Annotated in this window: 106 protein-coding genes, 1 tRNA gene and 2 pseudogenes (1 of these 109 running past the window's edge); 57 read left to right on the plus strand and 52 right to left on the minus strand. The window is 64.5% G+C overall.

Translation table 11 applies throughout. The features are described from left to right. Positions 1-331: 331 nt before the first annotated feature. Together RE429_RS05815 and RE429_RS05820 are read right to left on the minus strand one after the other, a co-directional pair. A complete protein-coding gene (locus RE429_RS05815) occupies positions 332-934 on the minus strand; it encodes a DUF1134 domain-containing protein (protein WP_414473391.1) in 603 nt (200 codons plus the stop codon). Between the two features lie 144 nt (positions 935-1,078). Next, entirely contained in the window at positions 1,079-1,903 is an 825-nt protein-coding gene (locus tag RE429_RS05820; protein WP_414473392.1) for a 3'(2'),5'-bisphosphate nucleotidase CysQ family protein, read from the minus strand. Between the two features lie 174 nt (positions 1,904-2,077). Between RE429_RS05820 and chpT the strand changes: the two genes are divergently transcribed. Then, on the plus strand, positions 2,078-2,719 hold the full coding sequence (gene chpT, locus RE429_RS05825; protein WP_414473393.1) for a histidine phosphotransferase ChpT: 642 nt from the start codon (positions 2,078-2,080) through the stop codon (positions 2,717-2,719). Here chpT and RE429_RS05830 read toward each other — a convergent pair. Beyond that, positions 2,700-3,599 carry a LysR family transcriptional regulator gene (locus RE429_RS05830; protein ID WP_414473394.1) on the minus strand — a complete coding sequence of 300 codons (900 nt, stop codon included), beginning with the start codon at positions 3,597-3,599 and terminating at the stop codon, positions 2,700-2,702. The two genes, chpT and RE429_RS05830, sit on opposite strands and share 20 nt — an antisense overlap. A 125-nt stretch (positions 3,600-3,724) precedes the next feature. On the opposite strand from RE429_RS05830, the gene RE429_RS05835 reads away from it, so the two are divergent. Continuing rightward, positions 3,725-4,564 carry an EamA family transporter gene (locus RE429_RS05835; protein WP_414473395.1) on the plus strand — a complete coding sequence of 280 codons (840 nt, stop codon included), beginning with the start codon at positions 3,725-3,727 and terminating at the stop codon, positions 4,562-4,564. Positions 4,565-4,744: 180 nt separating this feature from the next. Here the strand turns inward: RE429_RS05835 and ctrA are convergent, their stop codons facing one another. Beyond that, positions 4,745-5,446, minus strand: coding sequence for a response regulator transcription factor CtrA (ctrA, locus tag RE429_RS05840; protein ID WP_414473396.1), 702 nt, complete (start codon positions 5,444-5,446; stop codon positions 4,745-4,747). A 528-nt stretch (positions 5,447-5,974) separates the two neighbouring features. Here ctrA and RE429_RS05845 point away from each other — a divergent pair. Further along, a complete protein-coding gene (locus RE429_RS05845) occupies positions 5,975-6,379 on the plus strand; it encodes a flagellar export protein FliJ (RefSeq protein ID WP_414473397.1) in 405 nt (134 codons plus the stop codon). A 68-nt stretch (positions 6,380-6,447) separates the two neighbouring features. Here RE429_RS05845 and RE429_RS05850 read toward each other — a convergent pair whose 3' ends face one another. Next, complete coding sequence (locus RE429_RS05850; protein ID WP_414473398.1) at positions 6,448-7,059, minus strand: GNAT family N-acetyltransferase; 612 nt, start codon at positions 7,057-7,059, stop codon at positions 6,448-6,450. Positions 7,060-7,259: 200 nt separating this feature from the next. Here RE429_RS05850 and RE429_RS05855 point away from each other — a divergent pair, with 200 nt between their 5' ends. Then, the gene (locus RE429_RS05855; RefSeq protein ID WP_414473399.1) at positions 7,260-8,273 is read left to right on the plus strand and encodes a lysylphosphatidylglycerol synthase domain-containing protein; all 1,014 of its coding nucleotides are present in this window, start codon (positions 7,260-7,262) and stop codon (positions 8,271-8,273) included. Positions 8,274-8,356: 83 nt separating this feature from the next. Here RE429_RS05855 and RE429_RS05860 read toward each other — a convergent pair. Next, positions 8,357-8,602: pseudogene (locus tag RE429_RS05860) on the minus strand (helix-turn-helix domain-containing protein); the annotation flags it as partial. A 224-nt stretch (positions 8,603-8,826) separates the two neighbouring features. Beyond that, entirely contained in the window at positions 8,827-9,102 is a 276-nt protein-coding gene (locus tag RE429_RS05865; RefSeq protein ID WP_009763782.1) for a DUF1153 domain-containing protein, read from the minus strand. A 230-nt stretch (positions 9,103-9,332) separates the two neighbouring features. Between RE429_RS05865 and mnmA the strand changes: the two genes are divergently transcribed. The 4 genes from mnmA to RE429_RS05885 all read left to right on the plus strand — a co-directional run bounded on the left by mnmA (position 9,333) and on the right by RE429_RS05885 (position 11,983). Beyond that, positions 9,333-10,487, plus strand: coding sequence for a tRNA 2-thiouridine(34) synthase MnmA (gene mnmA, locus RE429_RS05870; protein WP_414474134.1), 1,155 nt, complete (start codon positions 9,333-9,335; stop codon positions 10,485-10,487). Positions 10,488-10,510: 23 nt separating this feature from the next. Continuing rightward, the gene (locus RE429_RS05875) at positions 10,511-11,152 is read left to right on the plus strand and encodes a class I SAM-dependent methyltransferase (RefSeq protein ID WP_414473400.1); all 642 of its coding nucleotides are present in this window, start codon (positions 10,511-10,513) and stop codon (positions 11,150-11,152) included. A gap of 366 nt (positions 11,153-11,518) precedes the next feature. Then, a complete protein-coding gene (locus RE429_RS05880) occupies positions 11,519-11,725 on the plus strand; it encodes a hypothetical protein (RefSeq protein WP_414473401.1) in 207 nt (68 codons plus the stop codon). Between the two features lie 181 nt (positions 11,726-11,906). Then, positions 11,907-11,983, plus strand: a tRNA-Met gene (locus RE429_RS05885). Positions 11,984-12,036: 53 nt separating this feature from the next. Here the strand turns inward: RE429_RS05885 and RE429_RS05890 are convergent. The 3 genes from RE429_RS05890 to RE429_RS05900 form a co-directional block, all read right to left on the minus strand. Next, positions 12,037-12,417, minus strand: coding sequence for a rhodanese-like domain-containing protein (locus RE429_RS05890; protein ID WP_414473402.1), 381 nt, complete (start codon positions 12,415-12,417; stop codon positions 12,037-12,039). Between the two features lie 220 nt (positions 12,418-12,637). Then, positions 12,638-13,213, minus strand: a complete 576-nt coding sequence (locus RE429_RS05895) for a hypothetical protein (protein ID WP_414473403.1) — start codon at positions 13,211-13,213, stop codon at positions 12,638-12,640. Positions 13,214-13,506: 293 nt separating this feature from the next. Continuing rightward, positions 13,507-15,609 (minus strand): right-handed parallel beta-helix repeat-containing protein, encoded by a 2,103-nt coding sequence (locus tag RE429_RS05900; RefSeq protein ID WP_414473404.1) that lies wholly within the window; start codon positions 15,607-15,609, stop codon positions 13,507-13,509. A 518-nt stretch (positions 15,610-16,127) separates the two neighbouring features. Here RE429_RS05900 and RE429_RS05905 point away from each other — a divergent pair. From RE429_RS05905 to RE429_RS05940, 8 genes are all read left to right on the plus strand, one after another. Further along, positions 16,128-17,468, plus strand: a complete 1,341-nt coding sequence (locus RE429_RS05905; RefSeq protein WP_414473405.1) for a nucleotide sugar dehydrogenase — start codon at positions 16,128-16,130, stop codon at positions 17,466-17,468. Positions 17,469-17,478: 10 nt separating this feature from the next. Next, entirely contained in the window at positions 17,479-18,987 is a 1,509-nt protein-coding gene (locus tag RE429_RS05910; RefSeq protein WP_414473406.1) for a glycosyltransferase, read from the plus strand. Positions 18,988-19,001: 14 nt separating this feature from the next. Continuing rightward, positions 19,002-20,219: a PilZ domain-containing protein gene (locus RE429_RS05915; RefSeq protein WP_414473407.1), complete on the plus strand. Its 1,218-nt coding sequence runs from the start codon at positions 19,002-19,004 to the stop codon at positions 20,217-20,219. 58 nt (positions 20,220-20,277) lie between these two features. Then, complete coding sequence (locus RE429_RS05920; RefSeq protein ID WP_414473408.1) at positions 20,278-21,696, plus strand: mannose-1-phosphate guanylyltransferase/mannose-6-phosphate isomerase; 1,419 nt, start codon at positions 20,278-20,280, stop codon at positions 21,694-21,696. A gap of 13 nt (positions 21,697-21,709) precedes the next feature. Further along, on the plus strand, positions 21,710-25,456 hold the full coding sequence (locus RE429_RS05925) for a right-handed parallel beta-helix repeat-containing protein (protein WP_414473409.1): 3,747 nt from the start codon (positions 21,710-21,712) through the stop codon (positions 25,454-25,456). A gap of 211 nt (positions 25,457-25,667) precedes the next feature. Beyond that, on the plus strand, positions 25,668-28,601 hold the full coding sequence (locus tag RE429_RS05930) for a hypothetical protein (protein ID WP_414473410.1): 2,934 nt from the start codon (positions 25,668-25,670) through the stop codon (positions 28,599-28,601). 46 nt (positions 28,602-28,647) lie between these two features. Continuing rightward, positions 28,648-31,500: a tetratricopeptide repeat protein gene (locus RE429_RS05935; protein ID WP_414473411.1), complete on the plus strand. Its 2,853-nt coding sequence runs from the start codon at positions 28,648-28,650 to the stop codon at positions 31,498-31,500. A gap of 64 nt (positions 31,501-31,564) precedes the next feature. Continuing rightward, positions 31,565-32,896: a tetratricopeptide repeat protein gene (locus tag RE429_RS05940; RefSeq protein ID WP_414473412.1), complete on the plus strand. Its 1,332-nt coding sequence runs from the start codon at positions 31,565-31,567 to the stop codon at positions 32,894-32,896. 290 nt (positions 32,897-33,186) lie between these two features. Here RE429_RS05940 and RE429_RS05945 read toward each other — a convergent pair whose 3' ends face one another. Next, entirely contained in the window at positions 33,187-34,263 is a 1,077-nt protein-coding gene (locus RE429_RS05945) for a hypothetical protein (RefSeq protein ID WP_414473413.1), read from the minus strand. 679 nt (positions 34,264-34,942) lie between these two features. Here RE429_RS05945 and RE429_RS05950 point away from each other — a divergent pair. Beyond that, entirely contained in the window at positions 34,943-35,533 is a 591-nt protein-coding gene (locus tag RE429_RS05950; protein ID WP_414473414.1) for a LuxR C-terminal-related transcriptional regulator, read from the plus strand. 77 nt (positions 35,534-35,610) lie between these two features. On the opposite strand, the gene RE429_RS05955 is transcribed toward RE429_RS05950, so the two are convergent. Further along, on the minus strand, positions 35,611-35,838 hold the full coding sequence (locus RE429_RS05955) for a DUF6894 family protein (RefSeq protein WP_414473415.1): 228 nt from the start codon (positions 35,836-35,838) through the stop codon (positions 35,611-35,613). Between the two features lie 385 nt (positions 35,839-36,223). Between RE429_RS05955 and RE429_RS05960 the strand changes: the two genes are divergently transcribed. Then, positions 36,224-37,045, plus strand: a complete 822-nt coding sequence (locus tag RE429_RS05960) for a LuxR C-terminal-related transcriptional regulator (protein ID WP_414473416.1) — start codon at positions 36,224-36,226, stop codon at positions 37,043-37,045. A gap of 29 nt (positions 37,046-37,074) precedes the next feature. Here the strand turns inward: RE429_RS05960 and RE429_RS05965 are convergent, their stop codons facing one another. The 6 genes from RE429_RS05965 to RE429_RS05990 all read right to left on the minus strand — a co-directional run bounded on the left by RE429_RS05965 (position 37,075) and on the right by RE429_RS05990 (position 43,374). Continuing rightward, on the minus strand, positions 37,075-38,715 hold the full coding sequence (locus RE429_RS05965; RefSeq protein ID WP_414473417.1) for a GMC family oxidoreductase: 1,641 nt from the start codon (positions 38,713-38,715) through the stop codon (positions 37,075-37,077). Positions 38,716-38,749: 34 nt separating this feature from the next. Beyond that, positions 38,750-39,724, minus strand: coding sequence for a branched-chain amino acid ABC transporter permease (locus RE429_RS05970; RefSeq protein ID WP_414473418.1), 975 nt, complete (start codon positions 39,722-39,724; stop codon positions 38,750-38,752). Between the two features lie 4 nt (positions 39,725-39,728). Then, positions 39,729-40,616, minus strand: a complete 888-nt coding sequence (locus RE429_RS05975) for a branched-chain amino acid ABC transporter permease (RefSeq protein ID WP_414473419.1) — start codon at positions 40,614-40,616, stop codon at positions 39,729-39,731. A gap of 3 nt (positions 40,617-40,619) precedes the next feature. Next, positions 40,620-41,327 (minus strand): ABC transporter ATP-binding protein, encoded by a 708-nt coding sequence (locus tag RE429_RS05980; RefSeq protein WP_414473420.1) that lies wholly within the window; start codon positions 41,325-41,327, stop codon positions 40,620-40,622. Next, positions 41,320-42,078 carry an ABC transporter ATP-binding protein gene (locus RE429_RS05985; RefSeq protein WP_414473421.1) on the minus strand — a complete coding sequence of 253 codons (759 nt, stop codon included), beginning with the start codon at positions 42,076-42,078 and terminating at the stop codon, positions 41,320-41,322. The genes RE429_RS05980 and RE429_RS05985 overlap by 8 nt, the downstream gene beginning before the upstream one ends. Positions 42,079-42,165: 87 nt before the next feature. Beyond that, positions 42,166-43,374, minus strand: coding sequence for an ABC transporter substrate-binding protein (locus RE429_RS05990; protein ID WP_414473422.1), 1,209 nt, complete (start codon positions 43,372-43,374; stop codon positions 42,166-42,168). Positions 43,375-43,660: 286 nt separating this feature from the next. On the opposite strand from RE429_RS05990, the gene RE429_RS05995 reads away from it, so the two are divergent. Continuing rightward, positions 43,661-45,148: an NAD-dependent succinate-semialdehyde dehydrogenase gene (locus RE429_RS05995; RefSeq protein WP_414473423.1), complete on the plus strand. Its 1,488-nt coding sequence runs from the start codon at positions 43,661-43,663 to the stop codon at positions 45,146-45,148. A 129-nt stretch (positions 45,149-45,277) separates the two neighbouring features. Here RE429_RS05995 and RE429_RS06000 read toward each other — a convergent pair whose 3' ends face one another. From RE429_RS06000 to RE429_RS06025, 6 genes are all read right to left on the minus strand, one after another. Next, positions 45,278-46,150, minus strand: a complete 873-nt coding sequence (locus tag RE429_RS06000; RefSeq protein ID WP_414473424.1) for an endonuclease/exonuclease/phosphatase family protein — start codon at positions 46,148-46,150, stop codon at positions 45,278-45,280. Then, a complete protein-coding gene (locus RE429_RS06005; protein WP_414473425.1) occupies positions 46,150-46,959 on the minus strand; it encodes a carbohydrate ABC transporter permease in 810 nt (269 codons plus the stop codon). Before RE429_RS06005 ends, RE429_RS06000 begins: the two co-directional genes overlap by 1 nt. After that, a complete protein-coding gene (locus RE429_RS06010) occupies positions 46,956-47,873 on the minus strand; it encodes a carbohydrate ABC transporter permease (RefSeq protein ID WP_414473426.1) in 918 nt (305 codons plus the stop codon). Before RE429_RS06010 ends, RE429_RS06005 begins: the two co-directional genes overlap by 4 nt. Before the next feature lie 66 nt (positions 47,874-47,939). Continuing rightward, a complete protein-coding gene (locus RE429_RS06015) occupies positions 47,940-49,220 on the minus strand; it encodes an ABC transporter substrate-binding protein (RefSeq protein ID WP_414473427.1) in 1,281 nt (426 codons plus the stop codon). Positions 49,221-49,295: 75 nt separating this feature from the next. After that, the gene (locus tag RE429_RS06020; protein WP_414473428.1) at positions 49,296-50,297 is read right to left on the minus strand and encodes an ABC transporter ATP-binding protein; all 1,002 of its coding nucleotides are present in this window, start codon (positions 50,295-50,297) and stop codon (positions 49,296-49,298) included. A 35-nt stretch (positions 50,298-50,332) separates the two neighbouring features. After that, positions 50,333-51,130 (minus strand): HAD family hydrolase, encoded by a 798-nt coding sequence (locus RE429_RS06025; protein WP_414473429.1) that lies wholly within the window; start codon positions 51,128-51,130, stop codon positions 50,333-50,335. Positions 51,131-51,330: 200 nt separating this feature from the next. Between RE429_RS06025 and RE429_RS06030 the strand changes: the two genes are divergently transcribed. Together RE429_RS06030 and RE429_RS06035 are read left to right on the plus strand one after the other, a co-directional pair. Then, positions 51,331-52,134, plus strand: coding sequence for a DeoR/GlpR family DNA-binding transcription regulator (locus RE429_RS06030; RefSeq protein ID WP_414473430.1), 804 nt, complete (start codon positions 51,331-51,333; stop codon positions 52,132-52,134). A 92-nt stretch (positions 52,135-52,226) separates the two neighbouring features. Then, positions 52,227-53,486: a glycerate kinase type-2 family protein gene (locus RE429_RS06035; RefSeq protein WP_414473431.1), complete on the plus strand. Its 1,260-nt coding sequence runs from the start codon at positions 52,227-52,229 to the stop codon at positions 53,484-53,486. On the opposite strand, the gene RE429_RS06040 is transcribed toward RE429_RS06035, so the two are convergent. Next, a complete protein-coding gene (locus tag RE429_RS06040; protein ID WP_414473432.1) occupies positions 53,483-54,220 on the minus strand; it encodes a sensor histidine kinase in 738 nt (245 codons plus the stop codon). The two genes, RE429_RS06035 and RE429_RS06040, sit on opposite strands and share 4 nt — an antisense overlap. A 402-nt stretch (positions 54,221-54,622) precedes the next feature. On the opposite strand from RE429_RS06040, the gene RE429_RS06045 reads away from it, so the two are divergent. After that, positions 54,623-54,799 carry a CsbD family protein gene (locus RE429_RS06045; protein WP_370436465.1) on the plus strand — a complete coding sequence of 59 codons (177 nt, stop codon included), beginning with the start codon at positions 54,623-54,625 and terminating at the stop codon, positions 54,797-54,799. Between the two features lie 47 nt (positions 54,800-54,846). Here RE429_RS06045 and mobA read toward each other — a convergent pair whose 3' ends face one another. Together mobA and RE429_RS06055 are read right to left on the minus strand one after the other, a co-directional pair. After that, on the minus strand, positions 54,847-55,752 hold the full coding sequence (mobA, locus tag RE429_RS06050; RefSeq protein WP_414473433.1) for a molybdenum cofactor guanylyltransferase MobA: 906 nt from the start codon (positions 55,750-55,752) through the stop codon (positions 54,847-54,849). Positions 55,753-55,758: 6 nt separating this feature from the next. Next, positions 55,759-56,886 (minus strand): P-loop NTPase, encoded by a 1,128-nt coding sequence (locus tag RE429_RS06055; RefSeq protein ID WP_414474135.1) that lies wholly within the window; start codon positions 56,884-56,886, stop codon positions 55,759-55,761. A 243-nt stretch (positions 56,887-57,129) separates the two neighbouring features. Between RE429_RS06055 and RE429_RS06060 the strand changes: the two genes are divergently transcribed. The 6 genes from RE429_RS06060 (at position 57,130) to RE429_RS06085 (ending at position 62,697) form a co-directional block, all read left to right on the plus strand. Beyond that, positions 57,130-57,633, plus strand: a complete 504-nt coding sequence (locus tag RE429_RS06060; RefSeq protein WP_414474136.1) for a pyridoxamine 5'-phosphate oxidase family protein — start codon at positions 57,130-57,132, stop codon at positions 57,631-57,633. Between the two features lie 311 nt (positions 57,634-57,944). Then, on the plus strand, positions 57,945-59,210 hold the full coding sequence (locus RE429_RS06065) for a PQQ-dependent sugar dehydrogenase (protein WP_414473434.1): 1,266 nt from the start codon (positions 57,945-57,947) through the stop codon (positions 59,208-59,210). Between the two features lie 149 nt (positions 59,211-59,359). Beyond that, on the plus strand, positions 59,360-59,689 hold the full coding sequence (locus tag RE429_RS06070; protein ID WP_414473435.1) for a c-type cytochrome: 330 nt from the start codon (positions 59,360-59,362) through the stop codon (positions 59,687-59,689). Positions 59,690-59,888: 199 nt separating this feature from the next. Then, positions 59,889-61,181, plus strand: a complete 1,293-nt coding sequence (gene pncB / locus RE429_RS06075) for a nicotinate phosphoribosyltransferase (protein WP_414473436.1) — start codon at positions 59,889-59,891, stop codon at positions 61,179-61,181. A 5-nt stretch (positions 61,182-61,186) separates the two neighbouring features. Next, positions 61,187-61,951 (plus strand): LamB/YcsF family protein, encoded by a 765-nt coding sequence (locus RE429_RS06080; protein WP_414473437.1) that lies wholly within the window; start codon positions 61,187-61,189, stop codon positions 61,949-61,951. A gap of 2 nt (positions 61,952-61,953) precedes the next feature. Further along, positions 61,954-62,697, plus strand: coding sequence for a class I SAM-dependent methyltransferase (locus tag RE429_RS06085; protein ID WP_414473438.1), 744 nt, complete (start codon positions 61,954-61,956; stop codon positions 62,695-62,697). On the opposite strand, the gene RE429_RS06090 is transcribed toward RE429_RS06085, so the two are convergent. Both RE429_RS06090 and RE429_RS06095 read right to left on the minus strand, forming a co-directional pair. After that, a complete protein-coding gene (locus RE429_RS06090; RefSeq protein ID WP_414473439.1) occupies positions 62,671-63,573 on the minus strand; it encodes an alpha/beta fold hydrolase in 903 nt (300 codons plus the stop codon). The genes RE429_RS06085 and RE429_RS06090 overlap by 27 nt on opposite strands. Before the next feature lie 81 nt (positions 63,574-63,654). Continuing rightward, positions 63,655-64,317 carry a D-Ala-D-Ala carboxypeptidase family metallohydrolase gene (locus tag RE429_RS06095; RefSeq protein ID WP_414473440.1) on the minus strand — a complete coding sequence of 221 codons (663 nt, stop codon included), beginning with the start codon at positions 64,315-64,317 and terminating at the stop codon, positions 63,655-63,657. Positions 64,318-64,643: 326 nt separating this feature from the next. Here RE429_RS06095 and RE429_RS06100 point away from each other — a divergent pair, with 326 nt between their 5' ends. Next, on the plus strand, positions 64,644-65,081 hold the full coding sequence (locus tag RE429_RS06100) for a DUF4112 domain-containing protein (RefSeq protein ID WP_414473441.1): 438 nt from the start codon (positions 64,644-64,646) through the stop codon (positions 65,079-65,081). Between the two features lie 135 nt (positions 65,082-65,216). On the opposite strand, the gene RE429_RS06105 is transcribed toward RE429_RS06100, so the two are convergent. From RE429_RS06105 to RE429_RS06130, 6 genes are all read right to left on the minus strand, one after another. Continuing rightward, a complete protein-coding gene (locus RE429_RS06105; RefSeq protein WP_414473442.1) occupies positions 65,217-66,026 on the minus strand; it encodes an ABC transporter ATP-binding protein in 810 nt (269 codons plus the stop codon). After that, a complete protein-coding gene (locus RE429_RS06110) occupies positions 66,019-66,744 on the minus strand; it encodes an ABC transporter permease (protein ID WP_414473443.1) in 726 nt (241 codons plus the stop codon). The genes RE429_RS06105 and RE429_RS06110 overlap by 8 nt, the downstream gene beginning before the upstream one ends. Continuing rightward, positions 66,744-67,466 (minus strand): ABC transporter permease, encoded by a 723-nt coding sequence (locus RE429_RS06115; protein WP_414473444.1) that lies wholly within the window; start codon positions 67,464-67,466, stop codon positions 66,744-66,746. Before RE429_RS06115 ends, RE429_RS06110 begins: the two co-directional genes overlap by 1 nt. Before the next feature lie 127 nt (positions 67,467-67,593). Beyond that, entirely contained in the window at positions 67,594-68,439 is an 846-nt protein-coding gene (locus RE429_RS06120) for a lysine/arginine/ornithine ABC transporter substrate-binding protein (RefSeq protein WP_414473445.1), read from the minus strand. Between the two features lie 215 nt (positions 68,440-68,654). Further along, positions 68,655-69,503 (minus strand): lysine/arginine/ornithine ABC transporter substrate-binding protein, encoded by an 849-nt coding sequence (locus RE429_RS06125; RefSeq protein ID WP_414473446.1) that lies wholly within the window; start codon positions 69,501-69,503, stop codon positions 68,655-68,657. Between the two features lie 121 nt (positions 69,504-69,624). Beyond that, the gene (locus RE429_RS06130; protein ID WP_414473447.1) at positions 69,625-70,323 is read right to left on the minus strand and encodes a fumarylacetoacetate hydrolase family protein; all 699 of its coding nucleotides are present in this window, start codon (positions 70,321-70,323) and stop codon (positions 69,625-69,627) included. 113 nt (positions 70,324-70,436) lie between these two features. Between RE429_RS06130 and RE429_RS06135 the strand changes: the two genes are divergently transcribed. Together RE429_RS06135 and RE429_RS06140 are read left to right on the plus strand one after the other, a co-directional pair. Further along, on the plus strand, positions 70,437-71,906 hold the full coding sequence (locus RE429_RS06135) for an FAD-binding oxidoreductase (RefSeq protein WP_414473448.1): 1,470 nt from the start codon (positions 70,437-70,439) through the stop codon (positions 71,904-71,906). Next, entirely contained in the window at positions 71,903-72,829 is a 927-nt protein-coding gene (locus RE429_RS06140) for a sugar kinase (RefSeq protein ID WP_414473449.1), read from the plus strand. The genes RE429_RS06135 and RE429_RS06140 overlap by 4 nt, the downstream gene beginning before the upstream one ends. Positions 72,830-72,918: 89 nt before the next feature. On the opposite strand, the gene RE429_RS06145 is transcribed toward RE429_RS06140, so the two are convergent. Next, complete coding sequence (locus tag RE429_RS06145; protein WP_414473450.1) at positions 72,919-73,833, minus strand: metallophosphoesterase family protein; 915 nt, start codon at positions 73,831-73,833, stop codon at positions 72,919-72,921. A 563-nt stretch (positions 73,834-74,396) separates the two neighbouring features. Between RE429_RS06145 and RE429_RS06150 the strand changes: the two genes are divergently transcribed. Next, positions 74,397-74,879 (plus strand): NUDIX domain-containing protein, encoded by a 483-nt coding sequence (locus tag RE429_RS06150; protein ID WP_414473451.1) that lies wholly within the window; start codon positions 74,397-74,399, stop codon positions 74,877-74,879. Between the two features lie 158 nt (positions 74,880-75,037). Further along, positions 75,038-75,544, plus strand: a complete 507-nt coding sequence (locus RE429_RS06155; protein WP_414473452.1) for a GNAT family N-acetyltransferase — start codon at positions 75,038-75,040, stop codon at positions 75,542-75,544. Here the strand turns inward: RE429_RS06155 and RE429_RS06160 are convergent, their stop codons facing one another. From RE429_RS06160 to RE429_RS06175, 4 genes are read right to left on the minus strand one after another with little or no spacing between them, the layout of a single operon-like run. Next, complete coding sequence (locus tag RE429_RS06160) at positions 75,545-77,623, minus strand: hypothetical protein (protein ID WP_414473453.1); 2,079 nt, start codon at positions 77,621-77,623, stop codon at positions 75,545-75,547. Positions 77,624-77,631: 8 nt separating this feature from the next. Then, a complete protein-coding gene (locus tag RE429_RS06165) occupies positions 77,632-80,436 on the minus strand; it encodes a DUF4159 domain-containing protein (RefSeq protein ID WP_414473454.1) in 2,805 nt (934 codons plus the stop codon). Positions 80,437-80,439: 3 nt separating this feature from the next. Continuing rightward, the gene (locus RE429_RS06170; RefSeq protein ID WP_414473455.1) at positions 80,440-81,366 is read right to left on the minus strand and encodes a DUF58 domain-containing protein; all 927 of its coding nucleotides are present in this window, start codon (positions 81,364-81,366) and stop codon (positions 80,440-80,442) included. A 10-nt stretch (positions 81,367-81,376) separates the two neighbouring features. Continuing rightward, a complete protein-coding gene (locus RE429_RS06175) occupies positions 81,377-82,393 on the minus strand; it encodes an AAA family ATPase (protein ID WP_414473456.1) in 1,017 nt (338 codons plus the stop codon). Between the two features lie 200 nt (positions 82,394-82,593). On the opposite strand from RE429_RS06175, the gene RE429_RS06180 reads away from it, so the two are divergent. Genes RE429_RS06180 through RE429_RS06195 form a run of 4 tightly spaced genes read left to right on the plus strand, consistent with a single transcriptional unit; the run spans position 82,594 to position 85,323 of the window. Next, positions 82,594-83,190: a DUF1285 domain-containing protein gene (locus tag RE429_RS06180; RefSeq protein WP_414473457.1), complete on the plus strand. Its 597-nt coding sequence runs from the start codon at positions 82,594-82,596 to the stop codon at positions 83,188-83,190. After that, entirely contained in the window at positions 83,187-83,825 is a 639-nt protein-coding gene (locus RE429_RS06185; protein ID WP_414473458.1) for a CoA pyrophosphatase, read from the plus strand. Before RE429_RS06180 ends, RE429_RS06185 begins: the two co-directional genes overlap by 4 nt. Then, positions 83,822-84,079 carry a DUF6111 family protein gene (locus tag RE429_RS06190; RefSeq protein ID WP_414473459.1) on the plus strand — a complete coding sequence of 86 codons (258 nt, stop codon included), beginning with the start codon at positions 83,822-83,824 and terminating at the stop codon, positions 84,077-84,079. Before RE429_RS06185 ends, RE429_RS06190 begins: the two co-directional genes overlap by 4 nt. Next, on the plus strand, positions 84,076-85,323 hold the full coding sequence (locus RE429_RS06195) for a CCA tRNA nucleotidyltransferase (protein WP_414473460.1): 1,248 nt from the start codon (positions 84,076-84,078) through the stop codon (positions 85,321-85,323). Before RE429_RS06190 ends, RE429_RS06195 begins: the two co-directional genes overlap by 4 nt. Before the next feature lie 34 nt (positions 85,324-85,357). Here the strand turns inward: RE429_RS06195 and hemF are convergent, their stop codons facing one another. Next, positions 85,358-86,254 carry an oxygen-dependent coproporphyrinogen oxidase gene (hemF, locus tag RE429_RS06200; RefSeq protein WP_414473461.1) on the minus strand — a complete coding sequence of 299 codons (897 nt, stop codon included), beginning with the start codon at positions 86,252-86,254 and terminating at the stop codon, positions 85,358-85,360. A 10-nt stretch (positions 86,255-86,264) separates the two neighbouring features. Further along, positions 86,265-86,744, minus strand: a complete 480-nt coding sequence (locus tag RE429_RS06205) for a tRNA (cytidine(34)-2'-O)-methyltransferase (RefSeq protein WP_414473462.1) — start codon at positions 86,742-86,744, stop codon at positions 86,265-86,267. 99 nt (positions 86,745-86,843) lie between these two features. Here RE429_RS06205 and RE429_RS06210 point away from each other — a divergent pair, with 99 nt between their 5' ends. The 6 genes from RE429_RS06210 (at position 86,844) to RE429_RS06235 (ending at position 93,459) form a co-directional block, all read left to right on the plus strand. Next, positions 86,844-88,709: an ABC transporter ATP-binding protein gene (locus RE429_RS06210; RefSeq protein WP_414473463.1), complete on the plus strand. Its 1,866-nt coding sequence runs from the start codon at positions 86,844-86,846 to the stop codon at positions 88,707-88,709. 193 nt (positions 88,710-88,902) lie between these two features. After that, positions 88,903-89,466 carry a ubiquinol-cytochrome c reductase iron-sulfur subunit gene (gene petA, locus RE429_RS06215; protein WP_414473464.1) on the plus strand — a complete coding sequence of 188 codons (564 nt, stop codon included), beginning with the start codon at positions 88,903-88,905 and terminating at the stop codon, positions 89,464-89,466. Positions 89,467-89,491: 25 nt separating this feature from the next. Beyond that, positions 89,492-90,772 (plus strand): cytochrome b, encoded by a 1,281-nt coding sequence (locus RE429_RS06220; protein ID WP_370436498.1) that lies wholly within the window; start codon positions 89,492-89,494, stop codon positions 90,770-90,772. Between the two features lie 23 nt (positions 90,773-90,795). Beyond that, a complete protein-coding gene (locus RE429_RS06225) occupies positions 90,796-91,680 on the plus strand; it encodes a cytochrome c1 (RefSeq protein ID WP_414473465.1) in 885 nt (294 codons plus the stop codon). Positions 91,681-91,894: 214 nt separating this feature from the next. Further along, positions 91,895-92,506 (plus strand): 2'-5' RNA ligase family protein, encoded by a 612-nt coding sequence (locus tag RE429_RS06230; RefSeq protein ID WP_414473466.1) that lies wholly within the window; start codon positions 91,895-91,897, stop codon positions 92,504-92,506. A 68-nt stretch (positions 92,507-92,574) separates the two neighbouring features. Continuing rightward, a complete protein-coding gene (locus RE429_RS06235) occupies positions 92,575-93,459 on the plus strand; it encodes an S-methyl-5'-thioadenosine phosphorylase (RefSeq protein WP_414473467.1) in 885 nt (294 codons plus the stop codon). Here RE429_RS06235 and RE429_RS06240 read toward each other — a convergent pair. Then, positions 93,456-93,647, minus strand: a complete 192-nt coding sequence (locus RE429_RS06240; RefSeq protein WP_414473468.1) for a hypothetical protein — start codon at positions 93,645-93,647, stop codon at positions 93,456-93,458. The genes RE429_RS06235 and RE429_RS06240 overlap by 4 nt on opposite strands. Before the next feature lie 52 nt (positions 93,648-93,699). Between RE429_RS06240 and RE429_RS06245 the strand changes: the two genes are divergently transcribed. Both RE429_RS06245 and RE429_RS06250 read left to right on the plus strand, forming a co-directional pair. Further along, positions 93,700-94,245, plus strand: a complete 546-nt coding sequence (locus RE429_RS06245; RefSeq protein WP_414473469.1) for an adenine phosphoribosyltransferase — start codon at positions 93,700-93,702, stop codon at positions 94,243-94,245. Between the two features lie 13 nt (positions 94,246-94,258). After that, positions 94,259-94,840 carry an HD domain-containing protein gene (locus tag RE429_RS06250; protein WP_414473470.1) on the plus strand — a complete coding sequence of 194 codons (582 nt, stop codon included), beginning with the start codon at positions 94,259-94,261 and terminating at the stop codon, positions 94,838-94,840. A gap of 89 nt (positions 94,841-94,929) precedes the next feature. Here RE429_RS06250 and RE429_RS06255 read toward each other — a convergent pair whose 3' ends face one another. Both RE429_RS06255 and nfi read right to left on the minus strand, forming a co-directional pair. After that, complete coding sequence (locus RE429_RS06255) at positions 94,930-95,946, minus strand: MaoC family dehydratase (protein WP_414473471.1); 1,017 nt, start codon at positions 95,944-95,946, stop codon at positions 94,930-94,932. Between the two features lie 153 nt (positions 95,947-96,099). Further along, entirely contained in the window at positions 96,100-96,777 is a 678-nt protein-coding gene (gene nfi, locus RE429_RS06260; RefSeq protein WP_414474137.1) for a deoxyribonuclease V, read from the minus strand. A gap of 166 nt (positions 96,778-96,943) precedes the next feature. Between nfi and RE429_RS06265 the strand changes: the two genes are divergently transcribed. Continuing rightward, a complete protein-coding gene (locus RE429_RS06265; RefSeq protein ID WP_414473472.1) occupies positions 96,944-97,369 on the plus strand; it encodes a group III truncated hemoglobin in 426 nt (141 codons plus the stop codon). Between the two features lie 112 nt (positions 97,370-97,481). On the opposite strand, the gene RE429_RS06270 is transcribed toward RE429_RS06265, so the two are convergent. The 7 genes from RE429_RS06270 to RE429_RS06300 form a co-directional block, all read right to left on the minus strand. Continuing rightward, positions 97,482-97,646 carry a hypothetical protein gene (locus tag RE429_RS06270; RefSeq protein WP_414473473.1) on the minus strand — a complete coding sequence of 55 codons (165 nt, stop codon included), beginning with the start codon at positions 97,644-97,646 and terminating at the stop codon, positions 97,482-97,484. Positions 97,647-97,746: 100 nt separating this feature from the next. Next, a complete protein-coding gene (gene ychF, locus RE429_RS06275) occupies positions 97,747-98,844 on the minus strand; it encodes a redox-regulated ATPase YchF (protein WP_414473474.1) in 1,098 nt (365 codons plus the stop codon). A gap of 45 nt (positions 98,845-98,889) precedes the next feature. Next, positions 98,890-99,507 (minus strand): aminoacyl-tRNA hydrolase, encoded by a 618-nt coding sequence (gene pth, locus RE429_RS06280; protein ID WP_414473475.1) that lies wholly within the window; start codon positions 99,505-99,507, stop codon positions 98,890-98,892. A gap of 87 nt (positions 99,508-99,594) precedes the next feature. Beyond that, positions 99,595-100,209 carry a 50S ribosomal protein L25/general stress protein Ctc gene (locus tag RE429_RS06285; protein ID WP_414473476.1) on the minus strand — a complete coding sequence of 205 codons (615 nt, stop codon included), beginning with the start codon at positions 100,207-100,209 and terminating at the stop codon, positions 99,595-99,597. A 417-nt stretch (positions 100,210-100,626) separates the two neighbouring features. After that, a complete protein-coding gene (locus RE429_RS06290) occupies positions 100,627-101,559 on the minus strand; it encodes a ribose-phosphate pyrophosphokinase (protein ID WP_370436512.1) in 933 nt (310 codons plus the stop codon). A 155-nt stretch (positions 101,560-101,714) separates the two neighbouring features. After that, positions 101,715-102,218 carry a hypothetical protein gene (locus RE429_RS06295; protein WP_414473477.1) on the minus strand — a complete coding sequence of 168 codons (504 nt, stop codon included), beginning with the start codon at positions 102,216-102,218 and terminating at the stop codon, positions 101,715-101,717. A gap of 60 nt (positions 102,219-102,278) precedes the next feature. After that, positions 102,279-103,439, minus strand: coding sequence for a benzoate/H(+) symporter BenE family transporter (locus tag RE429_RS06300; RefSeq protein WP_414473478.1), 1,161 nt, complete (start codon positions 103,437-103,439; stop codon positions 102,279-102,281). Positions 103,440-103,577: 138 nt separating this feature from the next. On the opposite strand from RE429_RS06300, the pseudogene RE429_RS06305 reads away from it, so the two are divergent. The 11 genes and pseudogenes from RE429_RS06305 to RE429_RS06355 all read left to right on the plus strand — a co-directional run. Then, positions 103,578-104,335 (plus strand): annotated as a pseudogene (locus RE429_RS06305) (IS5 family transposase). A gap of 172 nt (positions 104,336-104,507) precedes the next feature. Then, positions 104,508-106,535 carry an excinuclease ABC subunit UvrC gene (gene uvrC / locus RE429_RS06310; protein WP_414473479.1) on the plus strand — a complete coding sequence of 676 codons (2,028 nt, stop codon included), beginning with the start codon at positions 104,508-104,510 and terminating at the stop codon, positions 106,533-106,535. A gap of 92 nt (positions 106,536-106,627) precedes the next feature. After that, complete coding sequence (gene pgsA, locus RE429_RS06315; protein WP_414473480.1) at positions 106,628-107,206, plus strand: CDP-diacylglycerol--glycerol-3-phosphate 3-phosphatidyltransferase; 579 nt, start codon at positions 106,628-106,630, stop codon at positions 107,204-107,206. Between the two features lie 4 nt (positions 107,207-107,210). Continuing rightward, positions 107,211-107,462 (plus strand): molybdopterin converting factor subunit 1, encoded by a 252-nt coding sequence (moaD, locus tag RE429_RS06320; RefSeq protein ID WP_414473481.1) that lies wholly within the window; start codon positions 107,211-107,213, stop codon positions 107,460-107,462. 6 nt (positions 107,463-107,468) lie between these two features. After that, positions 107,469-107,921, plus strand: a complete 453-nt coding sequence (locus RE429_RS06325) for a molybdenum cofactor biosynthesis protein MoaE (RefSeq protein ID WP_414473482.1) — start codon at positions 107,469-107,471, stop codon at positions 107,919-107,921. A gap of 82 nt (positions 107,922-108,003) precedes the next feature. Next, positions 108,004-108,249 (plus strand): hypothetical protein, encoded by a 246-nt coding sequence (locus RE429_RS06330; RefSeq protein ID WP_414473483.1) that lies wholly within the window; start codon positions 108,004-108,006, stop codon positions 108,247-108,249. A 430-nt stretch (positions 108,250-108,679) separates the two neighbouring features. Then, a complete protein-coding gene (locus RE429_RS06335) occupies positions 108,680-109,720 on the plus strand; it encodes an extensin family protein (RefSeq protein WP_414473484.1) in 1,041 nt (346 codons plus the stop codon). An 84-nt stretch (positions 109,721-109,804) separates the two neighbouring features. Beyond that, positions 109,805-110,257: a hypothetical protein gene (locus RE429_RS06340; RefSeq protein ID WP_414473485.1), complete on the plus strand. Its 453-nt coding sequence runs from the start codon at positions 109,805-109,807 to the stop codon at positions 110,255-110,257. Then, entirely contained in the window at positions 110,254-110,916 is a 663-nt protein-coding gene (locus tag RE429_RS06345) for a ribonuclease T2 family protein (protein WP_414473486.1), read from the plus strand. Before RE429_RS06340 ends, RE429_RS06345 begins: the two co-directional genes overlap by 4 nt. 232 nt (positions 110,917-111,148) lie before the next feature. Next, positions 111,149-111,997, plus strand: coding sequence for a 23S rRNA (adenine(2030)-N(6))-methyltransferase RlmJ (locus RE429_RS06350; RefSeq protein ID WP_414473487.1), 849 nt, complete (start codon positions 111,149-111,151; stop codon positions 111,995-111,997). Between the two features lie 76 nt (positions 111,998-112,073). After that, positions 112,074-112,526: the 5' portion of a glutathione S-transferase gene (locus RE429_RS06355; RefSeq protein WP_414473488.1), read on the plus strand. 153 nt of this gene lie beyond the right edge of the window; 453 of the gene's 606 nt are visible here — the first part of the coding sequence; its start codon is at positions 112,074-112,076; its stop codon lies beyond the right edge, outside the window.

Genomic DNA, 112,526 nt, shown 5'->3' on the forward strand with positions numbered 1-112,526 from the left:
CACCTTGCCTTGTGCCTGCACAGCTTTCCAGAGAGGTCAGCCCCAGCTTGCCGGTTGTAGCGCATCTTCGAACCATTTCCACCGGTCTGGAAGCTGGCCCGGTATGCGCATCGCCCTCAAGGGCTGTCTCCGCAGGTGTGAAAGCAGCTCTCCTGGTGGTTCGGCCGCATTCTTGGAGCCGGGGGCCGGGGTCACTTCGCGGGAGAGAGGGGCTCTGAGCATCGGACGCGGGGCGTGGATTCGCCCTTTCGGGATTCCCTCCGGCGCTCCCTTCCGGGAAAGAGCGCATCGGTCTTGCGAAAAACCGGGACCACTTTTCACGCCCGATGCCCTAGAAGGGATTCCAGGTCGGCTCCGGCGTAAATTTCAGGTAACCCATATTGACGCCGAGCCGCGCGCCGACGCCGGTGCGGATCGGAACCACGATCATTTCGTCGGCCGCCAGTGCCGTCACGCCGAAGCCGCCGATGAAATAAGCGGAGCCGTCGATGCCCACGAAGCGCTTATAGAGGGCGTCCGTGAACGGCATGTTGTAGACGAGCATCATGGTCCGGGCGCCTTCGCCGCCGAAGTCGAAGCCGACCGACGGCCCTTGCCAGAAGATCTTGCGCTGGCCTGCATTGCGCGTGAACAGCTTGCCCTCGCCATAGCGAAGACCGCCAATGAGGGCTCCGGAGGCTTCCTGACCGAGAATATACCCGTTGGGTTCCCCCCACCGGCGCACGGCCTCTTCAAGGACCGTCGCCAGGCCCCGGGAGGCCGAGCCGAAGAATGAATGGCCGGACTCGACCAGTTCATTGGAATTGAATGAGTTCGGCCCGCCCGGATTGGTCGCATAGGCGCGCTGCACGTTCTGGGCCGAAGCCTGAAGGGGAAAAGCGCCGACAAGGGCCGCCAAAGCCGCCGCAGCAGCCAATGAAAATCGGGAGCGCATGGGCTATCTCCTCGTACAAGACAGGGGACGATCCGACCCTTTGGACCGGACGGCTTCTATCGAACCCTGACTTTACGGGCATCAACCCTAACAATCTCTGTATGACCGGCGCTTTGGTGCCGCAGGCCCAGGGGACGGAGCTTCTCAGGCCACCGCGGTCGGAAGATCCAGCTTGGGCGCGAGCGAGACATCGCCCAGGGCGGCGAAGGGGCCATTGAGATAGCCGCGCTCCTCATGCCCATAGGTCAGGGGTGCGCCGCCGGGGCCGACGACGCTGCCCCCGGCGCAGCAGAGAACATGGTCGCCCGCTGCCGTATCCCATTCCATCGTCGCCCCGCAGCGCACATAGATATCGGCCTCGCCCGAGGCGATGAGGCAGAACTTGAGCGCAGAGGATGTCATGCGCCTCGTGCCGATGGAGAGCGTGGACAGGCAGGCTTCCGTGGCAATGTCGCCGTGCCGGCGGCTCACGAGGGCGACCAGGCCGTCTTCGGGGGCGCGCCTGACCCTGATGTCGCGCCAGTCGAAGGTCGCGTGGTCCTCTTCCGGCATGGCGCTCGTCCGCGCCTTGGTGCCTGCGATCCAGATGGCGCCCATGGCCGGGGCCGCCACGGCGGCAGCCAGCGGGCGGTTCTTCCGGATCATCGCGATGTTGACGCTGTACTCGCCCGTGCCGCGAATGAAGTCGCCCGTGCCGTCGAGCGGATCCACCAGGAAGAAGACATCATCCGCATGGGCCGTACTGGCCGTCTCCTCCGCAACCACCGGCACATGGGGCCAGGCTTCATGGAGACGGCGGATGATCATCTCCTCGGCGGCCAGATCGGCCGCCGTCGTCGGGCTTCCGTCGGGCTTGATGCGCTTTTCGATCAGCGCATTCTCCATGCCGCGGAGGAGGTGGGCGGCCTCTGCGGCTATGGGGGCAAGCCTCAGGGCGATTTCATCGGGTTGAGAGACATCGAGCCGCATGACGGATTTGTGCCTGTTCTCGGAAGACCTGTCGATCTCTTTTACCTGCTTTCCAAAGAACTCATAGCCGGGTATCCCGGTTCACATTCTCTTTCCACTTCGGCTGTAGTCGTGAAACCTGAAACTCAGAATTTCATGAGTCCAGCGTTGAACTTACGGTCTTCCGGAGCCCTAATGGCCACCATCTCTCTTGATTCGCTCGATCTTGCCGCCCTCCTTTGCTCGCGCGTCTGCCACGACGTGATTTCGCCGGTGGGCGCAATCGTCAACGGGCTCGAGGTCCTGGAGGATGACAGCGACACCTCGATGCGCGAGTTCGCCCTCGATCTGATCCAGAAGAGCGCCCGTCAGGCCTCCGCCCGTCTTCAGTTCGCCCGTCTCGCTTTCGGCGCGGCCGGCTCCGCCGGAGCCTCCATCGACCTCGGGGATGCCGAGCAGGTAGCGCGGGGCCTGTTCCTCGACGACAAGGTCAGCTTCTCGTGGGCCTCGCCGCGCCTTCTGTTCCCGAAGAACAGGGTCAAGCTTCTCCTCAACCTGATCATGATCGCCATCACGGCCATTCCGCGCGGCGGCTCCATCGCCGTGACGGTGACGGGCGACGCGGAGAGTTGCGCGTTCTCGATCAGGGCCAAGGGCCTCAATGCGCGCATTCCCGCCCATTCGCAGGATCTGCTCGCGGGCAACTCGGAGAGCGGCACGGTGGATGCTCACGGCATCCAGATCTATTATGCCGGCATGGTGGCGCGAGCGTCCGACATGAGCATCGCGTTCAGCATCGAGGGCGATGAGGTGACGATCACATCGAGGACGGCATAGGCGTCCTCGACGCTTCCTCGGCAAGCCATGAGCAGAAGGCCTGCGCCTTCCGGTTCTGCCGGGGGCGCTGGACGGCGACATAGTTCATGCCGCTGGGAATAAAACCGAACGGCGCGAGCAGCCGTTGCGCCCGGATGTCGTCGATCACGAGCTGCCACGGCGCGATGCATACACCGAGCCCCGCCGTTGCAGCCTCGAGCATGTAATAAAAGTGTTCGTAGTCGGTTCCCGCGAGGTTGGATGACCTGAGCCATCCTGCCCGATCGAACCAGTCGTGCCATGCACTGCGCCGGGTGACCGTATGAAGGATCGGGGCGCCTTCGAGGTCCTGCGGGTCCTTAAGGTGGAGGCGCTTTGCGAGCGCAGGCGAGAGGACGGGCCCGACATATTCCGGGAAGAGCGTCGTGAGCGGCACCTCCGGCGGCAGTGGAAAATCGGCCAGGCGAACGGCGATCTCGTAGCGCTCCCGCGCAAAGTCGACCGGTGCATAGGAAGCGGACAGCCGCACCTCCACGCCAGGATACCTGTCCTGAAAGCGATGGAGCCGGGGAATGAGCCAGCGCATGCTGAACGTGCCCGTGCAGGAGACATCCAGGGCGCCGTTCTCTTCATCGGCGACGGCCCGCACGCCCGCCTCGATATGATCGAGGCCGACGGTCAAATTGGACAGCAGCGTCCTTCCGGCATCCGTCACGCGCAGGGAGTTCTTCGGGCCCTCGAAGAGGCGTACGCCGAGGATCTCTTCGAGATTCCTGACCTGCTTGCTGACGGCGCCGTGGGTCACCGACAACTCTTCCGCCGCAAGCGTCATGCGACCCAGGCGGGCGGCGGCTTCGAAGGCCGCGAGGGCGTTGAGAGAGGGAAGGCGGCGCCGGCTCATGTGAGGAAAAGGAACAATCTCTGATCGATCATATCGATTATCAATCACTTGGTTCCGTGGAACAAGGGCGCATCGCGGCCCGCAGACGATCTCTCCGTGCCGGCTCGTACAGCCTGGGGGATCATATGGAGCCCGTCGTTTTTGCCGCCGTCCTTTCTGCAGCCTGCCTGCACGCAGGCTGGAACGCCATCATCAAGGTTGGTCTCGACCGTTTCTCGTCCCTCCTGCTGATCGTCCTGGCGCAGGTTGGCCTCAGTGTCATTCTCCTCCCGTTCTTCGCATTTCCCGCCGCGGCGGCGTGGCCTTGGATTCTTGTCTCCGCCGTCATTCATACCGGATACAAGCTGTCGCTCATCAGCGCTTACGAGCATGGAGACCTTTCCCAGGTCTATCCGCTCGCCCGCGGCGCCGCGCCGCTCATCGTCGCGCTTGTCAGCACGATCTTCGTCGGTGAAGCGATGTCTGTCCCGAAGCTGCTGGCCATCGCTTCCATAGGGCTCGGCGTCGGCCTCATGTCGCTCGGGAGCGGGGTGAGCGGCCGGATGCCGCCGAAGGCCTTCGTATTCGCGCTCGTGACCGCCTGTTGCACCGCTTCCTATACGCTCGTCGACGGCACCGGCGCGCGCCTCTCGGAATCCGCATCGGGGTTCATTCTTGTGTCGACGCTCATCGACGGAATCCTGACCGGTGCCTATGCGTGGGCAACCCGCGGTCCTGGAGCCTTCGCCAAGACGCGACCCTTCTGGCGCAGCGGCCTAGTTGCGGGAGCCATGTCGCTCGCATCCTACTGGGTTGTGATCTGGGCATTTACGAGAGCGCCCATTCCTCTGGTCGCGGCGCTGCGCGAGACGAGTGTCCTGATGGCGCTGTTGATCGGAATCGTCTTCCTGAAGGAGCGCATCGGTCCCGGCCGGATCATGGCCGGATCGCTGATCGCCTGTGGGGTAGTTCTTATGCGCTTCTAGCGCATCGTGCGAAAAAGTGGCCCCGGTTTTCCGCAAGAGCGATGCGCCCTTTCAGGAGGGAGCATCGGATTCGATCCCAAGCGTGGAATCCGCTTTTCACGTCGATGCCCGCGTGGACCTCACAGGTCAGAAAAAAAGCCCGGCACATTGCCGGGCTTCGTCGGTTGCCTGACACGTCGCTCAGATCGCGATGCGCTCCTCGGCCTCGTTCGGTTCGCGCAGCACGTAGCCGCGGCCCCAGACGGTCTCGATATAGTTCTTGCCCTGCGATGCGTTCGCGAGCTTCTTGCGCAGCTTGCAGATGAAGACGTCGATGATTTTCAGCTCAGGTTCGTCCATGCCGCCATAGAGATGGTTCAGGAACATCTCCTTGGTGAGCGTCGTGCCCTTGCGCAGCGAAAGCAGCTCGAGCATCTGGTATTCCTTGCCCGTCAGATGCACCCGGGCGCCGCCGACCTCGACCGTCTTGGTGTCGAGATTGACGACGAGATCTCCCGTGGTGATTACCGACTGCGCATGGCCCTTCGAGCGGCGCACGATGGCGTGAATGCGGGCGACCATCTCGTCCTTGTGGAAAGGCTTCGTCAGATAATCGTCGGCGCCGAAGCCGAGCCCCTTCACCTTGTCTTCGATGCCAGCCATGCCGGAAAGGATCAGGATCGGCGTCTTCACCTTCGCGACGCGCAGCGTGCGCAGGACCTCGTAGCCCGACATGTCGGGCAGGTTCAGGTCGAGAAGGATGATGTCATAGTCGTAGAGCTTGCCGAGGTCGATGCCCTCTTCGCCGAGGTCCGTCGTATAGATATTGAAGTTCTCGGACTTCAGCATCAGCTCGATGCTTTGCGCTGTCGCGCTATCGTCTTCGATGAGAAGTACGCGCATGTCTATTCCCCAGCCCATGCCCTGGAGCTTGCGGGTCGCTTGCCGCTCCCCATCCACCACCGGGCCTGCGGCGGATGCCCTTTTTCACTGATTCGTGACGCTAGTTCAGAATGGTTAACAAACCCTGATTCATGCATGCAAGCGCTTAACGACATGGCGCTGCCAATCTGTCGCCCAAAGTGCTCGGCCTGTGGGTTCAAGGTGCCCATACGGAACTCCGCCGCTCCATCCGAAATTGTTGCAAACGAAGGGTTTCGCTCGCTCGTGCCCGTCGCTCTATCCAAGCTGCAGGCGTGACAGGGGCAGTGTTAACGAAATCAGTAAACGAAAGGTTGACGCAAGCCCCGCGCAAGCCTCGCTGCCGGTCCCGGAGCGGCGAATGACCCGCTAGGCCGCTCTCCCCGAAAGGCTTTTTGTTCGCGACGGTAAGGAAGAGTCAACTTCCGTGTCCGATGATGCCGCATGCCCGGCGGATAACTGAGCGATCCGGCAGGCACGTGAAACAGCGACGTGTGGAGTTGAATCAAAATGAAGTCGCGGGATACGCTCATCCGCCTCAAGCGCTTTCAAGTCGACGAGAAACGTCGGAGGGTGGCGCAGATCGAGATGATGATCGCCGAGTTCGACCGCATGGCGGCTGATCTTGATCGGGAGATCACAGCGGAGGAGCAGAAGGCCGGGATCACCGATCCGAACCATTTCGCCTATCCGACCTATGCTCGCGCCGCGGCCCAGCGGCGGGATAACCTTCGCATGTCGGCTCAGAACCTTCACACCCAGCTCGACGATGCCAAGGCCGAACTCGGCGAGGCGTTCGAGGAGCTGAAGAGAGCCGAAAGCCTGGAGGATCGGGAGCGCGTCGGCGAGCGCTCGTCCCTCGATCCGGCCATCAGCCAGATGGGTCAGGCGCGTGCCCTGCGGGCCATCGCCTGATCTTTCCATTTCGAACGGCATCGGACAAGGACGCGTCGCAGCCCGGCGCGTCCTTGTTCTGTTCGGCCTCAGCCGATCACCGGAACCTGGGGCGCGCAGTCGCCGGGTAGACGTCCCTGAAGCCGGGGATCGTCCGAAACCTCGATGGCCCGACGATAGGGCGTGAAGCCCGAGCGCATATAGAAGGTGAGAGCGGCCGGGTGATCCAGGCTGCAGGTATGAACGAAGAAGCGGTCGATCGGCCGGGCGAAGGCCCTGCGGATCGCCTCGCCGATGAGATAACGTCCGGCTCCCTTGCCGGTCGCTGCGGGCGCAAGGCCGAGAAAAGCCAGCTCGGCTTCCCGCTCCGGACGGAAGTCGATTTCCAGAAGTCCGATATCGTCCCTGCCGTCATGCAATGCATAGGCTTCGACCTTCGGGTCGTCGAGAATGCCTGCGAGCTCCTCGTCGGGCATCAGCACGCGGCTGAACCATAACCAAGGCTCGCCGACCTTGCGAAACAAAGTTCTGTATCGGGCGCGGTCGGTGTTGAGAGGCTGGAGCGACCAGCCTTCCGGAGCTTCCGCACGAGGCGTCGGAGGCGGAGAGCGCATCTCGAGGTAGGTGACGATGGCCGCGACCTTCCCCGGCGGGAGATCCGTGTAACCGTTCAGATTCAGCGCTGTCTGCGGGTTCGTCATGAGGCCGCCTCCGTATCCGTCCACAAGAGCCACCGCTCTGTCACGGAGCCTCCCGAAGGGCAATGGCAAAGCAGCCCCAACACGATGACGCACGTGTGACCGGATCGGACTTTATGTCCGTACTTTCAGGGCCGTTTCCTCTTGCGGTTCGAAGGGATTATGGGGCACAGAGAAGGGAACGAAGGAGCACGACCGTCTCGATGAAGAAAGTGCGTGAGTTCATCTGGCCCGTCATTGGGCTCGTAGCGGTTGTCGTGTCCGTCTGGCTTCTGTATCGTGAATTGCGCGGGATGTCCCTCGACGATGTTTGGGGCAGCCTGACGGCCGTGCCGTCTCACCGTTACGCTTTGGCCGGTCTGTCCACCCTTGTCGCTTATGCCGCCCTGGCCTGGTACGACCGGATCGCGCTTCTTCACCTTGGGGTGCGCCACATTTCGTGGCTTTTCGTGTCCATTACGTCCTTCACGACCTATGCCCTGTCCCACAATATCGGCGCTTCGGTGTTCTCCGGCGCGGTCGTGCGCTATCGCGCCTACACCTCCAAGGGTCTGAGTGCGCCGCAGATCGCCGTTCTCGTGGCACTTTGCTCCTTCACGTTCGGTCTCGGTACGATCCTCCTCGGCGGCCTCGTGCTGACCGCCGACCCGACGCTCCTGCATCGTCTGGAAGATCTGCTGCCTTCCGCACTCACCAATCCGGCGACGGCCCGGACGGTCGGCCTGCTGCTTCTGGCTTTCGTCGTCCTCTATGTCGCGGGCTCGATCCTGCATCTGCCCCCGCTCGTGATCCGCAAGGCCAAGCTGGAATATCCGCGTCCGGCCATCATGGTGCGCCAGCTGGTCGCCGCGCCCCTTGAGCTGCTCGGGGCCGCCGGCATCATCTATTTCGTGCTTCCGGCCCATCTCGAGCCGAGTTTCCTGGTCGTGCTCGCCGTGTTCCTCGCCTCTTTTTCAGCCGCGCTGGTGAGCCATGCCCCCGGCGGGCTCGGGGTTTTCGAACTCGTGTTCCTCACGGCGATGCCCGACATTCCCAAGGCGGATGTGCTCGCGGCGCTCATCATCTTCCGCCTTTTCTATCTGCTGATCCCCTTCGCCATGTCGCTGGTCGTCGTGCTCCTCTTCGAGAGGGCCCGTCTGGCGCAGGCGTGGCGGACGAGAGGAGCCGTCGACAGCGGCTCCATCCCGCCGCCGCCGCTCTCCTCGTCCGATCAATAGGATGTTTGGGGCCGGACGGACCGCACGGCATGTCCCTGTCCGGAGACGGATGGGGCGGTCTGCCGGCCGGAGGGCCTCTGAGCTCAGGCGGTGAGCGGAGGCTTTTGGCCCGGCTCCGGCACCCGAATGCCGGCTCCCATATATTCGTTCAGCTTGTTGCGAAGCGTGCGGATCGAGATTCCGAGAATACGGGCCGCATGGGTCCGGTTCCCGAGGCAATGGGCGAGGGTGTCCAGGATCAGATGGCGCTCCACGTCCGCAATGGTGTGGCCTACCAGGATGCGCCTGAGCGCTTCGACGGTCTGATCGGCGCGATCGGCGGCGGAGGAGAGCGAAAGAGCCGCATGGGGAGGGGCAAGGGGCTGCTGTTCCTGCATGTCCTGGGCGCTGAGCACGATTCGTACCTATCCAAGTGAAGGGTAAGGATTTATGCCCATCGTATGGTTAGGAAGACCTTAACGGCCCAGCTTCGCCCTTGGCTGGGAGCGCCATGAAAAAAGGCGCCGCTCGATGGAGCCGCGCCTTGATCTGCAGTGCTTTCGCGCTTTCAGGCTTACTGCCGGTACTGCTGAATGCGGGTGGTCCGGAGGCCGGCGAGGCCGTGCTGGTCGATGGACATCTGCCAGCTCAGAAATTCTTCCGTCGTCAGCGTGTAGCGCTGGCAGGCTTCCTCGAGGCTCAAAAGACCGCCCCTGACGGCGGCGACGACTTCGGCCTTGCGGCGGATGACCCAGCGGCGGGTGCTGGAGGGCGGGAGGTCGGCAATCGTCAGGGGACTGCCGTCGGGCCCAATGACATACTTGACCCTTGGGCGGTGGGGTTCGGTCATGATACGCTCACACAAAAATTCAACGACCTTGCTAAGCTCGAACCTAAAGGGTGGGGCTTAATGTTTTCCTAAGCCCGTCCAGGCGGTTACGAGTGAGCCTAAGCTTAGCCATAAACGTTAACACGGGCTTATTGCGGCACGTTTCTCTTTAAGAATTCACCGGCCATCGCTATAGAAGGGCTTTGGCCCCCTCCCGTGCGCCGCCTTGAACGGCGCCTCTGGATGGAATGATGCTCAACTCACTCGATCTTCCGAAAAGCCCCGCCGAGACCCGCGTCGTCGTCGCGATGTCGGGCGGCGTGGACTCCTCCGTCGTGGCGGCTCTGCTCAAGCAGCAGGGTTACGACGTCATCGGCATTACGCTGCAGCTCTACGATCATGGCGAAGCCGCCCACCGCAAAGGCGCCTGCTGCGCGGGCCAGGACATCTACGATGCCCGCCGCGTGGCGGAGGCCATCGGCATCCCCCATTATGTGCTCGATTACGAGGAGCGCTTCCGCACGGCCGTGATCGACCGCTTCACCCAGAGCTATCTGGCGGGCGAGACGCCGATCCCCTGTGTCGAGTGCAACCGCTCCATCAAGTTCCGGGATCTTTTGGAAACCGCCAGGGAGCTCGGCGCCGACGTGCTGGCCACGGGCCATTACGTGGCAAGCCGCCGCCTGCCCGACGGGCGCCGCGCCCTGCACCGGGCCGCCGATCCGGATCGCGATCAGAGCTATTTCCTCTATGCCACGACGCCGGAGCAGCTCGACCTCCTGCGCTTCCCCTTGGGTGAGCTGCCCAAGGAGAAGACCCGTGAATTGGCCCGCGAATTCGGGCTGACCGTGGCCGAGAAAGCCGATAGCCAGGACATCTGCTTCGTGACGCAGGGACGCTACAGCGACGTGATCGAGCGCCTGAAGCCGGGCGCCGTCCAGGGCGGCGAAATCGTCCATGTGGACGGGCGGGTGCTCGGCCGCCATGACGGCATCATTCACTACACCGTCGGACAGCGGAAGGGCCTGGGCCTCTCCGTCGGCGAGCCGCTCTACGTCGTGCGCCTCGATGCCGCCGAGGCTCGGGTGGTGGTCGGCCCCCGCGAGGCTCTCGCCACCCGCCTCATCCGCATCACGGACGTGAACTGGCTCGGGGATGGCCCGCTGGAATCCCTGGGCGAGCAGGGGAGAGAGGTCGCCGTGCGGGTCCGCTCCACCCGCGAGCCGCGTCCGGCCATCTTACGATCCACAGGAACCGGCGTTACTGTCGAGCTGTTATCGGCGGAGGACGGGGTGTCTCCCGGTCAAGCTTGTGTCATCTATGAGAGCGATGCTCCGCGGGCACGTGTGCTTGGCGGGGGCACCATTGCCCGCACAGTTGCCGAAGCCGCGTTCGCTGCGGCCTGAGGCGTCCCTCTGAAGGAACTTGCATGACGGATGGAGCGACCACGGCCCTGATGCGCAAAGCCTATGCGCGTTGGGCGCCGATCTATGACCTCGTTTACGATAAGCTGACGGAACCGGCCGCCCGGGCGGCCGTCAATGCCGCAACCGCCTGCGGGCCGAAAGTTCTGGAAGCCGGTGTCGGCACCGGGCTATCCCTGGGCTATTACCCCAGGCATGCCGAGGTTTACGGAGTCGATCTCTCCGAGGACATGCTGCGCCGGGCGCAGGACAAGGTCGATAAGCGCGGCTTGTCCCATGTCAGAAGCCTGCAGGTGATGGATGTGACCCGCCTGGGCTTTCCCGATGGGATGTTCGATGCGGTGACGGCTCAGTTCATCATCACGCTCGTGCCGGAACCCGAGGTGGCCCTGTCCGAGTTCGCCCGGGTTCTGAAACCCGGCGGCGAGATCGTGCTGGCCAATCACTGGGGCCAGCCTTCCGGGCCCGTGGCGGCTCTGGAGGAAATGGCCGCGCCCCTCGCCAAGGCAATCGGGTGGAGTTCCTCCTTCAAGGCCTCCCGCGTCGAGAGTTGGGCCCGCAGGACAGGGTTCATGGAAGTGGTCGAGTTGAGGCCGCTCTTCCCGGCCGGCTTTTTCAAGCTGATGAGGATCAGGAAGCGGGCTTGAGGCACCGGACGTGAAAAGTGGATTCCGCTTTTGAGATCAATTCGATGATCCCGCTCGACAGAAGCGCATCGTGCGAAGTGCGGAAAACCGGATCCACTTCTCGCTAGAGCCTTTTCCGCAAAAGTGGATCCCGGTTTTGCGAAGAAAAGGCGTCTTTCTCGAACAACAAGAGCCTTTTCCATGAACCGAAGTTCATGGAAAAGGCTCTGGCGCGGCTCGCCGGGTCCGCACGATGCGGCAGAGGCCCGCTTTTCTTTCAACGGGTCCTTTTTGGGGCAATCGCGGTGACTTTTGCGGCCCGAGCCCTATTTTCCTGGTCTCAACTCCCTGCACAGACTCACGAAAGTCATTCCAATGCGTCTTTTCATGTTCACCTCTCAGGCCAAGGAAGACCTGCACGCATTTGCGGGGGATGAAGCCGGCAGTAAACTTCCCGCCAAGTACGGCCCCTGGGGACTGACCGGCAGCCTTGGCTCGCGCGAGACCCCGCCGCACAAGTTCTCCCGGCGGGCGATCGAGCAGGCCATCTCGACGGAAGGCTTCCAGCTCTGGCGGATGAAGCCCAAGGGCTGAGCCTGCCTGAACCGAGGAACGGACGCTCCGACAGCCGTCCGGGCCGCCAGAACGGCTCGACTGATCCGGGCATGAGAAAAACCGACATAAATTCGCCGGATGCCCCAGGCTCTTTCTTGACAGCGGGGCCCAATCTTCCCTATATCGCGCATGCCTGACGCGGGGTCGCCCCGTGGCGTGGGGCGGAGTAGCTCAGTTGGTCAGAGCAGAGGAATCATAATCCTTGTGTCGGGGGTTCAAATCCCTCCTCCGCTACCAAATTTCCTTCAAAGCGATCATCGGAACGATCGATGCCATGGGCCCTGATCGGCCTATGCAGGCTCCGTATCGATTCCCGCTTCAGCGAGATCCTTGAAGCCGCCGATATTGAACACGGCGGTGTAGCCCATGTCCTGAAGAGTCTTTCCGGCGAGGGCGGACCGGCCGCCCGATGCGCAATGCAGAAGGATGGTTCTGTCCTTCTGAAACGCGGGATCGTGATACGCGCTTTCCGGATCGGCGCGAAATTCCAGCATGCCGCGCGAGACGTTCACGGCGCCTCTGAGCCTGCCCGTTTGCTGGACCTCGGTGGGATCGCGAACGTCGACGACCAGCACATCGCCTGATCGAATCTTCTCCTTGGCCTCGGTCGGCGACAGTTTGGGAATGACCGAATTCGCTTCCGACAGGAAATCCTTGACTGTTTTCGGCATGACTTCGTCCCGCTTCCAATAAATCCCGAGAAGCCGAAGGCTCTTCCCCGCGCGCTGATCCGTCAAGAGGGGCAAGCGGGTAGGGGCCTGGCGGCAATCGGGTGCAGCCCTGAAACCCTGCGGGCGATCTCTCCCGTCATGGTGCACGGCTGGCGCTGCAATGACTCGTGGTGTGGGCGCACCCGGCTCGCTTTGGTTCAGGGAGCCGTCCTGGAAATCCTCATTCGGGTGCCTCCATCAGGCCGGACATGGTTTCGGGACGGGGCCGCGTCAGGATCTGAACGCGCCTGCCGTCAGGAAACTCGATCGTGCGCAGTGTCATGACTTCGAGACCGGCATTGATGCCCTCACGGACTCTCTCCGCGCGCGACGGTCCCGAGGCTCGATCGGCGGTTCTGCGCGATCGGACCGAGGGTTCGCCCCGTACGGCCGTGCGGGTCCGCTGTCGACGATCCCTGCTCTCGTCGACGGTCTTGCGCGGCTGTGGTTTCGCGGCGGCCTTCTCCTCGCCCGTCGAAGGGGAGGGCTGACCGGTTCCCTGCAGCGCCTGCTTCCTGTTCGCCGCATCCGTCTTGGAGGCCGCATTGCCATCTGTGGAGGGCGAGGGGAGCTGAGGTGCAGCGGGCTTGGGCTTGAAGGTGCTTACGGCAGGAGCGACGGCGCTCGAAGGAGCGGCCCCGGCCTCGGGAGGCGGATCGACCCAGGCGCGCGACGATTGGGCATGGCCCGCCGACGCGCCCGCAATCAGCCCAAAGGCCAAGCCCACGCTTCCAATCCAATGCAACCGTATTGCCATGGCCATCTCCTCTCAGAAAAGAGGAACGCTTGGCTGGCCTAGGCGGGTTCCACGAGACATGGGGGGCGAAGCAACTTACCGTGAAATGAGGGTATACGGCCAAGTCTTGCGGCCAAGTCTTGCGGCCAAATCTTGCGGCCAAATCTTGCGGCCAAATCTTGCCGGTCCGGCCTCTCCTCGGGCCCAGCTTGCGCAACCGACGCCGCCGCTCCTCCCGCGGGCGCTCAGTCCGTGCCGGGGTTGCGTGCGAGGACGGCTTCCGTGGTCTGGATCCACGCTGCCGCTGCGAAGGATCATATGACGATGAAGTCGGCGTAGGTGACGGCCTTGTCGGCGCCGACATTGGCGAATGTCACATGGCCTCCGGCCTTGCTCCCATTCGAATCATACCAGACGTCGCCCGTCGTCTTGTTGTACCCGATATAGTCGTTCGCATCCTTGGCGGACGATCCCACGGTGAAGGACGCCGGGTCGAGGGTGCCCGTGCTCTTGAGCGATTTGAAGATCGCATTCTCGAGCTTGATCGTATCGTATCGCGGATTGAAATCGGCGATCCTGTCCTTGTTCGAAATGCTGCTGAGGGCTGTGTTGAAGATGAATACGTCGTATCCCGTCCCTCCGAAGAGAGCGTCGTTTCCGCCCCCGCCATTCAGGACGTCATTGCCATCGGCTCCCTTGATGACATTGCTCGCCGCATTGCCGGTCAGCGTATTGTTGAGCCGGTTGCCCGTGAGATCGATTGGGGAACTGCCGTAAGCGGTCATGTTCTCGACATATGCCGACAGCGTCGTGCTCACGCGCGTCACAACCTTGTCCGCATTTCCGCCTGTCGCCCCCTCGATAACGACGTCGTTCCTGTCATCGACATAGTAGGTGTCGTTGCCGCCCCCGCCGTCGAGCGTGTCGGCGCCGCCGCCGCCGTTCAGCGTGTCATCGCCTCCTCCGGCCTTGATGACGTTGTTGGCGGAGTTCCCCGTGATCCGATTGTTCAGGGCGTTGCCGTAGCCATTGATGGCCTTCGTTCCCGTGAGCGTGAGATGCTCGACGTTAGCGGTCAGGGTATAAGTAATGGATGATCGGACAAGATCGTCCGCTCCGCCGCCCGCCTGTTCGACGACAACGTCTCCGGAGTGATCGACGATATACGTGTCGTTGCCGGCAAGGCCGTGCATGATGTCGGCACCTGTCGTGCCGACCATCAGGTCGTCACCGGAGGATCCCTCTCGTATGACGCCCGGAACGGAGATGTCTCCTGTGTCCATGCCGGTGATCTTGTTGCCGCTGACCGTCGTCCCGGTTGCTCCTCCGGTCCGGTTGCCGATTTCTTCCCTGATGCCGAAACGTGCGTTGACCGTACCGTCGGAGTAGATCGTGTTGTTCAGGATATGCGTGTTGATCGAGTAGTACGTGAGATTCGTGACCACATCGTCCAGGCGCGAGCGGATCTGGATTTCGTCATAGGTGTGATCGGCCTCCTGGGAGTTGTTGAAGACGAAGCTGTCCCGGATAAGGGTATCGGAGGATCCCTCCACTCGAATGCCTTGGCGAAGGTTTCCGTAGATCCTCGCGTCGACGATCGAAACTTCGTCCGAGAGCTTGACCAGGATACCTTCCTTGGCATTGCGGAAGTATTCGCCGCCGACGACCTGGATGTTCGTCACCCATGGAATGCTCGCGTACCCGCTCGGAAGAATGTCTCCTCGTTGGATGGTAAGGCCGGCCGACCCATTGTCATAGGCCTTGTTTCCCTCGAGAGAGAGATGACTCGTCGCGTTCTGGATGTTGAACCCGTGACGATCGTTGTCGTAGGACACGTTGTTCCTGTAAGTTCCTCCCACCACGAAGTCGGCAACGAAACCATCGAGCCCGTTGCCATGCGAGACGCAGTTCTCGATCCTGACGTTCGTCGTCACTTCATGAGGATTGAAGCCGTAGGCCGTGCAATTGCGAATCTCGACCCTCGACAGAGTGATGTCGGACTGGACCTTGTTCTCTTCAGCCTTTGCGCCGCAAATGAAACCTGCCTGGTGATCGGTGTTTTTGGCGCGATTCCCATCGATTGTCAGGTTTGACACCGATACATTCGACACATCGGTCAAGGCCGTTCGGACGATGCCGTTGATTCGTGCATTGAACCCGTCATCGAGCTTGATGACCGTCTTGCCCATGCCGTCGCCGACCAGCGAAACACCCGAAAGCAGTTCGACGCCACCCTTGGAGGAGTTCGTAGGATCACCGGTGACCGCATATGTACCGGCTGCGAGCTTGACGGTGATCCGCCCGCCGCCCGGATTGTTCATGTACTCGGCATTGGCGGCTTTGATGGCTGCATCGATCGCAGCCATATCCGTCTTGGAATTTCCAGAGGGAGGGGCGACGTTGATGATTGTTGCCATTGATGGAGTCCTTGATGGATGACCCTCACATAGCAAGACAAATACTTCTATCGATTGCGCCTAAGGGGTAGCGCATTCGGATGAACGGAGATCCGCACGTCAAGTCGGCATTGATCGATCGGGCAACCCAGCCAGGCGCCACGCGAGCGGGAGAGCATGAAATCGCAAGCCCTTATGTCATGCCATACCCATTAAGTCCGCTATCATTCCACATTCCTGCAGTTCAGTGCAGTCACCCGTCGGAGGTGCTCCATTCTGCTTGCATCGGAGTAAGGCGCTCATTTCCTAGGAGAGTTGCATCATGGCGCTTCGATGGGTGCCGGCAAGACGCTTAGCGGCCATCGACACGTTGACTGTTGCGGGTGTCATGAGGGGCATTGGAGTTAAACTTGTCTCTTCGTGGGAGCCATTGGAAATGTAATCCCTCGGGAGTATCTCTCCAGCCGAAATAGTGACGAGAAAAAGCAGGCTCGGGGAGTATCTATTGGGCTGTGCCGGCGCCGCCAATTGAATGCGCCATGATCTCCTATTCCACCGGGAACAGCCTAATGCAAATCAGTGTCTTTGGAATTGGCTATGTTGGAGCCGTCTCGGCCGCATGTCTTGCCAACGACGGTCACAATGTCATCGCGGTTGATCCAAATCCTCAGAAAGTCGAGCCTTTGAATGCTGGCATCAGCCCGATTGTCGAGCCCGGTCTCGAAGAGCTGATCCAGGGAGGTATCCGCTCCAAGCGGCTCAAGGCCACCAATGATGTCCGTGAGGCGGTTCAAGGGTCGGACCTGTCGTTCATTTGCGTAGGGACCCCGTCGCGGACGAACGGTTCACTGGATACGGGTTATGTTACTGCGGCTGCCGAACAGATCGGTGCTGCAATCCGCGAGAAGAATTCCTTTCACTCCATCGTCATGCGCTCCACCATCTTGCCGGGTACGATGGAGAGTGTCGTTCTTCCCACTCTCGAGCGCACCTCCGGCCGGCAGGCGGGAGTGGGATTCGGCATTGCATACTATCCGGAGTTCCTGCGGGAGAGCACGGCCATTGCGGATTATTACGATCCCGGCGCGATCATATTCGGCAAGCACGATCAGGCCACCATCGATCGGCTGTTGGACCTTCATAGGATCTTCAAGATCGAGCCGAAGGTCGTGTCAATTCGGACGGCAGAGGCCGTGAAATACACCAACAATGCATGGCATGCCCTGAAGATCAGTTTCGCAAACGAAGTCGGAAATATCTGCAAGGCGGCAGGAATTGACGGACACGCGGTGATGGATGTCCTTTGTTCCGATACCCGTCTCAATATTTCAAAGGCTTATCTCAAACCTGGCTTTGCGTTCGGCGGATCGTGTCTGCCGAAGGATCTTCGAGCCTTGCGCTTCGCCGCCCGCAAGCTTGAGGTCCCGACCCCCATTCTCGATGCGACGATGGAGGCGAATGAGGAGCAGTTGAAGCGCGCCTACTCCATGGTGGCGGCGACGGGCAAGCGCCGCATCGGCCTCATCGGTTTGAGCTTCAAGCCCGAGACGGATGACCTGCGCGAAAGTCCGCTGGTCGAGCTCGCGGAACGCCTGTTCGGGCGCGGCTATGACATTCGCATTTACGATCCGAATATTCAGGTTTCGAAGCTGACGGGAGCCAACCTTCACTTTGTGCGCTCTCACCTGCCGCACCTGACGTCTTTGCTGACGGCCAACATCGACGAAGTGATCGAACATGCGGAAGTCTTCGTGCTCGGAAATCGTGCCGAGTCGCAACGTCTGATGAGACACGTGGATGATGGCCGTCCGCTCATCGATCTCGTCCGAATCGATCAGACAAGGTGTTCCGGTGACTTCTATCAGGGAATCTGCTGGTAGTTCAGCCAGCGTGAGACTTTCCGAGACGGTCTGGGCACATCTGCTCTATGTCGTTGCCGTGGTCGCATTCGCGGTCGCTTTGCCGGCGGAGTCCTATCGGATGATAGGAGGCGGCGTCATCGGGACATTCGGTCTTCTGGCAATCTGGCGTTATGGGTGGGGGCTCGTCCATTTCATCAGGGCGCTGGTGTACAGGCTGAAGGTATTCCCGCTGATGAGGGCTTCGGCTGACGCCGTCATCGCCCGCGACGCCCCTGACGCCTATCTGCTCGTGACGACATTCCGCATCGATAGTGCCGTCACGACGAGGGTCTACAAGGCTGTCTTCGAGGCGGCCATGGCCGCGCCGGGGAGGGTAACGGTCGTCGCATCGATCGTGGAAGCTGGCGACCAAAGACTGGTCACGGCTCTTTTCCGGGCTCTGTGCTCGAACCAGGACGAGATTGACTTGGTCGTCGTGCGGATTGCCGGAACCGGGAAGCGTGACGCGCTCGCCTACGGTTTCAGGGCGATCGCGCGTCGTTGTCCGGCGAAAGACGATATTGTCGCGGTCATTGATGGCGATAGCATCGTTCCGCGCGATCTCATCGGGAGATGTGCCGGTTTCTTTCTGCACGACCCGCACATCGGTGCGCTGACGACGGATGAAATGTGCGAAGTCCGCGGCCGCCGCATCTTCCAGGAATGGTATGCACTGCGCTTTGCGCAACGCCATACTCTCATGTCGTCCATGGGGCTGGCGGAGCGAGTTCTGACGCTGACCGGACGTATGGCGATGTTCCGGGCGAACATCGTCTGCAACCCTGATTTCATTCGGCAGGTGGAACTTGACTATATCGATCACTGGAGGTTCGGGCGGTTCAAGTTCCTGACGGGGGACGACAAGTCGAGCTGGTTCTGGCTTCTGCGCAACGGTTACAAGATGGCCTATGTGCCGGATGTCGTCGTATTGACCGTGGAAGATCCGCCATCCGACAATTTCGTGTCAGCGGCTGCAATGCTCATGACACGCTGGTTCGGAAATATGCTGCGCACCAATTCGCGGGCCGTCGCGCTTGGGCCGAAGCGCATGGGCTTCTTCACCTGGTGGGCCATTCTCGACCAACGCATCTCGATGTGGACGTCCCTCGTGGGCGTCTCCGCGGTCCTGATCGCAACGTTCTTCATCGATGGCTACGCATTCCTGCTCTACGCCCTGTGGATATTGACGTCCCGGTACCTTCAAACCCTGTCTCTTCTCGCGGCCCGCTCAAGAGTGTCCGTCTTCTATCCCTTTCTGCTCTATTTCAATCAGATCTTCGGATCTCTCATGAAGGTTCATATCACGTCTCATCTCGATCGCCAGAAATGGACGCGTCAGAAGACCACCGCGAACGTACGTGATGCGAAACGGTCTATGATCGCCAGCAGCTTCATGTCCTCCTACATGCATGCTCTTTCTCTCGCGGCCTTCCTGACGCTCCTGGCGTGGAGCGTCGACGTCCTGCCTACACCTCGGGCCATGCTGTTCCTTCCATAACCGGTGTATCCCAGATGGAGAAACGACCAATGTCGACGATTACGCATGAAGCTGAGGTTCAACGCCAGCATCCGCGTTATCGCCTGCCGATGAGGTGCCTTCACAATGGTGAACCGGTTCCCGTCATCGACCTTTCGGTTGGCGGAATCGGAGTGAAGCTCCGCGCGCTGGACGTCAAGCCCGGTCACATCGTGGATATCATACTGGCGTTCCCATTCGACGGATACGAGCTTACGCTGCCGATGCGTGCCGAGGTCCGTTATGCCAGCAAGGAGCATGGCCGCGTGGGGATGAGGTTCGTGGACGTCTCTCCGCGCCAGAGCAACCTTCTGCGCTTCGTCCTGAATGCCTATCTTTCCGGGGAGGTGGTCGAGGCGGGAGACGTGCTCGACGTCGTAGCACGCCGAAACGAGGGCAAGACACGCGAGATTCCCCAACGCCAGCAGCCGGTGGGATTGGCTGCGAGCGCCGCGCAATATGGGCGCAGCATGGCGGGCTACGGACTCATCATAGCGGCAACTGTCCTGCTCGTCGGATTCATCGGCACCGGCATATTCCAGCGATTGTATATCATACCCGCGCAATCTGCGATGATTACGGCCGATCTTGTCACAGTTCCCTCGCCATCGAATGGTCAGGTCACGTTCATTGCGGCCGGGAATGAGATTCAGGCCGGGGAACCGCTTCTGACGATCCAGGGACCCCAAGGGACCAGCAGTATCGTAATCGACAGTCCCTGCGATTGCTTCGTGCAGGCGCGCTACAGCCGCACGTCGAATTTCGTTCGTGAAGGCGCGCCCGTCCTTGTCCTGCGCGAAAAGACAAGCTCGCCCTACATCACCGCCAGCATCCCTCAGAGCGACGTTCTGCGCTTCTATCGCGGTGCGCAGGCTATCGTCGAGTATACGGATGGAACGCGCGTCCGGGATGTTCCGATTGAGCCGATACCGACATTCTCAGACGACGACGCGGCTGCCGAGCACTTTCTCGTCAAGCTCGCGCCGGGTCGCAAGCTGGACGACAGCGCAATCGGGCAACCGGTTTCCGTCGTATTCGATACCTTCTCAGGGTCCCGGATCAGAGCCACGACTCAGAAGATCAGTTCCGGCCTGAGCTGGGTCAAAACTACCACCGCCTCGCTTCTGGCCAAGGGCATGGGGAGAACGAACACAAGACAGGCTGGACAACAGACTGAATCGTATAACGGCGAACGGGTCGCGAACCTCAAATAGGGACAGTTTCGTCGCTGGGGAATGCCGGTTTTGGCGTGTCGAAATATGGAGGCGAACAATGAATAGTATCATTCCTGTGCTGATGTGCGGAGGTTCCGGAACACGTTTGTGGCCCGTCTCCCGAGCGAGCGAGCCAAAGCAGTTTCACGCTTTCTCCGGTGAGAGAAGCCTTTTCCAGCAGACGGTTCAGCGCTTCTGCACCGAGCTCTATGCAGAGCCGCTCGTCATCGTGAACAACAATCATCGCGATCTCGCACTACGGGAGATCGGCGAACTGCAAGCAGGTCCGGTCCGTCTGCTCGTCGAGCCCTGCGTCCGTAGCACCGCGCCTGCGATCGCTGCCGCTGCGGCCCTGATTGCGGAACAGGATCCTGACCGGCTGATGCTGGTCGCTCCCAGCGACCATCTGATCGAGCATGGAGACGTCTTTTCCGACGCGGTGAGCCAGGCGGCACAAGCCGCACGCCAAGGGCAGATCGTCCTGTTCGGCATCCGGCCGACGCATCCGGAAACCGGCTTCGGCTACATCGAAATCGGGGAGAGCTTCGACGATGTCAGCTTCAGGGTGGCGGGCTTCGTCGAGAAGCCCAAGCGGAACGTGGCCGAGATGCTCTTCTCCGCCGGCTCCCACCTGTGGAACAGCGGAATCTTCATGTTCACCGCGCGCACGATCATGGACGAACTCGAACGGTATGCTCCCGATGTCATGGCCTGCGCACGGCGCGCGGTCAGTGCGGCCCATCGCAGCAACGATACCATTCGCTTGTCGGCCGATTTCGACATCGCGCCGGTCATCTCTATCGATTATGCCGTCATGGAGAAGAGCGACCGGCTCGTCTGTGTTCCGGTTTCGCCGAATTGGCGTGACCTCGGATCATGGTCGGCACTTTGGGACATGGGCGCGAAGGACGACAATGGCAATGTCGCGCAGGGCGATATCGTTCTCCGGGATGTGCGCAACAGCTATGTCCACGGGAACTCGCGGCTCGTTGCGGTCATCGGAGTCGAAAAAATCGTCGTCGTCGATACGGCGGACGCGGTTCTCATCGGATCCCTGGATCAGGCGCAGAACGTGGGGCGCATCGCGAGCGAGCTGGCGTCGGCGAAGCGACCCGAAGCCAGTCTCCACCGCAAAGTCCGCAGGCCATGGGGATCCTATGAGTGCCTGAAGCTCGGCGATTGCTTTCAGGTCAAGCATATCGTCGTCGATGTCGCCGGGCGTCTTTCGCTCCAGTATCATCATCACCGCTCGGAGCACTGGACGGTCGTATCCGGAACCGCTCGCGTCACAGTCGGCGACAAGGTTTCCATAATGACGGCCAACGAGTCCGTCTACATCCCGAAGGGAGATGTTCATCGCCTGGAAAACATCGGTGACAGCGAACTGCATCTGATCGAGGTTCAGTGCGGCACTTATCTCGGCGAGGACGACATCGTGCGTCTGGAAGATCAGTATGATCGTATCCTTGCGACCTGATCTCCGAAGTCGCTTGCGGGGGATCGCTGTCGTCGCGATCTCTCTGCTCCTGTGCACAGGAAGCTGGGCTCAGGAGACAGGCGAAGTCGGGCGCCTTGCGGAGGAGGCGCGCCAGGCGCTTCTCTCCGCTGACCAGGGTGCTTCTACCAAGCAAAAAGCCGTTTTCTACCAGACCGCTCTGGCGCGCGTTCAGCTTCTCGAGAAGTTCGGCGCGCAGGGCGGTTCCGGCTCACCCGAATTGCGGGCGGGAGCGCGCATCGAACTCGACCGCCTCGCTGGCGATGGATTGACCCACGACATGCTGGGGGCACTGCTCCTGCAGGCTCTTCTGGCCGATCTCGATGCGGGGCAATCGGGCGCCGACAGAGCGGAGCTCGGCGTTACGCTTCACCAGGTCGCGAGCGAGCAAAGGGCACCGGAACATCGTGCGTCCGCCTTCATCGAGGTGGGGCAGGCCTATAGCAGGATCGGAGCCCAGGATCGTGCATTGCGATATGCAACGCTTGCGCTCGAGGCGGCGAAGTCCATTCCGGGAGCAGGAGAACAGTCGGAGGCCTATCGTGCTGTTTGCCGTCTCGCGGTTCTCCTTGGGCCGACAGGGTTGTCCCTTGCAGGGCGCGCCGTCGCCCTCATCCCGCGCTCACAGGATCGCGCCTATGCGCAGCAGGATCTCGCGCGCGCAGATCTGAAGGGGACGGCTTGGCAGAATGCCACCATGGAGCAGCTGGCTGTCGAGGCTCGCAGGCGCCTCGCGACCGGCGACGTCGGTGGGGGGCTTCGTTTGGTGCTGGCCATTCCCGAGGGCGACAAGCAGGAGGCGCTGCTGGCAGACCTTCTGCCGGCGGCCCTCGAGCACAAGGATTTCGAGGCTGCCGCCGCGGTCGCCCGGGGTTTCGTCAATGACCGGGAGCAGCAGGAAGCCCTCGCTTCGGTCGCAAAGGCATTGGCGGAGAGCGGCGTCCCGCTGCAATCCGCGAGCATTCTCGAGACCATGCAGGATGGGCCTGCAAAAGTCTCGGCTCATCTGACTGTCGCTGCCGCACTCGCGCGAGCCGGCTATGACAAGATGGCCGATCACATCTTTGCGGAAGCCTTTCAGGGGGCACAGGCGACGGATGGGGCGGCTCAGGCTGCGATCTGGCCTGAGGTTGTCCAGGCTTTCACGCAGGCCGGACGTCTGGACGAAGCACTGGGATTCGCCGCGCGTCTCGAGCCGGGCACGGCAACGTCTTCGGCACTTGGCGACCTCGCAGAACGCCTGGCCGACAGCGACCGCCTTGCCGATGCGAGCGCGCTTATGCCCCGCATCGAGGAGCCGGATGATCGCGCCCATGCCCTCAGCGGAATCGGGCGTGCGCGGGTGCGGGCGGGCGACATCGCCGGCGCCGTTCGGATCGGCGCGGACCTGACCGAACCCGCGGATAGCGGGCGGATTCTTTCCTCCGTCGTGAAGGCTCTTACACTCTCGGGAGAGTTCAAGGAGGCTACCGCACTGGCCGGACGGATCGAGGACAGGCCGTTGCAGGTGGAAGCCTGGGTCGGGATCGCCCGCGAGACCGGCAAGAGGAAGGAGGCCGCGGCAGGCGAGAAGGCCCTGGGAGAAGCCATCCGCATTGCAGAGGCCCTGGAGACGATCGATCGCGACAAAGCCTATTATGCGATTGTGAAGTCGCTGGCGGATCTCGGCGACAGGACTCGCGCGAACGCGTTCAAACAGCGCATCATCGATGACGGCTTCCGCAACCGGGCCAATGAGGCTCTCGGCAAAGCCGCCGCCAGACAAGCCGTAGAGCAGACGAAGCGGACCGGCTTGCCCGATGCGGTCCTCAAGCATGCCTTGAGCCAGCCGATGACCGACGAGGACAGGCAAGACATCGCGCTTGACCTTGCCGGGGCGCGGAACGGCATCGTCCCTGCTTCCGGACTCATCCGCATGATCGAGGACGACAGAACCCGCAATGCCGCATTCCGTCGTCTCGCCGAGGTTCAGATGGCGGCCCTGTCCGATCCCATCGAAGAAAAGGCGGGAGAGACCGCAGATACCGCCGAAGCTCTTCCCCAAGATCCTCCCCAATCTCTTCCCCAAGATATTGCCCAAGATCTTGCCCAAGATCTTGCCCAGGATAGCGAGCTTGGACGGGAACGCCGGACCAGAAAGGGTCTTGTCCTGGCCTCCGTCGAGAACGAGGTCACCACGATCGTCCGTCCGCCGGTCCCACAGGGCTTGGCCCGGGCGTCCGACATCCGCGCGACGGTTCCATGGCCGTCCGGGGCTGTGGCCGGTATCACGTTCGCCAATTACAACCTCTACATTTCCAAGTTCCTGGATGAGGGGCCGAGCGGTGGTACGCGTCTCGAACGGGCAGCGCGCCATCAAGGGATGCCGAATCCGCGCATCATCGTCGTCCAGTCAGGCAGCACGACGCTGGGGATGCTCGCCCGGCAGTTCCGTGGGACCCCTGACGAGGACCTTATCGCCATCGAAGGCGACGTCCTCACCCTGCGCGCGCCCGTGTTCGTGGCACCCGGCGCTCGCCTCATCCTTTCCGGCATGGATGTTCCGGTCTACCGGTTCAGCGCCGATGCGGGCGCCTTCGTCGCAAGTGCCGGGGATTTCGAGATCGTGGATGCGCAGATCATCGGCTACGACGAGGAGGCGAAGAGGCCTGCCTGGTCGGACAAAAGCCGGGTTCACGATTTTCGTCCGTTCCTTCTGTGCTGGGGCGACGGACGCATGAACGTTGCAGGGTCCGTGCTGACGGCTCTCGGTTATGAAAACTCCAAGTCTTTTGGCCTGTCCTACTCGTCCGGCCCGATCCGCGTCTCGGAGCTGCGCGATCAGGCGCACGCAACAGGGTTCGTCGTCGACAACGTCTTCCGCAATTCGCATTTCGGCTTCTACTCGTATGAGGCCGAAAACGTTCATATCATCGGAAACGAGTATATCGACAGCGTCGTCTACGGCCTCGATCCCCATGATCGAACCCGCAAGCTTACGATTGCGCTCAACACGACCTACGGCACGAAGGTCAAGCATGGGATCATCGTCTCGCGCGAGGTCGACGAGAGCGTCATTGTCGGCAATCTCACCTTCGACAATGTCGGTTCCGGCATCATGCTGGACCGGGACAGCTCCAACAACATCGTGCATGCCAACAGCGCGTTCGGCAATGAGCAGGACGGCATCACTCTGTTCGAGAGTTCATGCAATCTGATGACGGCCAATCATCTTCTCGCCAACAAGCGCGACGGCATGAAGGTGAGAAACAGTTTCGATATCGGAGTCTACGGCAACCGGATCGAGACGAATGGCGGCGCCGGGATCAACGCCTATGTGGCCAACCTGCTCGAGACGAAAAGCGGCGAAACGCGTGACTTCAGGATGGATCCCTATGATCCCGTGACGAGCATGTCGCTCCGCAGGAACCTCATTTCCGCAAACGGGGTCGGCATCAATGCTGAGGGCGTATCGGGCTTGGCCATGCTGTCGAACAGGTTCGTCCGGCAATCCCGTCGCCTTTTCGGAGGAGATCTGCGCGGACTCGAGGGGCCTGTTCTCCAGGGGGCGCATTCAAGCATGCTGATCGCGAGCGTCTGCCGCCCGGCGAGACCGGTCGTTGCCTGCCGGCTGCGTGAGCAGGGCTATTTCGAAGGCGGCGCGGATGGTCATGCCTTCGACCCTCACGCCAGGAACGACTGCACGTCCGTCGATGGAACCGTGCAGCAGCGCGCCTTCAGCACCACCTCCCAGGGGACGTGAGGGAGACATGAGACGCAGTCTTGCCGTCGTGCTCCCGGACGTGGCTGCGGAACCGAAGGTCGCCATGGCCCATGCCTCGAAGGACGACATCCCGGGCGGAGTCGGTCGTTGCCCGTGACGGGACCGGCCCGCCGACGAGGAGGCTGAAGAGCAACAGGCCTCTGAAAGAGAGGTTCGCCGGCGCCTGTGCGACACGCATATGGGGACGTTGATGGTGAAACATTTCAGTCTCGCCGCTCTTGTGGCGGCTCACGTTCTTCTGGTGCTCACGCCGGCATTCTCGCAACAATCGCCGGATCGGGAGATCCGCAGCCGCTTCCAGGCCGTCATGGAGCGGATCGAGCAGCTGCGTCAGCGGCAGGATCAGGATGCCTTGATCGAACAGGCGCAGCTCCTTCAAGACGGCGTGCCGATCAGTGAGACCAACCCGCTGGGCAGAGCTCAGCCCGCCGAGGCCGCGCGGCTCCTCGACCGCGCACTGGCCACCCTGGGGCCGCGTTGGCCCGAAGCCGCCGTTCGGCGCGCTAAACTCCTGTTGACCAAGGACGCCGGACAGGAGGCGCGCGTGCGGGCGGCCGAACTCCTGCGCCGCGCCGCTGCCATGCAGAGCCGGGAGGCGGCCTATCTGCTCGCGGGCCTGATGGAGGCGGGCAACGGCGTATCGCGTGATACGGCCGGGGCCAAAGGGCTTTATCAGGTGGCCCTGCGCCTGGGGCATGGCCCGTCGGGCCTTGCTCTCGCGCAGCTCGAGAGCGACGCGACGAAGGCTCATGTCTATGCCACGCAAGGGTTGCGACTTCTCTTCCAGGAGGCGCACCAGGGATCCGCCGACGCCGCGAGAATCCTCGCGGATCATTACCGCTCGACGAGCGACGGCGTGCCCGATCGGTTGAACGCCGCCGTCGAATGGTACAGGCGCGCATCCGATCTCGGGGATGCGGGGGCGTGGCTGCAACTCGGCCGGATCAGGCAGGATCGGAGGTCTCCGCTGTACCGGCCCGCGGAGGCGCGTTCCGACGTCGAGAGGGCGGCCGTGGGCGGGTTGGTGGAAGCCGCGCTCCTCCTTGCTCAGGATCCTTACGATGGCGGCTCTCTCGGCGTTCCTGCCCCGGAGGCCGAGATCTGGCTCAAGAGGGCTCTCGAGAGCCGGGTGCCGCGCGCCCTGGTCGCGGGCATCGAGATCCGGAGCCAGCAGGGCCGGGATGGACGCGAGGAGGCGAAGCTCTATCTCGCCGAGGCCCTGAAGGATGCCGGGGATGAGCCGGGGGTTCTCGTCGCGCTGGGGCGCCATCTGCGCGCCGGAGACCTCATCGAGAGAAACGTTCCCCTCGCGCTCACGTTCTTCGATAAAGCCGCCGCGCAGGATAACGTCACGGCTGCTTACGAATATGGACGCACGGTCTTCGGTTTTCCGGACGCGGCGACGGAGCCGATGAGGAAGATCGCAGCCGCACGTCTTCAGAATGCGGCGGAGCGCGGCGACGTGAAGGCCGCTCTCACCCTCGGCGATGTTCTCCTGAACGGCAACGGTGTCGATCCGGCGCCATCGGATGCGCGGCGCTGGTATGAAAAGGCCGCAGAGGGCGGTTCGACGGTGGCCTTCGTGCGCCTCGGCGATCTGTACCTTCACCGGCCTGACGGCAGGGATGTCTCGCGTGCGATCGAATGGTATCGCAAGGCGGCCGATGCGAACATTTCAACCGCGATGATCCGCCTCGGGCGCATGTTCAACGAGGGGCAGGAGGTCCCGCAGGATGATGCGCTGGCGGCCACTTGGTTCAGCCGCGCGGCGGCCGCCGGAAGCGGCCCGGCCATGGTGGAATTGAGCGCTCTCTATTCCCGTGCCGGCGGGCCGGGGCATTTCGACCTGGCGCGGGACGTCCTGGAGTCGGCGGTTCGGGCCGGCGATGCGCGAGCATCCATCGCTCTCGCGAAGCTCTATCTTGCGCGGGGGGAGCAGCCGCTTGCGGAATCGGTCCTGAAGAGGGCGGCCGACAATGGAGATCCCGAAGCCGCCATTCAATTGGCAGCGCTCTATTTGTCCGGGCCTGCCGATCAGGCGGCTCTCGCCCGCCGCTGGCTCGTGGCGGCGGAGAATGCCGCGGCCGGCACGGATGAGCTGATGGTGCGGGTCGCCGTTCTGCAGCTGAAGGAACCGGCCCAGCGTCGGCGGGGAACAGCGACCCTCGAGGCGATCGCTCGAAAGAACGGCACCGATGCGATGACGGCCCTCGCGCAGGCGCTGCTGGACGGGACCAGCATCGGCCCGGATCCCGATCGCGCGGAGGCGCTTCTTCGCCGGGCCAGCCAGCTTGGTGACGATGGCGCGCGTTTCGCGCTCGCCAAGGCCTATCGCGACGGGAACGGCATCGAGAAGAATCCCGCTCGCGCCGTTGCGCTCTACCGCGAGATACACAACGACGAGCCGGGCGACCCGAAGGTGCTGCTCGCCTTGGGCGAAGCCTATGGGAGCGGTGAGGGGGTGCCCCGCGACCGGGCGCTCGCCATTCAATTCTATGCGCAGGCCGCGCAGAATGGAGATCCTGAAGGGAAGGCGCATCTGGGCCTGGCCTATCTTTACGGGGGCGGGGTCCCTCACAACGGAGCGGAGGCGGAACGCCTCCTGTCCGAAGCCGGCGAGAGCAGCCTCCTGACGGCGCGGCTGCGACTCGGAGAGGCCAAGGCGTCGGGCATGGGAGCAGCGATCGATCCGGAGGGGGCGTTCGCGTCCTATCTGCGGGCCGCGGAGGCGGGATCGCCCGAGGCCATGATCGAGGTGTCGCGCGCGATCAGGAACGGCTTCGGCACCCAGGCCGATCCCGTTCTGGCGCAAGCCTGGCTCGAACGGGCGGTGCGCATGGGATCGCCGGATGCCCTCTATGAGCTCTATCGCGTGAGTGCCGTCGCCAAGGATGCGAAGCCGCAGGAGGCCGAGCGCTGGCTCGTTCAGGCGGCACGGAGCGGTCACGCGGCCGCCATGTATCATCTCGCCCTGCGCTATCGCCCAACCTCTCCCGATCAGAACAGCATCGACGGGAACGAGTGGCTCGCCAAGGCGGCTCAGGCCGGTCACTGGCAGGCCATCAAGGCCATTCGCAAGAAGAAGCTGCCCGAGCCTGGGGACGGCGACGGTGACGACGAATAGGCGTCGACAGCCAAGCGAGGGTTGCGGATTCATGGGAGCTGCCATCATGAAACAGCCGACCCGCGCTCACGATGCGGCGAAGACCCGGTCGAAAGCCCCGATCGGAGCCGTGACCGCGATCGCTCTTGCAGGTCTGATCGGTGCGCCGGGCTCCCTCCGGGCGCAGACGGGCGCCTCGCGTTCACTGGCGCCGACCGCCGATTTCAGCAAACTCTGCGTCGCGCCCCCGAAGGTTGCGCTGACGCGTGACTGGAAGAAGTGGGACAGGAAGCAGCCCGTCCGCAATCTCGACGAGATGTACGGCGCGGCCTTGCTTTACGCTGACGGTGCGCCGCAGGTCGCTCGCGATCCGGTGACGGCCCGCAGACTGCTGGAAGAGTTGTCCGCCCGCACGTGGCCGGGGAAGGGGCGTGCGCTCTATCGCCTGGGCCAGCTGATGCTCGATCCCGCAGCGGGTCCCGTCGATGCCGAGCGGGCCGCTGCGCTGTTTTCGACTGCGGCCTCCACGTTGCACATGGACGCCGCTGTTCAGCTCGCCCGGCTTCATGAGCAGGGACGCATCAAAGGGGCCGACGTGAAGGAGGCCGAGCGTCTTCTGCGAACGGCCTCCGCGGCCGGCAATGTCGATGGCGTGATCGGGCTCGCGCGCCTCCAGAAAAGCGGCCGTCTCGGAGCCGTGCCGCAGGCCGCGACCGAGGATCTCGTCAAGCTGGGACTGCTCATCCTGTACGGCGATCTGGGGCGAGGGAAGTGCAGCTCCCTGTATGAGATCGGCGCGATCCTGTCCGATGACGCACTCGTGCCGGGAGGGCTGAGGGAAGCGGTGAAATGGTTCGAGGCGGCCGCACGGCAGGGGGATTACCGGGGCGATCTGTCCTTGGCCGGGATCTACCTGCAAGGACGGGTCACGGCCGCGCCCGGCGCGGTTCTCAGGCATCTCACCAGGGCCGCCGAGGCGGGATCGGCTCAGGCGATGACGTCGCTCGGCGAATATCATCTGCGCGGAGACGGAACGCCCAAGGACGTCGCCAAAGGGGTGGCCTGGCTGGAGAAGGCCGGGACTTACGCCGATGTGGACGCCTACAAGCTCCTGTCCCGTCACTATCGCGGCGAATTCGGATCGGCTCCGGATCTTCCGAAGGCGGCCGATGCCCTGTCCCGGGCCATCGCTCTGCCGGGACATACGTCCAGCGTCATCGTTTCGCTCGCCCGTCTCTACGCGGCCGGCATCCACGGTCAGCCGGACATCAAGACCGCACTCGCCCTTTACCGGCAGGCCGCCGATAGCGGAGACCCCTCGGGCCTGACGGAGCTCGCCAAGCTCCTGCTCGCCCGGCCGCAGGATGCCCTTGGGACGGATGTTCTCGGGCTCCTCAACGAGGCGGCCAGGCGTGGGAACCCCGAGGCCATGGGCGTGCTTGCCGATCTCTACGAATGCAGTGCCGTGGTGGCTCCGGACATGGAGCAGTCGCGATCCTGGCTGATGCGCGCCGCAGCGGCGGGGCATGCCCGCAGCATCGCGGCGCTCGCCTCTCAACCGAACGCCGATCCCGAGGTCATGCGCCGGAGTGCGGAAGCGCTCAAGCGTTCCGCCGAGAAGGGAGATCGCGAGAGCATGGTGTATCTCGCTCTCGCCTACCGGACCGGACGAGGTGCCGAGCAGGACGAGCGTCTGGCCGCCGAATGGCAGAAAGCTGCGCTTGCTCCGGGCGAGGATCTGTCCCGGTCCCGGTTTCTTCTGGCTCGCAGACTCCTGACCGTCGGGAGTGCCGAGGCTGACCGGACACTCGGGCGTAATCTCCTGGAGGAGGTCGCAAGAGGAGGCGATGCGAGCGCCGTGTTCGAACTCGGTCGGTTTCTGACATCCGCCAGCCAGCCCGGCAGTCCCGAGCATGTGCGTGGCGTGGCGCTGCTCCAGAAAGCGGCCGCGTCCGGTGTCGTTGCCGCGATGGCGGAACTGGCGGACCAGCCCGACGATCAGCTCCGCGTGACCGGAAAAACGGCGGCCGATTGGAGAAGAACGGCGGCCGGGGCCGGGAGTGTCCGCTCCGCGATCGCTCTTGCGGCTCTTGCGGAGGATCCGGCCGATCGGTCGGCATGGGTCGAACGGGCCGAGGCGCTCCCGGTCTGTTCCGCCAGGGACATGGTGGAACTGGCCGCGATCCACCATCGCACGAACAATCCGCAGGCCGTCGAACGGGCACGCCTGTGGCTTCAGCGCGCAGTCGCCGACACGAGACTCCATGAGCCGGATCCGGCGACGCTCTTCCAGATCGGCCGCGCCCTGTTCGATGGCGTCGGAGGCTCCACGGACCCGCAGGAAGCGGTGACGTATATCGAGCGCTCCGCCGAAGCGGGGAAGGTCGAGGCGATGCGATTCCTCGGCCGCAATTATGCCTCCGGGGCTTTGGGAGAGGGGAAGAACGATCTCGCGGTCGCATGGCTCATCAAGGCCTTGCGGGCTGAGGACGAAGGCGCTGCCGCCGATCTGGCGCGCGTGGCGACGACATCGGAAAAGGATGCCGGACGTGCCGTTGAGGCTCTCAAGGAGGCCGCCGGCAAGAGCTTCGTTCCCGCCATGCGCGAGTATGGACGCAGTCTTCAGTTCGGCTTCGGCACGGTGGCGGATCCCGTTCAGGGGGGCGTGTGGCTGCGCAAGGCAGCCGAGGCGGGTGACATCGCCGCCATGAAGGAGCTCTCGCGCGCCTATGCGTCAGGATATGGCGTGGAACTATCGGCGAATGCCAGCACCGACTGGCTCCTGCGCGCGGCCAATGCGGGCGACACGGAGGCCATGTACGGCGTCAGCCTCGCGATGACGCTGGGGTTCGGAACCGAGGTGAATGCGGACGCCGCGCAGAAATGGCTCGCGACCGCCGAAGCGACGGCGCGCAAATGAACGTCGGGGAGCGGCGGGAATGAATCACGGAACGGATCGCCGAGGACGAGTGAGGAAGAGGCCGATGATCAGAACGAGCCACATTGCGCTCCTGAGCTGCCTTCTGGCGAGCGCTGCTCTTGCCGCGCCGGAGAGACAGGAGAACGAACCTGCTGCATCCGCCTCGGCTCGGACCGGCCTCACCCCGGCGAAGCTGAAGGCGATGCCGACGGCCCGTCTTCTCAAGCTCGGGCAGGCCGCGTTGACGGCCGATGCCGAAACACCGGCTTTCACGACCGGGCTCGACGCCCTGAAACTTGCGTCGTCCCGAGGCGATCGCGTCGCAACCCGAATGCTCGGCAAGGTCATGGCGCGCCATGATCTCCCCATCGCGGAGAACGGCTCCGCCCGCATCGAGAGCAGACTGAGACATGAAGCGATGCGGGGAGCATCCAGCTCCGTTCTGGCGGTCGCAGGAATGTACGACCGAGGCGATGGCGTTCCGACGGACACGAAGAAGGCGGCCACATGGTATCTCTGGGCCGCACGGGTCGGCAACCGCCGCGCGATGGCGAGCGTCGCCTATGCCTACGGGACCGGCCGAGGCGTCGCGCGCGATGACGAGGCGGCCTTGAAATGGCTCAAGGAGGTCAATCCCGGCCGCGCCCGGACGACGCTCGTCGATATCGGCTGGGCATTGGCGACCGGTTCCGAGGGGACCGCGGACATGCCTGCGGCTCTGCGCTTCTTCGAGAGAGCCGCGCAGATCAGTCCGAATGTCGCCTACCAGGTCGCGCTCGATCTCGAGCGCGGCACGAACGGGGTTCAGAACCGGGAAGCGGCAGGACATCTGATCAAGGTGGCGGCCGAACGCGGCGACAGCGCCGCCGCGACGCATCTCGCAAACATTCTCTCCGGCAGCGACAAGCTGGAGGATCAGCGCCAGGCCGTGCAGTGGTACAGTCTGGCGGCCCTGGACAAGGAAAACGCCGCCGCAGGGCAGGGGCTCTCCCGGCTCATCGCCTTGCGCCCGCAGGACGATCTCGTGCCCGGCATCATCGCGGGTTTGGAACAGGCCGTGGCGGCAGGAAATCACGAGGCTCTGCTCGGTTTGGCGCTGGCTTATGCCGACGGCATCGGCGTGGAGGCTTCGCCTGGCCGCGCCGCGAGCCTCCTCCAGCAGGCGGCCGATGCAGGCATCCCCGAAGCGAAATACCGGCTCGGCCTCATGTACAAGTCCGGCACCGGCGTTAGCATGGATCTCGACAAGGCGATCGCGCTGATGAGCAGCGCTCAGGAAAGCGGATTCCCGTTGGCCGCCGTGGCCCTGAGCGCGATGGTCGATCAGCCCGCTCCGAATGCAGCCGCCGGACAGTCGGCGCCAACCGCATCCGGGGGAGATACGATGCCTCGGTGATTGCGCCCGTGAGCCGTGGACCGTATCAGGGGAGAATGACTTGCCGAGAGCATCGGGTGCGCCATTGAGCTCGCGTCCGATGCTCTACAGCATCGGACGTGACATCGGACCCATGTCCGATACTGTCAGTTGATGCTTTTGAGCATCTTTCCACGCAAAACCGGTTCCCACTTTTGCGTCCGATGCTCTAGAGCCTTTTCCGCAAAAGTGGATGCCGGTTTTGCGAAGAAAAGGCGTCTTTCTCAAACAACAGGAGCCTTTTCCATGAACCGAAGTTCATGGAAAAGGCTCTAGCAGGGACGGCGTGGGTCGATTGCTTCACCTCGTGCACCCCTGAGGCCGGTACTCTTCCCCGAGACCGCATTGCCGCAGATTCTTCCTTGAGGTCCTCTCTGTATCTTCAAGCTGCCGACTTCGTTGTCGCGAAGGGTATTGGAATAGGCGTTGTTGCCGATTCCGTCTCCGGATCTGTCCCCGCCGAAGCGAATGCCGGCGCCGCGATTGCCGTAGACGTCGTTGTAGCGGAAAGTGTTGCCGCTGCCTCGGGAATCGAGCCCTGCCGACTTCCTGTCCCGCTGGCCCGTACAGCGATTATGCTCGACGATGTTGCCGGATGAACCTTCCTTGATGTCGACGCATTCGTTCCCACGCGTGTTGAAGGTGTTGTGATGAATCCAGTTCGCATCCGAACGGTCGATGGATGCATCGGGTGCGCCCCTCTGCCCAAGTTGCTCGGGAGCCGTGCCGATATAGACGCCTTCGCCGTTCTTGCCGCCCTCTTTGTAAACGAAGTCGTGGATGCCGCAGTTCTCGATCGTCGAGTTGGCGATCTCGTTGCGCTGGGCGTAGTACCGCAGTCGAACGCATTCGCCGCCCGCATTCCTGAGATTCATGTGAACGATGCGAAGGCCCGTGACGCCGTCTCCGGGCTGGCTCCCAATGGCGTAGATCAGTTTGTCCCGGTAACTGTTCTTGCCTTCTGCCGCACTGTGCCTGCCGTCGATGGTGAAGCCATGCAGCTCGATATAATCATGGTTGATCTGAACGATTCTGTTGGCTCCGGCTCCCGAGAGGATGGCGCCGCGCCCTCCCGTGACGACGATCGGATGGCCGGGCTGTCCGTTCCTCACGGTTCGGATGTCCTGAAAATAACGGCCGGGGGCGAGCACGATCGTATCTCCCGGCATTGCCCGCTCTAGCGCGGCTTGAATGCTCTGCAGCGGATCGGATCTCGATCCGGTGGCCGCCATGCCGCCCGAGGGCGCAACGAAATAGGTCTCGGCCCATGCGGCATTCGCGGCAAGCCCGAGAAGCAGCACGATCATCCGGACCGGCAGCATTCTCTGAAACGCATATATTCCGCTCATGTGAATCTCCGGACAGGTGCGTATGGAGGGCGTTTGCGCCGTGTGGCATCGCGCCGTCCCTTGCCGTGCGGACGACTGTTTCTTCGCGCATCGCGCGGCCCTTCGGGTCCGCTCGAACGATGCGCTCCTCGAGGAGGGAGCATCGGATTCGATCCCAAAGTGGATACCACTTTCCACGTCCGATGCTCGAGGCGGAGAAATCCATATCTTGCTTACGGATTGCGACGGAAGCATCATCGATGTCGCTTATACGAAATTGCCTCCTTCTGCGGATGCTTGTGAGGGTCGTATGGCTGCAATGGGTTTAAAATCGGGGATCGTCGGGAAGAATGCATATGATCTCATGATCATGAAAATCGGCATTCTTTTCGGACCGAAGTCCCATACTCCCTAAGCAGTAACAGATACCTCCTTTGCCTTGTAGTCCAGAAACCGGCTGTTCGTATAATCGGAGGTAATCTCTGCGAAAAGGCTCTCTCGCATGACAAATATCCTTCAAGTTACGACGATTTTGGGGTGCAAGAACTCGATGCTCCGTGAGGGGATCAGGCACATCTTATCGAGTACGCGGTACAAAGTTCATCCCGAGGACCTGAGTGGCCGCGGAACAACCGTGCCGCAGGTTTACGGTCATGCTCCTTTTCTTTTCATTATTGACAGTAATCTTTACCCGGATGGGATGAACAACCTCGTCCGGGATCTGAAGGCACAGCATGTCAACGCGCGTGTCGTCATTCTGGCGGACGGCTTCGACCTGGATGAAATGAAGCTCACGCTCCAGGCCGGAGCAGACGGCTATTGCCTTGCGACGACAGGATGCGAGGCAATGATCAAATACCTCGATCTCGTCATGCTGGGGGAGGTGGTTTTCCCGTCCTCCGCCTTCCTGGGCACCATGATGCCATCGGGAGACGCGATCGTGCCCCAGGCCGAGAGCGCGGCGATCGCGATGTCGCTTCCTCAGATGGAACGCATTGCGGAGGCCAAGGACTCGGTCATTCGCACCCTGTCCAGCCGCGAAGCGGAAATTCTGCAATGCCTGATGGAAGGGGCGCCCAACAAGGTGATCGCCCGCAAGCTCGACGTGGCGGAGGCGACCGTCAAGGTTCATATCAAGGCGATCTTGAGAAAGATCCGGGTGGCCAACCGCACGCAGGCCGCGATGTGGGCCGTCAATCATCTGTCCGGAGGCCAGGAGCCGGCGTGGCCGCAGCTCCAGGCCGGCGACAGGGGAATGTCGCAGGTTTCGCCCTTCATGAAGATCTGCTGACGGCCGGGGAAGAACCGGGCCCCTGCCGGGCGCAGGGGAGGGCGACATAGGCAGGGCCGCCTTTCGCGACCGATGCCCTAATGCAGATTGTGCGTGAGCTTGATCGTGAAGAGCACGCGGCCGTCGCCGTCCGTCGCCTCCAGCCGCCACCGGTCCCACTCGATCGGCTCTCCGTCCGCTTCAGCGCGAAGCTCCATGACGGCCTTGAGGGCCTGGGCCCAGGCTTGATCCAAATCCCTGACTTCGACGCCTTCATCGTCGATCATGGTCTCGTCGTCGCTAATCAGGTTGAAATAACATCTCATGATCAATCAGGCGGATCGTCTCTACGGGTCGGTTATATCATTCTAGGCCGCCCGAAGGGCGTTTCCATACGCGGCTTCGAGGCGTGCAGCCCCGACTACCGTGCAAGATCTTAATCACAGGTCATCTCTGAATAGCATAGTTGATGTGGGGCGCTTCGACTTTAGTCGGGCTTTTTGTCAGATACTCACAAAGACATAGAGCGTAAGATTGATTCTATGTACTGAAATTGAAACTATATAACATACGAAATGTACGATTTTTAACAAACTTTTAAGAGAAGTGAATACGAGGTGATTGTGGGAATGAGCTAAATAAGCTAATTTACCTAAAGAAAAGTATCGTATCCCTCTTCTTTCGACTTGAAGCCCAGAAAAAGGCTCTCCTATGCGGAAAACCTACGATCTCGATGGCTCGTCACTTGCGGGCGTACCGCTCACGAGAGAGGCGGGGCAGGCCCGATACCTCGAATTGGCCCGCGCATCCGATCATGCGCAGGATCGATACATGAACTCCCAGACGATCCCAACGCTCCTTGTCGAATCGAATACCCTTCTGCGCGAGGGGTTGCGGAGAATTCTGACGGAGACTGAGTACAACCCCGTCGCCCTGTCTCCCAACCTCGACGGCGCGCTTGCGGAATGGGAGGCGGATGCCGGCCCGTTTCTGCTGGTCATGGGGTGCTCACGCGATCACGAAGAGGCCTGCAGCCAGGTTCGGCAGATCAAGAGTCAATATGACTCGGCGCGTGTGCTGATGCTGGTCGACCAGTACGACCTGAAACAGATCATCTCCGCGTTCCAGGCAGGGGCGGACGCCTATCTGATCAAGTCCGTGTCCTGCGAAGTCCTGGTCAAGACGCTGGATCTCGTCATGCTCGGCGAGGTCGTGTTCCCATCGGCCGTTCTGGACCTGCTGAACGAGCATGTTCTGCGGCCCAACGGCGATGTCAGGACGCCTGGAGCCGAGAAAGCCTCCGACGAGCAGTTTCAAAGCAAGGGATTGTCCGTACGTGAGACCGTGATTCTGCGCTGCCTCATGGATGGCGACTCGAACAAGCTCATCGCCCGCAAGTTCGATATCACCGAGGCGACCGTCAAGGTTCACGTCAAGGCGATCCTGCGCAAGATCCATGCGAAGAACAGGACGCAGGCCGCCATCTGGGCTGCAAGTCATCTGCCGGCCGACGGGCAGGTCTCGGCCCAGTAGCCATGTCGACCCAGGAACCATGTCGGCCGTCAGGCCGACTGCCTGATCGCTTCCCGGTGCCGGGCCTGATCCTCCAGGATCATCGCGGCGCCTTTCTCGGCGATCATGAGGGTCGGCGAGTTCGTGTTGCCGCTGGTGATCGTCGGCATGACCGAGGCATCGATGACGCGCAGCCCCTCGATGCCGCGAACCCTCAGGCGCTCGTCCGTGACGGCCATCGGGTCGCTCTCGATTCCCATCTTGGCCGTTCCGACCGGATGAAAGATGGTGGTGCCGATGTCGCGGGCGCCGCCGAGCAGCTCGTCGTCGGTCAGCAGTTGGGCGCCGGGCCTGTATTCTTGCGGCCGGTATCTCCGCAGCGCCGGCATCGAGACGATGCGACGGACGAGACGTAAGGAATCCACGGCGACCTGCCGGTCTTCCGACGTCGACAGATAGTTGGGCCGGATGGAAGGCGCATCGACCGCGCTGCCGCTCCGGATCCTGATGCTGCCCCGGCTCGTGGGGCGCAGATTGCAGACGCTCGCCGTAAAGGCTGCGAACGGGTGCGGCTCGTCCCCGAACTTGTCCAATGACAGCGGCTGGATGTGGAACTGAAGGTTGGGCGTTGCGTATTCGGGAGAGGATCGCGTGAAGGCTCCCAGCTGCGACGGCGCCATCGTCAGCGGTCCGCGCCGGAACAGGGCGTATTCGAGCGCCATGAGGCCCTTCTTCGCGAGCGAGCGATAGTCCTCGTTGAGCGTGCGTACGCCCGAAACCTTGTAGATCGGGCGCAGCTGGAGATGATCCTGCAGGTTCTCGCCGACGCCGGGCAGATGCTTCAGGACCTCGATGCCGTGCTGCCGCAGGAGAGCGCCGTCGCCGATGCCGGAAAGCTGGAGGACCTGCGGGGAGGCCACCGCACCGGCCGACAGCACGACCTCCTTGCTCGCATGAATGCGCCTGAGTTGTCCCTGCTGCAGGATTTCGACGCCGACGGCGCGCCTGCCGTCGAAGAGAATGCGCGTGGCGTGCGCATTGATCTCGAGCTTGAGGTTCGGACGTGACAGGGCAGGCTTCAGGAAGCCGCGCGCGGCCGACCAGCGGCGTCCGTTCCTCTGGTTGACGTGGAAATAGGAGATCCCCTCGTTGCTGCCGGTGTTGAAATCGGAGGTGCGGGGAATGCCGGCTTCGACGGCCGCTTCGATGAAGGCGTCGAGAATGTCCCAGCGCATCCGCGGCGCTTCCACGCGCCATTCTCCGCCGCTGCCGTGATGCTCGCCCGCGCCGAGATAATGGTCCAGATGCCGGCGGAAGATCGGCCGCACATCGTCCCAGCCCCAGCCGCTCAGGCCCATCTGACGCCAGTTGTCGTAATCCTCGCGCTGGCCGCGCATGTAGATCATGGCGTTGATGGCCGAGCAGCCGCCCAGGACCTTGCCGCGCGGATAGTTCAGAACGCGCCCGTTGAGGCCGGGCTCGCTCTCGGTCTTGAACATCCAGTCGGATCGCGGATTCCCGATGGCGAAAAGATAGCCCACGGGAATGTGGAACCAGATCCAGTTGTCCTTTCCGCCGGCCTCGAGCAGGCAAACGGAATTGCGCGGATCCTTCGAGAGACGGTTCGCCAGAACGCAGCCTGCCGAGCCTCCGCCGATGATCACGTAGTCGAACGTGGTGCTGTCGGACATGACACGCCTCGATCGGTCGCCGCAGGCCCTGATGTCAGACGGTGCCTTTGGGCTTGCGCTTCATGAATTCCAGAATCTCGCCCACGATGCCCCGGCGGAACAGCAGGACGCAGATGACGAAGATGATGCCGATCAGAACCGTGACGGGAAATTGCGATGAGGCGAGATAGTTCTGCAGGGCGATCACCAGGCCTGCCCCCACGATGGGGCCGATCATGGTGCCGATGCCGCCGAGAAGGGTCATCAGGATGACCTCGCCCGACATCTGCCACTGCACATCCGTCAGGGTCGCGAACTGGAACACGATTGCCTTCGTGCCGCCCGCGAGACCCGCGAGGGCGGCCGACATGACGAAGGCGCCGAGCTTGTAGCGATCGACCCTGTAGCCGAGAGAGACGGCGCGTCGCTCGTTCTCGCGAATGGCCTTCAGAATGTTGCCGAACGGCGAGTTCACGATGCGCCAGATGGCGAAGACGCCGAACAGGAAGATCGCGAGCGTGACGTAATACATCGCATGCGGCTGGTTGAGATCGATCAGCCCGAGCAGGTGCCCGCGGGGCACGCCCTGAATGCCGTCCTCGCCGTGGGTGAAGGGCACCTGCAGGCAGATGAAGGCGAACATCTGGGAGAGGGCCAGGGTGATCATGGCGAAATAGATGCCCTGACGCCGGATGGCGACGAAGCCGATGACGAGACCCATGACGGCGGCCCCGGCCGCGCCGAGAAGAATGCCCGAAAGCGGCTCCCACCCCCACACCTTGACCGCGTGCGCGGTGAAGTAGGCCGCTCCGCCGAAGAACGCGGCATGGCCGAAGGACAGGAGTCCGACATAGCCGATGAGCAGATTGAACGCGCAGGCGAACAGCGCGAAGCACAGGATGCTCATCAGGAAGACGGGATAGAAGAAGAACGGGGCCACGATCAGGGCGGCGATCGCGATCGCGCCCAGCACGACCGACGTGGTGCGCAGCCGGGGCTGCTCCGTCAGATATTGGGTTCCGACAGCCATGATGTTACTCCTCCCGCCCGAAGAGGCCTGCCGGCCTGATGAGCAGAACGATGGCCATGATCACGAAGATAACGATGCTCGAGGCTTCCGGATAGAAGACCTTCGTCAGGCCCTCCAGCACCCCGAGCACATAGCCGGTCACGATCGCGCCCAGGATCGAGCCCATGCCGCCGACGACGACGACGGCGAAGACGATGATGATCAGGTTCGAGCCCATCAGCGGACTGACCTGATAGATGGGAGCCGCCAGCACGCCGGCGAGGGCGGCGAGGGCGGCTCCCAGACCGTAGGTGAGCGTCAGAAGAAGCGGCACGTTCACGCCGAAGGCCTGCACGAGCGTGGCGTTCTCCGTGGCGGCCCGGAGATAGGCGCCGAGCCGCGTCTTCTCGATCAGAAGCCATGTGCCGAGGCACACGAACAGGGAGGCCGCGACCACCCAGCCGCGATAAACCGGCATGAACATGAAACCGAGATTGAGCGCGCCGGTCAGCTGCGTCGGGGGCGCATAGGGCTTGCCCGCCGCACCGAACCAATGGCGGAATGCGCCTTCGAGGATGAGCGCCAGGCCGAAGGTCAGCAGCAGGCCGTAGAGCGGGTCGAGGCCGTAGAGGCGCCGCAGCATGAAACGTTCGATGACCATCGCCCCGGCGCCGACGATGAGGGGCGCCAGGATGAGAGCGAGCCAGTAGCCGATGCCCGCATAGGTGAGCAGCAGATAGGCCGCGAAGGCGCCGAGCATGTATTGGGCGCCGTGGGTGAAATTGATCACCCGCAGCAGCCCGAAGATCACCGCGAGGCCGAGGCTGAGCATGGCGTAGAAGGAGCCGTTGATCAGCCCGATGAGGATCTGGCCGTAGAGGGCCGGGGTGGGAATGCCGAAGATCGTGCTCATCGCTTACACTCCCAGCACTTCCTGGAGCTCGTCCATGCGCGCATCGAGTTCATGGCCCGGGAAGGAATTGACGATACGCCCATCCTCCATGAGGTAGAAGCGGTCCGCGACCTTGCGCGCGAAGCGGAAATTCTGCTCGACGAGCAGAATCGTCATGCCGCGCTTCTTGAGGGTGACGAGAACGTCGCCGATGCGCTGGACGATGACGGGGGCAAGACCTTCCGTCGGCTCGTCGAGCAGGATGAACTTCGCTCCGGTGCGCAGGATGCGGGCGATCGCCAGCATCTGCTGCTCGCCGCCGGAGAGCTTCGTGCCCTGGCTCGAGCGGCGTTCATGGAGGTTGGGAAAGAGCGTGTAGATTTCGTCCACGCTCATTCCGCCGTCCGAAACGCCCGGCGGCAGCATGAGGTTCTCGGCCACGTTGAGGCTGGCGAAGATTCCACGCTCCTCGGGCACGTAGCCGATGCCGCTCTGGGCCACCTTGTGAAGGGGAAGGCCGAGGAGATCCTTTCCGCGCAGGCGGATCACGCCTTCGCGGCGGCGCAGAATGCCCATGATGGCCCGGAGCGTCGTCGTCTTGCCCGCGCCGTTGCGTCCGAGCAGCGTCACGGTTTCGCCTTCGCGAATATCCATATCGACGCCGTGGAGGACATGGCTTTCGCCGTACCAGGCATTCAGCCCGCGAATTTCGAGGAGAGGTGCGTTACTCATGCTCGGTCCCCATATAGGCTTCGCGCACGCGGGGGTCGGCGCTCACGGTCGCATAGGAGCCGTCGGACAGGATTTCTCCGCGCGCCAGAACGGTCACGCGGTCGCACAGATCGGCGACGACGTGCAGATTGTGCTCCACCATGAGCACGGTGCGGTTCTTGGCGACGCGCCGGATCAGGTCGGCGATCCTTCCGATGTCCTCATGGCCCATGCCGGCCATCGGCTCGTCGAGCAGGAGCATGGCGGGGTCGAGAGCAAGCGTGGTGGCGATCTCGAGAGCGCGCTTGCGGCCATAGGACAGTTCGGACGCGGTCAGGTGCGCATAGGGCGAGAGATTGACCGCGTCGATCAATTCCAGCGCGCGCTCGTCGAGCGCCGAGAGGCTGCCGGAGGACAGCCAGAACTGGGTTGCGAGGCCTTGAGGGCGCTGAAGCGCCACGCGCACGTTGTCGAGCACCGAGAGATGCGGAAACACGGCGGAAATCTGGAACGAGCGCACGAGGCCGAGGCGCGCGACCTCCGCGGGCTTCATGCGCGTGATGTCGGTTCCGCGAAAGGAAATCTGTCCGCGCGTCGGCGTGAGAAATTTGGTGAGGAGATTGAAGACCGTGGTCTTGCCGGCGCCGTTCGGGCCGATCAAGGCATGGATCGTTCCTTCGTTGACGGACAACGTCACGTCCTTCACGGCGACGAAGCCGCGAAACTCCATGGTGAGGCCTGTGGCGCTCAAAATCGGTTGAGTACTGACCATCTTGGCGGCCGCTGATCCCGAACGATGAGAGAGAAGATAAAAGGGGCGAGGACGGAGCCGACCGTCCTCGCCTCGTTGGTCGCGAGCTTACTGCGTGAGCTGGCAGCCGCTCTCGGCGGCCTTCAGGTAGGCCTGGTCGCCCGGGATCGTGGCGAGCTGCTTGTACATGTCCCACTCGCTCTTGCTCTCGTCCGGCTTCTTCACCTGGAAGAGATACATGTCGTAGACCATGCGGCCGTTGGGCAGCACCTTGCCGTTCTTGGTGAAGGCATCCTGAACCGGCATTTCATGCAGAGCCTTGGCGACGGCTTCGGTCTCGTCGGTCCCGGCCTTCTGAACGGCCTTCAGATACTGCATCACGGTGGAATAGGTGCCGACATGGATCATGTTGGGCATCTTGCCGGTCTTGGCCTGGAACCGCTTGGCGAAGGCGCGGTTATCGTCGTTCTGATCCCAGTACCAGCCTTCCGTGAGCGTCAGGCCCTGCGCGGCCTGAAGGCCCAGGCCATGAACCTCGGCGAGGGTGAAGAGCAGCGCCGCCAGGCGGGTTCCGTTCTGGGTGATGCCGAACTCGGCCGCCTGCTTGATGGCGTTCGCGGTATCGAGGCCCGCATTGGCGAGGCCGATGACGTTGGCCCCGGAGCTCTGCGCCTGCAGGAGGAAAGACGAATAATCCGTCGCCGCCAGCGGATGGCGGACGGAGCCGACCACCTGGCCGCCCTTGGACTTCACGAATTTGGAGGTCTGCTCCTCGAGGGAATAGCCGAAGGCATAATCCGCCGTGAGGAAGAACCACTTGTTGCCGCCGTTCTCCACCAGCGCGCCGCCGGTCCCCACGGCCAGCGCGTGGGTATCGTAGGCCCAGTGGAAGCCGTAAGGCGAACATTGCTTGCCGGTGAGGTCGGTCGTCGCCGCACCGGTCGTCATGGTGATCTTCTTCTTCTCCTTCGACAGGCCCTGGACCGCGAGCGCGACGGACGACGTGGTCAGCTCCATGATGGCGTCGACCTTCTCCGTGTCGTACCATTGGCGGGCGATGCTGGAGGCCACGTCGGGCTTGTTCTGATGGTCCGCGTTCACGATCTCGACCGGGACGCCGAGCACCTTGCCGCCGAAATCCTCCACCGCCATGCGGGCGGCCTCGACCGAGGACTTGCCGCCGAAATCGGCATAGACGCCGGACTGATCGTTGAGGATGCCGATCTTCACCACGCCGTCGGAGGCCTGCTGGGCGTAGGCAGCCTGCGCCGCCACGGTGCAGCTTAAGGCGAACAGAATGGGCTTGAGAACTCGCATCGTCTTCCTTCCCTTTGTTGTCTCTGGAGGGCAGGTTGGTCCTGCCATGTGTCGGACCGCATGGTGAAACCCCCCATGAGGCCGGTCAAGACAAGGTAACGGCGCCATGGGTCTTAGCAATGCGAGGGGACTTCATCCTTAAGTCGCAAGACGTAGCGGAAGCACGGATTGCGCGGCCGGCGTCTTACCCAGCGGCAACCCAGACCGGCGCGCGGGGTGGTGTTCATCGCGCTCCCGAGCGCCTATATCCCTTCCATCATTCTCCTCATCCAGGCTGGAGTTTCCCATGACAGCTCACAATCCCCCGGAACGTCGCGCGCCTGCCCTGAAGGACGCGTCCCTCTTGGTCTCTCAGGCCTATGTGGCGGGCGAGTGGGTGGATGCCGAAGGGTCCAAGACCATCCCGGTCACCGATCCCTTCGACGGCGCGCTGATCGCGCATGTGCCGGATCTCGGGGTCGACGCGGCGCGCCGCGCCATCGACGCGGCGCATCGGGTGCAGAAGGAATGGGCCAAGCGCACCGCCAAGGAGCGCAGCCAGATCCTCAAGACATGGTATGATCTCATCATCGAGAATGCCGACGATCTGGCCCTCATCCTCACCGCGGAACAGGGCAAGCCGCTCGCCGAGGCCAAGGGCGAGGTGATCTCGAACGCGGCCTATATCGAGTGGTTCGCGGAGGAAGCCAAGCGCATCGACGGCGACATCATTCCCGGCGCCAACCCGTCCCAGCGCATCCTGGTGCTCAAGCAGCCGGTGGGCGTGTGCGCGGCGATCACGCCCTGGAACTTCCCCAACGGCATGATCACCCGCAAGGTCGGCCCGGCGCTCGCCGCCGGCTGCACCATGGTGCTCAAGCCCGCCGCCCAGACGCCGCTTTCGGCGCTCGCGCTGGCCGTGCTGGCCGAGCGGGCCGGCGTCCCCAAGGGCGCGTTCTCGGTGATCACCACCAACGACGCCAAGCCGATCGGCGAGGAGTTCTGCCACAATCCGAAGGTGGCCAAGATCACGTTTACCGGTTCCACCGGGGTCGGCCGCTGGCTGATGCGGGAGGCCGGCGACGGCATCAAGCGCCTGTCGCTGGAGCTTGGCGGCAACGCGCCTTTCATCGTGTTCGACGATGCCGATCTCGATGCGGCGGTGGAAGGCGCCACTGCCTCGAAGTTCCGCAATGCCGGCCAGACCTGCGTGTGCGCCAACCGCATCTATGTGCAGGAGAGCGTGGCCGCGGCCTTTGCCGAGAAGCTCGCCGCCAAGGCCCAAGGGCTCAAGCTCGGCCGGGGCACGGAAGCCGGCGTGACCATGGGGCCGCTGATCGACGATCGCGCGGTGGCCAAGATGGAGGACCATGTGGCCGATGCGCTCGCCAAGGGCGGCAAGGTGCTGGTCGGCGGCAAGCGCTCGGACCTCGGCGGCACGTTCTTCGAGCCGACGGTGATGACCGGGATCACGCAGGCCATGAAGGTGACCAAGGAGGAGACCTTCGCGCCTTTGGCGCCGATCATCACCTTCAAGGACGAAGCGGACGTAATCGCGATGGCCAACAGCACGGAATTCGGCCTGGCGTCGTACTTCTATGCCAAGGACATGGCCCGGGTCTGGCGTGTGGCGGAGGCCCTGGAGAGCGGCATGGTGGGCGTGAACACGCCGGCTTTGGCCAACGAGATGGCGCCGTTCGGCGGCATCAAGCAGTCGGGCCTGGGCCGCGAGGGCTCGAAATACGGCATCGAGGGCTTCCTCGAAATCAAGTATATCTGCCTCGCGGGGATCTGAGCGGAGATCCGACCGTTCGAGCCGGGCTGCGGAGCAGCCCGGCTTTTTTCATGCCGTCAGTTGCTACAGCATCGGACGTGAAATCGGACCCACATCCGATGCTGTCAGTTGATGCTTTTGAGCATCTTTTCACGCAAAACCGGTTCCCACTTTTGCGTCCGATGCTCTAAGCGTGATCGCCACCGGCTGATGATCGGAGGCCGTCGTCTCCCCGTCGACGCGCAGATCGACGATCCTGTCCGCGACGTTCTCCGTCACGAAGATGTAGTCGCGGCAATGGGGGCCTTGCGGCCATTGCGTGAAGTCGGCGACGCCGGTCGTGGGCGCGTGCGGCGCGTCGCCATGCCGGATCGTCCAGGCATCGACAAAGGCGGGAACGCCCGACGCGAAGGGCTTGCGCATCTCCGCGTGGAGCGGATCGTCAGGGCCCAGATTGAAGTCGCCACAGACAAGCGCCCCGACCGGCGCGGGAAGCGAGCGGTAAGGGCCTTCCGAGACGTCGCGATGCGTGAGCCGGGCGCGCCTCTCATGCTCCTCGTGCACCTTGCGGATCTGCTCGACCTGAGCGCGGCGATGCTCGTCCGCGTGATATTCGAGGTGGCAGGTCGTGATGCGAAAAGGGCCGAGATCCGTCGCCACGACGACTTCGAGCGCCTGACGCTGCATGCTCCGGCATTCGGTGGCGGGCCAGGGCAGGATGTGGCTCGTCACATCCATCACGGGCAGGCGCGAGAGGATCATGTTGCCGAAGACCTGCGGCCGCCCGTTCCCGTCCCGCCGTTCGACGGCGGGCCGGAACACGGGCGTGTAGCCGGGCAGGAGCGACGCCAGGATCGCGGGCTGGTCCTCGCCGCCGTCATGGGGCGCGAACCCGTGCGAGATCTCCTGGAAGCAGAATATGTCGGCATCGCTGAGCGCCTTCGCGGTCTTAACGATGCGCTCGAGGTCGACATTGCCGTCGCAGCCGAGGCCCCACTGGATGTTCCACGTCACGAGCTTCATCAGCGGATTCCGGCGCGCATGAACGATTGAACGAATTGCCGCTGGAACAGCAGGAAGGCGAGGAGCAGCGGCGCCATGGTCATGACGGTCGCGGCCGTGATCACCGACCAGTCGACGCCCGTCTCGGGCGCCCCGAAGACGGCGAGCCCCACCGTGAGCGGACGGCTCTCGACCGAGTTGGTGACGATGAGCGGCCACAGGAAGTTGTTCCAGTGATAGCTCACCGACACGAGCCCGAAGGCGATGTAGGTGGTCTTGCCGAGCGGCACGAAGACGCGCCACAGCACGCCGAAGGAGGATGCGCCTTCAACGCGCGCGGCGTCCACGAGCTCGTTCGGAACGCTCTTGAAGGTCTGGCGCAGCAGGAAGATGCCGAAGGCCGAGGCGATGTAGGGCAGGGCGATGGCGGGAATCGTGTCCAAAAGGTTGAGCGCGCTGATCACGCGGTAGTTCTCGACGATCAGCACGTCCGGCATGATCATGAGCTGCACCAGCACCAGGGCGAACAGAACCTCGCGCCCGAAGAAGCGGAAACGCGCGAAGGCATAGGCCGCGAGCGTCGAAATGACCAACTGGCCCGCGAGCACCAGCGACACCAGCATCAGGGTGTTCAGGTAGTAGCGCGCGAAGGGGGCCTGGTGCCAGGCGCGCACGAAGTTGTCGAGCGTCAGCGGCGCCGTGATGTCGAAGCGCGTTGCATATTCCGACGGATGGAACGCGCTCCACAGGCTGTAGGCCAGCGGCAGCAGCCACAGAAGCGCGAGCACCCAGGCGGCGATGGTTTCGACCGAATGGCCTTTCTGTCTCATTGGTAGTGAATCCTGCGGTCGAGATAGACGAACTTGGTGAGGGCGACGCCCGCCAGGATCGCGATCAGCGTCACCGTCAGCGTCGCGGCGAAAGCGGTGTCCTGGAAGGTGAACGCGACTTCGTAGATATAATAGAGCAGGAGCGAGCTCGCGTTGTTGGGCCCGCCCTTGGTCATGATGACGAGCTGGTCGACGAGCTTGAAGGAGTTGATGAGCGCGTTGATCGAGATGAACAGGGTCGTCGGCATCAGGAGCGGCAGCGTCACACGGCGGAAGAAGTACCACCGGCTCGCGCCCTCGACCTCCGCGGCCTCCTTCAATTCGGGCGGAATGGTCTGCAGCGCCGCGAGATAGAAGATCATGAAGAAGCCCGCTTCCTTCCACACCACCATGACGGCGAGGCAGCTCATCACGGTCGAGGGATCGCCCAGCCAGTTGTGGCCGGCAAATCCGAGGCTCTTCAGGAACTGGTCGAGCAGGCCGTAATCGGGCGTGTAGAAGAACAGCCAGATATTCGCCACCGCGATCATCGGCAGAACGGTCGGGGTGAAGAAGGCGAGGCGCAGGAAGGAGCGGCCGGCCATCTTCTTGTCGACCCACACGGCCATCAGCAGCGCAAGCGCGATGCTGGTGGGAACGGTTGCGAGCGCGAACACGATGTTGTTGCGCAGCACCTGCCGGAAGACGTCGTCCTCCAGCATATAGGCGTAGTTCTCGAGCCCCACGAAACTGGATTCGCCGCCGCGGCTCAGCGAGAAGAAGCTGTGATAGAGCGTCGCCAGGATCGGGTAATGGGTGAAGGCTGCCAGGAGAACGAGGGCGGGCAGCAGAAGCAGCCAGGCATTGACGGTCGTCAGCCACGCCTTGCGTCGGACGGCGTTAGGCTCGGCGGCTTTCATGACGGCGGATACCATCGCTTGCTCCTGCGGGATCGAACGATGTGCCGCGGCAGGACGCCCGCCGCGGCACGTGAGGCCGGATTACTTGTAGCGGCTCAGAACGCGCTCGGACTGCTTCTGGGCGCTGTCGAGAGCTTCCTGCGGGGTCTGCGTTCCGGTGACGGCCGCCTGCACCGCGTCGTTGAGGATCTTGTAGATGCGCCCGTTGTCATGCACCGACAGCTCGGCCACGGCATGCTCCAGCTGGTCGCGGGCCACGGTCGCCTGAGGGAAGTCCTTGACGTAGTTCTTCATCACGTCGGTCTCGTAGGCGGCGGGCGTCACGGCCACGTAGCCCGTCTTGATGCTCCAGTCGGCGGCGCGCTCGGGAGCGGTCATCCAGCGGATGAACTTCACCGCAGCCTGCTGCTGCTCGGGAGAGGCGCTCTTGAAGACGTAGAAGTTGCCGCCGCCGGTCGGAGAGCCGCGGCGCTCCTTGGCCGGAAGCATGGCGACGCCGAAGTCGAACTTCGCGCCTTCCTTCACGGCGGTCAGGTTGCCGGTGGTGTGCCACATCATGGCCGTCTTGCCTTCCAGGAAGTCCGTGCGCAGGGTGCCCCATTCCACGGCGCCCTTCGGCATCACGCCGTCCTTGGCCGACAGGTTGACCCAGTATTGCAGGGCCTCGACGGTCTTGGGGGCATTGAAGGAAACCTGGTTTCCGGCCTCGTTCATGAGCTTCTGGCCGTTCTCGATGGCGAGCGCCTGGAGCATCCAGTAGCCGTAGCCCGTGGACGGAATTTCCACGCCCCAGCGGGTCACGTTGCCAGACGCGTCCTTCTTCACGAGCTTCTTCGAGATCTCGGCCATCTCGGCCCAGGTTGTCGGCGGTTTCTCGGGATCGAGGCCGGCGTCCTTGAAGGCTTCCTTGTTGTAGTAGAGAACGATGGTGGAGCGCTGGAACGGAATGCTCCAGGTCTTGCCGTCGACGCGGCCGTTCTCCATGAAGGCCGGATAGAAGCCGTTGAGCCATTCCTTGTCGGCGCCGGGGATCTCGTCGACCGGAACGATCGCCTTCTCGTCCATGAGCGTGAAGAGATCGGTGGAGAACAGAACCGACAGCTGCGGCGGCTGGCCGCCCTTCATGGCCGTCATGGCCTTGGTCATCGTGTCGGTGTAGTTGCCGGCGTAGACGGCTTCGACCTTGATATCCGGGTTCTCTTTCTGGAAATTCCGAACCATGTCGTCGATGACCTTCGTGACGGGTCCGCCGACGGCCACCGGATAATACATCGTCAGGTCGACCGCGTGAGCGATGCTGGCGCTCAGGCTCGCCGCCGTCATGAGGCCTGCCGTGAGCAGGGCTTTCGTCTTGAACTTCATTGTCCTCCCCCTTCGGGTCTTAGAAGCCACGCGCCGGCGGACAGGATGCCTCCGGCGCACTTTCAGAAGAAAGCCTCACTGGGGCAGGGCGCTGCCCGTGCGACGCTTTCCGCTGTCCCTGTCAAACAGATGTATGTGACGGTTTTGCCACCCGAGCGCGACTTGTGCACCGGCGGGCAATGCGCAGTATCCGGCCTGGCGGACGGAGACCGTCTCGCCCTTCACGTCGCAGAGGAGAATGCTGTCCGCGCCGAGGTATTCCACCGCCTTCACGACAGCCGGGATACCGCCGTTCTCCACGAGGGCGACATGCTCCGGCCGGATGCCCAGAACGGCGCCGTCCTGCCAGGAAATGATGTTCATCGGCGGCGTGCCGATGAAGCGCGCCGTGAAGTCGCTCGCGGGCTCGTTGTAGAGCTCATGCGGCGCGCCGTTCTGCTCGATATGCCCGTCGCGCATCAGGATCACGCGGTCGGCCATGGTCATCGCCTCGGTCTGATCGTGGGTGACATAGACCATGGTCATGCCGAGCCGCTGCTGCAGGCCGCGGATCTCCGTGCGCATCTCGTGGCGCAGCTTGGCGTCGAGGTTCGAGAGCGGCTCGTCCATCAGGCAGACGGGAGCCTCCGCGATGATGGCCCGCCCCAGCGCCACGCGCTGGCGCTGTCCGCCCGAAAGCTGCGAGGGCTTGCGCTCCAGAAGGTGGCTCAGGCCCACGATGTCCGCCACCTTCTTGAGGCGCGCGTCGCGCTCCGCGCGCCCGACGCCGCGCACGCGCAGGCCGAAGATGATGTTCTCCGCCACGTTCAGGTGCGGGAAGAGCGCGTAGGACTGGAACACCATCGAGATGTTGCGCTGGGCCGGCGAGAGATGCGTGACATCCCGCCCGCCGATGGTGATGGTGCCGGAATCGACCTCTTCCAGGCCCGCGATCAGGCGCAGGGTCGTGGATTTGCCGCAGCCCGAGGGGCCGAGCAGGACCAGCAGCGTCCCCGCATCCGCTTTGAAGCTGATGCGTTCGACGCCGCCAACGCCGCCCCATGTTTTCGATACTGCGTTGACGACAATCTCGGACATCGACGTGATCCTTGAGATCCTGACAGGAAAGCGTGTTAGCCTTTGGCGGCGAGGAGAAGTCCGGCCATCTCGGCGAACCCGTCTCCCGAATGCCCCTTGGCGATGTAGGCCGGCTTGTTCTTGAGCCGGTGCTCGAAGGCGTGAACGTTGGCCACGCCGACGCTGAGCGGAAAGGCCGCGAACATGGGTTCGTCGTTCGGCGAGTCGCCCGCATAGATCACGGAACGCTTCGCCTCGTCCCAGCCCATGCCGAACACGTCGGCCAGGAGCCTCTTGGCCATGCTGAGCTTGTTGTAGTCGCCGAACCAGCCGTTCACATGGATGGAGCTGACCTTGGCCTGCGCTCCATGGCGCTCGAAGATCGCCACGATCCTGTCGACCTCGGATTCCGGCAGGGGCGGAACGTCCTCGCAGAAATCGATGGCGAGGTCGGCGAGCCGGAAGGCCTGGTCGCTGGCGAGCGCCGATCCGGGAACGGAGGCGAGGACCTCCTTCTCGATGGCGTCGAGCCTGGCGCGGTTGCTCTTCAGCTCGTCGGCCGTCGCCCAGAAATGCTGATTCATGGTCTTCCGCTCGCGGTCGTAGCGGAAATAGAAGGCGCCGTTCTCGCCGACAATGGCATCCACCGGCCACATGCGCGCGATATGATCGCACCAGCCGGCCGGACGGCCCGTGACGGGAATCACCAGGAAACCGGCGCGCTGCAGATTCTCGAGAGCCGTATAGGCGGATGCCGTCAGCATGCCCTCGGTCGTGATGGTGTCGTCGATATCGGTCAGGACGACGCGCACGGAACGCGCCTTCTCCAGCGGGAGCTGAGAAAGTGGGATCATGCCGCCGGTCCCTGAACGAGGGAACGGGGAGAGCGCAGGCTGGTCACTTGCATTCGCGGGCGTTTCCTTTTGGGGCACTTTCATGCCCTTGTGTGAAGCCTAGATGACGAAATTTGGGGGATCAAGCATACAAATGTGGGATGTTCCAACACTTTTGATCAAGTTACGATATTCTCGGCTGTGAATTGGAGATTCCCGACGTGTCCTTTCCTGAAGGCAAGAAGGCTGCGCGCCAGCGCCTGATCGTGGCCGAGCTGGGATTGAGCCCCGCCGTGCGGACCTCGGACCTCGCCCGGAGGCTCGGCGTCTCGGCCGAGACGGTGCGGCGCGACATCGAGGAGCTGACCCAGCGCGGCCTGGTCAGCCGGACCTATGGCGGCGCGGCGGGACGGCAGCTCGGCCTCCAGCCGGTCTTTCAGGACCGGAACACCCTTGCGGTGGAGGAGCGCGAGGCGATTGCGCGGGCGGCCGCCGGGCTGGTGAAACCCGGCGACGTGATCATGATCGATTCGGGCTCGACCACGTCTCGCTTCGCGCATGTTCTTGCCGAAATGGCCGAGCGGGTCACGGTCATCACCAACTGCTTCGCGGTCGCCAACGCGCTGGTGTCGCAGAGCGGCGTGCGGGTCCTGTTCTGCCCGGGCGACTTCTCGTCCCATGAGCGCGGCGTCTACGGATCGGAGACCTGCGCCTTCCTCCAGCGCTTCAATGCGGACATCGCCTTCATCGGCGCCAGCGGACTCAACCTCGAGGGTCCGAACGACGTCGAAACCCAGGCCTGCTGGGTCAAGCGCACGATGATCGAGCGGGCCGAGCGCAAGGTTCTTCTTCTCGACGGGTCGAAATTCAACCGGCGCCATCTCGAACTCGTCTGCCCGATGGCGAGCCTCACCGACATCGTGACCGACCGCGCCCCGGACCCGGCCCTCGTCGACAGGATCGCGGCCGCCGGCGTGTCGCTGCATCTCGCGAGCGAGGGTAAGTCCGTTCCCATCGAGGCATGATGGGAGGCATGAGGGAGGCGTGAGGGAGGTATGAGGGCCCGCGAAGCGTTGCGGGGCCTTCACGAAAGCGATTTCTCGCGTAAGCTGAGGGCATGACTGACGATCCCTCCATCCTTCGTGCCCTGTTCGATGCCGCGCTCGCGGCGGCGCTTCCGGACGGCAAATTCGATGACTGCCTGCCGCCCCGCCCCAAGGGCAGAACGATCGTTCTCGGAGCCGGAAAGGCCTCGGCCCGGATGGCGGCTGCCTTCGAGGAGGCATGGGCAAGGGCGGGGGGAACCTGCGAAGGGCTGGTCGTCACGCGCTACGGCCATGCGGTGCCGACGCGCTCCGTCGAAATCGTCGAGGCCGCGCATCCGGTTCCCGACGAGGCGGGCCTGAACGCCGCCCGGCGCATTCTCGCCCTGGCCCAGGAGGCGGGCCCGGACGATCTCGTCGTGTGCCTCGTCTCCGGCGGCGCGTCGGCGCTTCTCTCGCTGCCCGCCGAAGGCATCACCTTCGCGGACAAGCAGGCGCTCAACCGGGCTCTCCTCAGGTCGGGCGCGCCCATCGGCGAGATGAACCTCGTGCGCAAGTCTCTCTCGGCCATCAAGGGCGGTCGGCTCGCCGCCGCGATCGCGCCCGCGCGCCTCGTCACCTATCTCATCTCCGACGTGCCGGGGGACGATCCCTCGAGCATCGGCTCCGGTCCCACGATTCCGGAAAGGGTCGATCCGGAGGAGGTTCTGTCCATTCTCGTGCGGCACGGCATCGACGTGCCGTCGCACGTGGCGCAAACCATTCGGTCCAACCGTGTCGAGGAGCCGGGCGATGCGGGCGAGGTGCATATGCTCGCCACGCCCAAGATGGCGCTCGACGCGGCGGCCAGAAAGGCGCGTGAGCTCGGCCTGACGCCGCTGATTCTGGGCGATGCCATCGAGGGCGAGGCGCGCGAGGTCGGGCGCGCGATGGCCGGCATCGCGCGCTCCGCCAGGCATTACGGCGAGTCCGTCAAGGGACCTTGCGTGCTCCTGTCGGGCGGGGAGACGACGGTGACCGTCCGCGGGACCGGGCGAGGCGGGCGAAATGCGGAATTCCTGCTCGCGCTCGCCCTGGCGCTGCGCGGCGAGGACGGGCTGTCGGCCATCGCGTGCGATACCGACGGCATCGACGGATCGGAGGACAATGCGGGGGCCTGGTTCGACCAGGCCATGTTCGCGGCCGCCCGCGAGAAGGGCCTCGATCTTCCCTCCTATCTGGCCGCGAACGATGCCTATTCCGCCTTCGCGCAGCTCGACAGGCTCGTCGTCACGGGCCCGACCTTCACCAACGTGAACGACTTTCGCGCCATCCTGGTCCGCACGACGGGCTAGAGAAGGCCCGTCGCTCCCGTCACGTTCCTTTCGGGGATCGTCAGCGTCACGGTGGTGCCGCGTCCCTCCTGGCTCTCCACGTCAAGGGCGCCGCCGTGAAGCATGAGAATGTGCCATGCCAGGCTCAGACCGAGGCCGGTGCCGGGAATTTCCTTGACGTTCCGCCCGCGGAAGAACGGCCGCGTGAGGAAGGGCAGGTCCAGTGGGGAGATGCCGATTCCTTGATCCCTCACGACGACTTCGATGCCCTTCGCGCAAGGGCGGGCCGTCACGCCGACGGGCCTGTCCGGGGCAGAGTATTTCATCGCGTTGGACAGGACGATCACGAGCGCCTGCTCCAGCAGGACGGGATCGCCGATGATCGTCTCGGGCAGGCCCTGAATGTCGATGACGAACGGCCGTTCCGGAGCTTGGCTGCTCTGCTCCCGGCAGGCCCGCCCGATCAGAGCCTCCGGGTTGAATTCGGCGGGGTCGAGAAGCATCCCGCCGGCGCTGGCCCGCGTGTAGGTCATGATCATGTCGATCAGCTCGTCGAGGCGCAGGCTGGCCTGCCAGATCCGTTCGGCGCGGCCTCTGACGTCCTCGGCGCTCAAGCGCTTCGCGCGCCGCATCAGGCCTTGCGCCAGGGCTCCGATGGCGGAAAGCGGTGTCCTGAGCTGATGCGCCAGAAGAACGATCCGATGCGGAGGTTGTCCCGGCGATCCGGCGCCGGGCCGGGCAGGCTTCCGAGGCACGGTCTTCGGGGGTTTTCTGGGAGGCCTGTGAGCGGAGGGCACGGGGGACTCGCGGACAGCAGTTCTGGACAATCACGTTACAACATTCGAATTAGAGCGGCCTGTTGCCGTGTCTATATCCGCAGAGCGATAAAAGTGGCGCGCGCGTCCGTAATCCCTTTGCTGATAGGCAATTTCGGCGTGGTGACGGCCCTTGGAGGCGTATTTTGCGTTTGCCCCGACAGATGAGCGCAATAGAGCCGTCGGGTTTGCATGCTCACGAATTAATTATGCTTACAACGTCTTGAGCAGCGGGCGAAATGTTCTGAATCCGGATCGGCTGCGACGATCAGGTACAGCCCGGCTTGAAACCGAAGCTTCGGTCCGGCGTTGACCGGCAGACGTTCGTTAAGGAGAAAAACCATGGATCGTGACCGTACCGAAGGCAGCATGAAGAACATCAAGGGCCGCGTGAAGGAAGGCCTCGGCAAGGCCCTTGGCGACTCGAAGATGGAAGCTGAAGGCAAGATGGATAAGACCGAAGGCCGTATCCAGAACACCGTCGGCGGCATGAAGGACAGCCTGCGCAAGGGCTCCTGATCCTCCGATCGGTTTGCGAGGGGGCCCGGCGCGACGCCGGGCCTTCTTCATGTCGTGGGAGCGGCCTTGGCGATCACGAATGTGATGTTCGTTTCGCCCTGACGCTGCTCTAAAAGCGTATCGCCGAGCTCCCGGACGAGATTGGGCACGTCGATTCCCGCGAGCGGATCCGTGCAGGTGACGCTGAGCCTGTCGCCAGGCTCCAGGGCGAGCAGCGCCTTGCGGGTGCGCAGCACCGGAAGCGGGCATTTCAATCCGGACAGATCCAGTTCCGTCATTGCGACCCTCCCGGCGTTCCTCCCCGCCGGCGCGTCCGTCGCTCGAACGGGCGGGGAGCCGCGCCCGATGAAGGACTGCGCGGCGATCAGCTCTTCCGGCGTATTGATATTGAAGAAGGGATCGAACGGCTCCGTCGGCCAGGTCGCCGTCGCGAGCCCGCGCTTCCGGCTCCAGTCTTCCATGCGGCGGACGCCTTCGAGCGTAAGCGCATGACGCAGGTCCTGGCGCAACGCGACCGGCCACAGGCAGATCGCATAATGGTCATGTGATCCCGATGCGGCGCAGGCGAGAGGTTGCCGTGCAGCCTCGCGCTCCGCGTGGAGGCGGGAGACGAGATCCGCGGGAATGAAGGGCGTGTCGCCCGGAACGCTGATCACCCATTCGACGAAAGGGCGGTGAAGGGCGGCCCATTCGAGCGCCGCCAGAACGCCCGCGAGGGGACCCGGGCGTCCTGGGACCGAATCGGGCACCACGGGAAGTCCGGTCTCGGCGAAGCGCGAAGGGTCGTCGTTCGCATTGAGGATGAGACCCTCGCATTGCGGGGAGAGCCGTTGCTCCAGAGAGGCGAGGAGCGTTCGTCCGCCGAGCGTCAGGAGAGGCTTGTCGCCTCCGCCCATGCGCCGCGCCAGGCCGCCGGCCAGGATGACGCCCAGGGTCGCGGGGTAAGGCCCCATGCCGCCTTACTCGATCACGATGCGCGGCGCGGGCCGGGCGGCCTCGGCGCCGTCGAGTGCCGCCCGGACCCGTCGCGCCATGTCCTTGTAGATTGCGGCGTGAGGCCCGTCCGGATCCGCCACGACGACGGGGCGTCCCGCATCCGAGAGCTCGCGGATCGTCATGTTGAGCGGAACCTCGCCGAGGAACGGCACGCCCAGGCGCTCGGCTTCCGAACGCGCGCCGCCATGGCCGAAGATGTGGGAGGTCTGGCCGCAATGGGGACAGACGAAGGTCGCCATGTTCTCGATGATGCCCAGGATCGGGATCTCCACGCGCCTGAACATGGATACGCCCCGTCGCGCGTCGATGAGGGCGAGATCCTGCGGCGTGGACACGATCACGGCGCCCGCGAGCGGAGTCGCCTGGGCCATGGTGAGCTGCGCATCCCCGGTGCCGGGAGGCATGTCCACCACGAGCACGTCGAGATCGCCCCAGGCGACCTCGCGCAGCATCTGCGTGATCGCCGACATGACCATCGGGCCGCGCCAGATCATGGCGGCCTCTTCCTCGACGAGGAAGCCGATGGACATGACCTTGAGCCCATAGGCTTCCATGGGTTCGAGGATGCGGTTCTCCAAAAGCCTCGGCTTGCCGTGAATGCCGAGGAGCTTGGGCATGGACGGGCCGTAGATATCGGCATCGAGCACGCCGACCTTCAGGCCGAGCGCCTTCAGGCCCAGGGCGAGGTTGCACGCCGTCGTGGACTTGCCGACGCCGCCCTTGCCGGAGGCCACGGCGATCACGTGCTTCACGCCCGGAATCCGCTGGTTCTTGGGCTGGGCGGCCGCCCGGGGGCGTTGCGCGGCCGCCGGAGACGGGGAGGGCGCGCCCGAACCGGCGGGACGATCCGCGGTCAGGCTCGCGAAAACGCCCTTCACACCGGGCAAACCCTGCACCGCCTCGGAGGCGGCCTGGCGGACCCGTTCCATCGCCTGCGCCTCGGACGGATCGACGGCGATCGAGAACATCACCCGGCCGGCATCGTCGATATGCACGTCGGAGAGGCGCCCCGACGCCGCAAGGCTGGTTCCGCCGGCATCGACGGGAATGGTCGAGAGCGCCTGCAACACATCTTCACGGGTAATGGCCACGACGGAGGCTCCTGGGCTGTCGTCCAACAGTGTCTTGAGCCTCATGTATAGGTTCAAGCCCCATCCGTTAAGGCGTTGTCTTGCTGTCATAGCGATATCCGAACCAAAACCGACCCCGTCCGTTGTCCAATCGATCCCTCGGGGCCGCCGAGCCGACCGGAGAATCGCGCTTGCGCGTCGCCGATCCGAGACCTTGCCCCGAGACCTCGGCCCCGAGACCTTGCGATGAATCAGGAGTGGATGATGCACCAACATGGCCATAACGATCCGAACGCCAAAAAGCTCTATGAGCTGATCAAGGACGTGAAGATCGCCATGATGACCACAGTGGACACGGAGGGTATGCTCCACAGCAGGCCCATGTACAACCAGGAGGCCGACGAGCACGGCGATCTATGGTTCTTCACGCAGATTCAATCGCCCAAGATGACGGAAGTGTCTCGCGACAATGAAATCAATCTCGGCTTCAGCGATCCCAAGAGCCAGACCTACGTGTCCGTGTCCGGCAAGGCCGAGATCGTTCGCGACAAGGCCAGGATCGAGCAGAAATGGTCGGAGCCGCTGAGAGCCTGGTTCCCGAAAGGCACGGACGATCCGCAGATCGCCCTGATCCGCGTGCATCCCTCGAAAGGCGAATACTGGGACAGCCCGTCCTCGACGGTCGTGCACCTCTACGGCTATGCGAAAGCCGCCCTGACCGGGCAGCAGCCCGATCCGGGCGATCAGGCGAAGGTAAATCTGAGCTGAGGCTCGAAACGACGATGACGCGAAAGGGCCGCTTCGCGCATCGTGCGGAAAAGTGGACCCGGTTTTCGCTGACGCGGCCCTCCGGGTCCGCTCAAACGATGCGCTCATCCAAGGAGGGAGCATCGGATTGATCCCAAAAGTGGATTCCACTTTTGGGTCCGATGCTCTAGCGGCCCTTTTCATGCACCTCTTTGCATCTTTCTTTCATGGAGTAGCTTGAGTATAGTCAAAGACTACGGAACGAAGCATCTCGGAGCCGATCCGAAGATCAAGAAAGAAAACAGGGCAGGGGCGCTCCCAGGGAGGGAAGGATGAAATCCATCTGGCTCGCCGCCGTCTCCACTGTAGCATTCGCGTCATCGAGTTTCGCTCAGCCCGCCACGCAGCCGCCGACCAGCAATCTCGAGAAACTCCAGACATTCCAGAGCACGGGCACCGTCGAGCCCAAGCAGATCCCCCAGGAGGGACGCCGCGCCGACGCGATCCGCAGGAATCTCGACAAGATCCAGTTGCCGGCCGGTTTCAAGATCGATCTCTATGCCGTCGTGCCCGACGCCCGCCACATGGCCGTCGGGCCCAATGCGGGCGTCGTCTTCGTGGGAACGCGCAAGAGCAACGTCTATGTGGTCACGGATCGCGACAAGGACCGCGTCGCCGACGAGGTGAAGCAGTTCGCGCCCTCCGTCGAGTTCAAGATTCCCAACGGTGTCTGTTTCTCGCGCGACGGCATGCTCTACGTCGTCGAGCAAAATCGCGTGCTGCAGTTTCCGGCGGCCGAGTTCTTCTATGAGGGCCCGGACGTCGCGGCCGGAATCGTCGTGAAGCAGGGCGACCTGATCCCTCCGTCGGAGGAGAGCTTCAACCACACGGCCCGCGTCTGCCGGGTCGGTCCCGACGGCAAGCTCTACATCGCTCTCGGACAGCCCTTCAACGTGCCGCCCAAGGAGAAGCTGGAGCTATACCGCAAGGACGGCATCGGCGGCATCATCCGCATGGATCAGGACGGCAAGAACCGCGAAGTCTACGCCACCGGAATCCGCAATTCGGTCGGGATGGATTTCAACCCGGCGGACAAGACCCTGTGGTTCACGGACAATCAGGTCGACGGCATGGGCGACGATCAGCCTCCCGGCGAACTCAACCGCATCACTCAGATGGGCGAGAACTTCGGCTTCCCCTATTATGGCGGCGGCACGGTGCGCACGGTCGAATACAAGGACGATCAGGTTCCGTCCGGCACCGTCCCGCCCCAGGTCGAAATGGCTCCTCACGCCGCGGATCTCGGGATGGTGTTCTACACCGGCAAGATGTTTCCCCAGGCCTATCGGGGCGGCATCTTCTCGGCGCAGCACGGATCCTGGAACCGCACCGAGCCGGTCGGCGCCCGGGTGATGTTCACGCCCATCAAGCCCGACGGAACAGCGGACAAGCCGCAGGTCTTCGCCGAAGGGTGGCTCAACGAGAACGGCGAGTATCTCGGCCGCCCGGTCGACGTGGCGATGCTCGCCGACGGCTCGCTCCTCGTCTCGGACGATACGGCCGGCGCGATGTACCGCATCTATTACGAAGGCCACTAGCGCATCGTGCAGAAAAGTGGATCCGGTTTTTCGCAAGAACGATGCGCTCTTTCCAAGAAGGGAGCTGTTTCCACGCCGGTGGAAACAGCTTCAGGCCCGTTCCTGCAGGCGCGCCGCAAGGCGCGCCTGGCCCGATGAAAGGCATATCCATGAAAATCATCGATGCGCCGGCACTCCTCGGGGCTCTGCTCATCTGCCTCGGGCCGGTTTCCGCAGCGGCTGCCGACGCGAAGGCCGGGCGCCAGAAGATCACGACGTGTCAGGCCTGCCATGGGCTGGACGGCCTCTCGAAGAACCCGGAAGCGCCGAACTTGGCGGGGCAGGTCGAGAGCTACCTCGTCAAGGCCCTGTCGGATTACAAGTCCGGCGCGCGCAAGAACGAAACCATGAACATTGTCGCAAAAGATCTCTCGGACCAGGACATGGCCGACGTCGCGGCCTATTACGCGTCGATTGAGGTCGACGTGCTGCCGCCCTGAGGCATGAGAGGATTGACGACAGGCACTCTTTCATCGGGGATCGGCCTTCGCTATTGTCCTGCCTCCCGAAACGGTGAGGGTATCGGACGCGAGAAGTGGATTTGCACTTTTCACGTCCGATGCTCCACCCCCTTGAAAAGCGCATCGTTCAGGCGGAAAACCGGGTTCTCTTTTCCGAACGATGCGCTAGGAGCAGGCGATGGCGGACATCGCGACCAGGGTCTACAACCACACCTGGAAAATCGACCCGATCGTTCGGTCGGTCCTGGATACGGACTTTTACAAGCTCCTGATGGCCCAGACGATCTTTCGCCGCCATCGGGACGTCAAAGTCACCTTCGGCATTCATAACCGCACCACCCGGATCCGCCTGGCCGATATCATCGATGCGGGCGAATTGCGCGAGCAGCTCGACCATGTGCGCAGCCTGTCCCTGACGCGCGGCGAATCCACCTGGCTTCGCGGCAACACCTTCTACGGCAAGCGGCAGATGTTCTCTCCGGAGTTCATGGACTGGCTGGAAACCTTCCGCTTCCCGGAATATCTTCTGGAGAAGGAAGACGGGCAATATGTGCTGACCTTCCACGGGCCCTGGATCGAGACCACCATGTGGGAGATCCCGGCGCTCGCCATCCTCAACGAACTGCGCTCGCGCGGGGTCCTGAGGGGAATGGGCAAGTTCGAGCTGCAGGTCCTCTATGCCCGCGCCATGACGCGGGTCTGGGAGAAGATCGAGCGCCTGCGGCGCATGCCGGATCTCTCGATCTCGGATTTCGGGACGCGCCGCCGCCATGGCTTCCTGTGGCAGGATTGGTGCGTTCAGGCCATGATCGAGGGACTGGGGCCGGCCTTCCTCGGCACCTCCAACTGCCTGATCGCCATGCGCCGCGAGGTGGAGGCCGTGGGCACCAACGCCCACGAGCTTCCCATGGTCTATGCGGCGTTGACCGACACCGACGAGGAGCTGGCAAAAGCGCCCTATCGCGTGCTCGCCGACTGGCAGGAGGATTACGAAGGCAACCTGCGAGTCATCCTGCCCGACACCTACGGCACCACGAATTTCCTGCAGAACGCTCCCGAATGGGTCTCGGCCTGGACCGGTATCCGCATCGATTCCAAGGACCCCATCGAAGGCGGCGAGGAGGCCATCGCATGGTGGCGTCGGCGGGGGCAGAATCCGCGCGATAAACTCGCCATCTTCTCCGATGGGCTCGATGTCGACGTGATCGAACGGATCCATCGGCATTTCGGCGGGCGCATGCGGATCGGCTATGGTTGGGGGACGCTGCTCACGAACGATTTCCGCGGGCTCGCGCCCGAGGGCGGGCTCGATCCCATTTCCATCGTCTGCAAGGTGATTTCTGCCGATGATCGTCCGACCGTGAAGCTCTCGGACAATCCGACGAAGGCCCTGGGGCCGGAGGACGAGATCGAGCGTTACAAGCGTGTGTTCCATGTCGGGACGCAAATGGCGCAACCGGTTGTGGTGTGAGGGACATGAAGGTCGATCTGAACTGCGATATGGGCGAAAGCTTCGGAGCATGGACCATGGGCGACGACGAGGCGATGCTCGACATCGTCTCCTCGGCGAACATCGCCTGCGGGTTCCATGCGGGCGATCCGTCCACCATGTTCCGCACGGCGGAAATCGCCAAGCGCAAGGGGGTGGCGATCGGCGCGCATCCGGGCTTCAACGACCTGCACGGTTTCGGCAGGCGCGTGATCCGGGGCGATTCCCCCGCCGAGATCGAGCGCATGATCGCCTACCAGATCGGCGCCATGCAGGCGGTGGCGGCTCTCGCCGGCCACAAGGTGACCTATGTGAAGGTTCACGGCTCGCTCAACAACATGGCCAACGAGGAGGAGAGCCTGGCGCTCGCGATCGCCCGCGCCGTCAAGGGCGTCGATCCGAGCCTCGTCAACGTGTGCATGCCGGGCCTCCTGATGGAGAAGGCGTCCGAGACCGTCGGCATCCCGGTGGTGCGGGAATTCTTCGCCGATCGCACCTATGAGGACGACGGTTCGCTGACCAGCCGCAAGAAGCCGGGATCCGTTCTGCACGACGCGGATGCCGCCGCCGAGCGCGTGCTGCGCACTCTCCAGGACGGGGCGGTCGTCTCCACGTCGGGCAAGCGCGTTCCCATCGCGATCGACACGATCTGCGTCCACGGCGACGAGCCGAGCGCCGTCATGATGGCGCGCACGGTCAGGGCGAAGCTCGAGGCCAACGGCATCACGGTCGCACCGTTCTTAGCGGTGTAAGCATGTCGTTCAAGGATCACTTCTCGACCAGGTCGGGCGACTACGCTGCGTACCGCCCGACCTATCCCCACGCCCTCGTCGATTATCTCGCAGGCCTTTGCCCGCAGACGGATCTCGCGCTCGATGCCGGTTGCGGCACCGGGCAGCTTTCCGTCCTGCTCGCCGATCGGTTCGAGCGCGTGATCGCGACCGATGCGAGCGCTCCGCAGATCGAAAAGGCGCAGGCGCACGATCGCGTGGAGTATCGCGTCGCGAAGGCGGAACGGAGCGGCCTCGCCGCCGCCTCCGCGGACCTGATCACGGCCGGGCAGGCGGCGCATTGGTTCGATCTCGACGCCTTCTATGCGGAGGTGCGCCGGGTCGGGAAATCCGGTGCGGTGCTGGCGCTCATCACCTATGGCGTGATCGAGGCCGATGCCGACATCGATCCCCTCGTTCGGCACTTCTACAAGAATGTGGTGGGGCCCTATTGGCCGCCGGAGCGCCGCCATGTCGAGGAAGGCTATCGTTCCTTTGCGTTTCCCTTCGCGGAATGGACCGCCCCACCGCTCGCCATCGAGGTCCGGTGGCGGGGCTCGGACCTGCTCGGCTATGTCGAGACGTGGTCGGCCGTGCGCGGGCTCGAGACGGCGCAGGGGCGACAGCCCGTCGAGGAGTTCGGACGCGAGCTTCTGGCGCTCTGGGGCGAGCCGGAGCGCCGGCGTCTCATCCGCTTTCCCCTATCGCTGCGCGTCGGGCGTTTGTGAGCGGTCGGCCTCGAAGGCTTTCGCCAGGAACGGTCTGAACGCGGCGAGCGTCTCGTCGGGAGCCTCCTCGGCGAGATAGTGGCCGCAGTCGATTCCGTGGCCTTCGACCCGTTCCGCCCATTCGCGCCACACCGAAAGCACGTCGTACCAGCGCTCGAGGCCATTGCGCAGGCCCCACAGCGCCTGGACGGGGCAGGCGATGCGCCGTCCGGCCCGCTTGTCGGCTTCGTCCAGCCGCATGTCGACGGTGGCGCCGGCCCTGTAATCCTCGCACATGGCGTGGATCGTATCGGGGTTCGTGAAGCACCGCCTGTATTCGGCCAGAGCGTCCGGGGCGAACATGGCGCGGCCGCGCCGCAGATAGAACGTGTCGGGATCGGCGGCGATCAGCGTCTCGGGAATGGGATGGGGCTGCGCCAGGAAGAACCAGTGCCAGTAGCCCATGGCGAAGGCCATGTCCGTGCGCGCGAAATGCTCGTAGGTCGGCAGGATGTCGAGCACCGACAGGGCGAGGATCCGGTCCGGGTGGTCGAGCGCCATGCGATAGGCGCAGCGCCCGCCGCGATCGTGCCCGATCACCGCGAAACGCTCGAAGCCGAGAGCCGCCATGGCCTCGATCATGTCCCGCGCCATGGCGCGCTTCGAAGAGGGCTCGTGATCGGCTCTCGTCGGGGGCCTGGAGCTGTCGCCGTAGCCGCGCAGATCCGCGCAGACCACCGTGTAGTCTTCGGCGAGCTGCGGGGCGACCCGGTGCCACATGGCATGAGTCTGCGGATGTCCGTGCAGCAGCAGAACCGGCGGGCCTTCACCTGCGTGGCGCAGGTTGATCACGGCTTCGGACGTCTCGATCCGGCGATGGGTAAAGGTCTCGAACATGGGGCGAATGTCTCCCATGGCCACGGGTCTTTCCAGCCCTACCAAAGCAGGCGAGGCCGCCCGCTTCGCGGGGCGCGTCGCTCACCAGGAGCGACGCTCGCCGTTGTCGATATGGATGATGCCGTTCCGGTACATCTTGAGCCCGCCGACCTCCGGCCGCGAGCGCAGATAGGCCATGATGCCGCGACCGCGCGCCTTTACCCTGAAATCGAGGGCGCGGCAGGACAGGTGCAGCGAATGGCGCGCGCCGCCCGCGCGCCGGTTCCGGCTCGTGCTGCGATGTGTGGACTCGATGCTGACGGCCCCGAACGTGCCGGCGATATCCGCCACCACGGCCAGCAGGTTGCCGGGCAGGCAATCGGCCGGCGCGGTGTCGCGGATCTCGATCGCGCCCCGGGAGATCAGGGACGCGAAGCCTGAGGGCACACGCCCTCCGAGTGGCCCGGAACCGGGAAGGGACCCGGTCGTATCGGGGAGGGCGACGCGGTCGCCGGCAGGAAGGCTCGTATAGGCGATCGTGGGATGAGGCCGGGAAAGAGCCTTCAGGGGCCGAGGGGCCTTGGAGGAGGTTGCGACGGCTTGCGGAGAGGGAGCAGCCTCGGGAAGAGGGATCGGAATGACGATGCCGTTCTGCTCGGGAAACCGGCTTTGCGCATTCGCCGGGTCCGGCAGGAGAAGCGCCAGGCAGAGGCTCGGCGCGGTCATGAGCCGGAAGGCGGAGCGAATGTTCACATCGGTGCTCATCGGGTCTTCCCGTTCTGAGCCCCCACAAGGGAATGCGGGCGGGCTGGTCTCCCGCGGCCGCAATGTTCTTGGCCAGTCACTGGCAGGCGCGTTGTCGCTTGGGACAAGTACCTGTGCAGTATCCCGGCCGAAGCAAGATCGTTTACAAGAAAATAATCAGATCAAAAGGATTATCAGCCGAAATAATGGCTGCTTCGGAGGTATTTTATCCTTTTTGGGTACCCGTTATTGTAATGGTATAACTATCGATAGCTCTCCTCTTGCGAGCTTTGTCGACGATACACATATCATGTTGCGAGCCGTAACATTGGCGACTGGAGACACGAATGCCTGCTGTCCGTAGCGACATTTTCGAAGCCATCAAAGCTGCCGGTCCGAGCCGGGAGGATTCCCTTGCCCGCATCACGCTCCTGGCAAAGCTCCTGGACAGTGCCTTCGTCATTCCGGGCCTCAACCGCAGGGTCGGTTTCGATGCGCTCCTGGGACTCGTGCCGGTCGTCGGCGACGCCGTCTCGGCGGCCCTGGCGAGCTATATCATCTGGGAGGCGCGCCAGCTCGGGCTGCCGCGCTGGAAGATTGCCCGCATGGTCGGCAACGTGGCGGTGGATACCGCGCTCGGCGCCATACCGCTGGCCGGCGACGTGTTCGACGTCTTCTTCAAGGCCAACGAGCGCAACCTGCGGATCATCAACGATCACCTCGGCGTGACGAAGCGAGGCCCGAAGGTGATCGACGGCACGGCGGTGCGGATCAACGAGCGGTAACGATACGCTCTTTCCAAGAAGGGAGCATCGGATCTGTCCCGAAGGGCAAATCCACTTCCCGTGTCCGATGCTTTAGAGCTGATTCCACGCAACGGGAATCAGCTCTTTTCTTTGCCGGGCCGCATTTTCCCGCTTTTACCGGTGGCTCGAAATGAACTGCTTGAAGCGTTCGGATTTCGGAGCGCCGAACACCTCGGCGGGTGTTCCTTCTTCCTCCACCACGCCCTTGTGCAGGAACACCACCCGGTTCGACACGTCGCGGGCAAAGCCCATCTCGTGCGTGACGACCAGCATGGTGCGGCCCTCCTCGGCGAGCGAGCGCATCACGCGCAGGACCTCGCCGACGAGTTCGGGATCGAGCGCCGAGGTCGGCTCGTCGAACAGCATGACCTTGGGGTGCATGGCGAGCGCACGCGCGATCGCCGCGCGCTGCTGCTGACCGCCCGAGAGGTGCGACGGATACTGGTTGCGCTTGTCGGCGATGCCGACCTTGGCCAAAAGCTCCTCGGCCTCCGCGATGCATTCCGCCTTCGAGCGCTTCTGCACATGCACCGGCGCCTCGATCACGTTCTCGAGGATCGTCATGTGGGACCAGAGATTGAAGCTCTGGAACACCATCGCGACGCGCGAGCGGATGCGATCCACCTGCCGCTGATCCGCCGGCACCATGCCCTTGCGCCCGGCCCTGAGCTTGATCGTCTCGCCCCCGATGGTGACGTCGCCGCCATCGGGCACTTCGAGCATGTTGATGCAGCGCAGCATCGTCGACTTGCCCGACCCGGAGGCGCCGAGAATCGAGATCACGTCGCCCTCTTTGGCATTCAGGGATACGCCCTTGAGCACTTCGAGCGATCCGAAGCTCTTGCGCAGGTTGCTGATCGAAACCGCAGGAGCGGAGGGGGACGATACGGTTTGGGACGACAAGGATGCGACTCCGTTAGACATGGGCGGCCTCCAGGCGCGGCTCCACGGCGGGCGGGCGGCGCAGGTGCGGCGAGAGCCACCACTCGATGGCCATGATGATGCGGGTGATGACGAAGTTCAGAACGAGGTAGATCACGCCGGCCACGATGAACACCTCCACGGCGCGGAAGGTTTGCGAAATCATCTTGGCCGCGAGGCCGGTGACTTCCATCATGGTGATGACGGAGGCGAGCGACGTCGCCTTCACCATCAGGATGATCTCGCTGCCATAGGCCGGAAGGGCCTGCCGCACGGCGATCGGGAAGACGATGCGGCGGAAGAGGAGAAAGCCGGACATGCCGCAGGCGCGCGCCGCCTCCACCTGGTGGTGCGGAACGGCCTGCAGGCCGCCGCGGATGATCTCGCTGCCATAGGCGGCCGTGTTCATGGTGAGCGCGAGCACCGCGCACCAATAGGGTTCACGGAAGAAGCCCCAGAGACCGAGTTCCTGCAGGGTCGGGCGGAACTGCCCGAGGCCGTAATAGATCAGGAAGATCTGCACGAGCAGGGGGGTGCCGCGAAAGACGAACACGTAAGCCTGCGCGACCCAGTCGAGCACCTTGAGGTTCGACATGCGCATGAGCGCGAGCAGCATGGCGAGCACGGCCCCGAAGGCGATCGACGTGAAGGCGAGATTGAGCGTGAGCGGCACGCCGGTGATGAGGCGCAGGAAGGCTTCCTGCATGAAGGCGAAGTCCATCAGGAAGCCCTCCGCATGCCACGCGTTGAATGGGTCTCGGCACGCTGGAAGAGATAGGTCGAGACCCAGGTGATCACGAGATAAAGGATCGCCGCCGTGACGTAGAAGTCGAACGGGCGGCGGGTCGAGCCGGCGGCGACCTGCGACTGGCGCAGAAGCTCCACGAGGCCTGTGACGGAGATCAGGGCGGATTCCTTGAGCACCAGCTGCCATGTGTTGCCGAGGCCCGGGATCGCGTAGCGCAGGACCTGCGGCGCGATGATCCGGCGGAACATCAGCCAGCGGTGCATGCCGACCGAGCGCGCCGCCTCCAGCTCGCCGCGGCTGACCACCTGATAGGCGCCGCGGAACACCTCGGCCTGATAGGCGCCGGACACGATGCCGATGGCGAGCGCGCCGGTGACGAAGGCCGGCACGCCGATGAAGCCCTGGGCTCCGAACAGGCTGCCGATCGCGCCGAGCGCCGCGCTGCCGCCGAAATAGAAGAGATAGATGACCAGAAGATCCGGGATGCCGCGCAGAACGGTGGTGTATCCGTCCGCCAGCCACCGGACCGGCGCATTGCCGCCGATCTTGCCCCAGGCCACGAAGGTCCCGACGACGGATCCCGCGAGAAATCCGCAGGCGGCGACCGCGATCGTCATGCCCGTCGCCGTCAGAAGAGCCCATCCCCAGCCATTGGGGCCGAACCCGACGAGTTCGAAATAGCTCAGTTGCTGCACGCTTTCACTTTCCTGCCTGTGCCCATCCTCCGAAGCGGGGACGGGCCGTTTCGTCTCATGTCCGGCTTTGCCGGCGGCCACTCCCCAGGTCAGGTCGGCCCAGGGAGCGCTGTCGGCCGCTCTCTTGTCAGGTTTGCGGCGTCATGTCGATCTTGAACCACTGCTGCGTGAGCTTCTGAATGGTCCCATCGGCGATCGCCGCCTGAATCGCCTTGTCGAACATCGCCTTGAGCTCGGCGTCGTCCTTGCGCAGGCCCACGGCCACGCCGCGACCGAGCACGTCGCCGCTCACCGCGCCGCCGACGATCTCCATGTCCTTGAATTCCGGCTTCTCGGTCGAAGCCTTCAGGGAGGATTGGGCGGCGAAGATCGCATCGAGGCGCCCGGCCGCCAGATCGAGATCGTGCTGCTCGGTCGTCTTGTATTCGCGGATCGTGATCGTGTCCTTGAGATATTTCTCAAGGAACGCGCCGTTGACGGTGGAGCTCTGCGTGCCCACGGTCTTGCCCTTCAGGAGCGGCTTCCATTCCTCGATCATCTTCTTGGCGGCCTCGGGGTCCTTGTCGAGGCTCACGCGCTGGCCCTCGCCGGCGAGCTTCTCGAGCGGCGAGCCCTTCATCACGCCGAAGCCGTGGGAGCCCGCTGCGTAGGGGCGGGAGAAGTCGATGGTCTTCTTGCGCTCGTCGGTGATGTTCATGCCGGCCATGATGGCGTCGTACTTCTTGGCCTGGAGCGCCGGGATGATGCCGTCCCAGTCCTGCGCCACGATCTCGCACTTCACCTTCATGCGCGCGCACAGGTCGTTGGCGAGGTCGATCTCGAAGCCTTCCAGCTTGCCGCCGGGGCCGGTGAAGTTCCACGGCGCGTAGGCGCCTTCGGTGGCGATCTTGACGGTCTTCTCCTGCGCCGAGGCTCCACCCATCGCGAGGGCGGAGGCCAAGAGGGTAAGACCCAGTGTCTTGAATGCTTTCATCGTTGTCCCCTGGTCAGTTTCGTCTGATCCTGTTGTCCGGACGAGGGCCTCGGCTCGTCATCCGGATTCCAAAGGTAACAGCCAAAAGCCAAGCCGGCGCAAGGGCTAATCGTGCAAAATCAACGGGCTAGGCTGACGATTTCGGTCGCACTCGGCTCATTTCCATACAAAAAAGGCGCAGCCGGAGCCGCGCCTTGAAGAGAATGGAGGCTCTCTCAGCCTTTCGGGGAAATATCGACCTTGAACCACTTCTCGGAGAGCTTCTTTATCGTGCCGTCCTGGACGGCGGCCTGGATCGCTTCGTTGAAGGAGTTCTTCAGGTCGGTCTCGTCCTTGCGCAGGCCGACGCCGACGCCCGCGCCGAGCAGGCCGCCGGTGATGGACGGGCCGACGAGAACGTAGTCGTTCTTGAACTCGGGCTTCTCGAGGGTGCCGATGATGCTGGTCGCATCGGCCAGAACGGCATCGATGCGGCCGGCGGCCAGATCGAGGTCATGAGCCTCGGTGGTCTTGTACTCGCGGATCTCGGCGGTGCCCTTGTAGTACTTGTCCGCGAAGTTCGCGTGGATGGTCGAGCCCTGAACGCCGATGGTCTTGCCCTTCAGGAGCGGCTTCACGGCCTCGATGGCCTTCTCGGCCGCTTCGGGCTGCGTGGTGAGATTGTAGGCCTGGCCGGTGCCCGGCATCTTGGCGAGCGGCGAATCCTTGGGGACGAGGAAGCCGTTCGGGCCGGCCGCGTAGGCGCGCGAGAAGTCGATGGTCTTCTTGCGCTCGTCGGTGATGCTCATGCCGGCCATGATGGCGTCGTACTTCTTGGCCTGGAGCGCCGGGATGATGCCGTCCCAGTCCTGCGCCACGATCTCGCACTTCACCTTCATGCGCGCGCACAGGTCGTTGGCGAGGTCGACCTCGAAGCCTTCCAGCTTGCCGCCGGGGCCGGTGAAGTTCCACGGCGCGTAGGCGCCTTCGGTGGCGATCTTGACGGTCTTCTCCTGCGCCGACGCCCCGCCCATCGCGAGGGCGGCGCCGAGGAGGGCAAGACCGACGGATTTCATGAATTTCATAGTCGTTCCCTTAACTTATGGCTCAGGTGCACCCTGAGCCGTATTCTCCCGCGGCCTTCCGGCCGCGCCGTGACGCAGTAACGGCCAATCTCCGGAAAAAGGCAAGGGGCCGCCGGGGCTCCTACACAACCCGCAGGCGGATCTCGCCGAGACCCTCGATGGCGGCCACCATCGTCTGCCCTTGCGTGACCGGGCCGACCCCGTCCGGGGTCCCGGAGAAGATCACGTCGCCGGGGACGAGTTCGAAATAGGAGGAGAGATAGGCAATCTGCTCGGCGACCGACCAGATCATGTCCGAGAGGTCGCTCTTCTGCTTCACGGCGCCGTCCACCGACAGGGAGATGGAGCCTCCGGCCGGGTGGCCGAGCGTCGCCGCCGGATGGATCGGCCCCACCGGACCCGACAGGTCGGCCGCCTTGCCGAGTTCCCACGGGCGACGCAGCTGCTTGGCCTCGTCCTGAAGGTCGCGGCGGGTCATGTCGAGACCGACGGCATAGCCGAACACATGGTCCAGCGCCTCCTCCACCGGGATGTCGCGGCCGCCCTTGGCGATGGCGACCACGAGTTCCACCTCGAAATGGTAGTTCTGCGTCTTGGGCGGATAGGGATGGTCGACCGTCCCGCCGTCCGGCACGACCTGGAGGGCGTCGGCGGGTTTCATGAAGAAGAACGGCGGCTCCCTGGTCGGATCGCCGCCCATTTCCCGCGCATGGGCGGCATAGTTGCGGCCGACGCAATAGACGCGCCGCACGGGGAAAAGGTCGCCGGATCCGGCGACCGGGAGGGCATGGACGGGGGGAGTGGGGATGACATGGGCCATGGCTGTTCGAGAGAGCCTTCTGATGAAATGACAGGGATCGTCTTTGCCTTTCCTACACCTTGCGGTTCTCACCACAAGACGTCATGAACGGGGGCTCCACATGAGGAACGACGATGACGGCACCTGGCGGCACTGGCGCGGCTCTCATTGACGCCCTGAAGGCAAGGCTCGGAGAGGCCTATGTGCTGACGGCGGCGAGCGATCTCGAAGGGCATGTCACGGAAGCGCGCGGGCTCTATCGCGGCGAGGCCCTTGCGGTGGCGCGGCCGAAAGACCGTGACGAGGTTGCGTTCGTGCTGCAGGAATGTGCGAAGGCGGGCGTGGCCGTCGTGCCCCATGGCGGCAATACGGGCCTCGTCGGCGGCGGCGTTCCCTTCGGCGGGGTGGTGGTGTCGCTCACGCGGCTCGACCGCATCCGCGACATCGACCCGGTGAACGCCACGATGACGGCCGAGGCCGGCTGCATCCTCAAGGCGGTGCAGGACGCGGCGGCCGAGGCCGGCTATCTCTTCCCCCTGTCGCTGGCCTCGGAGGGCTCGTGCCGCATCGGCGGCAATCTCGCCACCAACGCGGGCGGCACCGGCGTGCTGCGCTACGGCAACATGCGCGAGTTGACGCTCGGCCTCGAAGTGGTGCTGGCGGACGGGCGGGTGTGGGACGGTCTGAAGGGCCTGCGCAAGGACAATACGGGATACGACCTGAGGGACCTCTTCATCGGCTCCGAGGGCACGCTCGGCATCATCACGGCGGCGGTGCTGAAGCTTTTTCCCAAGCCCCAGGCGCGCGTCACGGCCTTCATCGGCTGCGCGTCGCCCCATGACGCGCTCAAGGTCTTCCAGCGGCTGCGCGAGGCGGCGGGCGATCAGCTCACCGCGTTCGAGTATATCCCCGAATTCGGCATCGAGATCGTGCTCAAGCACCTGGCCGGTTCCGTACGCCCGCTCGCCGGAAAGCACCATTCCTATGCCCTGGTCGAACTGTCTTCGCCCCGGAAGGACGCCGATCTGCAGGGGCTGCTCGAAGCCGTCCTCGGCGAAGCCTTCGAGGAGGGTGTGGTGCAGGACGCCGTTCTCGGCTCCAGCGAGGCCCAGAGCCAGGCGCTATGGCGCCTTCGCGAGAGCCTGTCCGAAGTGCAGGGCCGGGAAGGCGGATCGATCAAGCACGACGTGGCCGTGCCGGTCTCGCGCGTCGCCGAGTTCATCGAGACCGCCACGAAAGCCTGCGAAGCGGAGATGCCGGGCGTGCGGGTCTGCGCCTTCGGCCATTTCGGCGATGGCAACATCCATTTCAACCTGTCCCAGCCGGTCGGCATGGACAAGGCCGAGTACCTGGCGCAATGGGAACGCTTCAACCGCGTCGTGCATGACATCGTGCACGGCATGAACGGGTCGATCGCCGCCGAGCACGGCATCGGCCTCATCAAGCGCGACGAGCTTTCTCACTACAAGGATGCCGTGGCTCTGGATCTCATGCGCAGCCTCAAGCGCGCGCTCGATCCGCAGAACATTCTCAACCCCGGAAAGGTCGTGGCAATCGGAGAGAATGCTCCTGCGGCATTTCCCAAGGCAGGACAGCACCCATGAAGAGCATCGATCTTCTCACCTTCGGCGAGCCCTTGATGGAGTTTGCCGAGGTGCGGCGCGACGGCGAGCGCCTCTACCTGCCGGGTTACGGCGGGGACGTCTCCAACACGGCCGTCGCGGCCGCCCGCCAGGGGGCGAAGGCCGGGATCTTCACGGCGCTGGGAGACGACGTCTTCGGGCAGGATTTTCTCGATCTGTGGCGCCGGGAGGGAATCGACTGCTCCTCCGTGATCCGGCGCAGGGACGGCAGGACGGGAGCCTATTTCATCAGTTACGGCGCGGAGGGGCACGTGTTCTCCTACGCGCGCGCCGGATCGGCCGCGAGCCTGATCGCCGTCGGGGAGCTTCCGCTGGCTCAGATCGCCTCCTCGCGGATCCTGCACGCCTCGGGCATTTCGCAGGCGATCTCGGACGATTGCGCCGACGCCGTGTTCGCGGCGATCCGTCACGCGAAGGCCAACGGCACCGTCGTCAGCTACGACACCAACCTGCGCCTGAGGCTCTGGCCGCTGGACCGCGCCCGCGCGATCATCCACGGCGCATCCGCCCTGGCGGATCTTCTTCTTCCCGGTCTCGACGATGCGCGCCAGCTCACGGGCCTGGAACGGCCGGAGGAGATCTGCGCCTTCTATCTTAATCTCGGCTGCGGCGTGGTCGCGCTCACCATGGGCAAGAACGGCACCATGGTGGCGACGGAAGAGCGGACGGAGGTCATCGCGGCAAAACCTGTCGAAGCCGTCGATGCCACGGGGGCGGGCGATACCTTCGACGGCGCGTTCCTGGCCGAATGGCTCGTGCACCGCGACCCGTTCCGCGCCGCCGCCTATGCCAATGCCGCCGCGGCCCTGTCGACCCTGGGCCACGGCGCGGTCGCGCCGATCCCGCAGCGACCGAAGGTCGAGGCCTTTCTTCGGGGCGCATGAAAGCGGCGGGCCCGAGGACCTGCCGCCAACAATCTTTGAGCCGGCCGTGCCGCCGAAGGAGCCCGGAATGAAATCACCGGAGGCCGTGCTTACGGCTGCTTTTGAGACTGGCGGATCCGGGCGAGCGACAGCATCCCCATGCCGCCGACCGTGCCGTCGGGCTTCAGGCCGCGCAATTCCGCCTGGAGCAGGAAGCCCGTGTCATCCTGGTCGATCGTGAAGAGATGATAGCCCGCCTTGTGCGTGACGGTTCCGTCGCGGGCCGAGGCCGAGGGAGCGCCGATGACGGGCACTGGACCGCGCGGCCCCGGGATATGGGCAAGCGATCCCACATGGTTGTGCCCGTGTAGAATGAGCTCGGCGCCGACGCGGCCGATCATGGCCTCGAAGCGCTTGGCGTCCGTGAGGCTGCGCCCGGGCTCCGCTCCGCCGACATGCGGCGGGTGATGGATCAGGACGATGCGGAAGCAGAACGGATCGCGCCCCAGGTCGCCCAGAATCGCCTCGGTGTCCTTGGTCTGCTGCGAGCCCACCCGTCCGCTGGCCACGAAGGGAAGCGTGGGGATCGCGGAGGACAGGCCGATGATGGCGACCGGCCCATAACGGCGCAGATAGGGAAACACGCCCTCGCGGCCGTCGTCGCCGCGCGTCCAGGGCGCGACCTTCCTGAGCAGCCCTTCCAGCGATCCGCGCACATAGGCGTCGTGGTTGCCCGGCACGAAGGTGACGCGGGCCGGGTCGCCCAGGCTCTCCAGAAAGACCCGCGACGTCTCCCACTCGTCGGGCAGGCCGATATTGCACGTGTCTCCGGTGCAGGTGATGTGATCGGGATCCTGGGCGTGGATGTCGGCGACGAGCTCCGCCAGGAGCGCCATGTCGTGCAGGTCCTGGCGGCTGCGGTGCCAATTGTACCAGCCGGTCAGGCGCTTGCTCAGCAACTGCTTCAGGCGCGGCCGGGGGAGGGGCCCCACATGCGGGTCCGTGAGATGGGCAATGCGAAACATGACGGCCTAATGAAATGAACGGACGAGAGTTCGCCCGTGCCGCCCGCGGCGTCAAGCATGGCCGATGAAGAAGAGGTTCCTCGAAAGCGGTCGCGGCCTGATTCCGGGCTTTCGCTTCGCGGGAGGGATGAGGACCTCATGCCCAGGCTGGGTTCCTGGCGCATCGAGCGGCCTCTCGGAGCCGCTCGAACGATGGGCTCCTTGAGGAGGGAGCATCGGATTCAATCCCAAAAGTGGAGTCCACTTTTCACACCCGATGCTCAAGCAGAAGCCGGGCCACGAGAGGTGGCCCGCCGTTCCTGAGGCAGGTTCAGTACTGCGCGCCCGGGATCAGGGTCGAATAAATCCGGCGATCCTCGAGATTGAGGGCCGGGGACCAGGAGAAGCGGGCGGAGCGGTTGAGATAGGAGAGGATCAGCGACAGGAACATGGGAACACCTATGGTTGCCGCTGTATTAGACCTTAGTAGAATGCGGGTCACGCGCTAATCCACCGGACCAGCCATGCATGGGATGAATGTCGATGTTCATCTTCCCGTAATCTTCCGATGATTAATTCGACCGATGTCCGACTCCGTGCCCTCGCGCAAAGCCTCCCGTTTCGTGTCCTGGGGGCTCCACACCTATTGGCGGTTTTCCCGAGGCATGACCCTCGGGGTGCGGGGCATGGTCCTCGACGGGGAGAACCGGGTCTTCCTCATCCGGCATACCTATGTGCCCGGCTGGCATCTGCCCGGGGGCGGCGTGGAGACCGGAGAGACGGCGCTCGACGCGCTGGCCCGCGAGCTGGCCGAGGAGGCCTGCATCGCCATCGATGCGCCGCCGGTCCTTGCAGGCGTGTTCTTCAACCGGCGGGTTTCCCGGCGCGATCACGTGCTCGTCTATCTGATCCGGCATTTCACCGTCGTCGACAAGAAACAGCCCGACCGCGAGATCGCGGAGGCCGGCTTCTTCCCCCTCGACCGATTGCCCGAAGGCACGACGGAGGCGACGCGCCGTCGCCTGGCGGAAATCGTCGAAGGCCGTCCCCTTTCGCCGGTCTGGTGAAAGAGAAGCGTTTGCGCGCCGTGTCCGGGGCTGCTATGGCCTGAGCACCCGAGGAAGCGCCACACCGATGATCATGAACCGGATTCAGCGACGACGACACGGCTGATCTCATCGCCCAGCCCCATTCCGATTGTGTCTTCCGCTTTTCGAGTCCGTCCATGACCGAGCTTTCCCTTCTCATTCGCTCCGAGCAGCCCATCGACGACGAGGCGATCGAGCGCCTTCACGAGCGCGCCTTCGGTCCGGGGCGCTATGCCCGCACGGCTTCCCGCCTGAGAGAGGGCGCGGGCCATCTGCCGGAACTCTCCTTCACGGCCATGGTGGGCACCCTGCTGGTGGGCTCCGTGCGCCTGACGCCCGTCCTGGCGGGCCGGGAGCCGGCCCTGATGCTCGGGCCCTTGGCCGTCGAGCCCGCCTTCGAGAGCCGGGGCATCGGCGCCGCGCTCATGCGCCGCTCGCTGGATGCGGCACGCACGAGGGGGCACACGCTCGTGCTGCTCGTGGGAGACGAGCCCTATTACCGCCGTTTCGGTTTCAAGCTCATTCCGCAGGGGCTGCAGCTGCCCGGTCCCGTCAATCCCGCACGGTTCCTGGCCCTCGAGCTGGAGGAGGGGGCCCTGGCCCGCGCCAGGGGCATCGTCACGCCGCTTCCGAAAGAGGCGTGATCAGGCCCTTCTCCGGCCTTCCGTCAGCCACGCCGCGAGCGTTGCGCCGATCAGGAGCGCGAGACCGACGAAGCCGAGCGCCAGCGGGAATACCGAGACGCCGCGCACGATCGCGCTCTGGCTCGGCCTGATGCCGATCCAGTCGCCACCGGAAAAGCGCGAGCCCGAATGCACGGCCAGAATCCGAGGCACGGTGATGCTCTGATCGCCCGCCGCCGCCACCCGCCGCACCGAGCCGCCGGTCGCCTCCGCGATCGGAGCGAGCGCCTCCGTGTTGCTGAACACATCCATCAGTTCGCGGGGATTGGCCGGTCCGATGCTCACGAAGGCGATGAGATCGCCCGACCGGACCGTGTGAAGCCCGAGTTCCTTGCCTTCGACCTCGGCCGTGAAGAGGCCCGGCCGGCTCTCGGTGAGCGGTATGCTGGTCTCCGCGCCGCTCGGCGCCACGAGGGTGACCGGATCGGCGGCATCCGCCATGGTCTGCCGCTCGATATGGATCGTGCGCCCGGTCGCGGAGGCACGCAGAGCTTCCTCTTCCAGCGCCGGCTCCTTCATGAGCCAATGGGCGAGCCGGCGCAGGAGGTCGAGATGCGGTCCGCCGTCCTGATAGCCGCGCGCCCAGAGCCAGGCGTGATCCGACAGGAGCAGCGCGACGCGGCCCTTCTCCTCACGGCGCAGCACGAGCAGCGGCAGATCGTTCGCGCCCGACATCAGCGTCGCGCCCGATGGCACGTCGGAGCCGATGATGCGCAGCCATTCGCCCCATGACGGCGGCGACGTCTCGGAACCTGGCAGGTCGCGGGTCACCGGATGGCGGTTTCCCGTGTCGGTGATGTGGGCCTTGTAGGGCTGTTCGACGATGCGGCCGTTGGGAATGCCGGGAATGACGGGCGCGAGCCGCGTCTGCGCCAGGCTGCCGTAGCTTGCGAATTCCGGCCCCGCCGCCACGAGGATCGCCCCGCCTTCGCGGACATAGCGCACGATGTTCTCGAAATAGCTCGAGGGCAGGATGCTCTGGTTCGCATAGCGGTCGAAAATGATCAGGTCGAAATCCTTGATCTTCTGCTGGAACAGCTCGCGGGTCGGGAAGGCGATCAGCGACAGTTCGTTGATCGGCGTGCCGTCCTGCTTTTCCGGTGGCCGCAGGATCGTGAAGTGGACGAGGTCCACATTGGCGTCGGACTTCAGCAGGTTGCGCCATGTGCGCTCGCCGGCATGGGGTTCTCCGGACACGAGCAGCACGCGCAGCTTCTCCCGGATCCCCTCGATGGGCACGACGGCGCGGTTGTTGGCCAGCGTCAGCTCGCCGGGAAGGCCCTCCACTTCCACCTCGACCACATTCGTGCCGCCATGCTCGATCTGCACCTGCAGGGAGAACGGGGTGTCGGCGCGCACCTCCTGGCGCGACAGAACCTGCCCGTCGCGCCGGAGCGTGACGAGGGCCGAGCCCGTGCCGCCGCGCTCCATCACCTGCGCCCGAATGGTCTGTTCCTTGCCGACGATGCCGAAGCGGGGCGCCTCTATCAGCTTGATCTGGCGGTCGCGCTCGTCGGGACGGCCCGTGATGAGGGCGTGAAGCGGCGCATGGAAACCGAGCGCCTCGGCGTTGGGCGGGATATCGTGCACCACGCCGTCGGTGATGAAGATGACGCCCGCCAGACGGTCCGGCGGGACATCGGCGAGGCCGTTCGAGAGCGCGGCGAACAGGCGCGTCCCCTCGTCGCCCGTACTGTCGCCCGCTTCGATGTAGCGCGGTTCCACGTCGGCGATCGACCCGAAGCGCCGCTCCAGCTCGGCCCTGACCTGATCCGTCATCGCGGAGCGGTCGCCGAGCGTCTGGGACGTCGAGCGGTCGGTCACGACGGCCACGATGTCCTTCACCTTCTCGCGCTCCTCCTGCACGAGGGAGGGATTGGCGAGAGCCAGAAGGACGAGGGCCAGGGCCAGGGCCCTGAGGATGGCCACGGGACCGCGGGAGACGATCGCGAGGATCGCCAGCAGGGCAGCCACGGCGCCGACGGCCCAAAGCGCATAAGCCGGGATGAGGGGCGAGAAGCTGATCGAAAGAACTGACATGAACCGCCTTATTGCCCCAGCCGCTCGAGCAGCGCGGGCACATGCACCTGATCCGCCTTGTAGTTCCCGGTGAGCGTATACATCACGATGTTGATGCCGCTCCGATAGGCCATTTCACGCTGGCGCGGATCGCTCCCGACGACGGGGAAGAGAAATTCCCCGCGATTGCCGACGGCCCAGGCGGCGGCGAGGTCGTTGGAGGTGATGATGATCGGCGACACGCTGTCGCCGGAACGGGCCGGCCGGTTCTGCTCACCTTCCGCCTGCGGAGGCAGGGCCTCGACCCAGGTCTGCCCCGTGGCGTAGCGGCCCGGGAAGGCGTCCAGGATATAGAAGGTCTTCGTCAGAACGTGGTCGCCCGGCACCGGCTCCAGCTCGGGAATGTCCAGGGTGGCGAGCATGCGGCGCAAATACTGGCCCTCGGCGCTGACGGCGCCGTCGGGGCGGTTGTTGAAGGCGTCGCGCGTATCGAAGATGACGGTGCCGCCGCCCTTCATGAAGGCGTCGAGCCGCCGGATCGCGGCCTCCGACGGCATCGGCCGCGTGGCCACGATGGGCCAGTAGATCAGCGGATAGAACGCGACTTCGTCCCGCGAGAGGTCGATGCCGATCGGATCGCCCGGTGAGAGGGCGGTGCGCTGCGACAGAACCTGCGTCAGCCCCGTGAGCCCGGCTCGGCTCGTATCGTCGACGGCCGTATCGCCCGTGATCACGTAGGCCAGGCGCGTGACCAGGGCTGGGCTCGCGTTCTCGTCGACGCGGCGCGATCCCAGATCCTGCGCCCGCGCATCGAAGGCGGACGAAAGGAGCAGCATCGATGCGAGCAGGATGGAGGCCGCGGCCCCGGTCTTGCGCAACCGCCCCGACAGGTTCGCGAGATGGCCGCCGAGCCAGAGCGAGGCCAGCGTGTCGGCCAGGAGCAGGATGAGGGCGAGCATGAAGAGAGGCATGCGCAGATCGACGGTCTGGGCACCGGCCAGCGGCGCGATCCGCGCCTTCAGCGGAGCGATGTCGAGCGGCGCGAGCGTGTCTGCGGGGAGAAGGGCGTTCACGGCGAGGCTCGAATCGACCGGACCGTAGAAGCCCGGCGGATGCTCGCCCGTCGCGCGATCGCCGTAGCTGCGCGGGACGGCGCGGGCATTGGGGGGCGGCGTCGTGAACATCCCGTAGCCGTCGAGGGTGAGGCGCGGGGCGACGGTCTCGTTCTCCGCATTGCGCGCCTCGGCGTTCACGTCGTGCGGCGCGCCTGAAAGCGCCGTGATCCGGCGAAGCATGTCGACGAAGAGCCCGGACAGGGGCAGGTTCGACCAGGTGGTGTCCGCCGTCACGTGAAAGAGGACGAGGAGGCCGTCGCCGCGCTTGTCCGCCGTGACGATGGGCGTTCCGTCCGCCAGAGACGCCCAGGTGCGCGAAGCCAGATCCCCGTCGGGTTCCGCGAGGATCTGGCGGCGGATGCCGATCTCGTCCGGAATCTTGAGGCCGAAGAAGGGGCTCTCGCGCGTGAACGGCGCAAACGTCTTCGGGGTGTCCCAGGAGAGCGATCCGCCGAGACTGCGCCCGCCGCGGCGCAGGCGCACCGGCACGAGTTCGTCGTTCCCGGCCGCCAGGCGCGACCCGGCGAAGCGCAGAAGCAATCCGCCCTTCTGGACGAATTCCGCGACCCTGCCCATGGTCTCGCGGTCGAGGCCGCCCACATCGGCGAGGACGAGCACCGAAACCTGCTCCCCGATCAGCTGGTTCACCGCATCGGCGACGCCCCCGTGCCCGGTCCGGATTTCCGAATAGGGCGAGAGAGCCCGCTCGATGTAGAAGAGCGGCGAGAGCAGGGGCTGGGTCTGATCGGCGGTGCCGCCGAAAACGAGCCCGACGCGCCGGCGCTTGCTGCGCTCGTCGACCAGGTTCACGGCTCCGGCGGAGCTCTCGCCGAGTATCTCGATACGGGCGATGGCGTTCCGGATCTCGGTGGGGAGGTCGAAGGCCACCCTCGTCTCGGTCGCGCTCGGATCGAAGCTGAAATGCATGTCGGCGAGCGGAAGGTTCTTGAGGTCCACCGCGCGCAGGATTCCTGAGTCGCGGCCGTTCGGCTCCGCCCGCACGATCCGTGCGTTGAGGCGGCCGCCGGCATTCTCGACTCCGGCCAGGGCAAGCGTGGAAGCGCGCTCGGATTTGAGCACCGTGATCCGCCGGTCGTCCGCCATCTGAGCCAAACCGTCGATGAAGCCTTGCCCGTCAACGCCGGCCACCCCGTCACTGATCCAGACGATGTTCGCGTCGGGCGTGCTTTCCAGGAAGCGCCTGATCGAGTCGAGATGGGCCGCGCGGTCCTGCAGGTGCGGCTGCGGCTTCAAGGAGCGCAGGTGCTCCAGGGCCGCCGCGGGATCGGCCAGTTCGAAGGTGGCGGGCTGCTCGGCCGTTGCGACGAGGGCGACGGTGCGGCCGTCGCGGCCCGCGGCTTCGATGCGTTCGGCGGCGAGGCTCATGCGGTCCCGCCAGTCATGGGCGGCGGCAAGGCCGTTATCCACGATCAGGAGGAGCGGCGCCCGGCCGTTGTCCCCGGCGAGGGGGTTCCAGATCGGCCCGGCGGCCGCGAGGATGAGGAAGGCCGCGAGAGCCAGACGCATGAGCAGCAGCCACCAGGGCGTGCGGGCGGGCGTCTCCTGTTCGGGCCGCAGGTCGGCCAGGATCCTGAGCGGCGGAAAATCCACCCGTCGCGGCTGCGGCGGCGTGATGCGCAGAAGCAGCCAGATGGCGGGAAGCGCCGCGAGCGCCGTCAGAACGAGCGGAACGGCGAAGGTGAGGGGAAGCCCGAGCATCGTCTAGAGCCCTCCCCATGTCACGCCGCGGGCGGCCGAGACCAGCGTCAGGAGGCGGAGCGCAGCCTCGCTGGCCGGCCGATCGGTGCGATGGATCGTGAAGGTCCAGCCCCTGCGGCGCGTGATCTCCTGCAACTCGGCGCGATGCTGCGCGATCCGCTCCCGATAGGCGCGGCCCCAGGTCTGGGCATCGCCGATGCGAAGCGAGAGACCGTCCTCGAGGTCGTGCAGGACGGCCTGACCCTGGAACGGGAACGTCTCCTCGACGGGATCGACGATCATGACCAGATGGCCGCGCGAGCCGCGGGCCGAGATCCCCTCGACGGCGGCTCCGATGTCGCGCACGGGGGAGAGAAAGTCGCTGATGAGAATGGCTTCGTGCTGAGGCGCGATGGGAGCGCCCGGCGGTAGATCGTCCTCCAGGGATGAGCGGTCAGCCACCAGGGTCTGCGCCATGGTCTCGGCGATGCGCCGCGTGGCGCGCGGCGCCATGAGGCCGAGCATGCCGACCCGCTCGCCCGATTCCACGAAGCAATCGGCGAGAGCCAGGCCCAGCACCACGGCGCGCTCGATCTTGGGCGCCTGGGCGAGGTCCGAGGCATAGGCCATCGAGGCCGAGCGGTCGATCCAGACCCACAGGGTCTGGGCCGTTTCCCATTCCCGCTCGCGCACGTAGAGCCGGTCGTCGCGGCCGGAGCGGCGCCAGTCGATGCGCTGGGCGGCCTCGCCCGTCACGAAGGGTCGGAACTGCCAGAAGCTCTCGCCGACCCCGGAGCGTCTGCGGCCATGGATTCCATGCGCGAGATTCGCGGCCACGCGTCTCGCCTCGAGCACGAGGCGCGGCATGCGATGGGCGAGCGAGAGGGCGCTCTCGGTTTCCTGGCGCCCCGGGGAGCGGGCACTCTCGGGAAGGACCCGGACACGGGCCATGACGAAATCCCTAACCCGCCAGCCGGGCGGTGAGGCGGCCGATGACGCTCGACAGCGTCTCGCCGTCGGCGCGGGCAGAGAAGGTGAGCGCCATGCGGTGCTTGAGAACGGGCTCGGCGAGCGCCTTCACGTCGGCGATGGAGGGGGCGACGCGGCCTTCGATGAGGGCTCGCGCCCGGACCGCCAGCATCAGCGCCTGGCTCGCGCGGGGGCCGGGGCCCCAGAGGATCTTGTCGGCCAGGCCGTCGCCGCTTTCGCTCTCGGGACGGGCGGAGCGCACGAGATCGAGGATCGCTTCGACCACGCTCTCGCCGACCGGCAGGCGCCGGACGAGGCGCTGCGCGTTCATGAGCGCCTCCGCGTTCATGACGGCGACGGGCTTATGGTCCTCCGCGCCGGTCGTCTCGATGAGGATGCGCCGCTCGGCCTCGCGGCTCGGGTAGCTCACGTCGATCTGCAGAAGGAAGCGGTCGAGCTGGGCCTCGGGAAGGGGATAGGTGCCCTCCTGCTCGATGGGATTCTGGGTGGCCAGCACGTGGAAGGGCTGGGGCAGGTCGTGGCGCTCGCCGCCTACGGACACGTGATGCTCCTGCATCGCCTGAAGCAGGGCGGATTGGGTCCGGGGACTCGCGCGGTTGATCTCGTCCGCCATGAGGAGCTGGGCGAAGACCGGGCCCCTGACGAAGCGGAAGGAGCGGCGGCGGTCGGCTCCCTCGTCGAGGATCTCCGAGCCCAGGATGTCCGAGGGCATCAGGTCCGGCGTGAACTGGATGCGGCGGGCATCCAGGCCCAGAACGGTGCCGAGCGTCTCGACGAGCTTGGTCTTGGCGAGGCCGGGGACGCCGACGAGCAGGCCATGGCCGCCCGCCAGCAGGGTGATCAGGGTCTGATCGACGACGTCTTCCTGGCCGAAAATGACCGTGTGAATGGCCTCCCGGGCGCGCCCGACAGTCTCAAGCGTGGCCTCCGCATTGCGGATGATCGCATCGTCCAGGGCGGTGGGCGCTTGAGAAATGCTGGCCGTCATGAGGTCACTCTCCCTCTCGTTGCATACGCCCCCAACATCTAGTCTGCCTTCGATCCTTATCGAGTGGCAAGAGTCGATGCGCCGCAGCGAACGAGGCCGAAGGATTGGATGTCGCGGCCGGGGACTCTATGCTTAAGGAAGTAACCGATCACAGCCTCCCGTCGATCTGAAGATTTCACTTTCCTGTTCACGCTTGCGTCATGACCCATTCCGACACACCCGCAACCGGCGGCGCCCTGGCCCGCCTCACCCAGGCGCTGGGCCCGGACGTCCGGAAGGGCCTCCCTCCGGTGGAACGCTGGAACCCGCCCTATTGCGGCGAGATCGACATGCGCATCGCCGCCGACGGCTCCTGGCACTATATGGGCTCGCCGATCAACCGGCCGGCCCTCGTCAGGCTCTTCTCCACGGTCCTGCGGAAGGACCCGGAGCGCTATGTGCTCGTCACGCCCGTCGAGCGGGTGGGAATCGTCGTGGAGGATGCGCCCTTCCTGGCGGTCGAGATGGCTCTCGAGGGCGAGGGGGCAGACCGACAGATCGCCTTCCGCACCAATGTGGACGATCTCGTGCCGGTGGGGCCGGACAATCCCCTGCGCTTCGAAGAGGGCGAGCATGGGGGCGTCAAGCCTTACGTGAAGGTTCGCGGCGAGCTGTGGGCGCTCGTCACCCGCTCCCTGGCCATGGACCTGATCGCGCTCGCCGAGGAGCGGGAGGTCGAGGGCCGGAAACTGTTCGGGGTCGCGGTGAAGGGGGGCTTTTTTCCCATCGCCTCCGTCGATCCCGGAGAGCTTTCATGAGGATCGCCCCCTTGGACCGGCCGGATTTCCTCACCCTTGCGGCCGAGCGCCTGCGGCCGGAGCCGCCGAATCCGGAGGATGCCCTGGCCAATCCGCGCGGGGATCACAGTCTCGACGACGTGCCGCTCGTCCACCCCTTGAACCCGAAACCCGCGGCCGTGCTGGTGCCAGTCGTGATGCGGGAGGAGCCGACGCTCCTGCTCACGGAGCGGTCCGCACAGCTGCGCCAGCATTCGGGGCAGATCGCTTTTCCGGGAGGCCGGGTCGATCCGACCGACGCATCGGTCCTGGCGGCGGCCTGCCGCGAGGCCGAAGAGGAAATCGGGCTCGACAGCCGGTTCATCGGCCTGCTCGGCTATCTCGATCCTTATCTCTCCACCACCAATTACCTGGTCATTCCCGTCGTGGCGCGGGTCTCGCCGTCCTACACGCTCCATCTCAATCCACATGAAGTGGCCGAGGCCTTCGAGGTGCCTCTGAGCTTCCTCATGGATCCGGCGCGGCACGAGCTTCATTCCCGCGAGTGGAAGGGCCGGCTTCGCCGTTATTATGCAATGCCCTTCGAGGACCGCTATATCTGGGGCGTGACGGCGGGAATCATCCGCAACCTCTACGAAAGGCTCTACATATCGTGACGCGCGCGTTCCTGCAGGGATTGGTGCTGTTCCTCCTGCCCTTCGTTCTCTTCGCCGCCTATCTCGTGATTCGTCGCCGGAATGCCCTCGTCTGGTCCTCGTGGAGCGATCAGTCCCTCTGGCTCGCCATGGCGGGCCTGATCATGGTCATCGCGTCCCTCGTCTTCACGGGCCTGACGACCGAGCGGCATACCGGCGCCTTCGTGCCGACGCATATGGAAAATGGACGGGTCGTCCCGGGACGTTTCAAGTGAATCAGGCCCTCGATCACAAAGCGCTTCTCAGCCTTCTCGAGCGCCCGCCTCTGCGCCGCCTCCTCGCGGTCCTCAACGGAGAAGGCGAAGAGACGCGCATCGTCGGCGGCGCCGTCCGCAACGCCCTGCTCGGGCGGCCCGTGACGGAGGTCGATTGCGCCACCACCATGCTGCCCGAGGCCATGGTCAAGCGGGCGGGCGCGGCCGGGTTCAAGTCGGTCCCGACCGGCATCGATCACGGCACCGTGACCGTGATCGTCGACGGAGAGCCCTTCGAGGTCACCACCCTGCGCGTCGACGTGGAGACGAACGGGCGTCAGGCCGTCGTGCATTTCGGGCGCGATTTCGTGCTCGATGCCGTGCGGCGCGACTTCACCATCAACGCTCTCTCCCTCGGCACCGACGGCCGGCTTTATGACTACACGGACGGGGTCGCGGATCTGGGCGCGCGCCGCGTGCGGTTCATCGGCGACCCGCACACGCGCATCCGCGAGGATTATCTGCGGATCATGCGCTTCTTCCGCTTCTACGCGGAATACGCGGAAGGCGAGCCCGACCCGGAAGGGCTCGCTGCGGCGGGATCCGAGCGCCAGGGCCTGGAGATCCTGTCGAAGGAGAGAATTCGCCACGAACTCCTCAAGCTCCTCGTGGCGCGGCGCGCCGAGGAGACGCTGCGTGTCCTGAGCTCTTATGGGTTTCTCACATGGCTGTTCGCCGGTGCGGTCGAGTTCGGGCGCTTCAGTCGGGTCGCGAGGTTCGACGAGGACGATCCGGTCGCGATCTGGCGTCTCGCTGCGCTTGCCGTGATGGTCGAGGAGGATGCGGAACGCCTGCGCGAGCACCTGAGATTGTCCAACGACGAACACAGGAAACTCATTGCTTATGCCCGGCTGCTCGTCGCCTTGAAGGGCTCGGCCCAGCCGCTCGACGCCGCGGCCGTCCGCCGCCTCGTCGCGGATCACGGCGTCGAGGCGCTGAGCATCGCCCTGGCGGCCATCGATGGAGAGCCTCGGCCCGTCGTCCTGGAGGATGCGTTCGGCGCTCTTGAGCGCTTTCGCAGCGGCGCGGAACCCGTACCGGTCTTTCCACTGCGGGGCGCCGATCTCATCGCGCGCGGCATTCCGAAAGGGCCGAGGATCGGCCGGATCCTCGGCTTGGCGCGTCAGGCATGGCTGGCGGAGGGATGCCGGACCGACGAGGCCTATGCGCGGGAACTGCTGGCGCGGGTTTTGGCGCAGGGTTGAACCCCCCTCGGTTCCTCCTGCGCCGTCCGATGCTCTACGGCCACCGCACCGTCGGCGGCATCGAGGACAGGATCGAGGCGATGTTGCCGCCGGTCTTGAGGCCGAAGATCGTGCCGCGGTCGTAGAGCAGGTTGAACTCAACGTAGCGGCCGCGCCGCACCTGCTGTTCGATGCGGTCCTCCTCCGTCCAGCTCTTCGTCACGTTGCGGCGCACGATCTCGGGATAGATCGCCAGGAAGGCTTCGCCTACGTCCTTGGTGAAGGCGAGGTCCTCGCCGGGGTTTCCGGTCCAATGATAATCGTAGAAGATGCCGCCGATGCCGCGCGGCTCGTGGCGGTGCTTGAGGTAGAAATACTCGTCGCACCACTTCCTGTATTTCTCGTAGGCGCCTCCCGGCGCGTGGCGGCGGCAGGCGTCCTCCATCGCCGCGTGGAAGGCGACGGTGTCGGGATCGTCCTGCGTGCGGCGGCGGTCGAGCACCGGCGTCAGATCCGCTCCGCCGCCGAACCAGGCTTTCGTCGTCACCACGAAGCGCGTGTTCATGTGAACGGTCGGCACGTTCGGGTTCCAGGGATGGGCGATGAGCGAGATGCCTCCCGCCCAGAAGCGCGGGTCCTGGTCCGAGCCGGGGATCTGGCCGCGGAATTCGGGCGCGAACTCGCCGTGCACGGTCGAGACATGGACGCCCACCTTCTCGAACACGCGTCCGTGCATCATGGACATCACCCCGCCGCCGCCCGGCGCGCCGCTATGGTCCTTGCGCTCCCAGGGGGTGCGCGCGAAACGTCCGGCTCGCGAGGCCTCCGGGGGCAGGGGAGCCGTGACCTCGTCCTCGATCGCCTCGAAAGCGGCGCAGATCCGGTCGCGCAGGGACGCGAACCAGAGAGGGGCTTCGATCTGAAGGCGTTCGATATCGGCTTTGTCGGTCATGGTCGTCGCTTCACATGTCGGTTGGGGAGGGCATAGGAAAGGAGCCGGTCTGCCGCAAGGCTTCGCCGAGGATCATGGCGGCCGTGACGGCCACGTTGAGCGAGCGCATGCCCGCCTGCATCGGCACGACGATCCGGGCGTCCGCCGCCGCATGGACCTCGTCCGGCACCCCGGCGGATTCGCGGCCCACGAGGACGATGTCCTCTGGCGCGTAGCAAAAATCCGTGTAGGGCACCGCCCCCTTCGTGGTGGCGAGCACCAGCCTGCCCCGGCCCTCGCGCCGCCATTCCTCGAAGGCGCGCCAGGAGATGTGACGCGTGATCGTCACGTGATTGAGATAGTCCATGCCGGAACGGCGAAGATTGCGGTCGGACACGTCGAAGGCCGCAGGCTCGATGATCTCGACCGGCACGCCGAGGCAGGCGGCGAGGCGCAGCATGGTGCCGGTGTTCTGCGGAATGTCCGGCTGGAATATGGCAAGACGAGGCATGGCACCCTCATCGGGGCAGGCGGGCCCTACGTCAAGTGAACGCTTTCGGTCTCATGGGTGTTAAAGCAGGGGACAGGGACGAGACAATCGGGGAAGGGCATGTTCCGGTGGCTGGAAGGACGGCTGGATCCGTTTGCTCCGTTCGATGAGAACGAGACGCCGCCGAACACGGTAGGGCGCTTCATCTGGCATTATCTCAGGCCGGTCCGCTTCTGGCTCGCGGTCCTGTTCTTCGTGGCGCTGGCGGCGGGCCTGTTCGAATCGTTCCTCTACATCCTGCTGGGCTGGCTGGTGGACATCCTCGCCCGTTCCGCGCCGGACCGGATCTGGGCCGAGCACGGCACGACCCTCATGGTCATGGCGGCCCTCGTCGTTTTCGTCAGGCCCGTCCTGAGCTTCGCTCACGAGGTGGTCTCGAACCAGGTGATCATTCCCCAGAGCACCAATATGGTCCGATGGCGGACCCACGTTTATACGCTGGGCCACGCGGTGAGCTATTTCCAGGCCGATTTCGCGGGCCGTCTCGCCAACCGCGTCATGCAGGGCGGCGGGGCGATCCGCAGCATCGCCGTCGCGCTGATCGATACGCTGCTCTACGTGGCGATCTATGCGATGACGGCGCTGGGCGTCTTTTCCAGCGTCAGCCCATGGCTCGCCCTGCCCATGGGGCTCTGGATTCTCGGCTACGGGGTTCTCCTGCGCTATTTCGTGCCGCGCGCCAAGGAGCGCTCCCTCCAGGTGGCCGATACCCGTTCCGCCCTCGTGGGCCGGGTGGTGGACAGCTATACCAACATCCTGACGGTCAAGCTTTTCGCCCGGGCCGACGAGGAGCGCTCCGCCGTCCGCGAGGCCGTGCGGGCGAACACGGACGCCTTTCTGCGGTCTCTGAGACTCAATTCCGTCGTTTCGGGCATCCTTTCCGTCATGAACAGCCTGCTCCTGGCGGCGACGGGGATCCTCTCGGTCCTTCTGTGGAAGCAGGGCGCCATGACCAGCGGCGAAGCCGCCGCCGGGCTCGCCCTCGTGATGCGGGTCCTGGCCATGTCCGGCTGGGTGATGCACGAGGTGCGCGACGTCTTCGAGAATATCGGCACCGTTCAGGAAAGCATGCAGACCATCGCCCGGCCGCACGGGCTCGTCGACAGGCCCCATGCGCCGCGCCTCACGGTCGCGCGGGGCGAGATCCGGTTCGAGGGCGTCTCTTTCCATTATGGCCGGGACGAGGGCGTGATCGAGGGGCTCGACCTCACGATCCGGGCCGGGGAAAAGGTCGGGCTCGTGGGCACCAGCGGGGCGGGCAAGACCACCATCACGTCGCTTCTCCTGCGCCTGCACGACGTGGAGGAGGGGCGCATCCTCATCGACGGCCAGGACATCGCCCGGGTGTCGCAGGATTCCCTGCGCTCTTCCGTCGCCGTGGTCACCCAGGACACGTCGCTTCTTCACCGCTCGATCCGGGATAACATCGCCTATGGACGCCCGGGGGCCGCGGACGGGGAAATCCTGGAGGCGGCGCGCCTCGCCCACGCCCACGACTTCATCATGGGGCTCGAGGATCACCGGGGGCGGCGCGGCTACGACGCCCATGTGGGCGAGCGCGGCGTGAAGCTCTCCGGCGGCCAGCGCCAGCGCATCGCCATTGCCCGGGTCATCCTGAAGAACGCTCCGATCCTGGTGCTGGACGAGGCGACCTCGGCCCTCGATTCCGAGGTCGAGGCGGCGATCCAGGAGTCGCTGTCCACTCTCATGCGGAGCAAGACGGTGCTGGCCATCGCCCACCGCCTCTCCACCATCGCGGCCCTCGACCGCCTCATCGTCCTGGAGAAGGGGCGGATCGTGGAGGAGGGGACCCATGCGCAGCTCCTTCGGGCCGGCGGAATCTATGCCAGGCTCTGGCAGCGCCAATCGGGCGGCTTCCTGGGGGCGGGGGAGCGCGAGGAGGCCACGGAAGCGGTGTCTTTCTAGGGAAACAGGCTGGAACATCTCCAATCCGCCTATGGACAGGCGGGCTTGGCCGTGCCAAAGAGCCACCGCGCGGCGACTCCCAGTCGCATTGCGTGCGCGTTGACGCGTATGCTTGTTCCTTCAACCTGGAACCGGCGTGCCGAATGTCTTGATTTGCAAGGCATTGCAGATGCGCGGTTCTCGTTTTTGATCAATGCTGGAGAGCCAAGTGGCCGAGACCACCACTCATGTCGCTGAGCCGACACGGCGCGATTTCCTTTACATCGCCACGGGCGCGGCTGCCGCTGTCGGCGGAGCAACCCTGGTATGGCCCTTCATCCAGTCTCTGGCGCCCGACGCGGCGACTGAGGCCGCCGGCGCCCCCGTCGAAGTGGACCTGTCCCCGATCGCCGAAGGGCAGATCGTGAAGGTCTTCTGGCGCGGCAAGCTGATCTTCATCCGGCACCGCACGCCCGAAGAGATCAAGGCCGCTCAGGACGTGAACGTGACGTCCCTGCGCGATCCGCAGCCCGATTCCGCTCGCGTGAAGTCGGGCCACGATCAATGGCTCATCGTCTACGGCAACTGCACCCATCTGGGCTGCGTGCCGCTCGGCCAGCAGGGCGAATACCATGGCTGGTTCTGCCCGTGCCACGGTTCGATCTTCGACACGTCTGGCCGCGTGCGCGGTGGTCCGGCGCCGATCAATCTGCCGATTCCGCCCTATTCCTTCGCGTCCGATACGAAGATCGTGATCGGCCAAGAGGCCACGGCGTAACCCAAGCGACGATCAGGCGATAATTATGAGCGAACACTCCACAACTTACGTTCCCAAGAGCGCCTTCGGTAAGTGGTTCGAAAGCCGCTTGCCCATCGCTGGCCTCATCCACTCCTCGTTCATCGCGTTTCCGGTGCCGCGGAACCTGACCTATTTCTGGACCTTCGGTGCCATCCTGGTCTTCATGCTCGTCTCGCAGATCGTGACGGGCGTGTTCCTGGCCATGTACTATACGCCGAATGCGGCCCTGGCCTTCCAGTCGGTCGAGCACATCATGCGCGACGTGAACTACGGATGGCTCATCCGCTATCTCCACGCCAACGGCGCGTCGATGTTCTTCGTCGCCGTCTACGTGCACATCTTCCGCAACTTCTACTACGGCTCCTACAAGGCGCCGCGCGAAGTCCTCTACATCCTGGGCGTGATCATCTTCCTCCTGATGATGGCGACCGCCTTCATGGGCTACGTGCTTCCGTGGGGCCAGATGAGCTTCTGGGGCGCCACCGTGATCACGAACCTCTTCTCGGCGGTTCCGGGCGTCGGCGAGACGATCGTGCACTATCTCTGGGGCGGCTACTCGGTGGGCAACCCGACCCTCAACCGCTTCTTCTCCCTGCATTACCTGCTGCCCTTCATGATCGTGGGCGTCGTGATCCTGCACGTCTGGGCGCTGCACGTGCCGGGCCAGAACAACCCGACGGGCATTCCGATCAAGTCGGGCAAGGACGCGGTTCCGTTCACGCCCTACGCGACGATCAAGGACATCTTCGCCGTCGTCGTGTTCATGCTCTTCTTCGCATGGTGGGTGTTCTATCTGCCGAACTATCTCGGCCACGCGGACAACTACATCCCGGCCAATCCCGCCGTGACGCCCGCGCACATCGTTCCCGAATGGTACTTCCTGCCCTTCTACGCGATCCTGCGCGCCATCCCCGACAAGCTCGGCGGCGTCATCGCCATGATCTCCGCCATCCTGATCTGGTGCTTCATGCCCTGGCTCGACACCTCCAAGGTGCGCTCCACGGCCTACCGCCCGCTCTACAAGCAGTTCTTCTGGCTGTTCGTGGTGGTCTGCATCGTGCTCGGCTGGCTGGGCTCCCGTCCCGCCGAGGGCTGGTACGTGGTCGCCTCGCAGATCTGCACCGTGTACTACTTCGCCCACTTCCTGATCGTTCTGCCGGTGCTCGGCTTCGTCGAGCGTCCGCTGCCCCTGCCGAATTCGATCCTCGAATCCGTCATGGGCGTCCAGAAAGGCGGAGCCGGCATGCCGGCCGGCGCCAATGCCGCACCGCACTCCAAGGGCTGATGCGAGAGCTGGGGAAAGATAAAATGATGAAGCGTACTCTTCTCATCGCCGCAGCCGTTCTCGGCTTCTCAGGCAGCGCTTTCGCTGCCGGCGAGACCCCGGTCCCGCCGCCGCAGAAGTGGAGCTTCGCGGGTCCGTTCGGCACGTTCGACAGGGCTCAGCTGCAGCGCGGCTTCAAGGTCTATCGCGAGGTCTGCGCCTCCTGCCACAGCCTGAGCTACGTGGCCTTCCGCAACCTCTCCGAGGAGGGCGGCCCGGAATTCTCCGAGGCGCAGGTCAAGGCGCTCGCGGCCGAATACCAGGTCACGGACGGACCGAACGAGGCCGGCGACATGTTCCAGCGCCCCGGCCGTCCGGCCGACCGCTTCCCGGCTCCGTTCCCGAACGAGAACGCGGCTGCGGCGGCGAACGGCGGAAAGGCCCCGCCGGACCTGTCCCTGATGCCGAAAGCCCGGACCTACGAGCGCGGCTTCCCCTGGTTCATCCTCGACGTGTTCCGTCAGTATTCGGAGAACGGCGCCGACTACATGGTCGCGCTGCTCAACGGCTACGAGGAACCGCCGGCCGGCTTCCAGATGCCCGAAGGTGGTCACTACAACCACTATTATCCGGGCCACGTGATCGCCATGCCGAAGCCGATCAGCGACGGTCAGGTCGAGTATCCGAAGAACGAGGCGGGTCAGCCGCAGGCGCCGGAGACGGTGGATCAATACGCGAAGGACGTGACGGCGTTCCTCACCTGGACGGCCGAACCGCACCTCGAGGCCCGCAAGCGCCTCGGCTTCCAGGTCATGCTGTTCCTGCTCGTCCTGTCCGGCCTGCTCTACTTCACGAAGAAGAAGATCTGGGCCCGGGTGGGCGGCGAGGTCGACGGCTACGCCACCCCGCCGATGACCCACAATCCCTGACGATCAAAGGCCCCGGTTTCCGGGGCCTTTTTCTTTCCGGGTCACGTCCCGCCGGGTCCGCATCAAACGACGCGCTCCTCCAGGAAGGGAGCATCGGATGCAATCCCAAAAACGGAGCCCACTTTTGGATCCGATGCTTCAACATTCAGATCCTGAGCATCTTTTCACGCAGAACCGGTTTCCACTTTTGCGCTCGATGCTCTAAGCCCTCGCCATGCTGCAGACCATCGCCGACGACATCTGGGGCCGGCCGTGCCTCGCCTATCACGTCCAGCCCGACCTCTCGCCCAGGACGCAGGATTGCCTTGCCCAGCTTCAGACGGCGATCGCCGAGCGCTGGCCCGTTCCGCTCTTCCTCACGCCGCCCGAGGCCCTGCACGTGACCCTCTATGCCCTGGTTCAGGTGAAGGACCGGTACGACAAGGAGGGATACTGGGCCGCCATCGCCGAAAACTGCCGCGCCCTGATCGAGGAGCTTTGCCGAGGGCACCGCCCGCTGGAGCTGCGCTTTTCCCGATTGAAGGTCACCGATACGGCGATCATCGCCATCGCGACGGACGAGACCGGCCTGATCGACAGGATCCGCCACGCCATTGCGGAAGAGATTCCCCCGCCGCCCGGCCTCGGGCCCGTTCGCTACAACCTCATCCACACGACCCTCGCGCGCTACCGCACGGCCGACGCGGTGCCGGACGCGGCAGTCAGGGCCGTCGAGGCCGTTCCGGTCTCGGTCGCGGCGCCCGTCGAGCGCCTCAAGATCATCCGCGAGACCCTCTTTCCCTGCCGGGCCATAGACGAGATCCATTCCTTTCCCTTCCCCCGGTAACACCCATTGGGTTCTCGCCCGTCCGCCGCTATGGTTTCGGGCAATTGCGACGGGAAGGGCGGGGCAGGATGACGAAGGCGGTTCTGGGGATCATCGGCGGATCGGGGGTCTATGATCTTCCCGGGATCGAGGACGTGCAGGAATGGCGCATCGGCTCTCCCTGGGGCGAGCCCTCGGAGGTGCTGCGCAAGGGTCGGATCGGCGGCACGGATGTCATCTTCCTGCCCCGCCATGGCCGCGGCCATCGCCTCTCGCCTTCGGACATCGATTATCGCGCCAATATCGACATCATGAAACGGGCAGGAGTGACGGACCTGATCTCCGTCTCGGCCTGCGGCTCCTTCCGGCAGGAGTATTATCCCGGGTTCTTCGTGCTGGTGGATCAGTATGTGGACCGCACGTACAGGCGCGAAGCCTCGTTCTTCGGCCGGGGATGCGTGGCCCATGTGCCGATGGCGCATCCTGTCGGCCCGCTGCTGCAGCAGCGGATCGCCCGCGCGGCCGCGGCCGAGGAGGTCCCGCATGCCGTCGGCGGCACGCTCGTGTGCATCGAAGGACCGCAATTCTCGACCTATGCCGAATCCGTCACCTACAAGGAGCTCGGCTACGACGTGATCGGCATGACGGCCATGCCCGAGGCCAAGCTCGCCCGCGAGGCCGAGATCACCTACGCGACCATCGCCATGGTGACCGATTACGATTGCTGGCATCCCGAGCACGACAGCGTCGACGTGGCGTCCGTGGTCGCGGTCGCGAAGCGCAACGCCGCGAGGGTGGCCAATCTGATCGCCCGCATCGCCCGGGACTTCCCGGCCGAGCACGAGCCGTGTCCCGTGGGATCCGACCGGGCGCTCGACGGCGCCATCATGACGGCTCCCTCGGCGTGCGATCCCGAACTTCTGAAGAAGCTCGACGCGGTGGCGGGCAGGGTCCTGAAGTCACCGGGGATTTAGAGCATCATCCAGCCCATGTGACCGACGCCGAAGACCGCCCCGAGGATCCAGCCGATGACGGCCAGGATGAAGCCGACGATGATGGCGGCCGGGATGACGGCGAGTGAGGCCTTGACGAAGAAGAGAACAAGGCTTCCAAAGGGGATGTCGATGTCGGTCAGAACGGTTCGAGAGGGTTGTTCGGCCATTGCAGGGCTCCTCTGAAAACCTCATTTCTTCCCACCTATGGCAGGCTCACACATGGACCAGCGTCTCCTCACCGACCTTAAAGCAGCGATCCGCTCGATTCCGGACTATCCCAAGCCCGGCATCGTGTTTCGCGACATCACGACCCTTCTCGGCGATGCGCGCGCCTTCCGCCGCGCCGTCGATGAGCTGGTCCATCCCTTCGCGGGCGGCCGCGTCGACAAGGTCGCCGGCATCGAGGCGCGCGGGTTCATCCTCGGCGGGGCCATCGCCCATCAGCTCTCCTCGGGCTTCGTGCCGATCCGCAAGAAGGGCAAGCTTCCTCACGAGACGGTGCGCATCGCCTATTCACTGGAATACGGCGTGGACGAGATGGAAATCCATACCGACGCCATCGGGCAGGGCGAGCGCGTGATCCTCGTGGACGATCTGATCGCCACGGGCGGGACGGCGGTCGCTGCGACCCGGCTTCTTCGTCAGATCGGAGCCCAGATCGTGGCGGCCTGCTTCGTCATCGACCTGCCCGATCTCGGCGGCGCCGCGAAGCTGCGCGACCTCGGCGTCGAAGTGCGCAGCCTCGTGAGTTTCGAGGGACACTAGAGGGGCATCGTCGATGCCGGGCGACCGTATCCTCGGAGCGCTGCGATTCCTGAAGGAGGCGGAGCGGCTCAAGAGCACGCTGCGCAGCGGCTATACCTCCACGGGCCGCCCGGAGAGCGTGGCCGAACACACGTGGCGCCTTTGCCTCATGGCGCTCGTTCTCGCGGACGAGTTCGAGGGCATCGATGCCCTGCGCCTCATCAAGCTCTGCATCGTCCACGACCTCGGCGAGGCGCTGAGCGGGGACATCCCGGCCGTCATGCAGACGGACGCCATGAACAAATCCGCTCGCGAAAGGGCGGACCTGGAAGAGCTGACCGAGGCGCTCGATCCGGCAAAGCGCATGGAGATCCTGTCATTGTGGGAGGAATACGAGGCCGCCGCCACGCCCGAGGCCGTTCTCGCCAAGGGCCTCGACAAGCTGGAGACGATCCTGCAGCACGTTCAGGGGCAAAATCCCGCGGATTTCGATTACGCGTTCAATCTCGGCTATGGGCAAAAACAGACCTCGGCCCATCCGCTGCTGGCCGAGATCCGGGCTCTGCTCGACAAGGAGACGCGAGCGAGGGCGGAGGCTTCAGGATCCGGTCGCTGATTGGAGGCAGGATGATTTCGAGCGCTCGCCGTCTTCTTTCGAAACGGCGTGCGCATGAAATTTTATCCTGCCCGGATGGCGCGTGAGCCTCAGGGCCGCCGTTCCCAGAACACCATGCCCTCGAAGGAGAAGACCTCCTCTCCATGCTGGTTCGTGGCGCTGTTGTGATAGAACACGAGGCCCCAGCCGGGGCGGGAATTCGACACGCGCTTGCCCGTCACCGTGGAGCGGTAGGTGAGGGTATCCCCCGCATAGGCGGGCTTCAGCCATTTGAGGTCGGTGAAGCCCGGGGAGGGGCCGAGTCTCGCGGGCCGCGCGCCGTGCGACAGCGCATTCGCGCGGATGCGGTTGCGATACTCCACCATCAGCTTCATCCAGATGCTCGCCGTATGCCAGCCGGAAGCGCAGAGAGCGCCGAACAGGCTCTCCTTCGCGGCATGCGCATCCACATGGAAGCGTTGCGGATCGAACTGCCTGGCGAAGCGGACGATGTCGTCGGGCTCGAAGGTGTAGGACCCCAGCTCCTCCGCCTCGCCGATCACGAGATCCTCGAAATAGGGGTTCGAAGAGATATGCGGCAGCTCCCGTTTCGGCGTGTGGTCCGGCATGGCCGAGGCCTCGGCCGCAAGGACGCTGCGGCCGGATCCCTTGACGGGTTCGGAATCGCGACGCCCGAACATGACCCAGTTCTTCTGGGTGAACACGGTCTCATCGGCCTGGTTGAGCATTTCGAAGCCGAAGCGCACGAGCCCGATGGACGGACGGCTCTTCGAGGGCCTGCTCTCGAGGACCGTCATGCGCGAGCGCAGCGTGTCGCCGGGCCGCACGGGCTTGAGCCACTTCACTTCCTCGATGCCGGGCGAGCCCATGGAGGCGGAATCCAGGATCATCCCGTCCGCGAGCAGACGCATGTTGATGCAGCAGGTGTGCCAGCCCGAGGCGATCAGCGTGCCGACGAAGCTGTCCTTGGCGGCGATCTCGTCCACGTGGAAGGGCTGGGCATCGTATTCCCGCGCGAAGGCGAGCAGCGCCTCCTTCGTGACGGTATAGGGGCCGAGCATCTGCGCGGAGCCGGGCGTGAAGTCTTCGAAAGCGTAACGAGGCATGGCGTGATCTATGCGGTTTCCCGGCGCTTCGCTAGAGCATCGGACCCAAAAGTGGAACCCACTTTTGGGATTGGATCCGATGCTCCCTCCTTGGAAAGAGCGCATCGTTCCTGCGAAAAACCGGGGCCGCTTTTTCGCACGATGCGCTCGCGCTCAGACCGGGAGCGGGCTGAATTGTCCGGCCGCGTTGTGCGCCAGGCGGATCGGTTCGGGCAAGCGATACTTTGGAGAACAGCGCAGCACGAGCTCGGCGGCGGTCGGGATATCGGCCAGATGTCCGGGCGAGATGAACATCGGGTTCTTGGCCGTGCGGGTGCGCAGGGCAACGCCGATGGTCTCCTTTTTGTCGATGAGGGGGGCTGCCGACCCCTTCTCCTGGCCGAGATCCTTGTAGCGGCCGCACAGGAGGGTCTTGCCGCAGCCGACGGTGGGTCGCTGCAGCCACAGGCCCATATGGCTGGCGATGCCGATGCGGCGGGGATGGGCGATTCCCATGCCGTCGAACAGGAAGACGTCCGGCTCCGACTTCAGCTTCTCGAACGCCTCCTCCAGCACCGGCCCCTCGCGGAAGCTCAACAGGCCCGGCACATAGGGAAACGGAGTCGGGCGCTGGGCGAGGACCGTCTCAACGAGCAGAAAACCCGGATAGGTGACGACCACGATGGCGGCCTGGGATTGCTCGTTCTTCACGCTCACGTCCACACCGGCCACGACCTTGACCGCATCGAGGTCGATGGGGCGGTCCGACACGACCTCCCGCCTCAGCTCCTGCTGAAGGGCGATGGCCTCGGACGGGGAGAGATTCCAGGAGTGACGGTGATGAAGCTGCATGGGATGACGGGAACGGGCTGTCAGGCTCAACGCTCAATCTGGATGAACGATCCGTTCCGTGGCATGCAATGGCCTCAACTCAGGAATGACCCGGATGGCATTCCACCGCAATCATACCCATAAATTCGGTCAAGCCGTTTGCAAGAGAGATCGAAGCGAGATCACATTGGCCTCCCGTCCCACCACCATCCGCAGCATCCCCATCATCACGCCCGCCGAGGGCGTGACGGAGGAGATGATTCGCGAGCTTGTCGTTACGTTCTATGACCGTGTCCTGCGCGATCCCGAGCTCGGTCCGATCTTTCACGGGGCCCTGTCGGGCCGGTGGAGCGAGCATCTGGCGATCATGGTGGATTTCTGGTCCTCGATCGTCCTGAGGACGGCGCGCTACAGCGGCAAGCCGCAAGCGGCTCATGCCGCCATGGACCTGACCCCCGAGCTGTTTACGCGCTGGCTCGACCTGTTCGGGGAGACGGCGCGCGAGATCCTCGAGCCCGATGTGGCGGAGTTCTTCGTCAGCCGTGCGCAGCGCATCGCGGAGAGCCTGCAGATCGGGCTCGGAATCGGCCCGAAGGCCCTGCGCCTGCCGTAGGATGTCAGCGCATCGTCCGGCCCTTCGGGTCCGCTCGAACGATGCGCTCATCTAAGAAGGGAGCATCGGATCGAATCCCAAAAGTGCAAATCCACTTTTCACGTCCGATGCTCTAGCGCTCCCACCATTCCAGATCGTCCGCGGCCGTTTTCGGCAGGAAGGACGAAATGGCGATCATGGCGAGGCCGCAGGCCACGAGCACGGCGACGAAGAACTCGGCGCTGCCGAGGCCCGGCGAAACGAGTGTTGAAATGATTGTCCCAAAGGTGTCCTGCATCGACCCGACCTCCATGCCGGACATGAAAGCAGAAACGTCCTGAACGGCTCGAAAAGCGTCCGTTCAGGTTTCCGACAGAATTTGGCTTTGCGGCCCGGGTTCAGGTGTTGAAGCGGAAGTGCATGACGTCGCCATCCTGGACGGGATAGTCCTTGCCTTCCAGGCGCAGCTTGCCCGCATCGCGCGCGCCCGCCTCGCCCTTGAGCGACACGTAGTCGGCATAGGCGATGGTCTCGGCGCGGATGAAGCCCTTCTCGAAATCCGTATGGATCACGCCGGCGGCCCCAGGCGCCCGCGTCCCCTTGGTGATCGTCCAGGCGCGGGCCTCCTTCGGGCCGACCGTGAAGTAGGTGATGAGGCCGAGCAGCTCGTAGCCCGCGCGGATCACCCGGTTGAGGCCCGGCTCCTCGAGGCCCACGGCGTCGAGATAATCCTTCTGGTCCTCGGCCGGCAGAACCGCGATCTCGCTCTCGATCTTGGCCGAGACCACGACCGCCTTGGCGCCTTCTTCTTTGGCGCGCTCGAAGACCTTGCCGGAGAATTCGTTGCCCTTGTCGGCGGAGCCTTCCTCCACGTTGCACACGTAGAGAACCGGCTTCGAGGACAGGAGGCCGAGCATCTGGAACAGGCGCTCCTCCTCGACCTTCCGCTCCACCAGGCGGGCGGGCTTGCCCTCGCGCAGCAGGGGCAGGGTCCGGTTGACGAGGTCGAGCGTCTCCTTGGCTTCCTTGTCGTTGCCCTTGGCCTTCTTCTCGAGGGCCGTGACGCGCTTCTCGAGGCTGTCGAGGTCGGCCAGCATCAGCTCCGTCTCGATGGTCTCGATGTCGGCGATGGGGTCGATCTTGCCCTCGACATGGGTGATGTCCGTGTCCTCGAAGCAGCGCACCACATGGGCGATGGCATCCACTTCGCGGATATTGGCCAGGAACTGGTTGCCGAGGCCCTCGCCGCGGGACGCGCCGCGCACGAGGCCGGCGATGTCCACGAAGGTGAGGCGGGTCGGAATGATCTGGGCCGAACCGGCGATTCCCGCGAGCTGGTCGAGCCGCTCGTCCGGCACGGCCACGTCGCCCACGTTGGGCTCGATGGTGCAGAACGGATAGTTCGCGGCCTGCGCGGCGGCGGTCTGCGTCAGCGCGTTGAAGAGGGTGGACTTGCCTACGTTCGGCAGGCCGACGATGCCCATCTTGAAGCCCATGGCCTCACTCCTTGTCGATAGCCGGCCCAGGGCCGGCGTGAATTCCTATTTGTCGGCGGCCTTTTCTCCGGGCCGCTTCACGTCGATCCACCCCTTCGCCTCCATGGCGAGGTGGATCCTGTTCTGAAAGCTCCCGTCCTCACCTTTGGCCAGGAGGGCGGCGTTGTCGGCAATGGCGCGGCACAGATCCTCGACCCACGGCTCCTCGCTCTTGCCGAAATCGCCGAGCACATGGCCCTGCACGAGGGCCTTATGGCCGGGATGGCCGATGCCGAGCCGCACGCGGCGGTATTCGTTGCCGCAATGGGCCGAGATCGAGCGCAGGCCGTTATGGCCCGCATTGCCGCCGCCGATCTTCACCCGCAGCTTGGCGGGCGGCAGATCGAGCTCGTCGTAGAAGACCGTGACGTCCCGAAGCGGGATCTTGAAGAAGTTCTGGGCTTCTCCCACCGACTGGCCGGACAGGTTCATGTAGGTCTGCGGCTTGATGAGCAGCACCTTCTCGCCGCCGATCACCACATCCGCGGCCTCGGCGTGAAAGCGCTTGCGCCAGGGGCCCGCATTGTGCGCGCGCGCAATCTCGTCCACCGCCATGAAACCGATATTGTGGCGGTTTCTAGCGTAGCGGGAACCGGGATTGCCAAGGCCGACGAAAAGACGCATCGCTCAGGTATTCTCATAAGAAACGCTCCGGCCTTGCGGTCGGAGCGTTGAAGCCGGTCAATGGGCTCGAACGCCCCATGAGGCCGATCAGGCGGCGGGGGTGGCTTCGGCGGCCGGAGCCGCTTCCTCTTCCTTCAGGCCGGTCGGGGCCACGACGGTGACGAGGGTGAGGTTCTCGGTGGAGGCCGCCTTGACGCCGTTCGGCAGCTTGACGTCGTTGAGGTGGACCGAGGCGCCGATGTTGAGGCCCTCGACCGAAGCCTCGACGAAGTCCGGGATCGCGTCGGGCGAAACCTGAAGCTCAACCGAGTGCTCGACGATCTGGACCGTGCCGCCGCGCTTCACGCCCGGGGACTTCTCCTGGCCGACCACGTGGACCGGAACCACGACCTTGATGGTCTGGCCGGCGGCGACGCGGAAGAAGTCGACGTGAAGGGGGAAGTCCTTCACCGGGTCGAGCTGGTAGTCGCGCGGGATCGCGCGCACCGTCTTGCCGTCCACGTCGATGTCGAAGATCGTCGTGAGGAAGTGACCGGCGAAGATCAGCTGCTTGGTCTGGTTGAAGTCGAGGGAGATCGCCTGGGCCGGCTGACCGGCTCCGTAGATGACGGCGGGAACTTGGCCTTGGCGACGAACGGCCCGGGCGGCCCCCTTGCCGGCCCGGTCGCGCGCCACGGCCTTGATTTGCTTTACTTCGCTCATGGTCGTGGTCCTTTGAAATGGGTTGAAAAACCGATGGCCGCCTGAAGGCGGCCATGAGGTTCGCGCCCGTGCCTCCAAGGGTGTCGAGCGGGCGCGAGGCGGCTTATAGGGGAATGCGCGCAAAAATGCAACGGAACCGGCCAGCGCCGATTCCGGTCCGATCGACAGGCCCACGGCGCGAATTGCGCCGGCCCAGGGTCGGTTATGGATCTCGCGCCGTCATGCCTGAGCCGTTTTATGCCCGAGCCGTTTTCCAGCCTGGCGCATCGTGCGAAAAAGTGGCCCCGGTTTTTTGCGAGGACGATGCGCTCTTTCCAGGAAGGGAGCATCGGCGTCGGCGATCCGGCGCCATTGAAAAGGGCGCAGCCCAGTTTCTCTGAGCCGCGCCCGGAACAGGCCTTAGGAAGGCGCTTTCGCTTAATCGAACAGGCTCGACACGGAGCTTTCAGTGGCCGTGCGGCCGATGGCCTCGCCCATGAGGGGGGCGATGCTGATGACCCGGATGTTGTGGGCGACCTTCACGGCCTCGGTCGGCATGATGGAATCGGTGATGACCAGTTCCTTGAGCCTGGAGCCGGCGATGCGGGACACGGCTCCGCCCGAAAGAACGCCATGGGTGATGTAGGCATAGACTTCCTTCGCGCCCTTGGCGAGAAGAGCATCGGCGGCATTGACCAGGGTGCCGCCGGAATCGACGATATCGTCGACCAGGATGCAGGAGCGGCCGGCCACGTCGCCGATGATGTTCATGACCTCGGATTCGCCCGGGCGCTCGCGGCGCTTGTCGACGATGGCGAGGGGCGCATCGATGCGCTTGGCCAGCGCACGGGCGCGCACCACGCCGCCCACGTCGGGCGAAACCACCATGCGGTTGCCGCCGTCGAGCCGCTCCTTGATGTCGCGGGCCAGCGTCGGGGCCGCGAACAGGTTGTCGGTCGGGATGTCGAAGAAGCCCTGGATCTGACCGGCGTGAAGGTCGAGGGTCAGAACGCGGTCGACGCCCGCATGGGTGATGAGATTGGAGACGAGCTTGGCCGAGATCGGCGTGCGGGCGGCGGGCTTACGGTCCTGGCGGGCGTAGCCGAAATAGGGGATCACCGCCGTGATGCGGCGCGCCGAGGCGCGGCGGAGCGCATCGGTGATGATCAGCAGTTCCATCAGATGGTCGTTCGTGGGGAACGAGGTCGACTGGATGATGAACACGTCCTCGCCGCGCACATTCTCCTGAATTTCGACGAACACTTCCATGTCGGCGAAACGCTTCACCTGGGCCTTGGCCAGCGGAACGTTGAGATAGGCGGCGATGGCCTCGGCCAGCGGACGGTTGGAATTTCCCGCAACGAGCTTCATGCAAGCAACTTTAGCTATGAGTGACCTGTCGAGCCCGCTGCGCAGGGTTGAACCATCTGCGCGGTCAGGCGGAAGGCTCTTAGCAGCGATATCAAACCGTCACAATACGAGTCGTGCTGCTTAAAGTGCCGCAATGGCGGGTTGCGGCCATGCGGTCACTGCAATGCAACAGGGTTTTCGTCGTCCGAAACCTCGGCCGTCTGGACGGATTTCGAGGCGCTCAGGAATTCCGCGATCTCGTCCATGCTGGATTGAGCGAGCTTGGCGAGGGCTTCCTTGTCGATGGCCGAGATCGACCCGGACGCCAGCGTGATGGGGCGCGATCCCTCGAGCCTCTTGGCGCGGCGCTTCTGGGCGTCGAAGACGTCCCAGACATAGGAGACCTTGGTCTCTCCATCTTCCGTCGCGGTGGAGATATAGCCGCGGACCCGGAAGCGGGCCTCCGTTCCGGAGCCGACCAGATCGACCTTGCGCTCGGAGGCCGCGGTCGAGAGTTCTCCCAGAAGGGCGGTCTGGACCGGAGCGGGAGCGCCGTCGATGCTCTCGACCGCCACCGGCACGCCTTCCGGCGAGCCGCCCATGAGCGAGCCCTGGCACGCGGCCAGGGCCGCCGTCATCGCCATCGCGGCGAGCCGCCCCCAATATCTCGTCCCGGCCATGAAGGCTCCCGTTTTCACTCGGTAACGAAATGTTAATCGTAACGGGAGCCGCCGTCCAGATCAGCCAAGCTTGCGCAGGTGGATGACGAGGGCATCGAGGGCGAGGGCGACGAGGCCCGCGGCCAATCCCCAGAACGCCGAGCCGATGCCGTAGAGGGTCAGGCCCGAAGCCGTCACCGCCAGGGTCAGCACGGCGGGAAAACGCTTGGCCTCTTCGGAGAGGGCCGAGCTCAGGGAGCCCGCGAAGGCGCCCATCAGGGCCAGTCCCGCGACGGTCTTGATGAGCTCGGGAGGCAGCGCGGCGATCAGGCCGATGAGCGCGGCGCTGAAGGCCGCGAAGGCCAGATAGCTCAACGTGTAGAACGGCCCGACCATCCAGCGCTTGGCCGGATCGGGATGCGTGTCGGGCCCGGTGCAGATCGCCGCCGAGATGGCCGCGAGATTGCTGGTATGGGCTCCGAACAGGGCCGTCACCATGGAGGCGAGCCCGGTCACGGCGAGGATCGGGCGGGTCGGAGGCGTGTAGCCGGAGGCGCGCAGCACCGCGAAGCCCGGCAGGTTCTGGGACGCCATGGTCACGAGGAACAGGGGCAGGCCGAGGCCGATGAGGGCGGTCGGTTCGAAGGCCGGGGCGATGAAGGTCAGGGACGAGAGGCTGAAATCGGACGCGAGGGGGTGGGCCGATCCGCCCCCGAAGGCGATCCCGAGGCCCACGAACAGCACCGCCAGCACGGCAATCGCCGGGTTGAACAGCCGGGCGACGAGGAACAGGCCGACCAGGGGCAGGACGAGGCCGGGCGCGCCCTGCGCGCTCTCGAACACGGCCATGACGAAGCGGATCAGGACGCCCGCCAGCATGGCGGCGGCGATCGAGGTCGGGATCTTCTCGATCAGCCGGCCGAACGGCTTGATGAAGGCCGCCAGCACGATGAGGAGACCGGTCAGCAGGAAGCAGCCCACGGCCGCGTGAATGGATATGCCGCTGGAGGCCGCGATCAGCGCGGCGCCGGGCGTCGACCAGGCGGTGACCACCGGCATCCGGTAGCGGACGCTCAGGTAGCCGCTCGTGGCCGCCATGGACAGGCACAGGGCCGCGACCCAGGACGAGGTCTGCGCCGCATCCGCCCCGACCGCCTGGGCCGCCGCGATGATGATGGCGATCGTGCTGCCGAAGCCCACGAGGGCCGCGACGACGGCGGACGTGACGATGGACAGGCGCATGCCGGGCTCCCGATGTAACAGACTTCGCTGTCTATCGTGAATGGGGCTCCCGCGCTAGGGCCAATCCACATTCAGGATTCACACGAGCGAAGAAAGCTGACTCACTGGGTTGCAGGTGGTTTGATTCGGAGCCGGACGATGGGTGTGAAGCGATACGAACTGAGCGAAGCCCAGTGGCGGCGCATCGCCCCCCTGCTGCCGGGCAAGGTGGGCGACCCCGGCCGCAGCGGGGCGGATAACCGCCTGTTCGTCAACGGCGTCTTGTGGGTGCTGCGCTCTGGAGCATTCTGGCAGCATCTGCCCGAGCGCTACGGCAAATGGAAGAGCGTCCACGCCCGCTTTACCCGCTGGACCAAGGCCGGGGTCTGGGAGCAGGTGTTTGCCGAGCTGATCAAGGATCGCGACAATCACTATCTCATGCTCGACACCACCCTGGTGCGCGTCCATCAGCAGGCCGCCGCCGGAAAAGGGGGGCCGCCACTCAGGCGCTGGGGCGTTCCCGCGGGGGTCTGACCACCAAGATCCACATGATCTGTGACGGCCTCGGCCGACCGCTGCGCTTCCTGCTGAGCGCCGGCCAGCGCCACGACTGCCTCGGCGCCAAGGCGCTGCTCGACGGCTTCCAGGCCCGGTCCGTCCTGGCCGATCGGGCCTATGACACCAACGAGCTGCGCCAGACCATCGCGGCGATGGGCGCCGAGGCGGTCATTCCCTCAAGCCGATCGCGCAAGCAGCCGATTGCCCATGACGCCACCGCCTACAAACTGCGCAATCGGATCGAACGCTGCTTCAACAAGCTCAAGCACTGCCGACGCTTTGCAACCCGGTACGACCGGCGCGCCTGCCACTTCCTCGCCTTCATCCACCTCGCCGCCATCATGCTCTGGCTGTGCTGAATGTGGATTCGTCCTAGCGCATCGTGCGGAAAGGTGGACCCGGCTTTCCGCAAGAACGATGCGCTCGTTCCAAGAAGGGAGCATCGGATTGATCCCAAAAGTGGATTCCACTTTTGGGTCCGATGCTCTAGCCGCACTTTCCTCAAGGGCTGCCAATGCTTAAATCTCCCTCATGAGTCGCAATACCTATAACGACGTTCCGCCCGATATCCTGGACAACGAGGAGGACGACGACAGCGTGGCCGTGGAAAGCGGCTCGGATGTCGAGTTCGACCTCGAGGCCAACCCTGGTTCCGTTCAGCGGGGCACCGAGGTCATCCGCCGGTTCTGGACCACGCTGCCCAATGCGCCGGGCGTCTACCGCATGTTCGATGCGAAGGGCGACGTGCTCTATGTGGGCAAGGCCAAGAGCCTGAAGAACCGCGTCGGCTCCTATGCCCGGGGCCAGGCCCATTCCAACCGCATCGCCCGCATGATCGCCGAGACCTCCTCGATGGAGTTCGTCACCACGGCGACCGAGACGGAGGCGCTGCTGCTGGAGGCCAACCTCATCAAGCAGCTCAAGCCCCGCTACAACGTGCTTCTGCGGGACGACAAGTCTCTGCCCTATATCCTGCTCACCGCCGAACACGCGGCCCCGCAGCTCGTGAAGCATCGCGGCGCCCGCAAGCGGAAGGGCGATTATTACGGGCCCTTCGCCAGCGTCTGGGCAGTCAACCGCACCATCAACGCCCTGCAGCGGGCGTTCCTGCTGCGCTCGTGCAACGACAGCTATTTCGAGAACCGCACGCGGCCCTGCCTGCTGTTTCAGATCAAGCGCTGCTCGGGGCCGTGCACCCACGAGATCTCGTCGGAGGACTATGCTTCGCTGGTGAGCGAGGCGCGGGCCTTCCTGTCCGGCAAGTCGAATGCCGTGAAGCAGCGCATCACGGAGGAAATGCAGCAGGCGGCCGAGGAACTCGAATTCGAGCGCGCCGCGCGCTGCCGCGACAGGCTCGCCGCCTTGTCGGCGATCCAGGGCGTGCAGGGTATCAACACGCAATCCGTGGAAGAGGCCGACGTGTTCGCCCTCGACGAGCAGGCGGGGCAGTTCTGCGTGGAGGTGTTCTTCTTCCGCAACTGGCAGAACTGGGGCAACCGCGCATATTTTCCGAAGGCCGACAAGTCGATGACGCCCGACGAGGTGCTCGGCTCCTTCCTGGCCCAGTTCTACGACGACAAGCCCGCGCCGCGCCTGATCCTGCTCTCCCACGAGATCGAGGATGCGGAGCTGATGGCGGCCGCGCTCTCGACCCGGGGCGAGACGCGCGTGGAAATTCACGCGCCCCAGCGCGGCGAGCGCCGCCAGCTCATCGAGTACGTTCTGCGCAACGCCAAGGAGGCGCTCGGCAGACGCCTGGCCGACACGGCCTCGCAGCAGAAGCTGCTCATCTCGCTGGGCCAGGCCTTCGGCATGAGCAAGGCGCCCAAGCGCGTGGAGGTCTACGACAACTCCCACATCATGGGCACCAATGCGGTCGGCGCCATGGTGGTGGCGGGCGCAAACGGCTTCATGAAGCAGCATTACCGCACCTTCAACATGAAGTCGGAGGACCTGAAGCCCGGCGACGATTACGGCATGATGCGCGAGATGCTCCAGCGGCGCTTCGCGCGGCTCGTGAAGGAGGAGCCGAGGGGAGGGGGCGGGCAGGAGGCGGCCACGGACGCGGACGCGGCGTCCGGTTTCGACGACGCGTTCCCGGCTTGGCCCGATCTCGTCCTGATCGACGGCGGCAAGGGGCAGCTCGAAGCTGCCCGCCAGGCCCTCGCGGAGGTCGGGGTCGGGGAGGACGACGTGGCCCTCGTCGGCATCGCCAAGGGGCGCGACCGGGACGCGGGGCGCGAAACCTTCTTCAAGGTCGGCCAGCCCCCGTTCAAGCTGCCGCCACGCGACCCGGCCCTCTATTTCGTGCAGCGCCTGCGCGACGAAGCCCACCGCTTCGCCATCGGGTCCCACCGGGCCAAGCGCAAGCGGGAGATGGTCAAGAACCCGCTCGACGAGATCGCCGGCATCGGCCCCACTCGCAAACGGGCGCTCCTGCACCATTTCGGAACCGTGAAGGCGATCCAGCGCGCAGCTCTGGAGGACCTCATGAAGGCCCCCGGCGTGAACGCCGCCACGGCCCGCGCCGTGTACGATTTCTTCCACGAGCGGGGGTAAAGGCTTGCGATAACGGCAATGTGGCCTGTCTCGCGGTTGACGGAGCAAGGCGAGACATGCTTCCTGCCTAACCTATGAGCACTGCACGTTCCATGCGCCGGTCCCAGGCTTTCAATCTTGCCAATCTGCTCACCTATGGCCGACTCGTGGCCGTGCCGGCGGTCGTCGGCCTGCTGTTCTGGCCGGAGGACCATTATTCACGCTGGTTCGCGCTCGCCGTCTTCGCCCTGGCCGCAATCACCGATTATTTCGACGGCTACATCGCGCGGGCCTTCTCCCAGCAATCCGCTTTGGGCCGGATGCTCGATCCGATCGCGGACAAGCTCCTCGTCGCGGCGTGCCTCCTCATGCTCGTCGCCGACAAGACGATCCAGAGCTGGGACATCTGGGCGGCCCTGGTCATCCTGTGCCGGGAGATCCTGGTGTCGGGCCTGCGCGAGTTCCTGGCGGAGCTGAAGGTGGGCGTGCCGGTGAGCCGGGTCGCCAAGTGGAAGACTACGTTCCAGCTCCTCTCCCTCGGCTTCCTGATCGCCGGACCGGCGGGCGAAACGGTGCTGCCCGGCACCGTCCTGATCGGGCGCGTGCTCCTGTGGGTTTCGGCCCTGCTCACGCTTTATACCGGGTGGGACTATTTCAAGACCGGCATCAAGCATGTCGTCGATGAGGGCTGACCCGATGAAGCTCGTCTATTTCGCATGGGTGCGCGAGCGGGTCGGCAAGACGGACGAGACCATCGATCTGCCCGAGGGTGTCGCCACCGTCGCCGATCTCGTGCGCTGGCTGAAGACAAGGGGCGAGGAATACGACTATGCCTTCGAGAACGAGGCCATCGTCCGCGCCGCCGTCGATCATGTGCACGTCAAGCCCGAGTCCTCGATCGCCGGGGCGCGGGAAATCGCCTTCTTCCCGCCCATGACCGGCGGGTAGAAAACGATGGCTGCCGTCCGGATCCAGGCCGAGCCGTTCGACGCCGCCGCCGAGACGGCGGCCCTGACGGCGGAGCGTGGCGATATCGGGGCCATCGTGGCCTTCACGGGCTTCTGCCGGGACGAGGGCGGCCGGCTCTCCGCCCTGGAACTCGAGCATTATCCCGGCATGGCCGAGGCCGAGATCGCCCGCATCGCCCGCGAGGCGGAGGCGCGCTGGCCCCTGCTGGGGCTCACGGTCGTCCATCGCTTCGGCCTGATCCGTCCCGGAGAGCCCATCGTGCTGGTCCTGGCCGCGAGCGCCCACCGCCGGGCGGGGTTCGAGGCGGCCGAGTTCATGATGGATTATCTCAAGACCCGCGCGCCGTTCTGGAAGCGCGAGCATCTGACCGACGGCACGGTGGGCGCCTGGGTCGACGCGAAGGGCAGCGACGACGAGGCCGCGGGACGATGGGGGTGAGGCGCCGGCCTATCCGGCATCGCCCTTGACCTCCCGGCCCGCGAGGAGGACGATTGCTCCCAGACGACAAGCGGAGGCGTCGATGCCGAACGTCTTGGTCCTTCTCTCGCTTCTTCTCCCGCTCCCGGCCGGCACGCCTGCCGCTCAGTCTGCGCAGGCTCCCGATCACAACCCCCTCGACTGCTATTGCCGCGCTCAGGGCAGGATGGTCCCTCAGGGAGAGACCGTCTGTCTGAAGACGGCCGACGGTCCCCGGCTCGCGCAGTGCCGGATGGAGATCAACGTGATGTCCTGGAACATCACGTCGACGCCGTGCCCGGAGGCATAAAAAACGCCGCCGGAAGCGGCAGCGTCGGAACGAATGGAACTCGGATGGTGGGAAGCCCCTGGAGGCTGGGGCCGCTTTCAGAAAAGTCCGGCGACGGTCGCACAAATGAACGAGAAGGAAAGGCAGGCCGCAGCGATATTGAGCTTGCCGGCCCAATCGAAATTCGACGTCAATTTCATGACATGGCCCCTATCTGTATGGAGAGGTAGCCTATCAGGATAGAGGGGGGCTGAAAAGGGCGCCCCGGGTGCGGCAAAGGTGAACACGATCCCGCAGAATGGTTAACAAATCGTTAAACTATTGACTTTGCTGGGGTCCGGTCCCGAGGATCCCGCGAAAATTTTTCATCTCCGGAGGGCCTGCGGCCCGGCTCTGACGGGCATGGGCGACGTTGACGGGATGTTTACCCGGCGCGCCTTAGGTTGCGCCCATGCGTCGTGGATTTGTTGCGTTTTTTGTCCTATCGCTCGTTGGGCTCGGGCTGACCGGTTGCGGGTTGTTTCGGTTCGAACAGCGCGAGCCCTGGCGCGCGCAGGCCGAGGAGGCCTGCCTGGCGCAGCGTCTCGTGCAGCCCACGGCCTATATGGCCCTGTCGTCCAAGATCGATGGGCCCGGCGTCTGCGGCATGGATCATCCCTTCAAGGTCGCCGCCTTCAGCAACGGCGAGGTCGGGCTGAAATCCAATGTGACGCTCGCCTGTCCGATCATCCCCCGGATCGACACATGGCTCGAGGAGATCGTGAAGCCCGCGGCCGTCATGTATTTCGGAATCCCGGTGGTCGACCTGAAGGCGGGCTCCTATTCCTGCCGCCCGCGCAACAATCAGCGGGGGTCCAAGCTCTCCGAGCATTCCTTCGGCAATGCGCTCGACGTGATGGCCTTCGTCCTGGCCGACGGCCGCGAAATCCCCGTGGAGAAGGGCTGGAAGGGCAATCCCGCGGAGCAGGATTTCCTGCGCGAGGCTTTTGTGGGCGCCTGCCGCTATTTCACGACGGTCCTCGCTCCGGGATCCGACGCCTACCATTACAATCATATCCACATCGATCTGGCGCGGCACGATCCCCGCGGCGACCGCCGCATCTGCAAGCCGATCATCAAGTTCACGCCGCGAATCGACCCCGAGCGGAGCCGCGAGCTCCTCCGGAGCGCCAACGCTCAAGGCGACCTGCCGTCCGCGGACCTGGAGCAGGACATGCCGGAGGAGAGCGCGGCGGCCGGTTACGCGATGGGTTCGCCCATGGGCGCCCCAATCGGGGCCCCGATGGCCGCACCCGTGGTTTCCGCTCCCGTGGTCTCCGCTCCCGTGGCGCCGCCCGCGCAGCGCTATTCCGGCGCTTCCGCGCCTGATGTCTACACGCCCCCGCCGCCGCCCGGATATGGCGGGTCTTCGCCGCAGCAGACCTATGCGCCGCGGCCGATGAGGCCTTCCGCAGGGCAGCCCCTGGTGCTGAACGGACACGCCGCCTACTAAACCGCAAGCGGAGCCTTGACGTTCCGGGCCGCCGCCCACATGGTCGATGTGATATCAATCCGTCGATCTGTTGGAGCAGTGGAAATGAAGTGGCTGGCGGCTCTTATCTCTTGCCTGATAGTCAGCGCGCCCGCGTTCTCTCGCGAGATCAACCCGGCCGAACGGCGCGAGAAGTCCAGCGTGCTTTCGCCGAGGCCGTACCACGCGAGCCTTCCGGCCTGCGCCGATCCGGCGGTTCTCGGCGACATCGCATCGCGTTTCGCGACCAAGGAGCGCCGGTTCTGGAACTCCGACCTCCAGATCCTTTCCTTCGAGCGCGTGGAGCAGGTTGCCTGGCGGCCCTGGGGCCTCGACTACATTCCGCGCCGCTACTGCACCGGCACGGTCGTCGTCTCCGACGGTTACCGGCACAAGGTGAACTTCTCCATCCGCGAGGATCTCGGCTTCATCGGCTTCGGCTGGGGAACCGATTCCTGCGTGGACGGCTTCGACCGCCACTACGCCTACGCCCCACATTGCAAGCAGGCTGGGCCTTGATCGTCAGACGGTATCTCGCCCTCGCGGGGGCGTGCCTTCTGTGGTCCCTCCCTTGCGCCGCACAGGTGCCGCGCGAGGTGAGGGGAGCCCCCATGGGGCAGTTCGATTTCTACGTGCTCGCCCTGTCATGGTCGCCCGGCTATTGCGAGATCAGCGGCCGGAAGAGCCGGCAATGCGATGCCGGAAGCGGCCTTGGTTTCGTCGTGCACGGGCTCTGGCCTCAGTGGGAGCAGGGCTATCCCAGTTTCTGCGAGCCGGGCGGACGCTTCGTGCCCAGCACAACCATCAGAGAAAACTCAGGGCTCTTCCCCAACGATAACCTCGCGCGCTATCAGTGGCGCAAGCACGGAAGCTGCTCCGGAGAAAGCCCGAGCGGCTATTTCAACGCCGTCCGGCGCGCGCGCGATCTGGTGCGAATTCCCGACAGTTTCAAGGCGCTGCACGACAGTTCGCAGGTTCTTCCGAGCGAAATCGAGCGCGCCTTCATCAGCGTGAATCCCGGCCTTCGCCCCGACATGATTGCGGTGTCCTGCGAAAGACGCACCTTTCAGGAGGTCCGGATCTGCCTCGACAAGGATCTTCGCGGGTTCCGCCAATGTCCCGAAGTGGATCGGGGCGGGTGCCGCGCCGGCGAAATTGCGGTTCCGGCGCTCCGCTGAACCGGCCGGGCGGGCGCATCGCCTGCCCGCAACGCGCATCCGCTTGTCCGCACGATGCGCGACACCATCGGACGCGACATCGAATCCACATCCGATGCCGTAAGTTGATGTTTTCGAGCATCTTTTCACGCAAACCGGTGCCCACTTTTGCGCCCGATGCGCTCCTTGCTTGAGCATCTTTTCACGCAAAACCGGTTCCCACTTTTGCGTCCGATGCTCTAGGACTTGAAGAATGAATTACCGTCATGCCTTCCACGCCGGCAACTTCGCCGACGTCATGAAACACGCCCTCCTGGTGCGGATCCTCGTCTATCTGCAGCGGAAGGAGACGCCGTTGCGCGTCATCGACACCCATGCCGGAATCGGGCTCTACGACCTGACGGGGGACGAGGCCGGGCGAACGGGCGAGTGGGTCGACGGCGTGGGCCGCCTCGACGAGCCCTTCGCTCCGGAGGTCGAGGAGATCCTCGCGCCCTATCGCAACGTGATGGCGGATGTGCGCGCCCGGCACGGCGAAAGCATCTATCCCGGCTCGCCCGGCATCGTGCGCGAGCTTCTGCGGCGGCAGGATCGCGGCGTGTTCGTCGAACTGCATCCGGCCGACCATGCGGTGCTGAGCGAGGCTTTCAATGCGGTGTCGAACCTCAAGGTGATGCATCTCGACGGCTGGACGGCGCTCCACGCCCTGATTCCGCCCAAGGAGAAGCGCGGGCTCGTGCTGATCGATCCGCCTTATGAGAAACCCGGAGAGCTGGAACGGCTGGGCGCGGAGCTGCTGGCGGCGCTCAGGAAATGGCCGACCGGCGTCTATGTGGGCTGGTATCCCATCAAGAGCGTGGCGCCGGTCGATGCGGTGGCGGCGCGCCTGCACGAGGAGAGCCCGCGCCCCGGCTTGCGCCTGGAACTCTACGTGGACGATCCGCTGGATCCGTCGCGCCTCAACGGCAGCGGGCTGTTCGTGCTCAATCCGCCCTGGTCGCTGAAAAGCGAGGCCGAGCTGCTGCTGCCTGCGCTCGCGGAGCGTCTTTCACGGAGCGGCTATGGCGCCTATCGGTGCGAAGCCTTCGGGCCTCCTGCATAAGGCGCATTGCCGCCCCCGCCGGGAGCGGGCATGAATGCAGCCTTCCTCAGGCGCAATCCTCGACAGGATCTCATTCATGCTCGTTCTACGCTCCTCCGCCGCATCGCCCTTCGGCCGCAAGGTCAAGATCGCCGCTCATGTTCTCGGTCTCATGGACCGCATCCAGATCGTCGATGCGGATACCATGAACCCCGAGGACAACATCCGGCAGCAGAATCCATTGGGGAAGATCCCGGCCCTTGTGCTGGAGAACGGCGAGGCGCTCTACGATTCGCGCGTGATCGTGGAGTATCTCGATGTCCTGGCCGGCGGCGAACGCCTGTTCCCGGCAGGCGAGGCCCGCTTCATGGCCCTGCGCGATCAGGCGCTCGCGGACGGCATCATGGATGCCGCGCTGCTGCAGGTCTATGAGGGCCGCTTCCGCCCTGAAGACAAGCACGAGCCCAAATGGGTCGGTCATCAGGCCGGCAAGGTGGAGCGCGGGCTCGCTCACGCGGAAGCCCATCTCTCGGCGCCCGCAGGCGAGCTG

The sequence above is a fragment of the Microvirga sp. M2 genome (genome assembly GCF_047497095.1).
Classification (GTDB): Bacteria; Pseudomonadota; Alphaproteobacteria; order Rhizobiales; family Beijerinckiaceae; genus Microvirga.

Bases quoted from the DNA above. Each gene is read 5' to 3' on its own strand.
- RE429_RS05815 (WP_414473391.1), bottom strand. From the start codon at position 934: ATGCGCTCCCGATTTTCATTGGCTGCTGCGGCGGCTTTGGCGGCCCTT.
- RE429_RS05820 (WP_414473392.1), bottom strand. From the start codon at position 1,903: ATGCGGCTCGATGTCTCTCAACCCGATGAAATCGCCCTGAGGCTTGCC.
- chpT (WP_414473393.1), top strand. From the start codon at position 2,078: ATGGCCACCATCTCTCTTGATTCGCTCGATCTTGCCGCCCTCCTTTGC.
- RE429_RS05830 (WP_414473394.1), bottom strand. From the start codon at position 3,599: ATGAGCCGGCGCCGCCTTCCCTCTCTCAACGCCCTCGCGGCCTTCGAA.
- RE429_RS05835 (WP_414473395.1), top strand. From the start codon at position 3,725: ATGGAGCCCGTCGTTTTTGCCGCCGTCCTTTCTGCAGCCTGCCTGCAC.
- ctrA (WP_414473396.1), bottom strand. From the start codon at position 5,446: ATGCGCGTACTTCTCATCGAAGACGATAGCGCGACAGCGCAAAGCATC.
- RE429_RS05845 (WP_414473397.1), top strand. From the start codon at position 5,975: ATGAAGTCGCGGGATACGCTCATCCGCCTCAAGCGCTTTCAAGTCGAC.
- RE429_RS05850 (WP_414473398.1), bottom strand. From the start codon at position 7,059: ATGACGAACCCGCAGACAGCGCTGAATCTGAACGGTTACACGGATCTC.
- RE429_RS05855 (WP_414473399.1), top strand. From the start codon at position 7,260: ATGAAGAAAGTGCGTGAGTTCATCTGGCCCGTCATTGGGCTCGTAGCG.
- RE429_RS05865 (WP_009763782.1), bottom strand. From the start codon at position 9,102: ATGACCGAACCCCACCGCCCAAGGGTCAAGTATGTCATTGGGCCCGAC.
- mnmA (WP_414474134.1), top strand. From the start codon at position 9,333: ATGCTCAACTCACTCGATCTTCCGAAAAGCCCCGCCGAGACCCGCGTC.
- RE429_RS05875 (WP_414473400.1), top strand. From the start codon at position 10,511: ATGACGGATGGAGCGACCACGGCCCTGATGCGCAAAGCCTATGCGCGT.
- RE429_RS05880 (WP_414473401.1), top strand. From the start codon at position 11,519: ATGTTCACCTCTCAGGCCAAGGAAGACCTGCACGCATTTGCGGGGGAT.
- RE429_RS05890 (WP_414473402.1), bottom strand. From the start codon at position 12,417: ATGCCGAAAACAGTCAAGGATTTCCTGTCGGAAGCGAATTCGGTCATT.
- RE429_RS05895 (WP_414473403.1), bottom strand. From the start codon at position 13,213: ATGGCAATACGGTTGCATTGGATTGGAAGCGTGGGCTTGGCCTTTGGG.
- RE429_RS05900 (WP_414473404.1), bottom strand. From the start codon at position 15,609: ATGGCAACAATCATCAACGTCGCCCCTCCCTCTGGAAATTCCAAGACG.
- RE429_RS05905 (WP_414473405.1), top strand. From the start codon at position 16,128: ATGATCTCCTATTCCACCGGGAACAGCCTAATGCAAATCAGTGTCTTT.
- RE429_RS05915 (WP_414473407.1), top strand. From the start codon at position 19,002: ATGGAGAAACGACCAATGTCGACGATTACGCATGAAGCTGAGGTTCAA.
- RE429_RS05920 (WP_414473408.1), top strand. From the start codon at position 20,278: ATGAATAGTATCATTCCTGTGCTGATGTGCGGAGGTTCCGGAACACGT.
- RE429_RS05930 (WP_414473410.1), top strand. From the start codon at position 25,668: ATGGTGAAACATTTCAGTCTCGCCGCTCTTGTGGCGGCTCACGTTCTT.
- RE429_RS05935 (WP_414473411.1), top strand. From the start codon at position 28,648: ATGAAACAGCCGACCCGCGCTCACGATGCGGCGAAGACCCGGTCGAAA.
- RE429_RS05940 (WP_414473412.1), top strand. From the start codon at position 31,565: ATGATCAGAACGAGCCACATTGCGCTCCTGAGCTGCCTTCTGGCGAGC.
- RE429_RS05945 (WP_414473413.1), bottom strand. From the start codon at position 34,263: ATGAGCGGAATATATGCGTTTCAGAGAATGCTGCCGGTCCGGATGATC.
- RE429_RS05950 (WP_414473414.1), top strand. From the start codon at position 34,943: ATGAACAACCTCGTCCGGGATCTGAAGGCACAGCATGTCAACGCGCGT.
- RE429_RS05955 (WP_414473415.1), bottom strand. From the start codon at position 35,838: ATGAGATGTTATTTCAACCTGATTAGCGACGACGAGACCATGATCGAC.
- RE429_RS05960 (WP_414473416.1), top strand. From the start codon at position 36,224: ATGCGGAAAACCTACGATCTCGATGGCTCGTCACTTGCGGGCGTACCG.
- RE429_RS05965 (WP_414473417.1), bottom strand. From the start codon at position 38,715: ATGTCCGACAGCACCACGTTCGACTACGTGATCATCGGCGGAGGCTCG.
- RE429_RS05970 (WP_414473418.1), bottom strand. From the start codon at position 39,724: ATGGCTGTCGGAACCCAATATCTGACGGAGCAGCCCCGGCTGCGCACC.
- RE429_RS05975 (WP_414473419.1), bottom strand. From the start codon at position 40,616: ATGAGCACGATCTTCGGCATTCCCACCCCGGCCCTCTACGGCCAGATC.
- RE429_RS05980 (WP_414473420.1), bottom strand. From the start codon at position 41,327: ATGAGTAACGCACCTCTCCTCGAAATTCGCGGGCTGAATGCCTGGTAC.
- RE429_RS05985 (WP_414473421.1), bottom strand. From the start codon at position 42,078: ATGGTCAGTACTCAACCGATTTTGAGCGCCACAGGCCTCACCATGGAG.
- RE429_RS05990 (WP_414473422.1), bottom strand. From the start codon at position 43,374: ATGCGAGTTCTCAAGCCCATTCTGTTCGCCTTAAGCTGCACCGTGGCG.
- RE429_RS05995 (WP_414473423.1), top strand. From the start codon at position 43,661: ATGACAGCTCACAATCCCCCGGAACGTCGCGCGCCTGCCCTGAAGGAC.
- RE429_RS06000 (WP_414473424.1), bottom strand. From the start codon at position 46,150: ATGAAGCTCGTGACGTGGAACATCCAGTGGGGCCTCGGCTGCGACGGC.
- RE429_RS06005 (WP_414473425.1), bottom strand. From the start codon at position 46,959: ATGAGACAGAAAGGCCATTCGGTCGAAACCATCGCCGCCTGGGTGCTC.
- RE429_RS06010 (WP_414473426.1), bottom strand. From the start codon at position 47,873: ATGGTATCCGCCGTCATGAAAGCCGCCGAGCCTAACGCCGTCCGACGC.
- RE429_RS06015 (WP_414473427.1), bottom strand. From the start codon at position 49,220: ATGAAGTTCAAGACGAAAGCCCTGCTCACGGCAGGCCTCATGACGGCG.
- RE429_RS06020 (WP_414473428.1), bottom strand. From the start codon at position 50,297: ATGTCCGAGATTGTCGTCAACGCAGTATCGAAAACATGGGGCGGCGTT.
- RE429_RS06025 (WP_414473429.1), bottom strand. From the start codon at position 51,130: ATGATCCCACTTTCTCAGCTCCCGCTGGAGAAGGCGCGTTCCGTGCGC.
- RE429_RS06035 (WP_414473431.1), top strand. From the start codon at position 52,227: ATGACTGACGATCCCTCCATCCTTCGTGCCCTGTTCGATGCCGCGCTC.
- RE429_RS06045 (WP_370436465.1), top strand. From the start codon at position 54,623: ATGGATCGTGACCGTACCGAAGGCAGCATGAAGAACATCAAGGGCCGC.
- mobA (WP_414473433.1), bottom strand. From the start codon at position 55,752: ATGGGGCCTTACCCCGCGACCCTGGGCGTCATCCTGGCCGGCGGCCTG.
- RE429_RS06060 (WP_414474136.1), top strand. From the start codon at position 57,130: ATGCACCAACATGGCCATAACGATCCGAACGCCAAAAAGCTCTATGAG.
- RE429_RS06065 (WP_414473434.1), top strand. From the start codon at position 57,945: ATGAAATCCATCTGGCTCGCCGCCGTCTCCACTGTAGCATTCGCGTCA.
- RE429_RS06070 (WP_414473435.1), top strand. From the start codon at position 59,360: ATGAAAATCATCGATGCGCCGGCACTCCTCGGGGCTCTGCTCATCTGC.
- pncB (WP_414473436.1), top strand. From the start codon at position 59,889: ATGGCGGACATCGCGACCAGGGTCTACAACCACACCTGGAAAATCGAC.
- RE429_RS06080 (WP_414473437.1), top strand. From the start codon at position 61,187: ATGAAGGTCGATCTGAACTGCGATATGGGCGAAAGCTTCGGAGCATGG.
- RE429_RS06085 (WP_414473438.1), top strand. From the start codon at position 61,954: ATGTCGTTCAAGGATCACTTCTCGACCAGGTCGGGCGACTACGCTGCG.
- RE429_RS06090 (WP_414473439.1), bottom strand. From the start codon at position 63,573: ATGTTCGAGACCTTTACCCATCGCCGGATCGAGACGTCCGAAGCCGTG.
- RE429_RS06095 (WP_414473440.1), bottom strand. From the start codon at position 64,317: ATGAGCACCGATGTGAACATTCGCTCCGCCTTCCGGCTCATGACCGCG.
- RE429_RS06100 (WP_414473441.1), top strand. From the start codon at position 64,644: ATGCCTGCTGTCCGTAGCGACATTTTCGAAGCCATCAAAGCTGCCGGT.
- RE429_RS06105 (WP_414473442.1), bottom strand. From the start codon at position 66,026: ATGTCTAACGGAGTCGCATCCTTGTCGTCCCAAACCGTATCGTCCCCC.
- RE429_RS06110 (WP_414473443.1), bottom strand. From the start codon at position 66,744: ATGGACTTCGCCTTCATGCAGGAAGCCTTCCTGCGCCTCATCACCGGC.
- RE429_RS06120 (WP_414473445.1), bottom strand. From the start codon at position 68,439: ATGAAAGCATTCAAGACACTGGGTCTTACCCTCTTGGCCTCCGCCCTC.
- RE429_RS06125 (WP_414473446.1), bottom strand. From the start codon at position 69,503: ATGAAATTCATGAAATCCGTCGGTCTTGCCCTCCTCGGCGCCGCCCTC.
- RE429_RS06130 (WP_414473447.1), bottom strand. From the start codon at position 70,323: ATGGCCCATGTCATCCCCACTCCCCCCGTCCATGCCCTCCCGGTCGCC.
- RE429_RS06135 (WP_414473448.1), top strand. From the start codon at position 70,437: ATGACGGCACCTGGCGGCACTGGCGCGGCTCTCATTGACGCCCTGAAG.
- RE429_RS06140 (WP_414473449.1), top strand. From the start codon at position 71,903: ATGAAGAGCATCGATCTTCTCACCTTCGGCGAGCCCTTGATGGAGTTT.
- RE429_RS06145 (WP_414473450.1), bottom strand. From the start codon at position 73,833: ATGTTTCGCATTGCCCATCTCACGGACCCGCATGTGGGGCCCCTCCCC.
- RE429_RS06150 (WP_414473451.1), top strand. From the start codon at position 74,397: ATGTCCGACTCCGTGCCCTCGCGCAAAGCCTCCCGTTTCGTGTCCTGG.
- RE429_RS06155 (WP_414473452.1), top strand. From the start codon at position 75,038: ATGACCGAGCTTTCCCTTCTCATTCGCTCCGAGCAGCCCATCGACGAC.
- RE429_RS06160 (WP_414473453.1), bottom strand. From the start codon at position 77,623: ATGTCAGTTCTTTCGATCAGCTTCTCGCCCCTCATCCCGGCTTATGCG.
- RE429_RS06165 (WP_414473454.1), bottom strand. From the start codon at position 80,436: ATGCTCGGGCTTCCCCTCACCTTCGCCGTTCCGCTCGTTCTGACGGCG.
- RE429_RS06170 (WP_414473455.1), bottom strand. From the start codon at position 81,366: ATGGCCCGTGTCCGGGTCCTTCCCGAGAGTGCCCGCTCCCCGGGGCGC.
- RE429_RS06175 (WP_414473456.1), bottom strand. From the start codon at position 82,393: ATGACGGCCAGCATTTCTCAAGCGCCCACCGCCCTGGACGATGCGATC.
- RE429_RS06180 (WP_414473457.1), top strand. From the start codon at position 82,594: ATGACCCATTCCGACACACCCGCAACCGGCGGCGCCCTGGCCCGCCTC.
- RE429_RS06185 (WP_414473458.1), top strand. From the start codon at position 83,187: ATGAGGATCGCCCCCTTGGACCGGCCGGATTTCCTCACCCTTGCGGCC.
- hemF (WP_414473461.1), bottom strand. From the start codon at position 86,254: ATGACCGACAAAGCCGATATCGAACGCCTTCAGATCGAAGCCCCTCTC.
- RE429_RS06205 (WP_414473462.1), bottom strand. From the start codon at position 86,744: ATGCCTCGTCTTGCCATATTCCAGCCGGACATTCCGCAGAACACCGGC.
- RE429_RS06210 (WP_414473463.1), top strand. From the start codon at position 86,844: ATGTTCCGGTGGCTGGAAGGACGGCTGGATCCGTTTGCTCCGTTCGAT.
- petA (WP_414473464.1), top strand. From the start codon at position 88,903: ATGCTGGAGAGCCAAGTGGCCGAGACCACCACTCATGTCGCTGAGCCG.
- RE429_RS06220 (WP_370436498.1), top strand. From the start codon at position 89,492: ATGAGCGAACACTCCACAACTTACGTTCCCAAGAGCGCCTTCGGTAAG.
- RE429_RS06225 (WP_414473465.1), top strand. From the start codon at position 90,796: ATGATGAAGCGTACTCTTCTCATCGCCGCAGCCGTTCTCGGCTTCTCA.
- RE429_RS06230 (WP_414473466.1), top strand. From the start codon at position 91,895: ATGCTGCAGACCATCGCCGACGACATCTGGGGCCGGCCGTGCCTCGCC.
- RE429_RS06235 (WP_414473467.1), top strand. From the start codon at position 92,575: ATGACGAAGGCGGTTCTGGGGATCATCGGCGGATCGGGGGTCTATGAT.
- RE429_RS06240 (WP_414473468.1), bottom strand. From the start codon at position 93,647: ATGGCCGAACAACCCTCTCGAACCGTTCTGACCGACATCGACATCCCC.
- RE429_RS06245 (WP_414473469.1), top strand. From the start codon at position 93,700: ATGGACCAGCGTCTCCTCACCGACCTTAAAGCAGCGATCCGCTCGATT.
- RE429_RS06250 (WP_414473470.1), top strand. From the start codon at position 94,259: ATGCCGGGCGACCGTATCCTCGGAGCGCTGCGATTCCTGAAGGAGGCG.
- RE429_RS06255 (WP_414473471.1), bottom strand. From the start codon at position 95,946: ATGCCTCGTTACGCTTTCGAAGACTTCACGCCCGGCTCCGCGCAGATG.
- nfi (WP_414474137.1), bottom strand. From the start codon at position 96,777: ATGCAGCTTCATCACCGTCACTCCTGGAATCTCTCCCCGTCCGAGGCC.
- RE429_RS06270 (WP_414473473.1), bottom strand. From the start codon at position 97,646: ATGCAGGACACCTTTGGGACAATCATTTCAACACTCGTTTCGCCGGGC.
- ychF (WP_414473474.1), bottom strand. From the start codon at position 98,844: ATGGGCTTCAAGATGGGCATCGTCGGCCTGCCGAACGTAGGCAAGTCC.
- pth (WP_414473475.1), bottom strand. From the start codon at position 99,507: ATGCGTCTTTTCGTCGGCCTTGGCAATCCCGGTTCCCGCTACGCTAGA.
- RE429_RS06285 (WP_414473476.1), bottom strand. From the start codon at position 100,209: ATGAGCGAAGTAAAGCAAATCAAGGCCGTGGCGCGCGACCGGGCCGGC.
- RE429_RS06290 (WP_370436512.1), bottom strand. From the start codon at position 101,559: ATGAAGCTCGTTGCGGGAAATTCCAACCGTCCGCTGGCCGAGGCCATC.
- RE429_RS06295 (WP_414473477.1), bottom strand. From the start codon at position 102,218: ATGGCCGGGACGAGATATTGGGGGCGGCTCGCCGCGATGGCGATGACG.
- RE429_RS06300 (WP_414473478.1), bottom strand. From the start codon at position 103,439: ATGCGCCTGTCCATCGTCACGTCCGCCGTCGTCGCGGCCCTCGTGGGC.
- uvrC (WP_414473479.1), top strand. From the start codon at position 104,508: ATGAGTCGCAATACCTATAACGACGTTCCGCCCGATATCCTGGACAAC.
- pgsA (WP_414473480.1), top strand. From the start codon at position 106,628: ATGCGCCGGTCCCAGGCTTTCAATCTTGCCAATCTGCTCACCTATGGC.
- moaD (WP_414473481.1), top strand. From the start codon at position 107,211: ATGAAGCTCGTCTATTTCGCATGGGTGCGCGAGCGGGTCGGCAAGACG.
- RE429_RS06325 (WP_414473482.1), top strand. From the start codon at position 107,469: ATGGCTGCCGTCCGGATCCAGGCCGAGCCGTTCGACGCCGCCGCCGAG.
- RE429_RS06330 (WP_414473483.1), top strand. From the start codon at position 108,004: ATGCCGAACGTCTTGGTCCTTCTCTCGCTTCTTCTCCCGCTCCCGGCC.
- RE429_RS06335 (WP_414473484.1), top strand. From the start codon at position 108,680: ATGCGTCGTGGATTTGTTGCGTTTTTTGTCCTATCGCTCGTTGGGCTC.
- RE429_RS06340 (WP_414473485.1), top strand. From the start codon at position 109,805: ATGAAGTGGCTGGCGGCTCTTATCTCTTGCCTGATAGTCAGCGCGCCC.
- RE429_RS06350 (WP_414473487.1), top strand. From the start codon at position 111,149: ATGAATTACCGTCATGCCTTCCACGCCGGCAACTTCGCCGACGTCATG.